Source organism: Trichocoleus sp. FACHB-46, assembly GCF_014695385.1.
Lineage (GTDB): Bacteria > Cyanobacteriota > Cyanobacteriia > FACHB-46 > FACHB-46 > Trichocoleus.
Genome location: NZ_JACJOD010000076.1, coordinates 1 through 115,343 on the forward strand (window position 1 = coordinate 1; position 115,343 = coordinate 115,343).

The 115,343-nt window shown below is 50.3% G+C and carries 68 protein-coding genes, 4 pseudogenes and 1 riboswitch (1 of these 73 running past the window's edge); of the genes and pseudogenes, 27 read left to right on the plus strand and 45 right to left on the minus strand.

Annotation, left to right across the window (positions count from 1 at the left end; translation table 11 throughout):
- Nucleotides 1-106, plus strand: a pseudogene (locus tag H6F72_RS27435) (IS1 family transposase); the annotation flags it as partial.
- A 225-nt stretch (nucleotides 107-331) separates the two neighbouring features.
- Here the strand turns inward: H6F72_RS27435 and H6F72_RS27440 are convergent.
- From H6F72_RS27440 to H6F72_RS27495, 12 genes and pseudogenes are all read right to left on the minus strand, one after another.
- Nucleotides 332-616, minus strand: a complete 285-nt coding sequence (locus tag H6F72_RS27440; RefSeq protein WP_190442879.1) for a GrpB family protein — start codon at nucleotides 614-616, stop codon at nucleotides 332-334.
- A pseudogene (locus H6F72_RS27445) lies at nucleotides 610-1,289 on the minus strand (IS1 family transposase). The gene H6F72_RS27440 and the pseudogene H6F72_RS27445 overlap by 7 nt, the downstream one beginning before the upstream one ends.
- 73 nt (nucleotides 1,290-1,362) lie before the next feature.
- Nucleotides 1,363-2,823: an aspartate aminotransferase family protein gene (locus tag H6F72_RS27450; protein ID WP_190442881.1), complete on the minus strand. Its 1,461-nt coding sequence runs from the start codon at nucleotides 2,821-2,823 to the stop codon at nucleotides 1,363-1,365.
- Nucleotides 2,804-7,243: a non-ribosomal peptide synthetase gene (locus H6F72_RS27455; RefSeq protein ID WP_190442883.1), complete on the minus strand. Its 4,440-nt coding sequence runs from the start codon at nucleotides 7,241-7,243 to the stop codon at nucleotides 2,804-2,806. The genes H6F72_RS27450 and H6F72_RS27455 overlap by 20 nt, the downstream gene beginning before the upstream one ends.
- Entirely contained in the window at nucleotides 7,243-11,856 is a 4,614-nt protein-coding gene (locus H6F72_RS27460; protein ID WP_190442885.1) for a non-ribosomal peptide synthetase, read from the minus strand. Before H6F72_RS27460 ends, H6F72_RS27455 begins: the two co-directional genes overlap by 1 nt.
- A gap of 77 nt (nucleotides 11,857-11,933) precedes the next feature.
- Nucleotides 11,934-19,817 (minus strand): amino acid adenylation domain-containing protein, encoded by a 7,884-nt coding sequence (locus H6F72_RS27465; RefSeq protein ID WP_190442888.1) that lies wholly within the window; start codon nucleotides 19,815-19,817, stop codon nucleotides 11,934-11,936.
- Nucleotides 19,814-24,394: a non-ribosomal peptide synthetase gene (locus tag H6F72_RS27470; protein ID WP_190442890.1), complete on the minus strand. Its 4,581-nt coding sequence runs from the start codon at nucleotides 24,392-24,394 to the stop codon at nucleotides 19,814-19,816. The genes H6F72_RS27465 and H6F72_RS27470 overlap by 4 nt, the downstream gene beginning before the upstream one ends.
- Before the next feature lie 136 nt (nucleotides 24,395-24,530).
- The gene (locus H6F72_RS27475) at nucleotides 24,531-25,586 is read right to left on the minus strand and encodes a TauD/TfdA family dioxygenase (protein ID WP_190442893.1); all 1,056 of its coding nucleotides are present in this window, start codon (nucleotides 25,584-25,586) and stop codon (nucleotides 24,531-24,533) included.
- A 16-nt stretch (nucleotides 25,587-25,602) separates the two neighbouring features.
- On the minus strand, nucleotides 25,603-30,465 hold the full coding sequence (locus H6F72_RS27480) for a non-ribosomal peptide synthetase (protein ID WP_190442895.1): 4,863 nt from the start codon (nucleotides 30,463-30,465) through the stop codon (nucleotides 25,603-25,605).
- Nucleotides 30,466-30,470: 5 nt separating this feature from the next.
- Entirely contained in the window at nucleotides 30,471-31,577 is a 1,107-nt protein-coding gene (locus tag H6F72_RS27485; protein WP_190442897.1) for an LLM class flavin-dependent oxidoreductase, read from the minus strand.
- 7 nt (nucleotides 31,578-31,584) lie between these two features.
- The gene (locus H6F72_RS27490; protein WP_190442899.1) at nucleotides 31,585-36,156 is read right to left on the minus strand and encodes a type I polyketide synthase; all 4,572 of its coding nucleotides are present in this window, start codon (nucleotides 36,154-36,156) and stop codon (nucleotides 31,585-31,587) included.
- Between the two features lie 46 nt (nucleotides 36,157-36,202).
- Nucleotides 36,203-41,566 carry an amino acid adenylation domain-containing protein gene (locus H6F72_RS27495; protein ID WP_348252367.1) on the minus strand — a complete coding sequence of 1,788 codons (5,364 nt, stop codon included), beginning with the start codon at nucleotides 41,564-41,566 and terminating at the stop codon, nucleotides 36,203-36,205.
- A gap of 649 nt (nucleotides 41,567-42,215) precedes the next feature.
- On the opposite strand from H6F72_RS27495, the gene H6F72_RS27500 reads away from it, so the two are divergent.
- The 5 genes from H6F72_RS27500 (at nucleotide 42,216) to H6F72_RS27520 (ending at nucleotide 49,918) form a co-directional block, all read left to right on the plus strand.
- Nucleotides 42,216-44,810, plus strand: a complete 2,595-nt coding sequence (locus H6F72_RS27500; RefSeq protein WP_190442901.1) for a TonB-dependent receptor — start codon at nucleotides 42,216-42,218, stop codon at nucleotides 44,808-44,810.
- An 81-nt stretch (nucleotides 44,811-44,891) separates the two neighbouring features.
- Nucleotides 44,892-45,977: an ABC transporter substrate-binding protein gene (locus H6F72_RS27505; RefSeq protein WP_199299352.1), complete on the plus strand. Its 1,086-nt coding sequence runs from the start codon at nucleotides 44,892-44,894 to the stop codon at nucleotides 45,975-45,977.
- 2 nt (nucleotides 45,978-45,979) lie between these two features.
- Nucleotides 45,980-46,330, plus strand: a complete 351-nt coding sequence (locus H6F72_RS27510; RefSeq protein WP_190442902.1) for a DUF1636 domain-containing protein — start codon at nucleotides 45,980-45,982, stop codon at nucleotides 46,328-46,330.
- Entirely contained in the window at nucleotides 46,331-47,686 is a 1,356-nt protein-coding gene (locus tag H6F72_RS27515; RefSeq protein ID WP_242017178.1) for an MFS transporter, read from the plus strand.
- Nucleotides 47,687-47,788: 102 nt separating this feature from the next.
- Nucleotides 47,789-49,918, plus strand: a complete 2,130-nt coding sequence (locus tag H6F72_RS27520; RefSeq protein WP_190442905.1) for an acylase — start codon at nucleotides 47,789-47,791, stop codon at nucleotides 49,916-49,918.
- 232 nt (nucleotides 49,919-50,150) lie between these two features.
- Here the strand turns inward: H6F72_RS27520 and H6F72_RS30585 are convergent, their stop codons facing one another.
- Nucleotides 50,151-51,830 (minus strand): hypothetical protein, encoded by a 1,680-nt coding sequence (locus tag H6F72_RS30585; RefSeq protein WP_190442907.1) that lies wholly within the window; start codon nucleotides 51,828-51,830, stop codon nucleotides 50,151-50,153.
- Nucleotides 51,831-52,185: 355 nt separating this feature from the next.
- On the opposite strand from H6F72_RS30585, the gene H6F72_RS27530 reads away from it, so the two are divergent.
- Genes H6F72_RS27530 through H6F72_RS27550 form a run of 5 tightly spaced genes read left to right on the plus strand, consistent with a single transcriptional unit; the run spans nucleotide 52,186 to nucleotide 56,199 of the window.
- On the plus strand, nucleotides 52,186-52,836 hold the full coding sequence (locus H6F72_RS27530; RefSeq protein ID WP_190442910.1) for a MotA/TolQ/ExbB proton channel family protein: 651 nt from the start codon (nucleotides 52,186-52,188) through the stop codon (nucleotides 52,834-52,836).
- Between the two features lie 6 nt (nucleotides 52,837-52,842).
- Complete coding sequence (locus H6F72_RS27535) at nucleotides 52,843-53,244, plus strand: biopolymer transporter ExbD (RefSeq protein ID WP_190442913.1); 402 nt, start codon at nucleotides 52,843-52,845, stop codon at nucleotides 53,242-53,244.
- A 1-nt stretch (nucleotide 53,245) separates the two neighbouring features.
- Nucleotides 53,246-54,301 (plus strand): iron ABC transporter permease, encoded by a 1,056-nt coding sequence (locus tag H6F72_RS27540; protein WP_242017179.1) that lies wholly within the window; start codon nucleotides 53,246-53,248, stop codon nucleotides 54,299-54,301.
- Nucleotides 54,302-54,311: 10 nt separating this feature from the next.
- Nucleotides 54,312-55,367, plus strand: a complete 1,056-nt coding sequence (locus H6F72_RS27545) for an iron ABC transporter permease (protein ID WP_199299353.1) — start codon at nucleotides 54,312-54,314, stop codon at nucleotides 55,365-55,367.
- The gene (locus tag H6F72_RS27550) at nucleotides 55,360-56,199 is read left to right on the plus strand and encodes an ABC transporter ATP-binding protein (protein ID WP_242017180.1); all 840 of its coding nucleotides are present in this window, start codon (nucleotides 55,360-55,362) and stop codon (nucleotides 56,197-56,199) included. The genes H6F72_RS27545 and H6F72_RS27550 overlap by 8 nt, the downstream gene beginning before the upstream one ends.
- 240 nt (nucleotides 56,200-56,439) lie before the next feature.
- On the opposite strand, the pseudogene H6F72_RS30590 reads toward H6F72_RS27550, so the two are convergent.
- From H6F72_RS30590 to H6F72_RS27570, 3 genes and pseudogenes are all read right to left on the minus strand, one after another.
- Nucleotides 56,440-56,891, minus strand: a pseudogene (locus tag H6F72_RS30590) (helix-turn-helix domain-containing protein); the annotation flags it as partial.
- A 56-nt stretch (nucleotides 56,892-56,947) separates the two neighbouring features.
- The gene (topA, locus tag H6F72_RS27565) at nucleotides 56,948-59,107 is read right to left on the minus strand and encodes a type I DNA topoisomerase (protein WP_190443119.1); all 2,160 of its coding nucleotides are present in this window, start codon (nucleotides 59,105-59,107) and stop codon (nucleotides 56,948-56,950) included.
- A 373-nt stretch (nucleotides 59,108-59,480) separates the two neighbouring features.
- The gene (locus tag H6F72_RS27570) at nucleotides 59,481-60,110 is read right to left on the minus strand and encodes a hypothetical protein (protein ID WP_190442918.1); all 630 of its coding nucleotides are present in this window, start codon (nucleotides 60,108-60,110) and stop codon (nucleotides 59,481-59,483) included.
- A 158-nt stretch (nucleotides 60,111-60,268) separates the two neighbouring features.
- Here H6F72_RS27570 and H6F72_RS27575 point away from each other — a divergent pair, with 158 nt between their 5' ends.
- Together H6F72_RS27575 and H6F72_RS27580 are read left to right on the plus strand one after the other, a co-directional pair.
- Entirely contained in the window at nucleotides 60,269-60,550 is a 282-nt protein-coding gene (locus tag H6F72_RS27575; RefSeq protein WP_190442919.1) for an HU family DNA-binding protein, read from the plus strand.
- Between the two features lie 103 nt (nucleotides 60,551-60,653).
- Complete coding sequence (locus tag H6F72_RS27580) at nucleotides 60,654-61,463, plus strand: TatD family hydrolase (RefSeq protein WP_190442920.1); 810 nt, start codon at nucleotides 60,654-60,656, stop codon at nucleotides 61,461-61,463.
- A 7-nt stretch (nucleotides 61,464-61,470) separates the two neighbouring features.
- On the opposite strand, the gene H6F72_RS29900 is transcribed toward H6F72_RS27580, so the two are convergent.
- The 3 genes from H6F72_RS29900 to H6F72_RS27595 all read right to left on the minus strand — a co-directional run bounded on the left by H6F72_RS29900 (nucleotide 61,471) and on the right by H6F72_RS27595 (nucleotide 66,747).
- Nucleotides 61,471-63,816 (minus strand): ATP-binding protein, encoded by a 2,346-nt coding sequence (locus H6F72_RS29900; RefSeq protein WP_199299354.1) that lies wholly within the window; start codon nucleotides 63,814-63,816, stop codon nucleotides 61,471-61,473.
- 109 nt (nucleotides 63,817-63,925) lie between these two features.
- Nucleotides 63,926-65,125, minus strand: coding sequence for an FAD-dependent oxidoreductase (locus H6F72_RS27590; RefSeq protein WP_190442921.1), 1,200 nt, complete (start codon nucleotides 65,123-65,125; stop codon nucleotides 63,926-63,928).
- Between the two features lie 122 nt (nucleotides 65,126-65,247).
- Nucleotides 65,248-66,747, minus strand: a complete 1,500-nt coding sequence (locus H6F72_RS27595) for an MFS transporter (RefSeq protein WP_199299355.1) — start codon at nucleotides 66,745-66,747, stop codon at nucleotides 65,248-65,250.
- A 216-nt stretch (nucleotides 66,748-66,963) separates the two neighbouring features.
- Nucleotides 66,964-67,060, plus strand: a riboswitch (Glutamine riboswitch).
- A 34-nt stretch (nucleotides 67,061-67,094) separates the two neighbouring features.
- Between H6F72_RS27595 and H6F72_RS27600 the strand changes: the two genes are divergently transcribed.
- Nucleotides 67,095-67,517, plus strand: coding sequence for a hypothetical protein (locus H6F72_RS27600; RefSeq protein ID WP_190442922.1), 423 nt, complete (start codon nucleotides 67,095-67,097; stop codon nucleotides 67,515-67,517).
- Between the two features lie 64 nt (nucleotides 67,518-67,581).
- Here the strand turns inward: H6F72_RS27600 and H6F72_RS27605 are convergent, their stop codons facing one another.
- The 6 genes from H6F72_RS27605 to H6F72_RS27630 all read right to left on the minus strand — a co-directional run bounded on the left by H6F72_RS27605 (nucleotide 67,582) and on the right by H6F72_RS27630 (nucleotide 73,485).
- Nucleotides 67,582-68,688, minus strand: coding sequence for a spore photoproduct lyase family protein (locus H6F72_RS27605; protein ID WP_242017181.1), 1,107 nt, complete (start codon nucleotides 68,686-68,688; stop codon nucleotides 67,582-67,584).
- 483 nt (nucleotides 68,689-69,171) lie between these two features.
- Nucleotides 69,172-69,987 (minus strand): phytanoyl-CoA dioxygenase family protein, encoded by an 816-nt coding sequence (locus H6F72_RS27610; RefSeq protein WP_190442924.1) that lies wholly within the window; start codon nucleotides 69,985-69,987, stop codon nucleotides 69,172-69,174.
- Between the two features lie 139 nt (nucleotides 69,988-70,126).
- The gene (locus H6F72_RS27615) at nucleotides 70,127-70,831 is read right to left on the minus strand and encodes a cytochrome b/b6 domain-containing protein (protein ID WP_190442925.1); all 705 of its coding nucleotides are present in this window, start codon (nucleotides 70,829-70,831) and stop codon (nucleotides 70,127-70,129) included.
- 377 nt (nucleotides 70,832-71,208) lie between these two features.
- The gene (locus tag H6F72_RS27620) at nucleotides 71,209-71,751 is read right to left on the minus strand and encodes a hypothetical protein (protein WP_190442927.1); all 543 of its coding nucleotides are present in this window, start codon (nucleotides 71,749-71,751) and stop codon (nucleotides 71,209-71,211) included.
- 130 nt (nucleotides 71,752-71,881) lie between these two features.
- Nucleotides 71,882-72,664, minus strand: a complete 783-nt coding sequence (locus H6F72_RS27625) for a class I SAM-dependent methyltransferase (protein WP_190442928.1) — start codon at nucleotides 72,662-72,664, stop codon at nucleotides 71,882-71,884.
- Nucleotides 72,665-72,819: 155 nt separating this feature from the next.
- On the minus strand, nucleotides 72,820-73,485 hold the full coding sequence (locus tag H6F72_RS27630; protein WP_190442931.1) for an SDR family oxidoreductase: 666 nt from the start codon (nucleotides 73,483-73,485) through the stop codon (nucleotides 72,820-72,822).
- A gap of 66 nt (nucleotides 73,486-73,551) precedes the next feature.
- Here H6F72_RS27630 and H6F72_RS27635 point away from each other — a divergent pair, with 66 nt between their 5' ends.
- Nucleotides 73,552-74,772 (plus strand): trans-acting enoyl reductase family protein, encoded by a 1,221-nt coding sequence (locus H6F72_RS27635; protein ID WP_190442933.1) that lies wholly within the window; start codon nucleotides 73,552-73,554, stop codon nucleotides 74,770-74,772.
- A gap of 61 nt (nucleotides 74,773-74,833) precedes the next feature.
- Here the strand turns inward: H6F72_RS27635 and H6F72_RS27640 are convergent, their stop codons facing one another.
- From H6F72_RS27640 to H6F72_RS27655, 4 genes are all read right to left on the minus strand, one after another.
- Entirely contained in the window at nucleotides 74,834-75,814 is a 981-nt protein-coding gene (locus tag H6F72_RS27640) for a helicase-related protein (protein WP_370527570.1), read from the minus strand.
- Nucleotides 75,796-75,996, minus strand: a complete 201-nt coding sequence (locus H6F72_RS27645; RefSeq protein WP_190442935.1) for a hypothetical protein — start codon at nucleotides 75,994-75,996, stop codon at nucleotides 75,796-75,798. The genes H6F72_RS27640 and H6F72_RS27645 overlap by 19 nt, the downstream gene beginning before the upstream one ends.
- A 135-nt stretch (nucleotides 75,997-76,131) precedes the next feature.
- Nucleotides 76,132-77,490 (minus strand): NAD(P)/FAD-dependent oxidoreductase, encoded by a 1,359-nt coding sequence (locus H6F72_RS27650; RefSeq protein ID WP_190442937.1) that lies wholly within the window; start codon nucleotides 77,488-77,490, stop codon nucleotides 76,132-76,134.
- Nucleotides 77,468-77,785, minus strand: coding sequence for a hypothetical protein (locus H6F72_RS27655; protein ID WP_190442939.1), 318 nt, complete (start codon nucleotides 77,783-77,785; stop codon nucleotides 77,468-77,470). Before H6F72_RS27655 ends, H6F72_RS27650 begins: the two co-directional genes overlap by 23 nt.
- A gap of 69 nt (nucleotides 77,786-77,854) precedes the next feature.
- On the opposite strand from H6F72_RS27655, the gene H6F72_RS27660 reads away from it, so the two are divergent.
- The 3 genes from H6F72_RS27660 to H6F72_RS27670 all read left to right on the plus strand — a co-directional run bounded on the left by H6F72_RS27660 (nucleotide 77,855) and on the right by H6F72_RS27670 (nucleotide 80,236).
- Nucleotides 77,855-78,061, plus strand: coding sequence for a chlorophyll a/b-binding protein (locus tag H6F72_RS27660; RefSeq protein WP_190442941.1), 207 nt, complete (start codon nucleotides 77,855-77,857; stop codon nucleotides 78,059-78,061).
- 109 nt (nucleotides 78,062-78,170) lie between these two features.
- Entirely contained in the window at nucleotides 78,171-78,626 is a 456-nt protein-coding gene (locus H6F72_RS27665) for a DUF4383 domain-containing protein (protein WP_190442943.1), read from the plus strand.
- 239 nt (nucleotides 78,627-78,865) lie between these two features.
- Nucleotides 78,866-80,236, plus strand: coding sequence for a cytochrome P450 (locus H6F72_RS27670; protein ID WP_190442946.1), 1,371 nt, complete (start codon nucleotides 78,866-78,868; stop codon nucleotides 80,234-80,236).
- A 51-nt stretch (nucleotides 80,237-80,287) separates the two neighbouring features.
- On the opposite strand, the gene H6F72_RS27675 is transcribed toward H6F72_RS27670, so the two are convergent.
- Entirely contained in the window at nucleotides 80,288-80,716 is a 429-nt protein-coding gene (locus H6F72_RS27675) for an MAPEG family protein (RefSeq protein WP_190442948.1), read from the minus strand.
- A gap of 132 nt (nucleotides 80,717-80,848) precedes the next feature.
- Between H6F72_RS27675 and H6F72_RS27680 the strand changes: the two genes are divergently transcribed.
- The 3 genes from H6F72_RS27680 (at nucleotide 80,849) to H6F72_RS27690 (ending at nucleotide 82,459) form a co-directional block, all read left to right on the plus strand.
- On the plus strand, nucleotides 80,849-81,553 hold the full coding sequence (locus H6F72_RS27680; RefSeq protein ID WP_190442951.1) for a LuxR C-terminal-related transcriptional regulator: 705 nt from the start codon (nucleotides 80,849-80,851) through the stop codon (nucleotides 81,551-81,553).
- Between the two features lie 22 nt (nucleotides 81,554-81,575).
- Entirely contained in the window at nucleotides 81,576-81,842 is a 267-nt protein-coding gene (locus tag H6F72_RS27685; protein ID WP_190442953.1) for a hypothetical protein, read from the plus strand.
- Between the two features lie 122 nt (nucleotides 81,843-81,964).
- Complete coding sequence (locus H6F72_RS27690) at nucleotides 81,965-82,459, plus strand: hypothetical protein (protein ID WP_190442955.1); 495 nt, start codon at nucleotides 81,965-81,967, stop codon at nucleotides 82,457-82,459.
- Nucleotides 82,460-82,489: 30 nt separating this feature from the next.
- Here the strand turns inward: H6F72_RS27690 and H6F72_RS27695 are convergent, their stop codons facing one another.
- The gene (locus H6F72_RS27695) at nucleotides 82,490-84,460 is read right to left on the minus strand and encodes a helix-turn-helix transcriptional regulator (protein ID WP_190442958.1); all 1,971 of its coding nucleotides are present in this window, start codon (nucleotides 84,458-84,460) and stop codon (nucleotides 82,490-82,492) included.
- Between the two features lie 896 nt (nucleotides 84,461-85,356).
- Here H6F72_RS27695 and H6F72_RS27700 point away from each other — a divergent pair.
- Nucleotides 85,357-87,330 (plus strand): hypothetical protein, encoded by a 1,974-nt coding sequence (locus H6F72_RS27700; RefSeq protein ID WP_190442960.1) that lies wholly within the window; start codon nucleotides 85,357-85,359, stop codon nucleotides 87,328-87,330.
- Here H6F72_RS27700 and H6F72_RS27705 read toward each other — a convergent pair.
- The 8 genes and pseudogenes from H6F72_RS27705 to H6F72_RS27740 all read right to left on the minus strand — a co-directional run bounded on the left by H6F72_RS27705 (nucleotide 87,327) and on the right by H6F72_RS27740 (nucleotide 99,151).
- Nucleotides 87,327-87,740, minus strand: a complete 414-nt coding sequence (locus H6F72_RS27705; protein WP_190442962.1) for a heavy metal-responsive transcriptional regulator — start codon at nucleotides 87,738-87,740, stop codon at nucleotides 87,327-87,329. The two genes, H6F72_RS27700 and H6F72_RS27705, sit on opposite strands and share 4 nt — an antisense overlap.
- A 54-nt stretch (nucleotides 87,741-87,794) precedes the next feature.
- Complete coding sequence (locus H6F72_RS27710; protein WP_242017182.1) at nucleotides 87,795-88,367, minus strand: cupredoxin domain-containing protein; 573 nt, start codon at nucleotides 88,365-88,367, stop codon at nucleotides 87,795-87,797.
- Nucleotides 88,368-88,381: 14 nt separating this feature from the next.
- On the minus strand, nucleotides 88,382-90,640 hold the full coding sequence (locus tag H6F72_RS27715; protein ID WP_190442964.1) for a heavy metal translocating P-type ATPase: 2,259 nt from the start codon (nucleotides 90,638-90,640) through the stop codon (nucleotides 88,382-88,384).
- Between the two features lie 16 nt (nucleotides 90,641-90,656).
- On the minus strand, nucleotides 90,657-90,854 hold the full coding sequence (locus H6F72_RS27720) for a heavy-metal-associated domain-containing protein (protein ID WP_190442966.1): 198 nt from the start codon (nucleotides 90,852-90,854) through the stop codon (nucleotides 90,657-90,659).
- A gap of 168 nt (nucleotides 90,855-91,022) precedes the next feature.
- Nucleotides 91,023-92,219 carry a hybrid sensor histidine kinase/response regulator gene (locus H6F72_RS27725; RefSeq protein WP_348252374.1) on the minus strand — a complete coding sequence of 399 codons (1,197 nt, stop codon included), beginning with the start codon at nucleotides 92,217-92,219 and terminating at the stop codon, nucleotides 91,023-91,025.
- A gap of 103 nt (nucleotides 92,220-92,322) precedes the next feature.
- Nucleotides 92,323-97,905 (minus strand): PAS domain S-box protein, encoded by a 5,583-nt coding sequence (locus tag H6F72_RS27730; RefSeq protein WP_190442970.1) that lies wholly within the window; start codon nucleotides 97,903-97,905, stop codon nucleotides 92,323-92,325.
- A gap of 251 nt (nucleotides 97,906-98,156) precedes the next feature.
- Nucleotides 98,157-98,582, minus strand: a pseudogene (arfB, locus tag H6F72_RS31270) (alternative ribosome rescue aminoacyl-tRNA hydrolase ArfB).
- A gap of 23 nt (nucleotides 98,583-98,605) precedes the next feature.
- Nucleotides 98,606-99,151, minus strand: a complete 546-nt coding sequence (locus H6F72_RS27740) for a hypothetical protein (RefSeq protein ID WP_190442971.1) — start codon at nucleotides 99,149-99,151, stop codon at nucleotides 98,606-98,608.
- Between the two features lie 564 nt (nucleotides 99,152-99,715).
- Between H6F72_RS27740 and H6F72_RS27745 the strand changes: the two genes are divergently transcribed.
- Both H6F72_RS27745 and H6F72_RS27750 read left to right on the plus strand, forming a co-directional pair.
- The gene (locus tag H6F72_RS27745; protein ID WP_190442974.1) at nucleotides 99,716-100,540 is read left to right on the plus strand and encodes a P-loop NTPase fold protein; all 825 of its coding nucleotides are present in this window, start codon (nucleotides 99,716-99,718) and stop codon (nucleotides 100,538-100,540) included.
- A gap of 17 nt (nucleotides 100,541-100,557) precedes the next feature.
- On the plus strand, nucleotides 100,558-101,436 hold the full coding sequence (locus tag H6F72_RS27750; protein WP_190442976.1) for a hypothetical protein: 879 nt from the start codon (nucleotides 100,558-100,560) through the stop codon (nucleotides 101,434-101,436).
- 176 nt (nucleotides 101,437-101,612) lie between these two features.
- Here H6F72_RS27750 and rppB read toward each other — a convergent pair whose 3' ends face one another.
- From rppB to H6F72_RS27780, 6 genes are all read right to left on the minus strand, one after another.
- Nucleotides 101,613-102,971: a two-component system sensor histidine kinase RppB gene (gene rppB / locus H6F72_RS30960; protein ID WP_348252377.1), complete on the minus strand. Its 1,359-nt coding sequence runs from the start codon at nucleotides 102,969-102,971 to the stop codon at nucleotides 101,613-101,615.
- A complete protein-coding gene (rppA, locus tag H6F72_RS27760) occupies nucleotides 102,931-103,632 on the minus strand; it encodes a two-component system response regulator RppA (protein ID WP_190442978.1) in 702 nt (233 codons plus the stop codon). The genes rppB and rppA overlap by 41 nt, the downstream gene beginning before the upstream one ends.
- Nucleotides 103,633-103,655: 23 nt before the next feature.
- Complete coding sequence (locus H6F72_RS27765) at nucleotides 103,656-104,132, minus strand: hypothetical protein (protein WP_190442980.1); 477 nt, start codon at nucleotides 104,130-104,132, stop codon at nucleotides 103,656-103,658.
- Entirely contained in the window at nucleotides 104,116-107,229 is a 3,114-nt protein-coding gene (locus tag H6F72_RS27770; RefSeq protein WP_190442982.1) for an efflux RND transporter permease subunit, read from the minus strand. The genes H6F72_RS27765 and H6F72_RS27770 overlap by 17 nt, the downstream gene beginning before the upstream one ends.
- 19 nt (nucleotides 107,230-107,248) lie before the next feature.
- Entirely contained in the window at nucleotides 107,249-108,886 is a 1,638-nt protein-coding gene (locus H6F72_RS27775) for an efflux RND transporter periplasmic adaptor subunit (RefSeq protein ID WP_190442984.1), read from the minus strand.
- 92 nt (nucleotides 108,887-108,978) lie between these two features.
- Entirely contained in the window at nucleotides 108,979-109,686 is a 708-nt protein-coding gene (locus H6F72_RS27780; RefSeq protein WP_190442986.1) for a DUF305 domain-containing protein, read from the minus strand.
- A gap of 306 nt (nucleotides 109,687-109,992) precedes the next feature.
- Here H6F72_RS27780 and H6F72_RS27785 point away from each other — a divergent pair, with 306 nt between their 5' ends.
- From H6F72_RS27785 to H6F72_RS27795, 3 genes are all read left to right on the plus strand, one after another.
- Nucleotides 109,993-110,808, plus strand: a complete 816-nt coding sequence (locus tag H6F72_RS27785; protein ID WP_190442988.1) for an alpha/beta fold hydrolase — start codon at nucleotides 109,993-109,995, stop codon at nucleotides 110,806-110,808.
- A 19-nt stretch (nucleotides 110,809-110,827) separates the two neighbouring features.
- Nucleotides 110,828-112,591 carry an ATP-binding protein gene (locus tag H6F72_RS27790; RefSeq protein WP_190442990.1) on the plus strand — a complete coding sequence of 588 codons (1,764 nt, stop codon included), beginning with the start codon at nucleotides 110,828-110,830 and terminating at the stop codon, nucleotides 112,589-112,591.
- Nucleotides 112,592-112,811: 220 nt separating this feature from the next.
- Nucleotides 112,812-115,343, plus strand: the 5' portion of a protein-coding gene (locus H6F72_RS27795; RefSeq protein ID WP_190442992.1) for a GAF domain-containing protein. The gene runs 342 nt beyond the window's last position; only the first 2,532 of its 2,874 coding nucleotides appear in the window; its start codon is at nucleotides 112,812-112,814; its stop codon lies beyond the right edge, outside the window.

A 115,343-nucleotide genomic window follows, 5' to 3' on the forward strand; every position in this document is an offset into this window, starting at 1 on the left:
CTCTCGATTGGTACGCAAAACCTTATCCTTTTCCAAGTCACTAGAGAATCACATTGGTGCCATTTGGTATTTCATCCATCACTACAATGCATCATTACCTGTGTAGCACTACCCGCCTCAAATCATTGAGAGCTCAAGCGATCGCAACTCAAATAATGCCGAAGATAGTCATTTTCGGCAATCACAAAGGTGGTAACGGCAAAAGTCAGCGGTTGCAAATTTCCTCAAACTCAGCATTAGGATAGCCATCAATCCGCTGCGCTTAAGGGTTAGCTGGGTATTGCCAGAGCTTTTTGCATCACAGACTCGATGTACTCAGCTTTGCCTGTTGTTATGCTTCTCGATCGCTGAAGAAGCGTTGAGCAAGATGGTACTTCAATTGCGCATAACGTGCAGCTTCATCTGCATGCTTGCGGAGGTAGTCTCGAAACAACAAGCGCTCCCACAAAACGCTGTCTGGTTCAACCATATGGAGATGATGAGTGCGTGGACCGTTGGGGGGTAATCCTTTGACAAAGAACATCCATTCAGGGTCGGGATTATCCAACCAGTAAGCATAGCCCAAGCGGGTAGTGCAATTTTGTAAAGGATGTAGAAAAACAGGTTGTCTCAACATCGTAACAACTTGGTTCTGATCATTTCGTTGTAATGATGAATAAAGTTCCAGATGGCTCCAACATGATTGTCGAGCTTTTTGGAGAAGGACAATGTTTTCCTCACCAGGCGAGAGACTCGTTGGCGTAACGTGTTGTTGAACCCCTTAATATAGCTCGTCAACCCTGTCTTCTTACCAACGGCTCGGTAGTGCAACCGGGTAGGAAACTCAGTGGTCAGTGTAGAGCACGGCACATTGCCGATACACCCCTGGCAGCGATTGCCATAGCGCAGTCGCTCCTCGTCCAGAACGATCACCAATGGAACAACCCACAATCTCACGAGTGTCGGTATCGAGAGCCAGCCAAACCCATTGCTCATTGCCTTGATCATCGACGAAAGACCACAGCCCATCCATCTGTACTTGCAATGATTGCTTCGCTTTGACGCGCACCTGCACCTGTTGTGGCAGCGTTGAGTAGTAAGAAGTTGACATAGTGCTGGAGCCAGTCCTGCGATACCTACATGACTCGGACGATGCCTGACAGAGGCAGCTTCTCTAGCAACAGACGCTCGATGAGGACTTTACTATCCGAAGGAATGACTCGCCACTGCGGGTCTTCGACGAACTGACGACCACAATCGCGGCACTTGTAGTTCTGCTTCGCTCGTCGGGTTAGACCCTTTTCGACGATATCGTCAGAACCACAGGTTGGGCATCACAAGTAGGCTTCCTGTTCCCCCTAGTCAAAGATTCAGTTATCATGCCTAAGTCTCCAGAAAACCGCCTTGTGCTAAAGCTCCAATACTATTTTGGACGGCGCTGAGCAGGCGATCGCTGTCGGCATCGGTGTGGGCGGTTGAGAGAATGCCACTGCCATCAGGAAATAAAAGGATACCTTGGTCTTGCAGGTGATAAGACAGGAGGAGCATGGTGATCGAGGCTGCGGATTGCTCAGGCGTTTCGGTAGCCGCATCACCACTGACGGGGCCAAAGAGAGAACCAAAGTTCACCATTTGGATGGGAATACCCACCTGAGTAAAGTATTGGTTGAGGCGATCGCTTAATGCTTGGGTGCGTTGATTGAGCTGCTGTTGTAGCGCGGCTCCTTCAGCTTGAAGATGTTGCAAGATCGCTTTGGCTGCGGTCATGACTAAAGGATGTTTGCAGTAGGTACCCGCAAAGAAGGTTGTTTCCACTTGAGGAGCAGAGTCATCTCCATACTGCCATTGCCCCCCGTCGATTTTGTCGAGGTATTCAGCGCTTCCGGCGATCACACCAATCGGCATGCCTCCACCAATGATTTTGCCATAGATGGCAATGTCAGCCCGAACCCCAAACCAAGCTTGCGCTCCACCAGGATGAATGCGGAACCCAGTCAACATTTCGTCGAATATTAGAGCAATTCCCTGATCCTGAGTCAGTTGACGGAGCTGTTGCAGAAAGGCTTGAGGCTGGAGATTTAAACGCCGTCTCTGCACAGGTTCTACTAAAACAGCTGCCAGTTGAGCGGCATGAGTTTTAATGATTTCTAACGATCGCGGATCATCATATTGCAACACCAAGACATCTTGAGCGATCGCAGCAGGAACTCCGGGAAAGCGAGGGATTGCTTGACCTGCCGCTGTTTGATCGGGATCTGCTTTGATTAAGGTGCCATCAAAATGCCCGTGGTAAGACCCGGCAAATAGAGCGATTTTCTGGCGTTTGGTGGTAGCCCGTGCCAATCGGATGGCAGTCATCACCGCTTCGGTGCCTGTATTGCTAAAGGCGACGCGCTCCATCCCAGTGAGATCGCTAATTAAGGCGGCAACTTCTCCGGCCAAGTCAGACTGAAGACCCAAGGCCATTCCTTGCTGCAAACGTTCGATCAGGGCTTGCTGTACCACTGGGGGATTGTGCCCCAAGAGATGCACACCGAACCCCATGAGGAAATCGACATATTCATTACCATCGGCATCCCAAGCTCTGGAGCCAGCTGCGCGATCGCCCACAATGGGATACACCATTTCTTTTAGCAGTGGATCAAAATCAGCTGCCACCCGTGCATCTGCCAAAACTGGGCGATAGGTTTGGGCGAGTTGTTTAGAGGTGCGGTGTCGCTGATCGTATTGAGTAATAAACTGCTCTAAATAAGCTTGCTGACGAGAATTTAAACCAGCACTGGCAGCACGGGCAGCCAAGACAGATGAGAAATCAGCGATCGGTTTAGCGAGAGGTGTTTGCATGGGCGGGTACAGGTGGGGTTAGGTGACCGTTTTCGATTAAGTAGGCAAAGTAAGTATCGAGGAGGGAGTCGGAAATGGCAGGACAGTGAATGGATGTGCCTGCTAAGCCTACTAAGGTGTTGCGGTAGTCAAATTCCAGTGAGGCAGGACGGGAGGCGGCTTCCGGGGCAGGGGGAAACATGGGAACCAGCGGATACAGCGGATGATCTGGCTGGTGTTGGGCCATCTCTAGCAGTTGCGATCGCCATTCGCTATAAGGCAATCGCTGCAAGGGATAACCGAGAGAGCGGATTTTGTGGATCAACTGCTCGGCAGATAGGGGACGAGGATTCACTAGATGGAATGCTTGCCCCAGTGCTCCTGGCTGGAGTGACAGATGCACGATCGCCTGACTGACATAATCGACAGGTATGAAGTCGATGGGCATCTCTCCTTGTGGAGCACTACCGAGATGGACGCAACCAATGATGAGCTGATAGAGAAAGTCATTGGCATTAAAGACTCCGGTTTGGCTATCTCCAGAAATACGTCCGGGACGATTGATGGTCACAGGGAGACCGCGATCGCGAGCATTCATCACCTGCCGTTCCGCTACCCACTTCGTTTGCACATAACCATTATTGGGGACAGCTTCTAGGGTTGGGATATCTTGTTCCCAAATCGTCTGCACACCACTCTTAGCAGTTGGTGCAAAGACACTGTTAGTAGAAACTATGTGGACAGGTTTGGTGTGATGCTGACAGGCCAAGCGCAGCACGACTTCTGTCCCCACAACATTGGCGGCTCTGAGGCTGGCATAGGGTAGAGCATGATGCACCCAGGCTCCGTTGTGATAAATGGCGTCCACCGTTTCAGCTAGGAATTGGAACTGAGCCGCAGACAACCCTAGATTGGGTTGAGCCAAATCGCCAGGAATTGCCACAATACGATCGCGCCACTCCTCTCGCCAGAGCTTGTAAGTTTGAAGCGATCGCTGTAATCGCTTGTAGGCAGCTTGTTCATCCTCAGCTCGTACCAAACAGTAGATAGTTGCCTTGGTTTGCCGTAACAGCTCAGCCAGCAGGAAAGCACCCAAAAAGCCAGTAGCTCCGGTGAGTAGCAGATGTTCAGGAGCCTTAGGCTGAAAAGGTGATGTGGGTTGAATATCCGCAGGCAGTACTGTATCTGCCATCAGCTCAGGGAACGAATTGCTAGAGCATGGCTCCGCTTGATCGGGATGTAGTTGTCGATCAATTAAGGCAGCTAAGGCGGCGATCGTAGGAGATGCAAATAACTGTCGCAGTGATAGATCAACGGCAAAGGTCGTTTGCATCCGGGAAAGCAGTTGTGTGGTGAGAAGAGAGTGACCGCCTAGCTCAAAGAAATTATCGTGAACGCCGATGGAACCGACATTGAGCAGCTCGCTCCAGATCTGCACCAACTGAATTTCGGTGGGAGTTGAGGGTGGGGCGATCGCGACTGATTCTAGCGAGTTAAAGTCAGGGGATGGGAGCGCTTTGCGATCGATTTTGCCGTTGGGTGTGAGCGGAAAGGCATCCAAAATCACAAACGCCGCAGGCACCATGTAGGCTGGTAATCGCTGTCCCAGGTAATCGCGCCAGATTTGATGCAGGGATGTGGGTGGGCGATCGCGATTTATCGTTTCGGCAAGGACGATGTATGCCACGAGACGCACTTGATCGGGCTGATCTTCTCGGGTCACGGCAACGACTTCTTGAACGCTGGGATGTTGGCTGAGTACTGCTGAGATTTCACCCAGTTCAATCCGAAAGCCGCGAAGCTTGACCTGGTGGTCGATGCGTCCTAAGAACTCTAAGCTGCCATCAGAACGGTAACGGGCGAGATCTCCGGTTTTGTAAAGGTGGGAGGGAGGAGTGTTCGCTGAAAGCGTTCCCGTAGGGTGGAGTAAGGAGTGAGGAGTATTGAGCAGTGCTAATGGGTTGGGGATAAATCGTTCGTTCGTCAATTCGGGGCGATTCAGGTATCCCCGTGCTAGTCCTGCACCACCAATGTAAATTTCTCCGGGTACTCCGATGGGAACGAGACGGAGATGAGTATCTAGGAGATAAATTTGGGTTTGGGCGATCGCGCGACCAATGGAAGGAGTGCTCCAATCCCCACGTTGCATCAGTGCCACGGTGGAATAGGTGGTGTCTTCCGATGGGCCGTAGAGGTTATAGACTCGCTGAATCGTCGGTTGTTGGTAGAGCCGCTGCACTAGGGCTGGCTGTAGGGGTTCGCCAGCGAGGTTGACAGTGCGCACGGAATCCGGAATCGAGCCAGCTTGTAAGAGGGCGGCGATCGCAGAAGGTACTGTATTGACTAATGTCACTTGAGAGGCGGCAGGGATGGTAGGTAGGTGCAAAGCGTTCTCTGCTAGGATTACCCGACCGCCCCAACTTAAAGGCACAAAGATCTCAAAAACAGATAGATCAAAACAGATGGAAGTCGCTGCCAGAACCCCTGCTAACTCTGCGTTGGTGAAGACAGTTTTGGCCCACTCGACTAACACTACGGGGCTCGAGTGCTGAATTGCCACCCCTTTGGGCACGCCTGTAGAGCCAGAGGTATAAATCACATAAGCTAGATTTGTAGCTGTGACCGTGCTTGCAGGGTCTGTATCGGGTAATTGGCTGATGTGCTCCCAGGCTGTGTCTAGGGCAACTCGGTGACAGTCGGGAACTGTGGGGATGCGATCGCCTTCCATCTGGTCTTGGGTGAGCAAGACTGCAACTTGGGCATCTGACAGCATGAACAAAAGCCGCTCTTCTGGGTAGTTGGGGTCAAGCGGCACATAAGCTCCTCCAGCTTTGAGGATTGCCAGGAGACTAAGGATTAGATGGGGCGATCGCGGTAAACAAACCCCGACAAGTACTTCCGGGCCAACGCCCAGAGATTGCAAATGATGTGCCAGTTGGTTGGTTCGCTGATTGAGTTCGCGATAGGTGAGTTGCTGAGCGTCGTGAATGAGCGCGATCGCATCAGGTGTGCGTTCTACCTGAGCTTCAAAGAGATGATGTAAACAAAGGGTTGGGTCTGATATGGATGGATGTTCTAGATCATTCCACTCGATTAGAAGTTGATGCTGTTCACCAGGGGTGAGGAGGGAGATCTCTTGGAGGCGAGTTCGAGAGTGGATAATAAAGCCTTCCAAAAGCGTTTGCAAATGTCCAAGGAGACGAGCGATCGCGGCATTCGTAAACTGCTGTGCATTATAGATAGCCTGAAGCAGTAGCTCTTCACCAGGAACTACAGTGATTGTGAGCGGATAATTGGTCTGCTCGAAGGTGCTGACTCGCTCGATCGTGAGATCCGTAGCGGGCGATTGCACCGTGGTATCAATGGGATAATTCTCAAACACTAGAATGCTATTGAAGAGAGGCAAAGTAGCAGGCACCTCGCTCCAACGGCGAATTTGCACCAGAGAGCTATATTCATACGCCTGACGTTCTATCTGTTGAGCCTGAAGCTTTTGCAGCCAGGGAATCAGCTCTGCCTCTGGCGGCACTTGCACTCGCAGGGGTAGCGTGTTGATAAACAGCCCCACCATTGATTCTACACCAGGCAAGGTGGGCGGGCGACCTGCAACGACGGTACCGAAGACCACATCCGATTCACCGCTATAGCAACTCAGTGCCAAAGCCCAGGCCGCTTGAACTAATGTATTGAGTGTCAGTCGTTGCTGTTGGGCAAAGGATTTTAGAGCCTGAGTGGTGGCAACTGGGAGATAGATGCGTTGCTCACCGCGATCGCCTTCTGGGTTAGTGTTTTGTTGTTCTAAGTTGATTGCTGTGGGTGCCGTAAAGCCCCGAAGATACTGCCGCCAGAAGGGCTCAGCACTGAAGGGATTGTGCTGTTGTAACCAGAGAATATAATCGCGATAGGGACGGGATGGTTCTAATCTGAGGAATTGTTGCTGCGATAAAGCCTGATAATCCGCCAGAATCTCTTTGAACAACAACGCTGTAGACCAACCATCTAACAGGAGATGATGGTGGCTCCAGATAAAGTAATGAGCTTGCTCAGCAGTTTGCATCAGCGTGCAGCGCGTCAGAGGTGCTTGAGGCAGGACAAAACCGCGATCGCGATCTTCTTGCAAGAAACTTTGTAATTTCTCCTCTCGATCAGAAACATATACCTGTCGCCAATCTTGCTCCTCCCAGGGCAGTTCCACCTGTCGATACACCACCTGGTAGGGTTGCTCTAGCCCCTCCCAGCAAAAGGCAGTGCGGAGAATGGAGTGGCGATCGCACAACCGCTGCCAAGCTTGTTGGAACGCAGACCGATGGAGCGGCCCATTTAGCTGCCAGCAAAACTGCTCAAAATAAACCCCAGACTTAGGCGCATGCAGGGTGTGAAACAGCAAGCCTTGCTGAGTGGGCGAAAGTTCGTAAATGTCTTCAATGTTTTCCATCTGCATTAACGTTTCTTCCCGGATTGCAGTTGAGCCATGAGTTTCTGAAGGTCAGAGCCGCTGAGATTGGCAGCAGAGAAGCTAGGGGCCGATTGAGTTTGTTGAGCTAGGGAGAGGAGCGATCGCAAATTCTCCTGAAATTGTTGTGTCAGGTTTTCAATTGTTGGTGCTTGGTGAATGGCATTGCTAAACGTCCAATGCACCCGCAGCTGTTGCTCGGCAATAATGCAGTTGATTTCTAACAGGTGCGATCGCTGTCCCTGAGGACTCCGTGAGGCACCCATAGACTCCTGGGCTGGACGGAAGAGAGAGGCGGTGTTAAATGTTGCGTCAGTTTGTCCTAAATAATTGAAACAAACTTGAGGATGGGGAGCCGCTTGTAGCTCTGCTTCTTGGCTGAGATAACGGAGAATGCCATAACCGATGCCGTTGTTGGGCACCTGCCGCAGTTGGGTTTGTATCGATTTGATCAGACTCAAGGCATCCTGTGGCTTGTAGCGCAGTAGGCACGGGAAGATGGCTGTAAACCAACCAACTGTGCGTGAGAGATCGATCGCCTCAGAAATTTCTTCGCGTCCGTGTCCTTCTAAGTCAACCCAAAGCGCTGATTTCCCTGTCCAGGCTGTTAGGGTTTGGGTCAGTGCCGTCAGCAGTACCTCCTGGATCTGCACTTGATGCTTGGTAGAAAGGTCTCGCAGGAGAACTTGAGTTTCCTCAGCAGTCAGGGTGAGCGTGATAGTCTGCGATCGCCTTATAGTATTCTCTCCATGAGGATCATCGACGGGGAGAGATGCATCATGCTGTTGCGACTGTCGGGCTTGATTCAGCCAGAATGATTGCTCTTGTTGCAACGTCTGCGATCGCGCATAGGTTTGCAATGCTTCACCCCACTGTTGAAAGGAGGTGGTTTTGGCGGGTAGCTGGATAGGTTGCTGCTGTTGAAGTTGAGCGTAAGCGGTCTGGAAGTCTTCTAGTAAAATCCGCCAGGAAACGCCATCAATCAGCAAGTGATGAACGACGATCAGCAAACTGCTAGGTTGATTGATGCCCAACTGGAAGAGCGCCACCTGCATTAAGGGAGCTTGATCCAACTGGAGTTCAGCTTGTAGTTCGGAGGCGATCGCGGTTATCTTTTGGCGCTGAACAATTTCAGCTTCACCTAACAGATCCACGACAGTCACAGGTGCAGGGATATCTTGATCTGCATGGGCGGCTGTCCAAGCATTTCCAGTTTGGGTAAATTGCGATCGCAACACATCATGATGCTGAATCAAATGCGTCACGATCTGCTGGAGGGCTTCTGGTGTCAAGGGTTTCTGGACTTCCAATAGCAGCGATTGATTCCAGTGGTGCGCCTCGGCAATATCTTGTTCAAAGAACCAGTGCTGAATTGGGGTGAATGGTAACGCTCCTGTGATCTTCCCTTGTTCGGCTATAACGGCAGTGGCAGGAGCGGCGATCGCAGCGAGTTTGGCGATCGTTTGATGTTCAAACACCTGCTTTGGCGTAATCCTTAGCCCTGCTTGATTGGCTCTGGCCGTCATTTGAATGCTGAGGATGGAGTCACCACCCAACTCAAAGAAGTTCTCATGAATATCAACTCGCTCTAAGCGCAGCAGTTGTGCCCAAATCTCGGCTAACTTAGCTTCAGCAGGTGTGGTAGGAGCAACAAACTGCGCCTGACGATTTTGCGTCTGAGTTTCGGGATTGGGTAATGCGCGGCGATCGACTTTGCCATTGGCAGTCAGCGGGAAGGCTGCGACGGATATACAAATCGCAGGTACCATATATTCTGGCAATCGCGCTTGGAGATGCGATCGCAGGGTTTCAGAGGTTACTGTTTCAGCCGGAGATTCTGGCACCACATAGGCGACCAAGCGTTGCTGACCCGATGTATTGGTGTGCACCAAGGCGATCGCATCTTGCACTTCAGGATGCTGCCGCAATACAGTCTCGATCTCACCTAATTCAATCCGGAAGCCTTTGAGCTTGACTTGATGATCAGTGCGTCCCAAATATTCCAGCGTTCCATCGGGGCGATAGCGAGCCAGATCTCCGGTTTTGTAGACGAGTGAGGAGTGAGGAGTGAGGAGTGAGGGGTGAGAAGGATGGGGCAGCGCTAATGGGTTGGGGATAAAGCGTTCTGCGGTTAGCTCTGGACGGTTGAGATATCCTCTCGCCAGTCCTGTCCCACCAATGAACAGCTCCCCAACGACGCCGATCGGAACGGGTTGTAGTTGCTCATCTAGGATATAAAGCTGCGTATTGGCAATGGGGCGACCGATCGGCACTGATCCTGCTTCGGGGTCATCTGGTGCAACCGTGTAAACGCAGCAACCTACTACGGTTTCAGTAGGGCCATACTCATTCACCAACAGCGTCTCTGGAGCTGCCTGCCGCCAGAAACTTAGTGACTCTGCTGTGAGATTTTCGCCACCAATAATAAATCGACGGGTACATCCCCGCACCTGCTCAGGAAATAACTGCTGGCTCAACACACCGAGGTGAGCAGGCGTAATCTTGACCAAACTGAGATTCTTCCGACGGACTAAGGCATCTCGCAACGTTTCCAAACTGGGGTCATCGGGTAGCAACTCTACACTGCGCCCCACCAGTAAAGGAGACCACAGACTAGTGACGGTCAAGTCAAATGCCAGCGAGGAATGCACCAGACTGCCTTCTCCTTGCGCTACTTCGTAAGCTTGAATTGCCCAGTTGAGATAGTTGGTCAACCCGCGATGATGAATTAGCGCTCCTTTCGGTTGCCCAGTCGAACCAGAGGTATAAATCACATAGGCCAAATAGTCAGGTTCCGTGACGGCATCAAGATTCTCAGTTGGGGATGTGGCAACAGTTTGCCAATCGCGATCGAGGCAAAAGATCGGAGTTTGAGTGGCTGGTAGTTTAGACAACAGGTGCGACTGCGTCAGCAGCAAAGGTGTTTGCGTGTCTGACAAGATGAAGGCAATCCGATCGCGCGGGTAACCCGGATCGATCGGCACATAGGCTCCGCCCGCTTTGAGAATCCCCAGGAGGGCAACTACCATCTCTAGGGAACGCTCCACACACAAGCCCACTAACGTATCCGCACCCACCCCTTGCGATCGCAGGTAATGCGCCAGTTGATTTGCTTGGGCATTGAGTTGAAAGTAGGTGAGCTGGCGATCGCCAAAAATCACGGCAATCTCATCAGACGTACGGCAAACTTGCGCCTCAAACCAAGGAGTCAAACACTCAAAAGGAGGTAGATCGGTTGCAGTTTGGTTGAACTTGACCAGCAGTTGTTCGCGTTCGGCGGGACTTAGAATCTCCAGTTGCGCGATCGCCGTATCCGGAGCCTGAATCGCACGGGTGAGGAGGGTTTGAAGTTCCTCAAACAACCGCTGCATGTCTATTGCCGTAAACTGGGTGGCGTTGTAATGTAGCTCAGCTGTGAGGCCATCCGTCCGCTGAATCCCGCACAGCTTAATCCAGAAATAATCAGTGCAACTTTCTACTTGGGCGATCGCGTAACGTATCCCGGCAGTTTCCCAAACGTCAGACTGATCGATAAACTCAAACGCTAACGGTAAAACTCGCGATTCTAGACCTGCGTTCTGAATTGGCAACCCCTGCGCGCAAACAAACGCATCTTGATGCAGCGCCATCTCCTGCCGAGTGGCTTGCACCTGCTTCAACGCTTGTTGAAAGGTCAAATCGGGTCGCAACTGACTCGACAAGGGCAAGGTACGAGCTAACAGACCAATCGCAGGTTCTAATTCCTCATAGTTGCGACCATCCAGACTTACACCCAGCGTCAGTGCTTCCTGCCCCGTCAGTCGCCACAGTAAAACTTGCCAAGCCGTGAGGAGAGCATCCGCGATCGCGTCACTCCCCATTTGGTCAACCAAGACAGATGGCACTGTCCAGGTGAGCTTTTCCGGCTGTAACGCCGCATATCGCTCGGCAGGTTGAACAGGCAGCGAGAGCGTTTCTAGCCCAGCATCATCCAGCTTCCGCCAATAGTTCGGTGTGGCGCTGTTTTCCTGAAGCAGTTCATTTTGCCAGGTTGCTAAGTCTGCATACTGTAACGGTTCCTCTGCTTCTAATGAAGGAGACGCTTGCAGACACACAGCGTACTGTTGAACAATTTCCTGTACCAAATTCTTGAGAGTGGCAGCATCACCGCAGAGAGCAGACAGACTCAGCATCAAGCAATGTTGCTCAGATGACTGACGAATTAAGCACCACTGCAAACTCTGCCCTAGGGGTAGATTCTGTGCTTGCCACTGTTGCCACAGCCTCTTCAGTTCAACTGCTTGATCGGGTTCTGACAGGTGGTTCCAATCGAGCGTCGCGATCGCCTCAGTAGGTGTTTCCTGAATTACCTGAAGCGGCAGATCCAAACCGGGAACCAATTGAAAGGTTGTTCGCAATATCTCATAGCGATCGATCACATCGCGCAGTGCAAGTTGGAATGTGATTGGATCGATCGCGCCTGAAATGGAGATGGCCGCCTGAACTCGATAAGGCTGAACGGCATTGGCTCCAGTGAGTTGATGCACAATCCACAGATGCTTTTGTTGCGGGGAAAGTTCGTAGCCTTCCAGGTTTGTTGAGGGTTGAGTGAGCTGTTGCATGGTGCGAGTTATTTGTTAAGGAAGAATTCTTGCTCCTCCCTCTCCTACGAGGAGAGGGAGGCTGGGGGGGAGGTGATTTACGAAATCGGGGTTACCTTGCGGCGCATTTGGCGTAGTTTTTGCTGCTGCGATCGCCGATGTTGGGCGCGATCGGCTTCAGTGAGGGCGATCGCCAATTCGCTCAGATGGCTTTCCGGTTGAGCCACCAGATATTGCAGGGCAAATTCAAATCGTTCCCAGAGTCGGGTCATACTGGCCACTTCAAACAAATCGGTGCTGTAGTAGAGCGAGCCTTGAATGCCCTCAGGCGTATCCGCCAAATTGATCAACAGGTCAAATTTGGCTGTGCCGCGATCGACTTCCAACACTTCCAAATTCAAATTGGCAAGCGACAGGGAAGGCATCGGCGCGTTTTGCAGCACAAACTTCGCCTGGAACAACGGGGTGCGGCTCAAATCCCGTGGCGGATTCAAAGCTTCAACCAAGTGATCAAACGGCAAGTCTTGATGGGTGTAGGCATCTAGTGTTATCTGGCGAACGCGATGCAGCAAATCGGTCAAGGTGGGATTGCCTGAGGCATCCGTTCGCAATACCAGTTGATTCACGAAGAAACCAATTAAGCCCTCGGTTTCCACTGGGTGACGATTAGCGATATCTGTGCCGACTACCAGATTTTCCTGCCCGGTATACCAATGCAGCAATGCCTCAAATGCCGTCAGTAAGGTCATGAACAAGGTCACGCCTGACTGCTGACTGAGCGATCGCAATTGCTGGGATAAATCCTTGGAAAGTTGAATCGTATGACTCGCTCCCCGGAAACTTTGCACCGCTGGACGGGGATGGTCAGTCGGCAGCGCTAAAACGGGCAATCCCCGAAGTTGCTGCTTCCAGTAATCCAGTTGGGCTTGGTAGCGATCGCCCTGTAACCATTGCTGTTGCCACACCGCAAAGTCAGGATATTGAATCGATAGCGGAGCCAGTAGAGAAGGAGCCTGGCTCACAAAAGCCGCATACAAATCTGCCAGTTCTCGCACCAAAACGCCCATCGACCAAGCATCTGAAATGATGTGGTGGAGGTTCAGCAACAGGATATGTTCAGAGTCACTGAGTTTGAGTAGTGTCGCCCGTAGCAGTGGCCCTTGAGACAGATCAAAAGCATGTTGGGCCTCTTCACTGATGAGCCGCTGAACTTCAACAGTTTGTTCTGTTGCTGGCAAGGCTTGTAGATCGATGATGGGCAGCTCGAACGGGAGATGAGGCGCAATCGCCTGGACAGGTTCTCCCTCTACCGTGGTGAAGGTGGTTCGCAAGTTGGCATGGCGTTGGATAATTTCCTGAAAACTCTGCTCTAAAACAGCAATCTCTAACGCCCCACTCAGCTTCACCGCAATGGGAATGTTGTAAAAGGGATTCCCCGGTTCAAGCTGATCCAACACCCACAATCGCCGCTGAGCAAACGAGAGCGGAAAGATAGTCTGTTCTCTTGAGAGCGGCTGAATAGCTGGAATCGGTTCTCCTGAGGCAGACCGTAAGGTAGTTTCGATTTGTGCTGCTAATCCTGCCACAGTCGGCGCTTCAAACAAATCCCTCAGCGGTAATTCAATCTCAAAGGCACGATTCAGGCGAGAGATCACTTGCGTCGCCAGAAGAGAATGTCCGCCCAAGTCAAAGAAGTTATCGTGAATGCCGACATTTTCTAATTCCAAAACCTGTGCCCAGATTCCGGTTAAGACTTCCTCCACAGGCGATCGCGCATGGTTGGAGATGGCAACCTCCTGACGCTCAGGTATTGGCAGAGCTTTGCGATCGATTTTGCCATTGGGTGTCAGCGGCAGCGTCTCCAAAACCACAATATCCGAGGGCATCATGTAGGATGGCAATTGTGCTTTTAGAGTGGTTCGGAGGGAATCTACCAGATCTACTGTCTGTGAGGGCGATACCACATAGGCAATGAGTCTCTGGGGCTGGGATGCTTCCTCATGAAGAATGACAACGGCATCTTGCACCTCAGGATGCTGAGTGAGAATGGATGCGATCGCGCCCAATTCCACCCGAAATCCGCGAATCTTAACCTGTTGATCTCGCCGTCCCAAATATTCAATGCTGCCATCCGGGAGATAACGTCCAAAGTCCCCGGTTTTGTATAGGCGCTCTCCTAGAGCGTTAGTTCTTGAGATAAACCGTGCTTGAGTCAACGCCTCATCATTCAGATAACCTCGCGCTAAGTAGGGCGATCGCACATAAATCTCCCCAACCTCACCAATTCCTGCTAACTGTTGTGACTCGTTGAGAATCAGTAATTGCACATCTGCAATCCCTTGACCAATAGGTAGGCGATCACGCAATTCTTCAATCGGAACGGTCGGAGGAATCACATAATGCCCCATAATCTGCGGTGTTTCGGTTGTGCCATAGACATTGATGCAAGTCACAGCAGACGCGATCGCCCGGAGTCGCTCAACTAGCGATCGCGTGAGGATGTCTCCACCACTGCAGACATAGCGTAGGGATGGGATGCCTTTAGGCTGAGTATCCTCTACACCTTCACTCAGCAGGAGTTGTGCCATTGCGGGCGTGAGGTGACTAATCGTGATCTCCTGCTGTCGTATCCAAGTTTGCAAGCATCCCGGTGTGCCGATCTGCTCAGCATCAGGGATATATAATGTTGCCCCAACCCACAGCGGTGCAAAGATATCTCGCAGGAGAGGATCATGAGCCAATCCAGAGAGGAGACTAAAGCGATCGCTGGGCTCTAGCTGCAAAGTCTTGTGATACCACTGGAAGAAGTGAGATAACGGCGCATGTTCTCCCAAAACCGCTTTTGGCTCTCCGGTTGTACCAGAGGTGAATGTCACATAAGCCAGATCGTGAGCCTCGACTTCAATGCCCGGATGATGTGAGCTATAGTCTTGCAGGCACTGCTCAATCGCAGATCGCAGCGATAAATCCAACTCACAACGACAGGAGAGTTCTTGTAAGACAACCTGCAATTCATCAGGCAACTCGGCACCGATTTGAATCCATCCTTGAGGACGAGCAATTTGTAGGCGATCGCGCAAAGCTCCCACCGGATAGGACGGGTCGAGAATCAAGAAAACAGCACCCGCTTTCCAGATGCCCAGCAATGCCAGCACCAAAGCGGCACAGCGATCGCCATAGATTGCTACCACATCTTGAGATTGAATGCCGTGCAAGCGCAAGTAATGCGCCAGTTGATTACTCCAGGCATCTAGCTCAGCGTAGCTCCAAGTTTCATCGCGATCGACAATGGCAAGCTGATTGGGATGGCGTTTTGCCTGCTCTGTGAAATGGCTCTGAATCGAACCTGCCCAGCTTTCTAGTAATGGAGCTTCTGGATTAGGCAGTAAGGTTTGGGTGGTCGGCGTTACCAGGGAGAACTGAGTAATGGCCTGCTCTGGATTGGTCACAACTTGCTCTAGCAACTCCTGGAACTGCTCTTGCATGATGGCAATCCGTTCCGGGCAGAAGCGGTGCGCGTTGTAGACCCATTCCAGATGAATCTGATCCTCTTGCTCCCAGGCGTAGAAAGTTAGGTCAAACTTCGAGTGAGCGTGGTCATTTGCGATCGCCTCTACAGTAACTCCTGGTAATTCCAGCTTGGAATCACGATAGTTAAGCAAATTGAAAAACACCTGAAATAGGGGTGTTTGATTGAGCTGCCGTTCTGGTTGCAGCACTTCCACCAGCTTTTCAAACGGCACTTCTTGATGAGCATAAGCATCCAGCGTCACTCCCCGCACCCGCTGCAACAACTCCCGGAAGCTAGGTTGTCCACTCAGATCGGTTCGTAGCACCAGCGTATTCACGAAAAAGCCAATCAACGCTTCTGTGTCTTGTTGAGTGCGTCCGGCGATCGGAGAACCGACACAGAGATCGCTCTGATCTGTGTAGCGGTAGAGCAACAGCTTAAATGCAGCCAACAGAGTCATGAACAAAGTTGCGCCTTCTTTGTGCCCTAACCCTTTTATAGCAGCACTCAGAGCCGCAGGTAGGATATGCGATCGCTTTTCTCCCTTAAACCCAGGCGCTAAATGATCCGTAGGCAAGGCAAGCTGAGCAGATGCGTTTTGGAGCTGCTGTTTCCAGTAAGAAAGCTGTTGCTCTAGAAACTCTCCTTGTAAGCGCTGTCGTTGCCAAATGGCGAAGTCGGCATATTGAATCGGGAGAGGAGAGAGGGGTGAGGAGTGTTCGCTGAAAGCGTTCCCGCGGGGTGGAATGATGAATGCTGTATATAGCTCGGTGAGTTCTTGCACAAAAGCATTCATTGACCAGCCATCGGTAATGATGTGGTGCATGGTCAAGACAGCTAGGTGATGAGTGGGACTCAACCGCAGCAGCTTAATTCGGAATAGGGGTGCTTGACCCAGATCAAAAGCTTGCTCTATTTCAGCTTGAATGAACTGTGCGGTTTCGGCTTCCTGAATAGAGGGTCGTAAATCTTGCCAATCCACAATTGGAATATTGATTTTTAAGGTGGGGGCGATCGCTTGTACTGGCTCCCCATCCAAAATTTGGAACCGAGTTCTGAGGATTTCGTGCCGCTCTAGAATTGCATTCAAGCTGCGCTCCAGCACCGTCACATCCAAATTTCCTGTGAATCGGAGTGCCGCTGAGAGGTGATAAGCAGAGCTGTTGGGCTCCAGTTGATGGAGAAACCAGAGGCGTTGCTGAGAGAGAGAAAGCGGCAAAGGAGCTGTATCGCGATCGACTGGTTTTAAGGGAGCTGAGGTATTAGTGCTGTCTTGGGTGCGCTGGCTAATGGTTGCCGCTAACTCCTCGACAGTGGGCGATTCAAACAAACACCGCAATGGCAGTTCCACCGCAAAGGCTTCCCGAATTCGGGACATGATCTGGGTTGCCAGCAGAGAATGTCCGCCCAACTCAAAGAAGTTATCGTGAATGCCAATGGTATTTACCCCCAACACTTGTGCCCAAAGTTTAGCGATCGCCGCTTCGGTGTCAGTTTGGGGCGCTACAAACGTCTTGGTGAGTTCCGTCCAATCTGGGGCAGGTAATTGTTTGCGATCGATCTTGCCATTGAGTGTGAGGGGTAGTGCCTCCAGGATTACGAAAGCACTCGGAACCATATACTCTGGCAGTTTTGCCTTTAGCCAATCTCGCAGTTGAGAGGGATCAGACTTAGCATCTGCTTGCGAAACCACATAAGCCACGAGCTGCTGATTGCCTCCCCCATCCTGCCGGAGAATCACTACCTGTTCCCGCACATCCAGATGTTGACCTAGGACTGCCTCAATTTCACCCAGTTCAATCCGGAAACCCCGCAGCTTCACCTGATGGTCAATGCGTCCCAGAAATTCGAGTGTTCCGTCGGACAGGTAACGAACCAAATCCCCAGTTTTGTAGAGGCGATCGGCCCCCCCCACCTCTATTTCCCCCAGAATTGGGAGGCTAGACATATGCCGAAACGGATTGACGATAAACCTCTCCTGAGTCAGCTCAGGTCGATTGAGATATCCTCTTGCTAATCCTGCACCACCGATGTGTAACTCCCCTGGAACACCGATTGGAACAGGTTGGAGGCTTTGATTGAGCACATAGATTTGGGTATTGGCGATCGCTCGACCTAAGCGCACCGACTCATTCCAAGGCTCCACCCGTTCCACCATTGACCAAATCGTGGTTTCCGTTGGGCCGTACATATTCCAGAGTGACTGGCTTCTAACCAGGAGTTGATCCGCCAGTTCATGGGATAAAGCTTCACCACCGCAGAGAATCTTGAGTTGGGGATTTCCCTGCCATCCTGCCGCTAACAACAGTCGCCAGGTAGCAGGAGTTGCTTGCATCACAGTTGCGCCAGATTGCCTCATCAGTTGGATGAGCTGTTGAGCATCCATTGCTGTCCCTCGGCTGGCAAGCACTAGGCGAGCACCCGTGATGAGGGGCAGATAGACTTCTAGCGCTGCAATGTCAAAACAGATGGTCGTGACAGATAACAGCACATCTTCTGCGGTGAGTCCTGGCTCTTGACGCATTGAGTGCAAGAAGTTGGTGAGGGCATGATGCGGGATCTGTACGCCTTTGGGCTTGCCCGTGGAGCCTGAGGTATAGATCGTGTAAGCCAGATTTTCACCTGTAGCCTGGCTCATGGGGTTCTCAGAGTTGCAACGGGCGTTGGCGAAGCCTGAGCTTGCTCGTATCGCGTCCCAATCGCTATCCAGACAAACAAACTGAGCGCTATGTTGAGGTAAGGTCTCTAACAGCGATCGCTGCGTCACTAACACAGGAGCCTGGGAGTCCTCCAGCATCAAGGCAATGCGATCGGACGGATGGGCAGGGTCAATCGGCACATAGGCACCCCCCGCTTTCAGGATGCCTAATAAGCCAACGATGAGATTGAGCGATCGCTCTACCGCAATGGCAACCAGCACCTCTGGACCAACACCGAGAGAACGCAGATAGTGAGCTAGTTGATTGGCTCGTTGATTGAGTTCTTGATAGGTCAAGGATTGATCTACGTAGGTAACTGCAATCGCATCAGGGGTACGCTCAACCTGTATCTCAAACCATTCATGAACACAGCCAGGGGGAATGGTTTGAGCCTCGCGATCGCGAGTATTCCACTCAAACAATAACTGATGTTGTTCCGCCGCAGTCAGGAGCGGGATCTCTGCCAGCGATTGCTCAGAATTGGCGATCATGCGCTCCAGTAAGCTGCGGAGATGACCGAGGAGACGGGCGATCGCCTGTGGCTCAAATCGTTGCTCGTTGTAGGTCAGTTCAATTTGCCAGGAAGTGCCTGGGTGAATGACCACGGTTAATGGATAGTTGGTCTGCTCAAATGTCCAGATATCCTGAACCGCCACAGAATCTGTTGCCTGTTGGAGGCTAGTATCGATCGGATAATTCTCAAAAACCAAGAGGCTGTCAAATAGCGGCGTACCTTTAGGAATTTGGCTCCACGATTGGATCTGTACCAGGGGTGTGTATTCGTATTGCCGCATCTCCGCCTGTTGCAGCTGCAGTTGTTGCAGCCAAGGCAGCAAGGTTGCTTCGGGTGACACCTGAACACAGACAGGCAAAGTGTTGATCAGCAATCCCACAATCGTTTCAGCAGCGGCTAAAGAGGGAGGACGACCGGAAACGGTGCTGCCAAACACAACCTGTGCTTCCCCGCTGTAGCAACTCAACAATAATGCCCAGGCTCCCTGCATCAAGGTGTTCAGGGTGAGCTGATGTTGGCGGGCAAATTGGCTTAGGGCATAGGTGATCTCTGAGTCCAGTTCGAGTGACTGACGGGCAATGGAATTGGATATGTGGCGATCGCCTTGGCGACGGTCAATCGCGAGTGCGGTTGGTGCAGCAATATCCTTGAGACTGTCTTGCCAGAAGGTTTTCGCGGCGGCTAAGTCTTGCTGTTGTAGCCAAGCGATGTAGTCTCCAAAGGGGCGACTGTTGATAATGGGAAGTGCCTCTCCCTGACGCAATGCTGCATAGGTTGTCCAGACTTGCTGCAACACCATCGCGGTTGACCATCCATCCAAAATTAGATGGTGCTTGCTCCAAATTAAGTGATAGCGATCGTCACTCAACCAAATCAGGCTGAGCCGCATCAAGGGTGGGCAAGTGAGATCGAACCCTCGCTGTCGATCCTGCTGGATGTATGTTTGTAACTGCTGGTGCTGTTGTTCCGGAGACTGCGATCGCCAATCGAACTGTTCGATCGTCAGCGTCACTTGCCGACAAACGATTTGCAAGGGCTTTTCTAACCCTTCCCACTGAAGCCCTGTGCGGAGGATAGCGTAGTGTTGGATGACCGTCTGCCATGCCTGTTCTAGTTGCTGTGGATGAACATCTCCCTGAAGCACACAGCCAAACTGACCTACGTAGATATCTGCTTCGGGCGTGTAGAGGCTGTGAAACAGAATCCCCTGTTGGGTAGGAGACAGCTCGTATAGGTTTTCAATTTGGTTCAGGTTCATTGGGCACCCCCACGGGTTTGGCTCATTCGGGCGAACAGTTTGTTGAGGTCAGCTTGGCTAACGTTGGCTTGCGGGAAGTCAGAAGGCGTGAAGTTACTCACTGGAGCTGCTTCAGGGTGGAGGATCGATCGCAAACTCGTCAGAAACTGCTGCGTCAGTCGCTCGATCACTGGCAGAGCATGAATTTTTGGGTTGTAAATCCAATCCAACTGCAAACGCCCTTCTAACACCAAGGCATTGACTTCGAGCAAATACTGCCGCTGAGCTTGAGGACTGCGGGTGGCTCCGGTGTCAGTAGTCGCCATGCGGAATAGTGAGGAAGCGGCTAAGGTCGCGTCAAACTGTCCTAGATAGTTGAACAGAATCTCAGCTTGGGGTGCGTTTTGCAGGTTGGTTCGCACTAATTCATCGGAGCTGAGATAACGCAAAATGCCATAATCTACGCCACTGTGAGGTATCTGCCGCAACTGTTCTTTCACAGACTTCAATACCTCACTCACTTCTGCCTGAGCATCCACCGCTAAACGGGCAGGGTAGATGGCAGTGAACCAGCCAACTGTCCGGGAGACATCTGCTTCTGACAGCACTTCCCGTCCATGTCCTTCCAAATCAATTAGAAAGTCTGTCTTGCCTGTCCAAGTCGCGAGGCTGTGGGCTAATGCCGTCAGTAATACTTCATCCACCTGTGCCCGGTAAGTCTTGGGCATGGCCTGGAGTAAGGTTTGGGTTTCGTCTGCATTGAGCGAGACAGAGAGGGTTTGGGCAGAGGCGATCGCATTCTCTCCAGTTCCATCTCCCGGTAACATAGCCACAGAAGCATTCAAGGTTTGCAACCAGTAATCAACTGTTTTCTGGCAAGCTTCTGACTGCACATAGGTTTGCAACTGCTTTGCCCACCGCTGGAAGGAGGTTGTTTTAGGAGATAACTGCACCAATTGGCCTTGCGCCAGTTGGTGATAGGCTGTTTGCAAATCCTCCAATAGTACCCGCCAAGACAGACCATCCACTGCCAAATGGTGAATCACAATCAGCAGTTGATCCGATTGCTGTGCCCCTCGCTGAAATAGCACCCCTCGCAGTAGTGGCCCTGTTTCTAAATTCAGGCTAGTTTGCGCCCGGTGAGCCGCTTGAGCGATCGCCTCTTGCTGACTTTCAACTTGATTCGATAGATCCATCACCGTGAATGGAATCTCTTTTTCAAGACCACCATTCATCTGATGCCACGTATCCTCGACACGCTGAAATCTCAGCCGCAGCGCATCATGATGATTCATCAGATGTTGGATCGCCTGCTGCAAAATTTCAACTCGTAGCGGAGCTTGCGCTTCTAGGAAAACAGCTTGGTTCCAGTGGTGAGGTTCTGCCAAGTTTTGCTCAAAGAAGCGATGCTGAATTGGGGTCAAGAGAACTGCACCTGTAACGAGTGCTTGAGTTGCCGTTAAATCGCCCTGCGGCTGACTTTCAACTACTAGCGCCAATTGAGCGATCGTCTGGTGTTCAAACAACTGCCGAGGTGTGAAGCGTAACCCGATTTGGTTGGCTTTGGCGATCGCCTGAATGCTCAGGATGGAATCTCCCCCCAACTCAAAGAAGTTGTCATAAATGCCCACCTCAGCGACATGCAAAACGCTTGACCAGATAGCACTCAGTTGTCGCTCAACTTCATTACGAGGCGCAGCAAAGGCAGGTTTGGCGATCGAATTTTGTGTTTTGGGAGCGGGTAAGGCTTGCCGATCTAATTTGCCATTGGCAGTCAGGGGCAAAGCTTTCAAGCTAACGAAAGCAGACGGCACCATATATTCTGGTAATCGTTCTGCTAAAAAGGAGCGCAGCGTCTCTGCCAAGCCTGGGGTATCCGGAGTCTGTGGTACAACATAGGCTACCAATTGCGGCTGATTCGGTTGATCTTCTCGTTTGATTACTGCTAGCGATCGCATGTCTGGATGCTGTCGCAAAACGCTCTCTACTTCTCCCAGTTCAATCCGAAAGCCACGAATTTTTACCTGATCATCTGCCCGACCCAAAAACTCAATCGTGCCATCCGGGAGATAACGAGCCAGATCTCCGGTTTTATATAGGAGTGAGGAGTGAGGGATGAGGAGTGAGGAGTGACGAATAAAGCGTTCTTGGGTTAACTCAGGTTGTTGCCAATATCCTCGTGCTACATTCGCTCCGCCAATGTAGATTTCGCCAGGAACACCGACGGGAACAGGTTGTCGGCACTCGTTGAGGAGATAGATTTGGATATTAGCGATCGGAGTTCCCAAAGGCACTATCTCGGACTCAGGCAATGTCTCAGGAACTGCATAGGTGAGAACGCCCACAGCTGTCTCTGTAGGGCCGTAGTGATTGAAGATTTGGCAACTAGGAGCCTGCTGCCGCACTTGCTCAACCAACGCTCCACTCAATGCTTCTCCGCCTAGAATCAAGCGCTGACGTGGGAGAAAGCGATGTACATCAGGTGAGGTCAGCAGTGCCCGTAAATGGGATGGCACAATCTTGAGACAGTCGATGGGGTAGCGATCGCCATATTCCGCTAAGGCTGCTGGGTTCATCACCCGATCTTGGGAGAGGATATGGAGACATCCCCCAAAACAGAGGGAGGCAAAAATCATCGTGTTGCCCAGATCTGCTGCGAAGGTAGAGACGAGGGCAAAATTAGCGCCTAGAGGTAGTTCGTCGAATTTGAGCGATCGCTGCACCCCATACAAATAGTTGCTGAGCTGCCGATGTTCAACTGCCACACCTTTAGGTTTCCCGGTGGAGCCAGAGGTAAACAGGATATAGGCTAGATTTGCAGGCGTGATTACAGCAGTTTTAGCCCCCCCACCCCCCCAACTTTGGGAAGAAACGGAGTCAAACTCACACGCTGAGGCAATCTCATGATCCAAACGAATCACGGTTGATGCTGCATCGGCAGGAAGTTTTGTCAGTAAAGAGGATTGCGTGATCAGAACTGGAATCTCTGCCTCTTGCAGTCGTGCTGCTAAGGCCGCAGGTGGCAAGTTAGGATCGAAAGGAACATACGCGCCCCCCGCCTTGAGGATGGCAAGCAAGCTAATGATCATTTCTAGCGATCGCTCCAGGTAAATCGCTACCGGAGTTTCTAGCTCCACACCTCGTTGCTGCAACTCATATGCAAGTTGATTCGCCTTATCGTTGAGCTGTTGGTAGGTGAGCGACTCGTCTTCAAAGACCACCGCAACTTGACCTGGCGATCGCTCGACCTGCGTCTCAAACAGCTCATGAATGCAGAGTTCCGGATACTCTACAGCGGTTTGATTGAGGGTAAGGAGGTGCTGGCGATCGCTCTCGGTTAGGATCTTCAATTTGCCAATAGCTGTCTGCGGATCGCGAATCACGTTCTCCAAGAGAACTGTCAAGCGTCCTGCCAATTGCTGAACAGCCCCAGCTTCAAATGCTTGAGCGTTATAGTGTAGTTCCAGGTTTAGTTCTTCACGCTGCTGACCTACCAGCTTGAGCTGAAACGGCTCGATGTGAATTTGCCGCTGCTGGATTGTCCAGTTGAGATTGTTAGACGCAAAGGATGGTGATTGATCCAGCCATTCAAAGCTAAAAGGGAGAAAAGGTGGATGATGGGCGATCGCTAGTTCTGGCACATCCTTCCAAGTAAAGGCTTCTTGCCATTGGGCTGTGGTTTGGAGGGAGGTGTGGATTTGTTGGAGCAGGGTGGCAAAGGGCAGAGTTGCTTCTAGCTCAGAGCCGATCGGCAGAACTTTTGCCAGTAGACCCAGAGCCGCTTCCAGCTCCTCATAGTGCCGCCCCGCATCCGTCACACCCAAGATAAAAGTGGATTGATCGGTGTGTCGCCACAGCAGGGCTTGCCAAGCCACTAGAAGTAAGGTGGAAAGAGAAACTTGATGAGATTGGGCGATCGCGGTTAGCGCTTGAGTCTGTTCGCCAGAAATAGTTAGGGTCACTTGCTGAAATTGAAATCCTAGTTTTTCAGGCGATCGCTGTTGGCAGGGTAGTTGCAAACGCTCTAAGGGAATCCAAGGTTGCTGTCGCCAGTAGACTCTCCCTGTTGCGGCCTCCTCACTTTCTAGCAGTTCACATTGCCAAGCAGCGAGATCGGCATACTGCACTGGATCAACCACATATTCTTCTCCCTGCCCAATCGCGGCATAGGCTTGACTGATTTGATCGACTAAATGCGTCAGGGCGATCGCATCGGTACACCAAATCGAGAGAATTAGTTGCAGGAGATGTTGATCAGTTGCCAGTTGGGTTAAACGTACTGTCAGCGGAGAGCAATCCGTGGTCAAAGCACCTGGCTCGAACCCCATTGCTTGTCCATCCCAAGATTCCAGGGTGGGGAGATGGTCTGTAATCACCTGCAAAGGGAGATCCGTTCCGGGCAAAACGGCGATCGCAGTGCGGAGAATTTCGTGCTGCTGCGCTACCTGCTGGATCGCTGCTTCTAAAACCTGAAATTGCAGATCTCCCTCAATGCGAATCAGACAGGTTGCCCACTTGGCGGACTGTTGATCTTGCTGAAACTGACATCGCTGTTGCTGCGGTGAAAGCTGGAATCCTTCAAGGGTTGGAGTTTGCATGATTGAATCTGAAGTATCGGGTCTAGAGGAAGCGATCGCAGAGGCAGACGGGTAACGATTAGAGTAGGGGCGGCTTTAGGAGGAGATATCGAATCAGTTCAGCAAGGGATAGCCAAAACCCGCCCGTACGAGGTATCTAATTGGTGTCAGGCAATCGCGATTCATAAGGTTCTGCCATCCCTACCACCACATTGCGGAGGCCGACAAAGGGAGTGCGTCCGTGAGCAGCGAGAAGGTTGTCGAGCAGCAGAATATCGCCTTGCTGCCAGGGGAAAATCACCATTTCTTGCTGATAGACTTCACGAATCTCATCCAGAATGGAATCTTCAATGGGCGTTCCATCACCGTAGTAGGCATTGCGAGGCAGTTCTTCCGGGGGAACCACTGCCAGCAAAGACTCTCGCACTGCTGGCGCTAAACTCGATACATGAAACAAATGGGCTTGATTAAACCAAACGCGATCGCCTGTGACTGGATGAGTCGCGATCGCTTGACAGACCTGTCGCGTTCTAAGGCGATCCTCACTGCGCCATTTCCACTCAATTCCTGCTTGCCGACAATAGACTTCTACTTCTGAGTGCTTTGAGGTTTGGAAAACTGTCTGCCAAGGAAGATCTAGACCACCGCCATAGTTGCGAACATACATTACCCGCTTCTCGATGAAGCGCTCCTTAATCTGGGAATCTAATTTTTGGAAAATTATGCGGCTATCCGCGATCGGGGTAGCTCCGTCTTCAACGGCGGGCTGTACGCAGTAAAAGGCGATTCTCAAAGGATAGCTACGGCTATAGGCCATCTCATTGTGGAGGGGAATCCACTGATCAGCTGGATATTCCGTTGAGGTATAGATCTTGCCGCTGACCGTGCTGCGGGGTGTGGAGCGATAGGAGTAATCGAGCAAGGAACCATAAAGAGACTGCATCCATTGTTCAAAAGCGGGCACGCTGTTGATATTGAAGTTGCGAAACAGAATGCCGCCATGTTGCAACAGTTGGGATTCGAGCCACTGCCGCTGATTCAGTGCCCAGGTTTCTAAATTCAAGCCTTCTACTTGGGGTTGAATGATCAGGGGTAAGGGCTGGTCTGGCTGCAGTTGGCTCGTCGTGACTAGTTCTGTCGAAGCCGAAAAACTGACAGCTCGGCGTTTGATGCCTTGGAGTTTGAGACGGGAAGGGGATTCTGGGTGACTCATGGTTTAAAGGTGTTTTTTAAGACCGTTTACGTTTAATTTGGCTGAGTTTTTGTCGCTGAGTGGCTTTAAAGGCTTGCCCTGCCTGCTGTTGCTGCTGTTTCTCGGTTTCGGCTAAGATCTGCGTTAAACGACTCAGGCGGATATCCGGTTGGGCAATGACAGTTTCTAGTAAGGTTTGGTAGAGGCTGGCTAGGCGAGTAATGGCGATCGCCTCAAATTGAGCGGTTTTGTATTCAAAAAAGCCCTCCAACCCAGCCGTGGTTTCCGTGAGATCCAGCTTTAGGTCATGCCGTACCACACCCACATCCAGATCAGACAGTGCTAACTGCAATCCAGGTAACTCAATGCTGGGCATGGGGGTGTTTTGCAGTACAAACCAAGTCTGGAAGAGTGGCGATTGCCCCAGTTGGCGATCGATCTGGAGTTCGGTTACTAGTCGCTCAAACGGCACATCCTGATTGGCATAAGCTCCTAGCGCCGTTTCTCGCACCCGCAGCACCAATTCTCGAAAAGTAGGATCACCAGATAAGTCGGTTCGCAGCACCAGCGTATTCACGAAGAAGCCAATCAAGCCCTCAATCTCTCGGCGATTGCGATTGGCGATCGGGGAACCCACGGCAATATCCATTTGCTGGGTGGCGTAGTGGAGCAAGGCATTGAACCCTGCCAGCAACGTCATAAATAAGGTGGCGTCAGTTTCTTGACTCAACGTTTTCAAAGCGGTAGTCAAGTGAGTTGTGAGGGTGAGAGGATGACGTGCGCCTTGGGAAGTAGCTGGTGCTTCTGGGGAGGTATTGGCGATCGCAAACTTCAGGGGTGGCGGAATCTCCCTAAACTGGGTTTTCCAATAGGCAAGCTGTGATTCCAGCACCTCTCCTTGCAACCATTGACGCTGCCAAACGGCAAAGTCGGCATATTGAATGGGGAGAGGAGTGAGGAGTGTTCGCTGAAAGCGTTCCCGCAGGGTGGGGTGAGGAGCGTTCGCTGAAAGCGTTCCCGCAGGGTGGGGTGAGGAGCGTTCGCTGAAAGCGTTCCCGCAGGGTGGGGTGATAAAAACTGTATATAGCTCGGCGAGTTCTTGCAGGAAGACTCCGATCGACCAAGCATCTGAAATGATATGGTGCAGGCTCATCAGTAGCGTATGGTTGGTATCCGTCAGGCGCAAGAGGGTGAATCGGAAGAGAGGGGCTTGGGTGAGGTCAAAGCGTTGTTGGGTTGCCTTCTGGAGCCACGAGCTGAGATCAGCGTTGTCTTGGCGCAAATCTACCACAGGCAAACTGATCTGGAGTGTCGGCAAAATCACCTGGATCGGTTGCCCTTCCTCGACCACAAACTGTGTCCGTAATACCTCATGCCGTTGAATCAGTGCATTCAAACTTTGCTCTAGCGCTGCAATATTGAGCTGTCCCTGAAGCTGAATTGCGCCTGCACAGTTATAGGACAAATCATCGGGGTTCAGTTGATGCAAGAACCAGAGCCGTTGCTGGGCAAAAGAGAGAGGCAGTTGCTGCCGCTGGGCGAGGCGTTGTAGAGGCGGAACTGCTGTGGTTGTATTGCTGGCTTGCTCTACCTGAACGGCAAATTCCACGATCGTGGGATAAGCAAATATTTGTCGCAGGGAGATGTCAATGCCCAGTGTTTCCCGAATGCGAGAGATCACCTGAGTGGCCAAGAGGGAATGCCCACCCAGTTCAAAGAAATTGTCTTGAATGCCAATAGCTTCAATGCCGAGCAGTTGCGACCAGATCTCAGCCAGTTGTTTTTCGGTAGCGGTGCGAGGTGCAATCAGTTGCGATCGCACTACAGCATCGCCTGTAGGAGCAGGTAAGTTCTTGCGATCGAGCTTGCCATTGGGGGTCAGCGGGATTGAGTCCAAAGCCACAAAGGCAGTGGGAACCATATATTCCGGTAGTCTTGCCTTCAGCCAATCTCGTAACTGAGAAATCAGATCTGGTGTAGCTTCTGCTTGCGGCACAATATAGGCCACCAGTTGCTCACTTTCATCTTGTCCCTCTCGCACGATCACTGCCTGCTCCTGCACGCCAGAATGTTGGCCAAGAGCGGCTTCAATTTCACCCAATTCAATGCGGAAGCCGCGTAGCTTCACCTGATGATCAATGCGTCCCAAGTACTCAATCGTGCCATCGGGAAGATACCGCGCCAAGTCTCCGCTTCTGTAGAGAAGTGAGGAGAGAGGAGAGAGGGGTGAGGAGTGTTCGCTGAAGGGATTGGTAATGAATCGTTCTTGGGTTAACTCAGGACGGTTGAGATAGCCACGAGCGACACCTGCTCCACCCACATACATTTCACCGGGTACACCGATGGGAACTGGTTGCTGATACTGGTTCAGGATATATACCTGGAGGTCTGGAATCGGCTTGCCGACTACACTTTTGGTGGCATCAGAAACCACCATTGAGAGCGGGTGATATGTCACATGCACCGTGGTTTCTGTAATGCCGTACATGTTGACGAGCTGAGGTGATTGATCACCATGCCGCTCAAGCCAGGGCTGCAAGCTGGAATAAGATAGCGCTTCTCCACCAAAAATGACTAAACGGAGACTGAGATCTGGAGACATCCCCAAAGCTGTTTCTGCTTGAATTAACTGGCGGAACGCCGAAGGTGTTTGGTTGAGGACAGTCACCCGTTCTTGGCACAACAACTTATAAAATGCTTCCGGCGATCGCGTGTTCCAATAAGACACCACGACCAATCGCCCACCATACAGCAATGCTCCCCAGATCTCCCAAACGGAGAAGTCAAAGGCGTAGGAGTGAAAGAGCGTCCAAACATCCTGATCGTTGAAGTGGTACCAGGGTTGAGTGGCGGTAAAGAGACGCACGACATTGCGATGGTTGACCAACACGCCTTTCGGTTTACCTGTGGAGCCAGACGTGTAAATGACATAGGCGAGATGGTCGGCTGTCACGCCACTCACCAGATTGTCAAGGCTTTGTTGGCTGATGACGGTAGCATCGCGATCGAGGCAAATTACAGTTTTCTGAATAGATAACTGTTGCTCGTAGCTGCTCATAGTTACCAATACTGGCACCTGAGCATCATGGAGCATGAACGCTAAACGCTCTAGTGGGTAGGAGGGGTCTAACGGCACATAGGCAGCACCTGCTTTGAGAATCGCGAGGATGCCAACGATCATCTCTAGCGATCGCTCAACGCAAAGACCGACCAGCACTTCTGGGCGAACACCGAGCGATCGCAGATAGTGAGCCAGTTGGTTAGCGCGCTGGTTGAGTTCGCTATAGGTGAGAGATTGGTCTTCATAGGTAACCGCGATCGCATTAGGAGTTCGCGCTACCTGGGCTTCAAACAGTTCAACCAGTGTAGATTCTGACTCTAAAGCATCAACCTGTGGATCAGTCTGATTCCAGCTGGTGATCTGCTCCCACTCCGCTGCTGTTAGTAAAGAGAACTCACAAAGATGGCGATCGGGATGCGCCACAACCTGCTCCAACAGATGCTGGAAGTGTCCCAACAGGCGTTGCACGGTGGCTGCTACAAACAGATCGGTGTTGTACTCGATCGCTCCCACCAGACCTTGCTCAGTTTCAGAGAGAGCAAAGAACAAATCTAATGTTGCCGTTTGGGTATCGATCTCCTCCAGGGGTGTCACGGTTAAACCGGGGAGAGCCAGGGGTGGCATTGGGGCGTTTTGTAGGACAAACTTAACCTGGAACAGTGGCGATCGCCCTGAGGCTCGATTGGGGTTGAGGGCTTCTACCAGCGTGTTGAAGGGGAGATCTTGATGGGCGTAGGCATCTACTGTGACTTGGCGTACCCGCGCCAACAATTGCCGAAAGGTAGGGTTTCCAGATAGGTCAGTTCGCAACACCAACTGATTGACAAACAGCCCAATCAGGCGCTCAGTTTCAGTGCGGTTGCGATTGGCGACATCCGTGCCCACGACCACATCCTCTTGCCCACTGTAGTAGTGCAGCAGCAGGTTAAAAGCGGTGAGGAGCGTCATAAATAGCGTCGTACCCTCTTGCTGGCTTAAGGCTTTCAGCGATCGCGTTAGGAAATCTGAAAGCTGCACCGGAAGTTTCGCGCCGTTAAAAGTTTGGGAGGATGGGCGCGACTTGTCTGTGGGCAAATTGAGAATTGGCAGATCCTGTAACTGCTGCTGCCAGTAGGTGAGTTGAGATTTTGCAGCCTCACTCTCTAGCCATTGCCGTTGCCAAACGGCCACATCACCATATTGAATCGGTAATTCTGGCAAAGACACAGGCACTTGACGGTTAAACGCCTGATAGCAAGCCGCCAATTCTTCAATAAATACACCCCGCGACCAACCATCAGCAATCAGGTGATGGAGAACCACCAACAGCACATGGTGAGTCGGATTGAGGCGCAGCAAAACCGCTCGCAGCAAGGGGCCATGAGCGAGGTCAAAGGGGCGCTGAGATTCTTGGAATAGGAGAGATGCCAGCTCAGATTCTTGAGATTCGAGGATTTGGCGATCGCTAATCTCTCTGAGTACTAACTGGCAAGCTAATGTAGGATGAATGACTTGAATCGGTTGACCATCTTGTGTAGTGAAGGTGGTCCGCAGGCTTTCGTGGCGCTGCATGATGGCACTAAAACTTTGCTGAAGGGCGATCGCGTCCAGTGTCCCTTCTAACCGCACAGCAAAGGGAATGTTGTAGAGGCAACTATTGGGTTCTAGCTGTTCAAAAAACCAAATCCGCTCCTGGTCAAAGGATAAGGGTAGCGAATTGCCAGATTGCCGACGCGGAATCATGAAAACCTGAGCAGACTGTTCTCTTTGTTGTTTGAGTCGCTGCTCAAATAGCTTTCGTTGTTCTGGAGAGAGAGCCGCAATTCGTTTAGCCAGGTCATTCATCGTTTCAGCGCTCATGATAATCAAAAGAAACTCAAAGCTGAATATTGGCCTGAAGAGGCAGCCGCGACAGGTTCAGGAGAGAGAGATTGTTGGATGCGATCTTTGAAATGGTTGAGATGCTCCAGACTGGCGATCGCCAAATCAAAGTCAATGCCAAAATCAATTAGGCAGGCGACTTCATCGACCCCAATCTCCCGAAGGCGTTGAATCACGGGTTCACAGGTTTCAACGGTGCCAATTAGGGTTTTGCCGTCGAGATAACGCTCAAAGCCAAATTGCAGCAGCGTCTCAATATCGCTTTCGGTAAATTGCGCTAGGTTAACAGGCAGATTCTCTCGCTTGACCAGGCTTTCAATCAGGTCAAAGTGAGTTTTCAAATAATTACAAAAAGGAGCTTGTACCTGCCGCTTCACCTGCTCATAGTCCTCACCGATAAAGGTATGCATCATTAGCGAGACCTTTCCTGCCGCTGGGTCGTGACCATGCTGAACACGAGATTGCCGATAAAGCTGGATTTTAGGTGCCAGTTCTTCTACCGATGAGTGCAGCAGGGAAGTTAAGACATTGGCACCGAGCCGTCCTGCTTCTGTAAAGGTGTAATCAGAATGGCAGGTAATCCAAATCGGCAGTTTGGGCTGGACTGGGCGAGGCAAGGTGCGAACTTGCACAGGCTGCCCCGATCCATTTTTGCGTTCAATGGTTTGACCTTCCCAGAGTCGTTGCACCGTCTCGATTTCGCGCCACATCACGGCTTGGCGATCGCGGTAATTTTCGGGGAGCAACACAAAGTCATCCACATGCCAGCCATAGGCAAAGGTGAGACCCACCCGACCGTTGGATAAGTTATCCACCACTGCCCATTCTTCGGCCACTCGCAACGGCTCTTGCAGAGGCAAAACAACACTGCCCGATCGCAACTGCACCCGCTCGGTAATCATCGCCAGAGCGGCATTAATCACTGCTGGGTTGGGATACAGTCCGCCAAAATCATGAAAGTGTCGTTCGGGAATCCAGATAGAAGAAAACCCGTGGCGATCAGCGAATTTTGCCCCTTCGGTCAGGAGCCGATATTTATCGGCACTATGGGTAGAACCGTCGCCAGAGAAGTAGAAGAGACCAAACTGCATGATTAATTTAGCGAGAGGTTTCCAATTGGGTTTGAAGTTGCTCAGGCGTGAGATTTTCAATATCTGCCAGGAGTTGCGCGATCGCCTCTAAATCCTCACCTTGCGGTTGCTGAGATTCAATCCACTGCGTCAATTCCGCGATCGTGGAAGCCTCGCTCAACAGCACTCGCAGAGGCAATTCCACCTGGAATAGATCTCGCAATCGAGAGACCGCCTGGACTGCCAAAAGGGAATGCCCACCCAACTCAAAGAAACTGTCATGAATGCCAATCGGTTCAACCCCCAAGAGGTCTTGCCAGATATCAGCAATCTGTTGTTCTACGGCACTGTGAGGCGCTGCATAGGCACTGTGGGGCAGGAGGTGATGCCGCGATCGCCCTTCTGATGCGGAGACAAACTGATCGATAGAAGCAGACTGAGTTTGCTGCAACACCGCTTGCTGATGCTGCTCAACCACGGCCTGGAGATCTTGGGTCGAGACAATCACCTGCGGCAAGCCACTGTGGAGAATTCGTTGGAAGACCTCAACGCCCTCCTCTGTGGTCAATCCCTGCTGTAAACTGGCTGCTCGCTGTTGCTGCAAGGCTTCTGGAAGCGTTGTATTTACTGCCATGCCGACCTGTTGCCAGGTATCCCAATTAATCGCGATCGCCGGAGAGCCATATTTCGCTGTCCAATAGTGAGCGAACGCATCGAGGAAGGCATTGGCGGCACAGTAATCAGTCTGTCCGAATTCGCCAATGATGCTGCTGAGGGAAGAACACAGGCAGAGGAAATCCAGCGAGATGCCTTGTAGTACTTCCTCCAAAACGAGGGTTCCTTGCACTTTCGGCGCGAGAACAGATGCAGCGGCTTCAGATGTTTTCAGTTGGGCAATGCCACCTCCCGCAATCCCGGCGGCATGAATTACTCCGTTTAGCCTGCCAAAGCGTTGCAGCGTTTGAGCGATCGCATCTTTCATCTGTTCTCGATTCGTTACATCTGCTTGAACGACCAGAACTTCTGCGCCCAAGGACTCCAATGCTTGTAGGGTTTGAGATTCTGCTTGTCCCGAACGGCTGACTAAAACTAGCTTGGCCTGCACCGATTCAGCCAGATAGTGAGCCAGAGATAAACCAATGCCGCCCAATCCTCCGGTAATCAGGTATACACCACCCGGTTGCAATTGAATTTGAGGGATTGATGAGGATTCCAGAGAGACAGGTTCTAGAGATTGCACCCAACGATGCCGCCCTCTGTAGGCAATCTGTTGAAAGGATGACTCTGGAGCATTGGAACCAATTTCTGCGGTGAGTTGCGCCCCCCTAGCCCCCCAATGCTGGGGGGAACAAGAATCGAGGTCGATGTGAGAGCAAGTCAGGTTGGGCTGTTCTCTAGGCAAGACACGACAGAAGCCTAAACTGGTGGCTGCGGCTGGATCAAGCACTTCTTGACCTGTGATGTCGTATAGGTTTTGCGTAGTTAGGATTAGCCGCACCGGATCGCTAAAATTCTGTTGCGTCAAAGCTTGGGACAGATAAAGCAGACTGTAGAATCCTAAAGATTGCTGATCTTCAGGCGATCGCGCTTCTCCCTCTAAGTTCCAGCAGTGAGCGATCGCCGTTGGCTGTTGAGAGATTGTCTGAAAGAGTGTTTGATAGTCTTCTGGCGTTTGGGGATTGATGGTGTAGGTGTGCTCATCTTTCTGAGTAAAGCGATCGCCCATCATCACGATCGCCACTGTATGTCCCGCTTGTTCTAATTGACTGGCAAGCTCAGATCCAACGCCTGATGAGTCTGCCAAGATCAGGTAGTGCTGGGGAGGGGCGATCGCGGGTGCGACTAGCGGCGATTGCTGCCAAGAAGGGACATACAACCAATCGCTCATGTGGGGCTTTTTGCCTAACGTTGGGGCTGCTGGCGTGGAATTTGTCTGCTTGCTAGGCGGATCAATCCAGTAGCGTTGACGCTCAAAGGGATAGGTGGGCAGGGGTAAACGTCGCCGTTGCTCATGGGCATAGAAGCTTAACCAGTCAATTTCTACGCCTGCCAACCACAGCCGTCCTAAAACATTGAGCAAGAAAGCAATATCTGATTCGATATCCTTCGGAGCATCTTTGGGATGACGCAGAGAGGAAAGAACAATTTGTCCGCTGGCTTGCGATTGATGCTGGCGGATCAGGGTGCTGAGGGTGCGACCGGGGCCAACTTCAAGCAGAATGCAGTTTGGCTCTTGCAACAGTTGGCTGACTCCTGCCGAAAAGCGTACTGGTTGCCGTAGATGCTGCACCCAATAGTCAGGGCTGGTTGCTTCTGCTGGGGTCATCCAGGTGCCTGTCAGGTTCGACAGTAGCCGCAGAGTCGGAGGCTGCAACTTCACCTGACTCACCGCTGCTCGGAAAGAGACCAAAATCGGTTCCATCATGGCAGAGTGGAATGCGTGAGATGTGTGGAGCAAGCGACATTCTACGTTTTGGGCGGTTAGGCGATCGCGCAATTCTTCAATCGCCGTCATCGTACCCGATACTACACATAGATTCGGGGCATTGATGGCTGCTAAGGAGATCTCCTCGTTTAGCCAGGGTTTGATTTGTGTCTCAGATAGTGAAACCGCTAGCATTGAACCCGTGGGTAGGGATTGCATGAGCTGACCCCGTTTTGCCACCAAGCTGAGAGCATCCTCAAAGGAGAACACACCCGCCAAACAAGCCGCGATATATTCGCCCACACTATGCCCAGTCAAGGTTTGCGGCCGTACTCCCCACGACATCCAGAGTTGCGCTAGGGCATATTCCACTAAGAAAATCGCAGGTTGAGCGATCGCCGTCTGTTGTAGCTGTTCGGTGACATCGGTTTCTGAGCGATATAGGAGATCTTGTAAATCTACTCCTAACGTGGATTTCAACAGCTCGGAGCCGCGATCGACCCACTCTTGGAAGATAGGTTCAGTTTGATAGAGATCCCGCCCCATACCAACATATTGCGTTCCCTGTCCTGGAAATAGGAAGGTAATGGAGCGACTTTGCGGCGCTTCTATGTGGGTGACAATCTGTTTGGGATCTTGCGATCGCAAGATTTGGATTGCTTCAGCGTTATCCTGACAGACTACCATCCGCCGATGATTAAACCGCTGCCGTCCTACCTGGAGAGTATAGGCAGCATCCGCCAAATCTTGCTCTGGGTGCTGGGCTAAATGATCGCTCAAGCGAGTCGTTGCGGCATCTAAGGCAGAGGCAGTTTTAGCAGATAACAAAAGCAGTTGCCAGGGTCGGAAAGTACCAGATGAGGGGAGTTTTGGCGCTTCTTCGAGTACCGCATGGGCATTCGTGCCACCAATTCCAAACGAACTCACCCCCGCCCGTCGCGGTATATGATTCGTTTTCCAATCTGTGAGTTTGGTATTCACATAAAACGGACTGTTGGCAAAATCAATTTGCGGATTCGGTTGCTCAAAATGCAGACTCGGCGGAATTTGTTGGTGATGAAGCGCCAGTGTTGTTTTGATCAGGCTGGTCACACCCGCTGCCGCATCCAAATGGCCGATATTTGTCTTAACGGAACCGATCGCGCAGAACTGTTTTTTCTGAGTTTGGCTGCGGAAGGCTTGCGTCAGGGCGCTAATTTCAATCGGATCGCCTAATGCAGTTCCAGTGCCGTGAGTTTCGATATAGCTAACGGTCTCTGGTTCAATCTCTGCCACTGCCAGGGCTTCCGCGATCGCCTCGGCTTGTCCTTCCACGCTGGGAGCCGTATATCCCACTTTCACCGCGCCATCATTGTTGATCGCAGCGCCCTTAATTACGGCATAGATCATGGCTCGGTCGGCGATCGCATCTTCCAATCGCTTCAGTACCACCACACCGACACCATTACCTGCCACGGTTCCCGCTGCCTGAGCATCAAAGGCGCGACAGTGACCATCGGGGGAGAGAATGCCGCCTGTTTGGTGTAAATATCCGGTGCGATGAGGCACGGAGATCGTTACTCCACCTGCCAAAGCCATATCACACTGGTAGCTGAGCAAGCTCTGACAAGCCAGATTAGTGGCGACCAAAGAGGTAGAGCAAGCGGTTTGAATATCGAGGCTCGGTCCCTTTAAGTTGAGCTTGTAAGAAACTCGTGTGGTGAGATGATCCTTTTCATTGCCGATTACGGTTTGATAGCCGTGGGTTTGATCTAGCAGATGTGGATGTCCCGCCAGATTAAAAACTAAATAGCTATCCCAACCGACGCCTGCATAGACCCCGATCCGCCCGTCAAAGCGTTGCGGATCATATCCAGCGTGTTCTAATCCTTCCCAGGCACACTCCAAAAACAAGCGCTGTTGGGGGTCTAGCGTCTCCGCTTCCCGGGGGCTATAGCCAAAGAAGGTTGCATCAAATTGATCAATGCCTTCTAAAATAGCACCCGCTTTCACATAGTTGGGATGCTGTAAGAGATCAGGATCGACTCCCGCAGCCAACAATTCCTCATCGCTAAACCAGGCGATCGCTTCTACGCCATTTTGCAAGTTGTGCCAGAATTCCTGAATGTTTTTCGCGCCTGGAAAGCGACCTGTCATGCCGATAATGGCGATTCCATCGAGTGAGTTGGTCGTCATGGATTTCGTTCTCGCGATGAATGAAGGTTAGAGGCGAAGAGAGACGTTAGCGCCTTGCAGATCTGCTAGCCTGTCGGTCTTGTAAAGCGGCTTTGCGACGTTGGGCTCGGTCATAAACAGGCTGCAAATCGGTTGGGATGTCTTGCTGATTGAGATACTGCGCCAACGATCGCACGGTTGGATATTTGAACAAATCAATGACGGCGATCTCTCGCTTCAAACTTGATTGCAGCGCATGTTGTACCTGAATCACTAAAAGAGAATGTCCGCCCAATTCAAAGAAGTTGTCATCAATGCCGACTTGCTCTACTGCCAAAGCAGTTTGCCAAATGCCTGCGATCGCTTGCTCTAGCTCATTTTGCGGTGCGACATAGTTGACTTCAAGTGTGGGGCGATCGCCTTCTGGAGCGGGGAGTGAGCGGCGATCTATCTTACCGTTGGGAGTGAGCGGAAACGCGTCCAACATCACATAAGCAGCAGGCAACATGTAAGCAGGGAGCCGCTGTGTGAGAAAATCGCGTAACTCTTGCTGGGCTTCAGGGTTGCTGTTAACTAGGACCACATAAGCAACCAAACGAACTTGACCCGGTTGATCTTCTCGCGCCACCACCAAAGCTTCTTGCACATTAAGATGTTGAGCGAGGGCCGCTTCAATTTCTCCCAACTCAATCCGAAAACCCCGAATTTTAGCCTGATTATCCACCCGTCCTAAGAACTCTAAATGTCCATCAGTGCGGTAGCGGACGCGATCGCCAGTTTTGTAGAGAAGTGAGGAGTGAGGGGGGAGGAGTGAGGAGGAGTGAGGGAGAGCTTGGAATGGGTTGGGGATAAATCGCTCGTTGGTGAGATCAGGGCGATTGAGGTAGCCTCTGGCGATACCTGCGCCACCGATATAGAGTTCAGCAGGAATTCCAATAGGTACGGGTTGTTGATGGGTATCCAGCACATACAGTTGCACATTGGGAAGCGATCGCCCAATGGGAACCTCCTGCTCAAATGGCACAGCCCGTGGCCCCGCAATATCGCAATAGGTCGCTGTTACCGTGGTTTCTGTTGGCCCGTAGGCATTCACTAATCGGATCTGCGAATTTGCGTGTTGCTTCCACAGATGCACTGAGTCAGGGAGTGCCTTTTCACTCCCAATCATCACCAGTCGCACCGATTCGGGTAGGGTGAGGGTTGCCGTAGAGAGAGCATGAACCAGTTGTTGCCAAAAGGCGGTTGGCAAATTTAGAACAGTAATGGCTTGGTGACGACACTGCTGCAAGAAACTAGCCATTGACTCAATCATGGAACCTGTGCGCAAAACCAGAGTTGCTCCTGCTGCCAAGGTTGGAAAAATCTCTTCTACTGCCACATCAAAGCTAATCGAGGCAAATTGCAGCACCCGATCGCCTGGTTTAATTTCGTAGATCTGAATGGCACTATCAACAAAGTGAGTTAGCGATCGCCGCTTAATCATCACGCCCTTGGGCTTACCTGTAGAGCCAGAAGTGTAGATGAGATAAGCTAAATCGTCTTCTGTCGCGGCACAAGGGGGAGTAATGATAGGATACTGGGCAACCTCCATCCAGCTTGTGTCGAGGTTGATGCGCTGAAGGCTTGAAGGAACAGATAAAGTGATATCTTGTTGAGTCAGCAAGACGGCAACCTGGGCATCTTTCAGCATGAACAAGAGACGTTCTTCTGGATAGTTGGGGTCCAGTGGTACATAAGCGCCCCCAGCCTTAAGAATTGCCAGAATGCTAATAATCAGATTAGGCGATCGCTCTAAACAAACTCCTACAAACGTGCTTTTTGCTACTCCTAAGCTTTGCAAATAGTGAGTAAGCTGATTAACACGCTCATTTAGTTCTCTGTAAGTTAATGATGTCTCTGCATCAACTAGCGCTGGCATATCCGGAGTGGCGATCGCCTGTTGCTCAAATCGTTCCTGGAAGGGTAGTTGTGGCAGATCATGAGCTTCTGAGTTCCAATCCACCAAAAGCTGTTGACGCTCGGCAGATGGCAGAATTGGCAGCGTGGCGATCGATTGATCGGGTGTTTGAAGAATACTAGTGAGGAGAGTCTGGAAATGCTCTACAAAGCGGGCGATCGCTACCTGATCAAACAAATCGGTGCTGTATTCCACCCAGCCCATCAGTGTACCGTGGCGCTCTTCCATATCCAAGCTGAGGTCAAACTGAGAGGTTCCCGTATCCACATCTAAGGATTCTAAGGAAAGCCCTGCAAACTCTAGGCTAGAAGCTGGCATGTTTTGCAGCGAAAACCAGGTTTGGAAGAAAGGGTTGCGGCTGATATCGCGATCGGGATGCAGTTGTTGCACAAGTTGATCGAAGGGTAAATCTTGATGCAGATAAGCATCTAACGCTACCCGTCGCACTCGCTTCAACAGTTCTTGAAAGCTGGGATTACCGCTTAATTCAGTTCGCAACACAATGGTATTGACGAAGCAACCCATCAAGTCTTCCAGCGCAGGCTGATTGCGGTTGGCAATAGGAGAACCGACCAATAGATCGGTTTGACCACTGTAGCGATATAGCAATACCTTAAAGGCTGCCAACAGCGTCATAAACAGCGTCACGCCTTCTCGCTGACTCAACGCTTTGAGCGCAGTAGTTTGATCAGCCGAGAGGGTAAAGGCAAGTTTAGCGCCTCGGAAACTGGGTACGGCTGGGCGTGGATAAGTCGTGGGCAGTTGCAGTACAGGTAATCCCTCTAACTGCTGCTGCCAATAGGCTTGATGTGGTTGGAAGGCTCCGGTTTGCCACTGTTGCCGCTGCCACAGCGCGAAGTCTACATATTGAATGGGTAACCCTGGGAGAGCAGGAGCTTGGCCTAACTGAATGGCTTCGTAGTGAACCGCTAATTCCTCAATCAATACCCGTGTCATCGACCAACCATCGGCGATCGTGTGATGGAAGGCGAGCAATAACACATGATGAGTGTCACTCAAGCGCAACAACTGCACCCGCCAAAGAGGATACTGCTCTAGATCAAAAGGTTTGCTGGCCTCCGATTGCAGCAGCGATCGCAGTTCTGTTTCTGGATCATCAAGTGATGTGCAATCCACAATTGCCAGTTGGAATGCCAAGTCAGGCTCAATGATCTGCACAGGTTGTTTATCCTGGGAGACAAAGCGAGTCCGCAGAATTTCATGGTGTTGAGCGATCGCCTGCAAACTCTGCTCTAGCACCGGAACGGATAACGCCCCGGTGAGCTGAATTGCCACGGGCAGATTGTAGAACGGGCTATCTGGCTCCAGTTGATGCACAAACCAGAGACGTTGTTGGGCAAAAGATAAGGGATAGGTGTCAGCAATCGCATCCCGTTTGGGAATGCCTGAGTGCGATCGCTCAACCCCTTCTCCAATCTGAGCTAGAATCCGCTGTGTCAATTCTGTCAGACTCACATCATCTAAGAAATCGATCGCGGAAATCGTCACTCCTAGATTGATCTCTAGATCATTTTTCAGCGTCACCGCCATAATCGAGTCAATCCCCAGCGTGTTTAGGGGTTGCTTATGATTGATTTGATCAGGATGCACCCCTACCACAGAAGCCACCTGCCGCTGGAGTTCAGCTTGCAAAACAGCTTGCCGGTCTGCGGGAGCGATCGCCAACAAGCCAGCGCGAGTTAATTCATTCGCTGCACTGCCATCGTGTATGACATCGATAATGCTGCTACCCGCAACAGCTAAACTTCCCGCTAAAAAATCAGCGCGACAGGCGCGACGTTGAATTTTGCCACTGGTGGTTTTGGGGATATGTCCCGGTTTTAGCAACACCACCGCATACACCTGCACTTCAAAAGCTTGGGCGATCGCGCCTCGAATCGCGCCTGTCACTTCCTCAATGTCAGGCTGCTGGCGAAACTCTAATTCCTGAACGACAACTAAGCGTTCTTCCTGATTTACCTCAACGGTAAACGCAGCCCCAGCTCCAGGTCTCAAAGAAGGATGGCTTTGCTCGGTAGTACGCTCAATATCTTGCGGATAGAAATTGCGACCGCGAATGATGACCAGGTCTTTTACCCGTCCGGTGATAAACAGTTCTCCCTCTTGCAAGAAGCCGAGATCTCCAGTTCTCAAGAAGGGGCCTGCACCTGTATCCGCTAGATAAGCCCCAAAAGTTGACTGAGTTTCTTCAGGGCGATTCCAGTAGCCTTGACCGACGCTGGGGCCTGCTACCCAGACTTCCCCGACTTGACCATCTATACAGGACGTCAAGTTTTGGGGATGGGCGATCGCCACGGTTTGATCCGGGATACTTTGACCGCAACCCACCAGCAAGCGCGTGTCCTCGGTTTCGGATGTGGCCTCAAGGATCTGATCTTGCTCTAGGGCGATCGCTTGCACTGTTTTGATTGGTGGTGCGCTCGCAGATGAACCGCCTGATACCATTAATGTTGCCTCTGCCATGCCATAGCAAGGATAAAAGGCTTCTGGGCGAAATCCGCATTCGGCAAAGGTTTCAGCAAAGGCTTTCAGTGTTTCACCCCGCACAGGTTCTGCACCATTAAAGGCTACTTTCCAGTTGCTTAAATCCAGAGTTTGTCGCTGTTCTGGCGTGATTTTTTGCGCACAAAGGTCGTAGGCAAAATTGGGGCCGCCGCTGGTCGTGGCTTTGTAGCGGGAGATCGCCTGGAGCCAACGATAAGGGCGCTGCAAAAACGTCGCAGGTGGCATCAGCACACAAGGAAACCCACCATAGAGCGGTTGTAAGATCCCCCCGATCAAGCCCATATCGTGATAAGCAGGCAACCAGGAGACAAACACGCTCTCAGGAGTATGCCCCATATATTGATAGGTCGTAGCGGCGTTGTGGAGTAAGTTGCCGTGGCTGACCATCACCCCCTTGGGAGTACCGGTGGAGCCAGAAGTATATTGTAGAAAAGCCAGCGTATCCTTGTCTAATTGCGGCTCTTGCCAATCGTTTGCCAGATGCTTTGGTAGTTGATCAGTCGTCAACCATTGCAGCGAATCTAGTGCCGTATGCTCGCTTAGCAAAGATTGAATCTTATCAACCAAACTAGAAGTGGTGAGGGCGATCGCAGCTTCGGCATCCTGCACCATGCTGAGGATTCGAGGGGTATTGCGAGCATTGCGGGGGGGATACGCCGGAACTGCTACAACCCCTGCATAGAGACAGCCAAAGAAGGCGGTTAGATAATCTAACCCAGGGGGATATAACAGTAATGCCCGTTCTCCTTGCAAGTTCAAGGCTTGGAGTTGAGCCGCGATCGCTCGACTTCGTTGAGCAAAGTCTGCATAAGTGAGCCAGTCTGACTCAGTTTCGCCATCCGCTAAGAATGTAAATGCTTGTTGGTTCGATTGCTGGGATGCCCGCTCACAGAGCAGTTCCATCATCGTTGAATAACCAATTGCCAATTCCAGATGATGCTGAGTCACACTTTACCTTCCTTGTAGATGCATCAGGCAGAAAACTGAGGGCTGATGTGAGTCATCACTCCTCGAGCCGATTGGAACTGGGCGTGACGATCGCGATCCCGTTGGTCATTCCAAAATTCAAGCCAAGGAGATGAGTCAATAGATTGCTAAAAATTCCGTTGAATGACTGATTGCCTTGTCAGGCAAGGCTTCTAGCGTTTTAGCCAGCCATGATGTAATCGCTAAATTGAAACATTTCTAGAATTTCAAGATAAACACAAACTGTTGGTAAATGACATTAGTTCTCAATTAATATAGGTTCAACTTAAACCCTTGGCAACCCCTAAAAGAAAATTATTGTCAACTAGGAGCAAGTTTTATCTAGCCATCCATCCAATCTCCTACCTTTGAACCCACTTGGAATATCTTCCAAGTACTGGCAGTGAATGGAATACAGGATTGAATCAAATTTCTTGACACAATTTTGTTGAGAACTATTCTAAGTGTAGTAAGATGCCATTCAGACTTCCTATGACTTCTAATTGAGAATTAGTCTAGTCAAGGTTCTAGATACCCAGCGAGTTCATCGTTGATGAGGTGTCTCAGAATATGCTGCTGATAAATCAGCCAGTTGCAGTTAACGTGCTTTTCATTAGATACGTGAGGAGATATGACCAGTAGACCGCAGTTCCTGAGTTGTAGCCTTGGCCTGCTTGGGGTGGTGCCCGCTCTGATTGCTAGCCCTGCTTGGGCACAGAGCAGCCAAATTACAAACGTTCAACTAAATCCCAAGGATGGCGGCTTAGAAGTTGTCTTGGAAACCAGCAATGGTGCTGCGGTTCGAGCTTTGACCACCAGTTCTGGAAATACGCTCACCACGGATATCACAAATGCACAACTGCGCTTAGCGGGCCAAGAATCTTTTCGTCAAACCAATCCAGCGACGGGTATTGCCGAAGTCACTGTCACCTCACTGACCACAAATAGCGTACGGGTGACAATCGTTGGAGAGTCGGCTGTCCCCATCAGTGCGCTAACTCGTCAGGGAAATACAGTATTTTTAAACATCAATTCTGCGGGCGCGATCGCGACTGAAACATCTCCCACAGAATCCAACACGACAGAATCTGCCACCACTGAAACAAATACAACCGAGGCAGATACAACCGGGGCAGATACTGAAACCACCACAGAAGCGGAAGCTACTACTGAAGACGATAGTGCCGCAGATAGTAGCGCTGATGATGAGAGCGCTGAGGGTGAGAGTGATGCAATTCGGATTGTCGCGACCGATGATGAGGAGGAAGGTTACACAGTTAGACGCGCCACCTCTGCCACCAGAACAGAAGCTCCGCTGCGAGATACACCCCGTTCAATCCAGGTGGTACCAGAGCAAGTCTTAGAAGATCAGCGAGCAATTCGCGTTGGGGAGGCGCTCCAGAACGTTGCGGGTGTCGCTCAAGATGATAGCTTTGGAGGAACGCGCGATCGCTTTACCATTCGCGGATTCTCTCAGGACACCTTTTTGCGGAATGGCTTCCGCCAAAACCAACGCAGCTTACGAGAAAGCGTCAACGTTGAGCGGATTGAAGTTTTGCGCGGCCCAGCTTCGGTTCTCTATGGACAGCTAGAACCTGGCGGGGTAGTCAACCTGGTTACTGAGCAACCCTTATTTGATCCCGCTTATAGTGCTGAGTTATCGGTTGGTAGTTTTGGGCTGTTCCGTCCCAGCGTAGACCTAACAGGCCCAGTTAATAACGATGGTTCGGTGCGCTATCGCCTCAACGCTGTGTTTGAAGGCGGCGGTAACTTCCGCGATTTTGATCAAGATACCGATCGCTTCTTTGTGGCTCCTGTTCTGGCTTGGGATATTGGCGATCGCACCTCTGTAGTGTTTGAGGCTGACTACCTCAAAGACAAGCGCCCCTTTGACCGAGGCATTGTCGCCATTGGTGAAGGAATTGCCGATATCCCCTACGATCGCGTGTTGGGTCATCCCGATGACGAAGGTGAAGTTGAAGAATTTTCGGTTGGTTACCAGCTAGAACATGAACTCAACGATAACTGGAAAATCCGCAACGGTTTACGGTTTACCAAGGCGGATACCTTTGACTACCGCGCTGACTCCTGGTTTATTCAAGATAGCGGTCAACTCGATCGCCGCTTCTTATCTAACGATGACGAGTCAGACACCCTAGACGTGCAGACCAACATCACCGGGAAGTTTTCGACGGGTGCGATCGACCACACCCTCTTGGTTGGGGTAGATTTTGGTCGGACATCGCGAGAAGGGACACAAAAATCTTTACCTGGTGATCCTGACTTCCCGATTGATATCTTTAATCCGGTTTATGGCGATCGCCCTGATATCTCGGAACTGACTGAGCCAGTTCGGGACGATGGCAGTCGGATCAATACGGTAGGGCTTTATCTGCAAGACCAAATTGACCTGACTGATAACTTGATCTTGCTTGCGGGTGGACGCATCGACTTCTTTGATCAATCCACCACCAACAACTTGTCAGGCCGAGAGTTTGAGCAGGACGATAATGCCTTCAGTCCACAAGTTGGTTTGGTCTACCAGCCAATTGAACCGATTTCTCTTTATGGCAGCTTCAGCCGCTCCTTTGTCCCCTCTCGATCCATCCGGGCCGACGGCTCTCCCCTAGATCCCGAACGTGGTACTCAGTATGAAGTTGGGGTGCGGGGTGAGTTTCTAGATGGTCGGTTGGTTACGAACTTAGCTGCTTTTGAGCTGACGAAAACCAACATTGCCACCCGTGACCCCAACAACAGACGCTTTAGCGTGCCTGTCGGTGAAGTGCGTAGCCGAGGGATTGAACTGGATGTCACCGGAGAGCTAGCTCCAGGTTGGAATGTCATTGCCTCCTATGCCAACATTGATGCCGAAATCACCAAAGATAACTTGTTGACCGTAGGCAATCGGCTGACCAACGTTCCCCGCAACAGTGGCAGCTTATGGTCTACCTATGAGATTCAGAGCGGCAACTTGCAAGGCTTCGGCTTTGGGGCTGGCTTGTTCTTTGTGGGCGATCGCGCAGGGGATCTCGATGCTACCTTTGAGCTACCTAGCTATGTCCGCACCGATGCGGTTGTCTTCTACCGTCGGGATAACTGGCGAGCTGCGATTAACATCAAGAACCTGTTTGATATCAATTATGTCGAGAACAGTGAAGGCTTCCGCGAATATATCAGCCCCGGCGAGCCCCTCACGATCATTGGTTCCTTGTCTGTATCGTTCTAAGGATACCTAACCCCCAGCCCCTTCCCTATGAGGGAAGGGGAGCTAGAGATATTTGATCCATATTTTACGTATGTCATGAACATGCTCAGGGTGGTTCGACAACTCAAGTTCTACTCACAAGAGATGGGAAAGATCTGGCGATCGCAACTGCCATCAGTCATGCAGGGATATCGCGATCGCTGGCTGCGGTTGAGTCTGCTGCTCTTGCTCACCCTCATGACAACAGTTGCCTGTGGTCGAGATGTCGTTTCTGATTCTGACTCTCAACCGTCATTAAGCACTCCTACCACTACCGAGACGCGATCGGTTCAACATGCGATGGGGACGACTCAAGTGCCTGCCGCTCCCCAGCGAGTTGTGTCTTTGAGTTGGTTAGATACTGTGCTCTCCCTCGGTGTACAACCGATTGGTAGCAACCAAGTGAATGACTCTTATCTGCAGGAGCGGGCGGCGGGTATTCCCAATGTGGGGCGGTCTGGTGCTCCGAGTCTAGAAAAGATTTTGGCACTCAAGCCTGATCTGATTTTGGGGTGGCAGACAGACCACAAAGCCATCTATCCGCAATTGTCTCGCATTGCGTCTACGGTAATTGATAGTGGAGAGGGTAGCGGAGCTTGGAAGAAGACATTGCAACTTTATGCCCAAGCCCTTGGCAAAACGGCTGAAGCTGAGCAACTAATGGCCAAGTACAAAGCCCGTTTAGCAGAGTTCAAACAAAAGATGGGTGCCTCTGGTTCCCAGCCAGATCAAACCCAGGTATCAGTGGTGCGTGTTTATCCAGATGGCATCAGCCTTTATTTAAAGGACTCCTTCTGTGGCACGATTTTGGCGGATGCGGGGTTATCTCGTCCGTCTACTCAAAGTTTGAGTGCTTCAGAAGCAAAGGCTTTGGGTGGCAATCCGGTGCAGTTGTCGATTAGTCGAGAGCTATTGAGTCAGGCAGATGGAGATGTCTTGTTTGTCTGGACAGGGGAGAATGATGCCAAATCAGCTCAGGCTGCTCAGAAGCAATTGGAGCAACTCAAGTCTGATCCCCTCTGGGCGAATCTAAAAGCTGTGAAACAAAACCGTGTTTATCAAGTACCCAAGTACTGGATTGGCAGTGGCCCGATCGCAGCCAATTTGGTTATTGATGACTTGTTCAAATATTTGGTCGATGAGGCTTAGATATGTCTCAGCACACCTTGTTTATTTGTAAAGGCTGTGGTCCTGACCGCAAGGGCAGTTCGCCTCATCTCCTCGATGAAGTATTGGCATCTAATGCAGATCAAGCATCCGGGTTGCAGATTGAAGCAACAAGTTGTTTATGGACCTGCGATCGCCCCTGCTCTGCCTCCTTGATCTGTCCCGGCAAGTACAGCTATCACTTCACAGATTTGTCACCGGATCAAGCCAGCGATCTGTTGACTTTTGCCGCTCAGTACCAGGACAGTGGAGATGGCTATGTCAAACCGCCCAAGATGCCAGAATCGTTGCTGCCTAAACTGCTAGTCCGTATTCCTTCGCCTCCGGCTGCTTGAATGGAACCCAATCAACCTACTAGCCTGCGGAAATTTCTCATTCTTTGGAGTGGGCAGGTAGCCTCAGTGCTCGGCACAGAGATGACCAACTTTGCGATCACGCTTTGGGCTTGGGAACTCACAGGTCAGGCAACTCCGCTAGCTTTGATTTTTTTCTTTACTCGCACTCCGAAGGTAATTGCGGCTTCCTTTGCAGGTGTACTCGTCGATCGCTGGAATCGCAAGCAATTGATGATGATCGGCGATGGCATGGCAGGGATATCTACGGTGGTGCTTCTCAGCTTGCTGCTCACTGATCAGTTAGCGATTTGGCATCTGTATGTTGCGGGAGCAGTGAATGGTCTGTTTGGTTACTTCCAAGACCTGGCCTATTCTACTTCCATGTCGCAGATTGTGCCTAAGCAGCACTATGCCAGAGCCACCGCGATGGATTCCTATCTCACCTATTCCGGTTCGGCAATCTTAGCTCCGGCGATCGCAGGTATTCTCTATCCACTGATTAAGCTTCCAGGCATCCTCCTGATTGATCTGGTCACTTTTCTGATAGCGGTTGGCACCGTTTGGTTTACGACCATTCCTCAACCCAAAGTTGAAGCGAAACCGTTCTCCAGAGAGCAGCTTTGGGAAGAGTTTACCTTTGGTTTTCGCTATATTTTCCGCCATCCCAGTTTATTAGCAATTCTCCTGTTTTTATTAAATTCTAATCTCCTTACCAATGCAGCCTGGGCGATTCAACCTGTGATGATCTTGGCGCGTAGTCAAGATAATGCCACAGCCCTTGCTAGTGTTCAAGCCGCGATCGGGATTGGGGGCGTGGTTGGCGGTGTCCTGCTGAGTGTCTGGGGCGGTCCCAAACGACGCATTCATGGTCTACTCCTAGGCCAAACTTTTGGTGAACTCAGCAGTGTATTTTTGGGATTATCAAACTCCTTACCGCTTTGGATGGGCACAGGGTTTCTGGCTGCTATCTTTTCTCCGTTTATTGGTAGCTCCAATCAAGCGATTTGGCTCTCCAAGGTTGATCCAGCGGTTCAGGGAAAGGTGTTTGCCTCGCGTTATCTGATTGCGCAATTGGCGGCACCTCTAGGACTGGCGATCGCGGGTCCCTTAGCTGATAAAGTCTTTGAGCCTGCCATGCAACCCGGAGGCTTTCTCACGCCTCTTTTTAGCGGTATCTTCGGCACAGGAAACGGTGCAGGCATGGCGCTGCAATTCACTTTATTCTCTATTTTAGGCGTGCTGGTAGGTGTAGGCGGATATGCTTTTCGTACTTTACGAGATGTAGAAACACTGGTACCTGATTATGACATTAAGACCTCTGACCCAACCCGTTCTCTAGTAGGAAAGGAGCGCTAAGTTCAAAGCCCCTCGCCTGTGAGGCGAGGGGTTCGGGGAGGAGTTGGCAAGAGCTTTAAGTTGCTCCAAAGAACTTATATATTTACAGTTCATATTTAGCTTATGAAATATTTCCTTTCTCGCCTGTCTCAGCGGCAACTTATTCGGCTGTACTCATTGCTGCTAGCCATTGTATTGATATTAATCATCATCACCTCTGGCCCGTTGGGTCAAGCTGCCAGCACCGAGATTTTGTGGGATACCTATGGAGTGCCACATATCTCTAGCAACCGCACACCCGATCTGTTTCGCGCTTTTGGCTGGGCACAGATGCAGAGCCACGCCAATCTCCTATTGCGGCTCTATGGTCAGGCTCGCGGGCGGGCAGCGGAATACTGGGGCGAAGACTATGCGGAATCGGATCAATGGGTGCGTAAAATGGGCATCCCAGAGCGATCGCAAGCTTGGTACAAAGCCCAAACGCCCAAGTTTCGCCAATATCTGGATACCTTTGCTGCTGGGATCAACGCCTATGCCAAAGCTCATCCTGACCAGATCGAGGACGATCTGAAAGCTGTACTTCCTATCTCACCTGTAGATGTGCTGGCACATACTCAGCGAGTACTGCACTTCACATTTGTCGTCAATCCAGAAGAACTGCAAGCGACACTCGCCAAAGCAGATCCCGGAGAACCCGTAGGCGGATCAAATGGTTGGGCGATCGCACCCTCTCACTCGGCCAGTGGTAAAGCGATGTTGCTGGCGAACCCCCATCTCCCTTGGGCAGATTTGTTTCTTTGGTACGAAGCTCAAATAACGGCTCTTGGTATCGATGCTTATGGTGCAACTCTGGTGGGCGTTCCAGTGCTAGCGATCGCCTTTAATGACGCGATGGGCTGGACTCACACCGTCAACACCTATGACGGCTGGGACGCTTACGCATTAACTTCGCGAGATGGCGGCTATGAGTTTGATGGGCAAGTGCGTCCCTTCGATACGGAGACTCAAACCCTCAAAGTCAAGCAAAAAGATGGTTCTTGGCAAGAGCAAACCCTAACTATTCAACGCTCGGTGCATGGCCCCGTGGTCGCAGAACCCAAGGGACAAGCGATCGCCCTTCGAGTATCAGGTTTAGATAGAGCTAGAGGTTTAGAGCAATGGTGGAAAATGGCCTGCGCCACCAACTTAAGCGAGTTTGAAACAGCTCTCAAGCGTATGCAGCTTCCCATGTTTACGGTTCTGTATGCCGATCGCGACGGACATATTCTCAACTTTTTCAATGGTCAAGTTCCGGTTCGCCAAGAAGGTACTTTTGCAGATTGGTCAGGCGTAATTCCTGGTAATACCTCAAAGACGCTGTGGACTCGTATCCATGCTTACGAAGATCTCCCTCGTGTTGTTGACCCCAAAACCGGTTGGTTGCAAAATGCCAATGATGCACCCTGGACAACCACCTTACCCGCAGCCCTAAATCCTGATGATTTTCCCGCTTATATCGCCCCTCGTGATGTCCTTTACTTCCGCGCCCAGCGATCGCTGCGAATGTTGATGGAAGACCCGAAGATCTCCTTTGAGGAATTGATTCGCTACAAGCACTCCACCCGCATGGAACTAGCCGATCGGATTCTGGATGATCTCACGACTGCTGCCAAATCCTCCACTGATCCCCTCATCAAACAAGCGATCGCAGTTTTGCAAAAGTGGGATCGCCAAGCCGAAGCCAAGAGTCGCGGTGCTGTTCTCTTCAAAGCCTGGAATGATTTAATGGATCGCTCCAAATTATTTGCCATCCCTTGGGATGAGAAATCTCCTCTTACGACCCCAGATGGCTTAGCTGATCCTGAAGCGGCGATCACTGCTCTCAAAACTGCTGCCACTGAACTTCTCAAGAACTATGGAGCGCTAGATATTGCTTGGGGAGACGTTTTTCGGCTCAAGTCCGAGGCTAATAATCTGCCTGCTAATGGAGGCCCTGGTGGGTTGGGCATCTTCCGCACTGTCAACTATACCCCTGCCGAGGAAGGCCAGTTTCAAGCCATCGATGGAGATAGCTTCGTTGCCGTGATCGAATTCTCTAATCCAGTTCGGGCGCAGGCTCTAACCAGCTACGGCAATGCCACCCAGCCCGATATGCTGCAAGGCAGCGATCAGCTCACCTTGATGTCCCAGAAAAAACTTCGCCCCGTCTGGCGATCGCGTCGGGATATCCTAGCTCATCTGAAATCTCGAACTGTCAACTTTGGCAAAGACTGAAACCATAACATTCACCCAAGTCATCTGAATAGAAATAATATGCCGCCTAAACACTCAGCTTGAGCAACTAGGCGGCATTACTAATATGGATGAAATCAAAAGCTATAAACGTCTTGCGGTTCTTCATCCTCCGCAGCGTTTGCTACAGCATTAACCCATGTCTAGCAACCATCTCATAAAGCTACTAGACATGGGTCAATTGACCAGGTTAGAAGCAGCGATCGCTTAGCTGTTATCCTTCAGGGATAGGCTCTGGCTCAGGAGCAGGTTCTGCCTCAGGAATCGGTTCCGCTTCGGGAATGGGCTCTGCTTCGGGAATGGGTTCGGGCTCAAAGACAGGTTCTGGTTCGGGAATCGGTTCTGGCTCAGGGATAGGTTCTGGTTCAGGAATCGGTTCTGGTTCAGCAATAGACTCAGGGATGGGCTCAGGTTCAGGGGCAGAAGCGGGTTCTACTGGCTCCTCAGGAGTATCTGAGCTATCGGTTGGCTCTGTAGGTGTCGCAGAGGGAATCGGTTCAGGAGTTGTCGGTGGAACGTCTGTTCTCGTTGGTTCTGAGCTATCGGGTTGCTCTGAAGCAGATGTGGTGGGAACTTCAGGAATCTCAGACGCAGTAGGTTCGGAAACGGGCTCAGAGACAGTAATACTACGGCGTTCTTCTTGCCTGCGATCGCGTGCTGAATCCTTATCAGTGAATTCAACTATAAGCCGGACACTATCACCAGCTTTGGCTCCTTTCCAGGCACTCTCTTTCTCTAATTGCTCACGAGCTTGCTTTAATGCAGCTTCATCCAACACACTATTACCACTGGATTTGGAGAGGGTAACCTGTGGCTTGCCTCCCTCGCCGAAGCTAAACTCTAGCTCAGGGTCACCTTTAGCTCCTTTAGCTTCCTTGGGACGTACGAACGTATCCTTGTCACAGCCGCGACATGTAATCTCCCGCGATCGGTTACCTCGCTCTGAAGGCTTCTCGGTGGAACCCGCTTTACTACCGCTGGGTTCTGTTCCCGTTCCTCTACCTGTACCAGAGCCAGGACCCGTACCAGAGCCTGTTCCAAGACCAATCCCAGAACCTGTACCAGAGCCAGAGCCTGTACCAGAGCCAGGGCCAAATCCGGAACCTGCTCCAGGACCAAAGCCAGGACCAATCCCAAAACCAGGTCTACCTGATCCAGTCGCTGTGGTCGTACCACTGTCTTGCCCAGAAGCAGCTCCGGGCATTCCACCTGTGGTCGTTCCTAAAGTTGAGCTGGCATTCGTACGATTTGCCGCTGTTTGGCTAGCCTGCTCACGAGCCCGCCTTAGTTCGCTCAGCAAGTTATTCAAATTAGGTGCTGGAGTGGGCTGAGCCACTTCTGCTTTCGGCTCGCTCAGCGGTGCTGGGGTTGGCTGTGTGACAGCGGGTTCTTCAGGGGTCTCTTCCGCAATGGGTGTTTCGGGAGTTGGCGCTTCTACGTCCTCAGCAACTGGTACAGGAGTAGGTTCGGGAGTGGGGTCAGGGGTAGGTTCCTCCTCTGCAACAGGCTCCGGTTGCACAGAAGGGGCTACTTCCGTAGGAGGGGCTGAAGCAGGAGCGAAAGGAACTGGAGCAGCTGCCATCAGTGTGGCTCCACCCGCCTCTTCACCACCACCGCCACCACCACCGCCACTCGCTTCTCCATCACCACCGGATGCAGATTCAAGTGGTTCAGGGACCAACTCGGACAACTCTTCTTCCGAAATGTCCGTTGTGACCACAAGAACTTCTTCTTGTTCTGCCTTAGCTTGCTCCATCTTCCAGATATCATTGACCTTCAGGCACAGCCCCACTCCGTGCAAGGCAAATGATCCCACAAGGCTGTAGGTAATAAATCGCTTGAGGGTCTTCTCTTGCTGTTCGCGTTTTTGCAGGACGGTGTCTGAGAATGTCATTTGCTGTATTGATGAGAAAGCTTATTGCAAATATTTCTAGCTGACTTGCCCATCCTAAAATTCAACTGCTGTGCTGTCAATCCATTAAAGGGGATTAACTGGATATTAGGCTTAAATCTGCGATCGCCAGGCTCCCAGGGATTTCTGAATGCTGAAATATTGAGATACAAGGAGTTCAGGGATTTTATTAGTTCTAAAATTATCACTTCTTAGTAAATGCGAATGCTTGACATTAACTACCACAAGACCTAATCTCTTTTGAGAAGAGATGTCAATAGTAGGTCTCTTCTGTCATCGTCCTCTCAAATAACTTCGCTGGCTGAAGAGGTCAGCTCTATTTCCGCGTGAGCTAGAAATGCTAATTGTTGAATTATTTATTGCTGGTGGCATCGTCATGATCCCCTTGGTGGGGTTCTCGATTGTGGCGACTGCCCTGATCATCGAACGTTTGGTTTTTTGGTACCGAGTGAAGCGGCGGCAAAAGCGGGTGATTCGTGATGTACTACGCATTTACCAACATGACGGTGATGCTGCATTGCTTAAGCTCAAACAAAACGCTGACCTACCGATCGCTCGCATTTTTCTAGAAGCTGTGGAAGTCGATCATTTTCCGCCTCATGCCTTTCGTCTGACGATGGAAGGAGCCACCCAAGCAGAGCTACCAACGCTCAGACGGTTTAACTCACTCTTTGACATGGTGATTGCAATTGCTCCTTTGTTGGGGTTGTTGGGAACCGTTCTAGGTCTGATTCGCTCATTTGCCTCGCTCAATTTGGGAAGTGCTGGTAGTGAAACTGCTGTGCAAGTAACATCAGGGATCAGCGAAGCGCTAGTCTCAACGGCGGCGGGCTTAATCGTAGCGCTGTTCACTCTCTTCTTTGCCAGTATTTTTCGAGGCTTTTATAAGCGGCAAATTGCAGCCATTCAAGAATATTGCAGCCAACTTGAGGTTCTGCATTTGGGTCGTTATGAAGGTTTTAGCTCAGTCTCAAAAGTATTGCAGTAGGCGGTTATGAACATTCCTGAAGAGGCGGATGACATTCCCCAAATTAATATTGTCCCGATGATTGATGTCATCTTTGCAATTTTGACATTCTTCATCATGTCATCTTTGTTTTTGACTCGCTCTGAGGGTCTACCTGTGAACCTACCCAAGGCACAGACCGCTCAATCACAGCAGCAAAGCAAGATGGCAGTCACGGTGGATGAGAAAGGAAATGTATTTCTAAATCGCCAACCGATTACGGTTCAAGAGCTACCAGCAAAAGTGAAAGCGGCGATGGCGAACAACTCAGAAGCGTTAGTGGTGGTTAATGCTGATGAAAGGGTTCCACATGGTCAGGTGATTACTGTCATGGATCAGTTAAGAACCGTTCAAGGTGTGAAGCTAGGAATTGCAACTCGTCGTCCTTAACATGGTGAACAAGGAGATGAGGATATGGGGAGAGGATGGCAGGTCCTCGGCTAGGGGCAAGCATCGACCCCATAAGTTCCAGCTTGTCGGTCTGGTTGTGGGAATTGTTCTGTTAATTGGCTGTTTCATCGCCAGCATTACCTGGGGCGCAGCCGATGTTAATCCCAGCACTGTGTGGCAAGCCTTAACGGCTTTTGATGGTTCCACCAATCACTTAATTATCACGAACGTACGATTGCCGAGAGCCTTGGTGGCGCTGCTGGTCGGAGCTGCGTTGGCTGTGGCAGGCGCTCTCATGCAAGGCTTAACTCGCAACCCTCTAGCCGATCCTGGCATTTTGGGCATTAGTGCTGGGGCGGCTTTAGCTGTGGTGCTATCGACGTTTTTCTTGGGAACTGTCTCCGTGCAGGTGCAGGCTTGGGTGGCTTTTGCTGGAGGAGCGATCGCGGCGATTAGTGTCTATCTCTTAGGTTCTGTCGGACGCAGTGGCAGCACCCCCCTCAAACTAATTTTGGCGGGATCTGTGTTGAGCTATCTGTTATTTTCGCTCACCACCGGAACTTTAATTCTCAGCCAGCGCACTTTAGATGAAGTACGGTTTTGGCTGGCAGGTTCAGTCGCCGGACGCGATCTCAACGTCCTCTTACAGATTCTCCCTTACCTCCTGGTTGGCTTCATCTTGGCCTTTGGTATGGGCAAACAGATAACAGCTCTGACATTGGGGGAAGATGTCGCGAAAGGACTAGGGCTGCAAACTGGCTGGATCAAGGCGATCGCGGCAATGGTGGTGGTGCTGCTTGCAGGTAGCGCTGTAGCATTAGCAGGCCCGATTGGCTTCATCGGTTTGGTAGTGCCTCACATGGTGCGCTTTTGGGTAGGAGTCGATTATCGTTGGTTGCTGCCTCATGCAGCTGTGTGGGGGGCGATTTTACTGTCTCTTGCTGATCTCGCGGCCCGCTTAGTCATCAAACCCCAGGAGCTACCCGTTGGCATTATGACCGCTTTGGTCGGGGCTCCATTTTTTATCTACTTGGCGCGATCGCAAGTCAAACGGTAAAAGGAATGCAATGAAACCAATAGAACTGCCTTGGCTAGTCATTCGTTCCTCCGCTTGGCCGCTCTCTTTTAAGATCAACCGCCGAGTGCCACTGGTGCTCTTGGGGCTTACAGTTGCGACGTTGCTGGTCATGGTCTGGAGCGTCAGCTATGGCGAATATCCCATTGCTCCCCTAGATGTTATTAAAAGTATTTTAGGATTGCCAACTACCAATCCTGATGATGGTTTTGTGATCAACACCTTACGCTTGCCCCGCGTCATCGTAGCGTTTTTGGTAGGCACTGGGTTAGCGATCGCCGGAACCATCCTACAAGGACTCACTCGTAATCCCTTGGCATCTCCAGAAATTGTGGGTGTACAAGCTGGGGCAGGCTTAGCAGCAGTAGCTCTGATTGTACTATTTCCCTCACTTCCCGCCTTCGCTTTACCCATTGCTGCCTTTGCAGGTGCTTTGGTCGCAGCGTTGCTAGTTTATGGTTTGGCTTGGGATCGAGGTGCAGCACCCATTCGCTTAATTTTGGTTGGCGTGGGTGTAGCGGCGATTGCCTCGGCTCTAAGTAGTTTGTTGATTACCTTTGGTAATATTGAGGATGTCAGTCAAGCCTTGGTGTGGTTAGCTGGCAGCGTCTATGGCCGAACTTGGGAGCATGTGCAAGCGTTACTTCCTTGGTTGGGTGTGTTTATTCCACTCTCTTTGCTTTGTGCTCGTGATTTAAATACGCTCCATTTAGGAGATGAGGTTGCCCGTGGTTTAGGCGTTCCGATCGAGCGGCAGCGGGGCTTATTGCTGATCACTTGTGTGGCTCTATCGGGAGCAAGTGTAGCGACAGCAGGTACAATCGGGTTTGTGGGTCTAATGTCACCCCACTTAGCGCGTCAGTTAGTCGGTCCTGCCCATGAAGGACTGCTACCAACCGCAGCTTTAGTGGGTGGATTGATGGTAGCTCTCGCTGACTTTTTGGGCCGATCGCTCTTTGCCCCCATCGAACTGCCCTGTGGGGTGATTACTGCTGTAGTGGGTGCGCCCTATTTTTTCTACCTGCTCTATCGAAACCGGAATGCATAACAGCACCTCAATGGAATCAGCACTCACCGCTCGCAAACTCACCCTGGCATACGATCGCGCAACCATTATTCGAGATTTGCATGTAGACATTCCAGCCCATCAAATCACTGCTTTGGTTGGTCCTAACGGCTGTGGCAAATCTACGTTGCTCAAGGGACTCGCCCGATTAATCAAGCCTCAGAGTGGTGTGGTGTATCTCGATAGCGCCGCGATCGCTAAGCTCTCCACCAAAGAAGTCGCCAAGCGCTTGGGCATGCTGCCCCAAAACCCATCAGCTCCCGAAGGTTTAACGGTGCGCGAATTAGTCGCACAAGGGCGCTATCCTCACCAAAGCTGGTTGCAACAATGGTCAAAAGAAGATGAACAGTTGACCGAGCAGGCGCTAGTAATTACAGGGATGACCGAGCTGAGCGATCGCCCTCTAGATAGCCTGTCGGGAGGACAGCGCCAGCGGGCCTGGATTGCAATGGCTTTAGCTCAAAACACAGACATTCTATTACTGGATGAACCCACTACATTTCTAGATCTAGCGCATCAAATCGAAGTTCTAGATTTGCTGTATGAACTGAACCAAACCCAAGGCCGCACGATCGTCATGGTGCTGCATGATTTAAACCAAGCTTGTCGCTATGCAGATTATTTAGTGGTGATGCGGCAAGGAAATATCTATGCTCAGGGTGTGCCGCCAGAAATCATGACTGAAGCAATGGTAGAAGAGGTGTTTGGGCTAAAGAGCAGCATTGTCCGCGATCCCGTCGCAGGCACCCCTATGTGCATCCCGATTAGCCAAAAAATGCCTATGAAACGAGACTATGTAGGACAGCAGCTCTAACCAACGAAATCCCAGGGCAAACGCATCTAAATCCTGGTTTAGGCTGCGAAAGAGTCGTGATAAGTTCAGCTCCTCGTGCCGGATTAATCTTCCCCCAGCCTACTAACTCACTTCGCTGAGCTAAGAGACCTACGCAGCAATCGCAGTAAAGAACATTTACTTCTCAATATTGTAGCGATCACCATCGTTTCTAACTCTACCCAATATGCCGCGTTTCGTGCTTTTTGGGCTCATACGCTGTTTCTCCTTCAGCCAAGGCTTGAGGCCATTTTTTTCAGAGTGCGACGCACCGTCTCATCCGAAATTTGCTCAACCAGGTTCACTTCGACCAATCGATCTGCCAACAGTTGCATGGTCCACTCACCTCGCCCTGCCGGAGGGGCACTACAGGTCGTGGCAACTAAAAAGGCTTCTGCTTTGCCATCGAGTTTACGTTTCCCCCCGGTCGCGGCAACTCACTCAAGGCAAACTCAACACCACCCGTAACAAATTTCTGCCGAGTCCGATGAACCGTCGATTCGCCGAAATGCTATGTGTCGGCGAATCGACGGTTCATCCCGATGTCCTTCGTCTGCGAGGAGCAGAATTTGAGCCCGCTTCAATCTTCTCGCACCAAGCTTGTTTTGATGAGTGAATTGAAACAGTTGCTGACGTTCTTCAGGGGTGAGGATGACAGTATACTTTTCTGACATGAGGAGGGGATTCCTGATTTTCAACAGTTTCCCTGACTTCTCTCTACCTGTCAAAATCATTGTGGTGAACTACTAGGCTGCAACTCCCCGAACTTAGGACTCCACCAGCCTTGGGCTGTATGGAAGTAGACCGCTTCTTTATGTTGACTATTACCCCTAGCCTGAGCATCGGAGCAACGCAGCAATTGCTTGGCTTGACCTGCTTTTTCGTAGGTATAGGTTTCTAAAGGCTTTTGGCAAATCGGGCAAGGATATTCTGTGAGCTGAGATGGCAGTGAGGCTGACGCCTGGGTTTGGTTGCGGGGACGCTCCCACTTACGACTGCGATCGCTCCAAAATAGCACTACGTCTTCACAACCACTGACGCACTTGAGGAAGTACTTTTTCTTGACTTTGCTGCTAGGAATTTTAGCCAAGTAATTTTGGCATTGCGGGCAACGAGTCCGCGACAAGTTCAATGCTTTTTCGGGGTGCGGGGCAGGATTCGTCGTCAGATGTGCTGGGATCACTTGTCTCGCTTTTGTCAGTGCAGGCGTGAAGTACTCCCGATTCCAGGTGGTGAGGTAGGTTTGCCAATCCTGTTTCCCGTCAGCAATTTGGTCTAGAGCCTGCTCCATCTGGGCTGTAAATTTAGCTTCTAGCAGATCGGGTAAGGCATCTTGCAAAAAGCTATCCACTTCTAACCCTAAACTGGTAGGTTGCAAATGCCCTTTGACGACCTCCACATACAGCCGTTGCTTCAGTGTCTGGATGGTAGGAGCGTAGGTGCTGGGACGACCAATGCCTCTGCGCTCCATCACTTGTACTAGCTTGGGTTCGCTGTAGCGCGGTGGGGGTTGAGTTTGCTTCTGCTCATGTGCTGCCTGTTGCAGCGTCAGGGCTTGCTGAGGAGCTAGCGTGGGTAGCTCGGCATCTGCACTCAGGTTAGGCCAATACTTGCTGTAACCCAAAAACTCGATCACCTGCCCTTTCGCTTGCCAAAATATGGAACCTGATTGAGTAACAATTTGCGTTTGCCGTAGTCGAGCCGCCTGGCATTGCGAAGCGATCGCCCGTTTCCAAATCAGCACATATAAGTCGAAGGCATCGGCAGCCAATTCGACCCGCAATTCTTTAGAAGGACGATAAACATCTGTCGGTCGAATCGCTTCATGAGCTTCCTGTGCGCCTTTCGCTTTGCGGTGCTGGGTCACTTTTTTCGGCACGTTGTCTGGGTCATGGGCCTCTAACCACTGTCTTGCTTGGGTACAAAACTCAGGGCTGAGGGCAATGCTATCGGTTCGCATGTAGGTAATCAGTCCCGCTTCGTAGAGAGATTGGGCCACCTGCATGGTCTTCTCAGGACTGAACCGCAAGCGAGACCCTGCCGCTTGTTGCAGCGTTGAAGTGATAAATGGGGGGGGTGGAGTGCGAGTTGCCGTCTTACCTTCCACAGAAACGACGTGATGCGGATTTTGTTGAGCAATTTCGACTAAGCGATCGGCAGCCGCTTGAGAGGTCACGCGATCGGATTCCGGAATTTGTCCTTCTGCTTTTTGGGCCGCATCATCAGGTTGGGCCGTCTCAGCCTTGGCTTCTGTCGGTTGGCTGCGGTAATAAGCTCGCAAACCTTCGGCATAATCGACAAACACGCTCCAATAGTCTTGGGACACAAAGGCTTGAATTTGCCGCTCGCGATCGCAAACGATATGCAATGTCGCACTTTGAACACGACCCATACTTTTAGCGCCGTTGTGCAATTGCCAAAGCAAAGGAGAGCCTTTGAACCCAACCAGCTTATCTAGAACCGTACGGCACAAACCAGAGTTCACTAGATTGAGATCGATCGAGCGGGGTTGGGCGATCGCGGCTCGCACGGCATTCGGGGTGATTTCTGTGTAAACCACTCGTTGAGGCTGTTTGAGATTGAGCGCTTGCTGAATGTGCCAGGCGATCGTTTCTCCCTCGCGATCGTAGTCGGTTGCTAGCACCACAGTTTTAACTTGCTTCACCGCCGATCGCAGTTGTTGAATGGTTTCTTTGCCTCTAGTGCCTCGCGCCATAAAGCGGCACTTCACGGAGTTATGGTCTAGATCAAAGCCCAAAGCATCTTCACCATCATGGGCGAGTTCGCGAATATGCCCCATGCTGGCCTTGACTAGCCAATCTGATCCCAGAATTTGACTCAGCTTTTTGACTTTACCAGGACTTTCAACGATTAGCAGCTTGGTTGCCAAGACAGATTCCCTTTCGCTCACCCAGGAGCAATAACTCCATGTACAATTGTACTATCTGGTATCTAGGAGCTGCACCAAGTTCTTTTCAACATGCATTTTCAACATACATAAGATACAACTCAAACAACGCATAAAATCCCCCTATCGTTACCAGCCTTAAATCCTTAAACCAGTTGCAATTTCGCTAAGCAGGCAGAGCTTGAGTCAAAATCAGAGCATTGCATCACTAGAGTCATCCCCTTAAGACAAGACCCTAGCAGTAGAGAAGATGCCGAGGAGCATCTGCCACAACAGCAACATCTGCTCACAAGCTCAGCGCTTCGCAAGATTAACTTATTTAGAAGTCATCAGGCTGATACAGGCTGACAGTAGACTAACGGCTACCCTCAGCAGCGGCCTTAGTCAAACTATATTGACCTTTTTTGCCTCGAAACCATTGTCCATCCTTCGCTCCAGTAGAGAGGATATTTAACATGCGATCGCGAGCCTTGTTCCGCACATCTTGAGGAATCTCAGCCGTGAAGATGGCGTTGATCAGATCAGGAACGCTTAAGAGCTGCTTAGGTTGCTGCTGGAAAACCGTAGTAATAGCTACAGGCAACGAAGTCTGACGAAATGGGTCTTGCAAGTAATCCTGCCAATTTCTAGATTGCCGGGGTTTCTTGGTGGCCTTGGTCGCTTGACGGCCTCTGGTGGCAGTCGGTTCGGGAGCCGTAGCGGGTTCGGGAGCCGCAGTAGATGCAGCCGTGGCCTCAGGAGTAGCTGTAGGTTTAGGCGCAGCTGTAGCAGGTGGCTTTGATGCAGAGAGAGCAGTGGCTGCTTGAGTAGATGTCGCAGGAGCCGTTGTGGTAGAAAATAGATCAATCACTGTTTTGAGGCTCTGACGCTTCTCCCGCAAGGCCTCTAGTTGTATTGTGATTTCTGCTTCTTGAGTTGCGAGAGTAGCATCTGCTTCCAGGAGATTGGTGAGGATAGCGGTAGGAGAAGTTGAAGAATTAGCCATAGGAAGTGCTGTCTTAGCAATTAGAGTTCAAGAGCATCATACAAAGCTCTGATATTTTCAGGAAGCCTCAAGAGGATAAGTCTTTAGACTTAGTGAGAACTTGTGATCACTGGTAAGAACCTGAACTATAATCACACCAAGTGTTGTGAGGTTTTTAAATGAACAAGGGAGAATTGGTAGATGCAGTCGCTGCAAAAGCCAACGTGACCAAAAAACAAGCTGACGCCATCTTGAGTGCTGTGTTTGACACCATTCAGGAAACGGTCGCTTCAGGTGAAAAGGTCACCCTGATTGGATTTGGTACTTTTGAACCCAGAGAACGCCAAGCACGGGAAGGCCGCAATCCTAAGACTGGCGAAACGATGAAGATTCCAGCGACTAAAGTTCCAGCCTTCAGTGCTGGCAAAGTCTTCAAAGACAAGGTTTCTCCAACCGCTTAAGCGGTTTTCTCAAAGATTAGTCACTTGCCTCCTCATTGCAGGAGGCTTTTTCGTCCCAGTACTCCTGCTCTAACAGCTAGTTAAAGGAAGCATGGAAGTGGTGATGTCATTAGTGGACATTGGGGTTAATCTGACCAACGCTGCCTTCGATCACGATCGCCCACTCGTCATTGAACGAGCGATCGCCGCAGGAGTTGGCACTATGATCCTCACAGGCACTACTGTAGATACCAGCCAGGCAGCTCAAGTTTTAGCCAGGCACTATCCAGGCACTTTGTACTCAACCGCAGGGGTGCATCCTCATGATGTGCGCCACTGTGATGCAGCCACCGCTAGCCACTTACGAGAGCTAAGCATTCATCCGGAAGTGGTTGCGATCGGTGAATGCGGGCTGGACTATAACCGTGATTATTCACCTCGTCCCGAGCAGGAATACTGGTTTGAGGCCCAACTTCAACTCGCTTGCGAACTAAAGTTACCCCTCTTTCTCCATGAACGAGATGCCCATCAACGCTTCTTGGAAATTCTCCAGCCGTACCGTAGCCAATTAACCGCAGCTGTAGTGCATTGTTTCACGGGCAACGCGGAAGAACTAAAAGCTTATCTAGACTGGGATTTACACATTGGTATCACTGGCTGGCTCTGTGATGAGCGGCGGGGTTTACATCTGCAAGAGTTAGTAGCCCAAATTCCCTTAGATCGATTGATGCTAGAAACAGATGCACCTTACTTAACCCCTAGAACGCTGCGCCCTAAGCCCAAGGGGGGACGGAATGAGCCTGCCTTTCTACCCCAGGTTTTGCAGACTGTAGCCAGCGCGATCGCCAAACCCGTTGAGGAAGTCGCTCAAGCTACTACGGCAACCGCTTACCAATTTTTCCAGCTACCACCTGACAAAAATAATTCCGGTTAGCCGTTTCTTACCCTAGGGCGTGACTTTGCTGATGTAAAGGAATCTCAATGACAAATTGGGTGCCTTGTCCCGGAATGGAGATACAATCCAGCGAGCCACCGTGATTCTCTGTGATAATTTGGTAGCTAATAGACATGCCCATGCCCGTTCCCTTGCCCACTGGTTTGGTTGTGAAGAAGGGATCAAAGATTCGCTGCTTTACTTCTGGTGGCATACCTGGACCATTGTCAGAGATCTTGATCAACACTCGATTGTTGCGGTTGAGGTGGGTGCTGATGTGGATATGCCTCGGTGACGCTACCAACTCTTGTCCGCTGGCTCGATTGTTTTGCTCCAAAGCATCGATCGCATTCGTTAGTACATTCATAAACACTTGGTTGAGCTGCCCTGCGTAGCACTCCACCAACGGCAAGTTGCCATATTCTTTAGTCACAGCGATCGCGGGGTGTTCTGGCTTAGCTTTGAGGCGATTCTCCAAAATAATCAAGGTACTATCAATTCCTTGGTGGATGTCAACCGCTTTAAATTCGGCTTCATCCAGGCGAGAGAAGTTGCGGAGCGAAAGCACAATCTGTCGAATCCGCTCGGCCCCCATCTGCATAGAAGACATCAACTTGGGTAAATCTGCCCTGAGAAACTCTAGATCCATTGCCTCTGCCTCAACCGCGATCGCAGCAACTGGCTGAGGATAGTGCTCTTGATACAAACTAATCAGGTTCAGTAGCTCCTGAGTGTAATCATGAGCAGGAGCCAGATTGCCATAGATAAAATTGACGGGATTGTTGATCTCATGCGCCACACCTGCCACCAGTTGTCCAAGACTCGACATCTTCTCGCTTTGAATCAACCGTGACTGAGTTTGTTGCAGTTCTTGCAAAGCACTTTCCAAATCTTGAGTTTGCTGACGCAATGTTGCAATCACCTGTTGCAGCTGATTAGTTCGTTCCTCCACTTGCTGTTCTAGATTGCGATTATTTTCAGCTAGCAAGTTTTCTGTGGTTTGGAGGGCGGCATTTTTGGCCTCTAGTTCTTGGGTATAGGCTTCTAGGGTTTGCAACAAGCTGCGGTTTTCATCAAAAATCCGAGAAATTCTCTCAAACCAAGGTTGCCAACTTCTAGGGATATCTAATTTTTTAGAGATAGATGCTTGACCAGATCCTTGGCTGGCAGTTTCAATATGTTCTACCAATTTGCGAGCAGGCTCAATGAAATCTCGGCGTGTCAGATGACTTGCAGCTACGAGAATTAAACCTAGTCCAGGGAGAAGCACTAGAAATAGCCAACTCGTCCCAGACAAAGCCTTCAAGACGATCGCTTGCTGAGGTATCCAGAGAACTAACTGCCAGGGAGCGTTGGTTAAGGGATGATGCAAAACTAAGTAGGAATCAACAGCATTAACTTGGTCTGCTGGAGCTTGTAAGATTTGCTTTAATTGGCTTTGGAGCTTGGGTGGCAATGCCACTTGAGCTGGTTTCACGTCCTTATCTGTAGAGCTGACTAAATAGGGGTGAGCCAACAACTGATCGTATTGGTTAATTACAAATAAATTTGCTTGGCGATCGCGCTGAGTTTCCGCGTTTTTAATAAAATCGTTCAGGACATCTAAGGTGAAATCTAAAGCGACGGTTCCGAGAAAAGTATCTTTGTCGTAGATAGGCTCGGCAACTGTCACCATCAAACCTTTACCCGCTGTATCTGTATAAGCACGGGTCCAAAAACGCTGACGTTGGGGATTATTTTCGGGTAATCCTAGCTTGTAAAAATCTTGGTTGTAATCACTCTCCACAAACAAATGATTTTTGCTGGACACCCAAGGATAAAGACTCTGAAACTTATTTTTCGACAGGTAATACACCCAAGCCAGATTGGGTATATTTTTTTTGGATGATTGAAAAAGAGCATTGAGCGCGATCGCCATCTCCACATCTCGCTTGACCTCTGGTGACATCTGCTCTAGCGAGCCTTTGCCGCTCAAGCCTGCTACCATCTCCTCGGTAAAAGGAAGCTGGATACGATCCAGAGCGTAGTGGTCTTTACCGGGCAAATTTTCTAGTTGAGAAAAGAGTTTGGAAGATGGCTCACCTAGAGCATGAGTTGCTAGATGGAATTCTGCCTCGGTGTTCAGGGCACTAATATGGTCAGAGGCCCCTTTAACCATATAGTTGAGGCTTGATGCTTCTTCTAAAAACTTGGTTTGCAACTGTGCAACTTCATTCTGATAACGAGAACGAAATTGTAAGTAAAATAGCCCGCATGAGACGACAGTGACTAACGAAAAGGTAGCCAGGATAATCCGGTTATATCCTCCGAAGAAATTCGCGCTCGGATGCTTGACTCGGATACTCTGCGGCATAGGTTAAAGTCACTACTTTCATACATTAGCCTGCCCATTTGCAGAGTACTAATATTTGCAGTGAGATAACTTCAGCCATTTCATTTAACAAACTAAGTAATCTAAGCAACTAAACCAACAGTTGGATTGGCGCTACGCCTTGGCGTAACTGATGCTGGCGTTTGACCCAAGAGTATCGCACCAAGGGGCCGAGAAAAGGTGCAAACTGGCTAGCTCCCCAACGCAGAAATGCACTATGTTCTAGGAGATCGGCTTGGGCCGCTTCTTGGCGCTGAAGTTGCTGCACTCGGATAATTTCTGGTTCGCGATCCGCCTGAATTCTTGGCAACGCTGCGTCAATAGCTGCGGGTAATGCCCCTTGCTGTAGTAACGGCACCAGATGATTTGCAGTCACTAGGACATCACGCAAAGCCATGTTGATGCCTTGGGCGCGAATCGGAGACATAGGATGAGCTGCATCCCCCAGGAGCAATAGCCCTGGAACAGACCATCGAGGGCAGCGTCCCGCGACCACCAACAGTAGAATCGGGCCTTCTAAGGTAGCGGCGTTTTGGCGAAAATGCTCAGCCAGCCAATCTGGAGAAGTGGCGGCTAGTCGCTCAGCCCAATTTACCTGCTGCCAATCTTTTGCTTCAGATGGACGCAAAGCCCAGCCCACCTGAAGCTCGCCTTCAGAACTACGAAATAAACCTAAAGCATCACGATCTTGCAAAATCGAGTAAAAAACATTTTCGGACTTAAATCGAGGATGATCGGGCAGCTTGAACCAAAGAATATCAAAACTTTGAGACTGTTGTTCCAAGGCTAAGCGTGATCGCTGACGAACAACAGAATTGCGACCATCCGTGCCAATCACCAAGTCTGCACTTAGCTCCCGACCATCGCTAAGCTTGATCCCTGCCACTCGTTGCTCATGCCACAACAAGTCTTGCACCGGAGTTCCCTGTACCAGCTCAAAGCCAGAATAAGCCCTTGCTTGCTCAATGAGCGCCTCTAGCAAAGCCGTTTGCGAAACTAGGGTGCAAGGTTTACCACCCGGTTCGATCGGTTCTGCAACTCGAAACAGAGATCGCTGGTTGAGCCAAAATTCCCAGGCATCCAAAGCGCGGTGAGGAATGCGATCGAGCAGAGCGGATAAGCCCATTTGCTCTAGGGCATCCAACCCGCTCGGCATCAGCCCCTCACCCCGAAAAGTGCGGCGAAAGGTGGGAGAAGCTTCCACGAGCTGGACTGAGATACCCCGTTGCCCTAAAAGGAGAGCAAGTGCTGCCCCCGCTGGCCCCGCCCCTACAATTACCACTTGAGTCATGACTGAGAAGCGTTGATGGAACTTTGTAGCCTCATCTTCTCATGCAGCACAGCCCTGAAACCTAACCCCCAGCCTCTTTCCTCAAGGAAAGGGGAGTCAGATTCATAGAATTTATTTACAGCTTATTTACAGCCAATGGGTAGCTCGATTGGCTTGATGCCTAGAAACCAATAATCGGCTTGTTGCTTCAGCTGTTGCCAAACGTGTCCGAGGGGGTGGCTTTGCGGTTCTTGCAGCCAGAACAACGGCAATAACGCCACCAATCGCAGTCCACTAGAAACCACAAACAATTCTGTAATGCCATTGGAGCCTGCGGATTGGGCTAGCCAACCGCCAACCATTGCTCCCATTGCGCCACAGACTCCACCGATCGCGGCAGTGATGGCAAAGTAGGTGGTGTGATGACGTACTGGGGCGATCGCTAACTGCAAATTATTAATGCAGAGGTCGATCGCGGCTCCTGCCCCACCTCCCAGCAGGTGTAGCAAGGGAAACCAAAACCAGAGTGACACTGCATTGGTGCTAGTACCTAACCAAAGCAGAGGAATAATGGCAACTAACACTCCATCTAGCAAAAGAATCGGACGATTCCCAATGCGATCGGCCAACTTCCCCCAAAGCACCAGCATTAGTAACGTTGCTCCTGCACCCAGCCCGTTGTAGAGCGTTACCCAGCTCACGTCTATGGATAGGTTATCCAGCAAATACAGGTTAAAGAAAGGATTGCAGAGATTTACCCCAAAGGCCCACACCCCAAAGTAGAGCAAAAACATCAAGAAATGAGGATGCTTAAACATGCTGGTATGAACCGCTTCCGAGCCAGAGAAGGCAGCAGTGGCATCAGCAGTAGGCTTTGATTTAGGTTCTGGAGCAGTCAAGCGAGCTTGTGGGTTGACATCGGTCATCCGCGACTGACAAGCTAAGCTGATCAGCCCCGCCACAATACCCACCAGCATGAACACACCAAAGCCTTGAATGCTGCCCCCCGGAAAGTGCGAGACCGCCAGACCCAACAACGGCATGGCCACCAAGCTCGTCAGGCTAAAGGCACTGTTACGAAAGCCAAAGTAGCGCCCCCGTAGCTGTCGAGGCACCAATACCGCTAACCAAGCTAGCCAAGAGGCACTGCCAAGCGCACCTAACACGTGAGTCGCTAGCAACGCAGCCAGCGTGGCAATGATCATCGTCTGGTTGCTGGTAGAGTTGGCATTAAAAACCAGAATCGCGATCGCCAGCGGCAACCACAGCAAACGAGAAATTCCGTAGACACAGAGGCCATACCACCGACGGCTAGAGGTGCGATCGGCCCAATAGGCACCTAAGGGTTGCAGCAAGTTTGCCACCATCGGGATCGAGGCCAGCATGCCAATTTGCACCGTGCTGGCATCTAGCTCTACAAGAAAATTACTGAGTAACACACCTCCAGTGATGTTGCTGAAGAGCGTGGCAAACACCCCATCCCAGGTAGAAGCCCGGAGGCTAGAACGAATCGCAGCTTTAGGAACTTTCGCAGCAACTTCTGCTGCCAAAGGCTGAGACAAAGAAGTTTCTACAGCGGCGATCGATTCTGAAATCACTTCGCCTAGAGAAAAGATGGTTTCCTCAGTTAAATAATTCGTCACCCAGTTTCATCCTTAGAGCTGTCGGCCTAGATCGGTCAGGGGAAGCATTCAACGCTTGCAATCCCCAGTGTTCCCAGGATGATGGGCCGAAAGATAAATCCAGGCTGACTGTAGATTTCTATGGTGGCTCAGGCGATGGGTAGCCATCAATGTTAGGAGACTAAAACATGGTTAGTAGCAAGCAAAGAATTTTGTCATAATTAATACAGAAATAAAATCGTTCATCTCCACCTGTTTTGAGGTGTGCTCGACTGAAATCTAAGTGAGATTTAAGTAGGAGACGGAAGTAGGGTTTAGCCCGAAGGAACGCGCTTCATTTTGTTAGGCCAATTGGATGGAGCGTTGCTATGAAAAGTCAGTGGCAAAATTATCGAGATTTGGAATTAATTGCTAATCCGAGATCCCAACAGCAACCCCAACATTTACCCTTTAGCGATCGCCTGGATCGCATTTGGCGATCGCTGATAGACGCTGGGATTAAAGCATTCTCCGAGCAGCAACAAACAGAGCACTTGGATCGATGCTGGTCATTGGCTGCTCCTCAGGGACAGCCTACTAACCCCTTTAATATTTGCCGTTTGCTCTGGCTCAACATTAGACAAGTTTTAACTAATTCACGGATCACTTCTGAAGAGCCAGAGATACAAGAAATCAGCGATCGCGACGGGTCTTATGGGTGGTCGGTTATTAATCCCCGAACAGGCCAGAAGACCTACCTGCAATCTGAGGATGAAGTGCGAGTTTGGTTAGAGGAACGCTTCTACCGCTAATTCTACCCACACTCAAAATCCGCCCAGACCTAACCCAGGCTGGACGGATAGAGAGGAGAATTAGTTAGGTCCAATAAAGGATTTGAGCTTTGGGAAAGCGCTGAGTAAGCTCCCGCTCGAAAAACTGGCGGAGAGCCTTCATTGTATCTGAGTCGTAGACGTACTTGATGCCACCAAATTTATTGCGCTTGACACTGCGAGTGGATTCGTCTAGATCTAGCTTGCTTTGGGGATACCACTGCTGCAACACCTCTTTAGAGCCAGGAGTGAAGCGGTGAGAGATCAGCTCAAACGTCAAGTCACAGTCAAAATCTAGAGCTGCACTGATGTCATCGAGTAGTTGGGTGTAATGCTGCTGCCAATCCTCGATCGGCATAATCGGAGCGATTACCAAACCAATCGGATAACCACCGCCACCCTGCCCCCGTGGCAAGGCCAATCGTCGCAAGGCACCCAACCGAGCCTGTACTGAAACCGTACCCCCCTCAAAGCGACCCGAAACAGGTGCTGCATTCACACTGGCTCGACAGCGGGTGTGCCCATTGTGAGGTAAATCTACCAAGCTCTCCACAGCATCGAACTTGGAGACCCAGCGTAGATAGCCATCTGCGCGAGTGCCAAAGTAGCGGATACACTCAGCCAAACTGCCTGTGAGGTGCTCAATTCCTAGCGGATCGGTATAGCAACTAACCTCAAAGCTGGTCGCCTGACCTGCACGTTCGTAAGCAGCCAGATTGTCTAGAATCTGGGGCAAGTTAGCGTAAGCCCGAATTACCGGCGGCCCCTGGAGGCTACCCGCCAAGTAGCAGTACTGACAGTGAGCAGGACAGCCCTCGGCTAAGTGAAACTGCCAATCTGCCGAAGGGGGAATGGGGCTGAGCTTAAATTGGCTCGGCGGTGCTGTCACTACAGCCAAAGTCCGCTTGGCAATGTCATAGGTTTCGCGCTCTGTCTCTCCGCGCAGATTAGTTAAGCGATTACGTGGTAGTTCCTCGACAGGCAAGGTGAGCGATCGCACCCGCTCCAGAATTCGCTGGCCCCACGGCTCCTCTAAAGCTGCTGGTGTGAATAGAACCCGATCTGGCATCCATAAGCGGGTCTTAACATTGCCCAAGCCTGATGAACTTGTAGGAGCAGAAGTAGAGCTAGCAACCGTTGTAGGTAAAGACAAAATCGGTTCTCCACACTGGAACTCTCTCTATTATGATTGGATTCCCACAAGGCGGAAACGTAAATAAGGAGCGGATTTCAACCTGTTTGCAGTAGGGTTTGTACGCTGCGGCAAACCAGACACAACAATGCTTTTAGCGCTTCATTCCTAAAGCCAGGATAAAGGTAGTTTGTCTAGGTGTCATGGGACCGAGAATCAAGCTTCGTTTATGCGCTCTAGCAATTTCTTGCGCCAAACCCAAGCCTAAATCTCCTTTCCACTTTACAAGTCCAAGCAGGCTCAGCCCGATGAAAACGGTCAAGAATTCGATCGCGTAGGGAGATTGTATTTAATAGACCTATTGCTCAATGCGATCGCCATTGATTTGAGAGGACATGGTGAATCAGAAAAAGTCCCTTACGGGTATCGTATCTCAGCAGTTTGCTTAGGCTCCACCGTCCTGATTTTGAAGAACTACAGTCAAACTGCGAACGCAGTCAGAGGCTAGTAAGCGTAAGCTTGGTAAACCTCCGCAGTAGGCTTGGCTTCTAAGGTTTCGACCACCGGATTGAACCGTAACAGATGACGAGCGCGATCCGAAAGCGTTTCTAAAGCTGCGCGAGGTACTTGAATTGAAACCTCAGGTCGGAACAGCCAACAGCGGCTATAACCAATCACCACCATAGGACGGGGTATATCGGTGCGGTTGGGAGTGCCTCGGTGTAATCCTCGCACATCTCGGATCATCACATCCCCCAAGTTCAAAGTAATGGGTTCTAGCTCGACTTCTCCCGATTCTAAGCAGCGAAGCCCTTCTTCCTTAGTAAGCAGATGAGTTCCCCGTGCCACTTCAAATGGTCCATTTTCCAGGGTGACATCGACGAGAGGAAAGTTGATGGCTAGTTGAAAGGGAGGAGTTTCCTGAGCCATCTCTGGAAACAAGGGGGGTGCATCTCGATGAATGGCTTGATAGTCTGACCCGAGCATGGGGGTATCGGTTGCCAACTGACACATCACCACATCTTCCCCCACTAGCCCTGCCGCGATCGCCAAGATCGTGTCATCTTCGTAAATGCTGGGGTCAGCAAAAGGAGCTTGAAACGGGAGGGTGACATAGTAGCGAGCAGCCCCTCGATTTTGCAAATCTCCTTCGCGGGCAATGTGTTCTTCCAGCAAGGGAGTAAAGGCTTGATGCCAGCTTCTCAACGTATCTGGAGAAAAGTGCTGCCGCAGGATGCAAAAGCCGTCCTGGAGAACGGCTTGAGTCAATGCCTGAATGTCTTGTTGGCTAGTGTGTTCCTGGTTATGAAGGGCTGTCATAGAGATTTCGATCGCAGACAAAAACTTCTCGATCTTAAGCAGCCCTCATTTTTTCGCCATTAAGAGTTATAAATTGTAGCTATGAGCACCAAGTTAGAGCGACCTAGTTCATCCGCCGTTGCGATCGCTGCAAGGATAGTTACTTGAACAGCGGAATCACCCAGGCAGCCATCAAGCTGAGCAGGATCGCCATTTCTAGCCCAGCTAGCGGGTGGGAAAATGAGAGCCAGTGCAACCAGGCACCTTGGCGAACCCCAAACCACCACTGCGACAGGTGGCTAGCCCACAGTTCCGGGCTATCTGGCTCCCGAAACTTCCAGTGGAGCATGGACCGCAGTAGGGGCACTCCACCTACTTTGGCATTCATCAACAGGTGCAGCGCGATCGCCATTACCATGATTACCCAGGCGATTAAGTGAGCATAGTACCAAGCATGATTTAATTCCCCTTTGGGCAACCAGGTTTCATCCATCATCTTGCCGCTGAAAAGGGCGAACGTTAAAGCCAAGAGGGCAAAGGTATTGCTCAAACGATTTAAGGTATACCAACCAATGGGTTTACCGATTTGAGCTAACTTGGCAAAGGAGTCGAGTTGAACGAGTCGCTGCTGCCCGCGATGAAAGGCGTAAAGCACAAACGCCGGGAATACCAACAAGGTATATAACCCAAAGGTGCCATGTATCCCTTCAATCTCTCGGTAGGAGGGTAACGGAAGTCTTCCCCAGCGGCCATCATAGGTGTTGTAAGTCCAGAAGGCTGTTAGGATTGCAACCACGAGAAATAGGCCCGTGAGGCCATGTAACAAGCGCAGGAGCAGAGGTTGATAAGGTTGAGTCGATTTCATAGAGAGCCAGGAGTAGCGAGTCGACTGGTAGCACTAATCTAGACCCGCAAGGATGAGTAGACGCAAGCCAGCCCAGCAATGTGGGCAATCCGCACGGTCTGAATTGCTTTGTGCAAGCACAGGCAGATGCTGACGAGCGGGCACTCTCCAAGATAAAGAGTGGTCAGAAGCGATCGCCCTAGTATGGTACATTTTCCCACAATTCGATGGGTTAGGGCTTAATACAACCTCCCAGTACTGCTTGATCAAGGGCGCTGAAGCAGCCTTGAGCGTCGAGGAACGCTCCCTGTATGAAATTTTCGGTTCCCCGAACGATATGAAACTCGCTTTTTCAAAGCGAACGGGACCGCAAGATACTCCGTCTCCTGATAGAAAAACTAGGTAGCATTCCCTTCCAAACCACTGCTGAACCACTCTACCTGTTCCCGCAACACAGGGCGCTGCAATACCACCTTTGCCGCTAATGCGTAGGTCGTCACTGCTCGCTCGTGGCCACTCGTCTCATACCCCTCAACATCAACCTCTTGGACATAAAAAGGCTGAACTATTTCCCATCGGCAGAGTTCTCCCAGGTCAACTGGAATTCGCATCACGGCCTGCGCATTGGGATAAGCCCACAGTTGCTCGCCGATTACAGTTGGCTCAATCAATGTCTTGCTTAGTTCCTGAAGCGAGCGATCGCAAGGAGTATTGTGCTCATCTGCCCAGACTCGCAAAATTTGATTGGCTTGCTCAATCACGGAGATTGCAGGTCCAGCCCCAGACTGCCGCAACGCAAGCTGGATATCGAAACAAGGCAGAGGGATCAAAAAATCGGGCTCATCGCTCTCGCAAGTATAGTTGCCTGAATATTTCTCATCTACAGTTGCAGAAAAGACTCCTGGTAGCTCTTGAAACCGTTGCAGTAAGTCAAGCATCATTAACCTTGAGGCAATCCAATTTTATAGAGTGTCAATCCGGTGAACAGAGGCGATCGCGCTACAACTTCCCATGGACGCATTGGGAGGATGGCACTTCAGGGAGAGACACAAAGGAGGATATCAATGCTGACTAGAGAGGAGAACGGGCAGAGACAGGCACTCCTCGCATCAGCGCAGCCCAAAGTTGAAACGTCCGTCGCAGTGTTCGCGTCATCCCGAGGGCTTGCTGAACCGCCAGTGGTGCATGGTCTAAACACTCCTCCAGTTGGGTCACAGCCGCAGGTGGTGTTTGTTGCCGAGTCACCCAATCCTCAAAGTCAATCGGCAACCGCCACTGTTGGAGCACCTCAAAATTCATCCCAACTGAAGCGATCGCGTTGTGCCATTGAGAGAGTTGCCACTCCCAGTAGTGAGAGGGATCGCGCAACTGTTCAATGCGGTTGATGAAGTGAGCCAACTCATAATCTTCGGGCGAAATCACATCCACGGCTAAAAACTGCCCATCGGGCTTTAGGACTCGGTGAATTTCTGCCAAGGCAGGTTCGAGTGCCGAGAAGTGATGGGCGACAAAGCGGCAGGTAACTAAATCAAATTGTTGGTTCGCAAACGGGAGGGCGGTGGCGATCGCAGATTGAAATCCAACATTCCTCAGTCCGCGATCGCTCAAATTGCGCTCTGCTTCCGCCAACATGCCAGCGCTGAGATCGATGCCTATTACTTGCTGCACGAAAGGAGCCAAGGCAAAAGCCGTGTGTCCTGCCCCACAGCCCACATCTAGTACCTGCCAATCAGAACTCGGGTGAGCGACTTCCACGAGCCACTGCAAGTCTTGGCCGCGCCTAAACAGCGGTGCTGTACTGTAGGCTGAGGCCGTCCGGTCAAACTGTTGCCGCGTGACTTCTTCTTGGTTCATCGTGCAGAGAGGGCTGAGAGGTTTTTCAGCTATTTTGCCATTTGTTCGATTCACACCCCGACGTTAAAGGAGCTAGTAAGCCTTTAGTAGGAGGATGTTGCGAGGATAGACCTTGCGATCGCCGCCCAGATTTGAGTCAGATCAAAGTGGCGTAATTACCAAGGTAATACTTCTCCATTGGCGTGCCAGAACGTGCCTGTGTTCTCCAGCGTTAACTGATCAATTCGAGTTAATAACCCCTGCACAGACTCCTTCGGTGTGATGCCACTGGACGTAAAATTCGTCATGCGGGTTTGCACCAGGCCAGGATGCAGAATCGCTACAGCAATGCCACGAGGTTTGAGGTCGTGAGCCAGGGATTTGCCTGCCATCGACAACGCCACCTTTGACATGCGGTAGCCATAGGAACTGCCTGAGGTGTTGTCCGCGATCGAACCCATGCGGCTGGTCATCAACACAATCTTGGAACCCCCTTGCAGGTGCGGTAGCAGTGCCTGTGTGACTCGGAGAGGTCCTAGCGCATTCACCTCGAACTGTTCTCGGATGCTGTCGAAGTCGAGGTTGTCCAACGTTACGCGCTGAATGATGCCCGCATTGTGAATCAAAACATCGATGACTCCGTCACCCAGGCACTTTGGTAACTCTGCCACAGAAGCGTCTGAGGTAATGTCAATGCCCGCCTCCACTTGCACCCCAAGCTGCTGTAATGCCTCAGAGGTGCTGCGACAGACGGCAATGACGCGATCGCCGCGAGCCTGCAGTTGCCGACAGTACTCGTAACCAATGCCTCGATTTGCCCCTGTGACGAGATAAGTTGCCATGTGCACTCCGAGCGCTTTGAAAGAGTATAGTAGCCAGTGCAGCCTGTGACTAGGAGTGGTTCTGCGATGTCTGAGCGTCCCTATGATGTCATCCTCTATGGTGCCAGTGGTTTTGTCGGCAAACAGACCGTGCAATACTTTGTTCGCCATGCCCCACCTTTGCGATGGGCGATCGCGGGGAGAAACCGCCAGAAGCTGGAAGCCGTTCGTGCTGAAGTCGGTGCCACCGTCGATGTGCTCGTTGCCGACGGTCAGGACGAAGCGGCGATCGCGGACATGGTTGCTCAAACCCGAGTGCTCTTGACCACGGCTGGCCCCTTTGCCCTCTATGGCAATGCCATCGTGGATGCCTGCGTTCGCTTCAGAACGCACTACGTCGATATTACGGGAGAAACACCTTGGGTTAGAACCTTGATCGATCGCTACCAAGCTCAAGCCGCTGCTGATGGCACTCGCATCATTCCTTGTTGTGGCTTTGATTCCGTGCCATCAGACTTGGGGAACTACCTCGTGGTGCGGCACCTACAACGAGAACTAGGAGTTCCTTGTCAGCAGGTGCATGCCTATTTCCAGGTGTCTGGGGGGTTGAATGGGGGGACGCTGGCCTCAGCTTTCCATCTTTATGATTCCGCCGGGGCCGCTCAGATGAATGATCCCTTCCTGCTGAATCCTCTCAACCCTTCCTCTCCCCCTCCCGCTCAGGCTGAACGCCATCGTGACCCCCAAACCCCCTCCTTTGCTGCCGACCTCAACACTTGGGTCGCTCCCTTCGTCATGGGACCTGTCAATACCCGCATTGTCCGTCGCAGCGCGGCTCTCTACGAGGAGTGGCAAGACTCCTACGGACCTGACTTCACCTATCAGGAGTACCTCAAGTTCGATGAACCGCTGTCGTGGCTGAAGGCAACGAGTGTCACTGCTGGCTTGGCTCTGTTTACAGGCATTACGCAACAACCTCCACTCAGATCGCTGCTGCAACCGCTCTTACCGCAACCAGGTGATGGACCGTCTGAGCAAACGATGAATGAGGGGTGGTTCTCCTGTGAACTGGTGGGCACTGCGACAAATGGTCGCCAGGTGCGAGGACTGATCCGAGACCAAGGAGACCCAGGCAATCGAGCCACAGTCAAGTTTGTCTGTGAATCAGCTCTGGGTTTGGCTCTGCAAACCGATAAATTACCGGGTGGTCCGACGCGAGGCGGAATTCTGACGCCTGCAACTGGGTTAGGCAAGGTGCTGATAGAACGCTTACGCCAAACTGGGATGACCCTAGCCATAAGCCCGTGATTCTAAAGGCCAGGCTTGGGCGTAGGGCATTGGACTGAAGTATGGCCACGCAGGAATATCCTCACTCGGCAAGAATTTCGATGTGATAGCTGTATCCCTGCTCAGCCAGAAACAACTGGCGATGACGAGCAAACTCTTCTTCACAGGTACGTAAGGAAACCAGCGTGTAAAATTGGGCGCTGCGACCATCCGACTTGGGACGCAAGACTCGACCGAGCCGCTGGGCTTCTTCCTGCCGGGAGCCGTACTTGCCAGACACCTGAATTAGCACATCGGCATCAGGTAAATCGAGCGCAAAGTTGCCGACTGGAGACAAAATCAGCCCGGAGATTTCACCGGATCGGAACTGCTGGTAGCGGCGATCGCGTTCTGCTTGGGGTGTTTTGCCTGTCACGAGCGGTAGCCTGGTTAATGTAGCGATCTGCTTCAGTTGCTCCAAAAATTCCCCAATGATCAAGATGCAATGGCCGTGCTCCTTCTGTAGCAGCGATCGCACCACTTCATGCTTACACGGATTTTCTGCGGCAATCCGAAACTGGTGGCGCTTGTCAGCAACTGCATATTCCATCTGTCGGGCTGTGGTTTGAGAAATGCGAATCTCGGTGCATTTCGCTGCCGCAATGAAGCCTTGACCTTCAAGTTCGCGCCAGGGCACATCGTAGCGTTTGGGGCCAATCAGGGCGAAAACATCTCCTTCTTTGCCATCTTCACGAATCAGGGTGGCGGTCAGTCCGAGACGGTGGCGGGTCTGCAGTTCAGCTGTAATGCGGAAGATGGGGGCGGGCAACAGATGCACTTCGTCATAGATAATCAACCCCCACGATCGCGCGTTAAACAGTTGAAAGTGCGGAAACTCCCCGTCTTTGCTGGCGCGATAGCTCGGGATTTGGTACGTCGCTAACGTGATCGGAGCCGTCTGTTTTGATTCCCCACTGTACTCGGCGATCGCATCTGGAGGTAATGTCGTTTTATCCAGTAGTTCGCGCTGCCACTGGCGAACGGAGGTGAGGCTGCTGGTGAGAATCAGCGTATTTTCCTGCACCTGGGCGAGCGCAGCGATTTGACCTGCATCCGTTCCATCACATGGCTGACAAGCTCGGCTTTGCGTGTCGGAATTTTACCACCTGGCAACAGTTGCGCTAGTGCTTTTAGCTGATCGACGGTTTGATGATTGAGGGCTTCGAGCAGTGTGGGAATTTTCTCAGGCTGGCTGTAGTAGGGCATAACACTATCCCTGCTAAACTCCATCAGCATAAGCCCATCAGCATAAGCGCTTGTGGGGCAAGTTGATGAACGGCCTGATTACTGATGCAGCATGATTACTAATGCAGCAGCGACTCAGACCATTCTTGCCAAAGTTTAGCGGATTAAAGTGCGATCGCGCTCTACTTCTGCGGTAAACTCGCTCTCATTCAATTTGCCCTCCTCACCTGTAATGAGGCGAGCTCCACCTTTGCGAGTAAAGTAGTGCCAAAACCATTGGATCATCACGATCATCTTGTTATCAAACTCGATCAAATAGTAGATGTGGACAAAGACCCAAATCAGCCAAGCTGGGAACCCTGAGATTTTCAACCAACCAAAGTTGGCCACAGCGGCATTATGACCAATCACCGCCAAGCTACCCGCGTCTGAATAGCGGAAGGGAGGCAAATCTTCTCCTTGCAAGCGACGTTGGAGCAACTTAGCGACATAAGCGCCTTCATGCATCGCTACTGGAGCAACGCCTGGTAGCGGCTTATCATCTTGATGGGCGTAATGTGCCAGATCCCCGACGACAAAAATGTCAGGTTCTCCCGGCAAACTTAAGTCAGGATTGACGATGACTCGGCCCACGCGATCGAGTTCTGCACCTGCCCGCTCCGCTAGCACGGTGCCCATCTTAGAAGCACGAACGCCTGCTGCCCAAAGCACCGTTTTGGTCGGGATTTGCCGAGTTTGCTCACCTTGGCGAACGGTTACGGCATCTGTGGTAATATTTGTCACCAAGGTTTGGGTTTCAACCACAACACCCAAATCTTCGAGCGATCGCGCAGCCTTCGCTGAAAGGTCGGGTGGATAAGGTGGGAGCACGCGATCGACACCTTCGAGCAATAAGATCCGAGTCTCCTTCGTATCAATGCTGCGAAAATCATCCTTCAGTGCCGTATAAGCCAAATCTGCCAAGGCTCCTGCCAACTCTACTCCCGTTGGCCCGCCACCAACCACCACAAAGGTTAACCAAGCTCGCCGTTTCTCGGGATCTGTTTCTTTTTCAGCGGCTTCAAAGGCGAGAAAAATCCGTCGGCGCATTTCCAGGGCATCTTCAATGGTTTTGAGACCTGGTGCCACGTCTGCCCATTGTTCGTTCCCAAAGTAATGGTGGCTCACCCCCGTCGCGACAATTAGAGTGTCGTAGGGTAAAGTTCCACTCGATAAAGTCACCTGGTGCTGTTGAGGATCAATGTCTAGCACTTCATCCATCAAAACCTTAACTTGACGATGACGGCTGAGGATAGCTCGTAGGGGGGATGAAATGTCGCCAGGAGAAAGTTTTCCAGTGGCGACTTGGTAAAGCAACGGTTGAAATAAATGGAAGTTACGTTTGTCAATTAGGGTAACATCGAATTGCTGAGAGCGTCCTAGTTCTTTAGCGGCATATAAACCACCAAAGCCACCCCCAACAATGACAATTCTGTGAGTAGGTTGCTGATCATCAGATGGCTTTGAGAGCTTCATAGAGTAATGGATATCGCTGGAACGCTTCTTTGTAGACAACATTAGCTTGTGGCTGGACGACACTTTGTTCTTGCAGCACAATTTTAAGTGCAGTCGTCAAGTTAGGATAGGCACCCACCTCAACCATCGCTAATATTGCAGCTCCATAAGCGGCTCCTTCCTCCTCCTGAAGTGCGATAAGTTCTGGATTAAGACATCCGCTAAAATTTGCCGCCAAACTCGCGATCGCGCCCCTCCTACGTTGGAGATCCGAATCCTTAGCCAATCCTGAGACATAGACAGAAGCCAATCCCAACGGCAGACTCTTTCAGGAGATCAACTCAATAACATGGAAGCGAAATAGTCTCATTGGGAGCGATTCACCATGAAAACTTCAACCATCAATACAGCCCAAGTCCCTGCAGTAGCTCCCGCTTACAACGGTGCCGATCGCAATGCTTGGATCTTTGGCTGGAACCCACAGCAGGAGTTATGGAATGGCCGTTTAGCCATGATTGGTTTCGTTGCTTACTTGCTTTGGGATCTGGGCGGGTACAGCGTACTTCGGGATGTACTTCACCTAGTTCGGTAGTCCTTCACTAAGAACCCAAAGGGCTAGTGATAAGCGGTCTGGGTTGCTCTCGAACCAGGTCTAACGTTTCGATTCCACGTCAAAAACCTTTAAGAACCAAAATACTGTCATGCAAACATCAACTACTTCAGCTTCAGGAATTCGTTATGCGGCCCTTAGTCTGGGTCTACTCTTCTTATTACTGGGCTTGGCTGGATTTTTGCCTGCTTTTGTCTCTCCCTCTGCAAACTTTACCTCCGAACCAGGCTTCGGCTATATATTTGGGGTATTCCCAACTAACTATTTCCATAATGCCATCGGCCTTTTAGTGGGTATTTGGGGAATTGCGGCATCTACAAGTTTAACTGGAGCGATTGTGTTTAATCGCATCTTTGCTCTCCTTTATGCAGCAAGTGTTGTTTTAGGACTGCTTCCTTCTACCAATACTCTATTCGGACTTGCTCCACTTTTTGGCAATAACGTTTGGCTCGATGCCATTACTGCTGCGATCGCTTTCTACTTCGGCTTTGTGAAGTCCGCTGAAGTTGAGGGGCCGAGTGTTTCTAGAACTCAACCTAGCGTATAAGCAGCCCAGCTTTTCCTAATAAACCCAGGGTTTTAATGTAAGTCGTCAGAACCCTGATTGAATAACACACAAGTAGTCTTATCCGGACTACTTTTTTTGTGCTTGCTGAGAATCTCCAGTGAGAACTCCTAGAGCGATCGCCTGGGAGCCCAATTGCCACAGACTTGCTCACAGATTGCCAGTTAACATGAAGTGGCACCTTTTAACTGCAATCTCAGTCTGTACTTACTCTCTTCATCATGGCTGACACCTCTCCACGGCTCCTGAATGGTCCTACTAACCCTTCCCTTTGGCAACGTCGCCTCTGGGGTCTGCGCTTTCTGTTTCGCCCGCTAGAAACCTTAGAAGCTCGCACTCAAGCGTATGGCGATGACTATCGCGTCTCTCCTCCAGACACCAAACCCGCCTTGGTCTATTTCAGCACCCCCGAAGCGCTGGAAGCTATTTTCACCGCCAAACCAGAGCAACTGAGTGCTGGAGGAGGCAATCAGATTCTTAGAGTCCTCCTCGGTAAGCATGGCATTGTCTTGTTGGAAGGCCAAGCTCACCAACGCCAGCGCCAGCTCTTGATGCCTCCCTTTCATGGCGATCGCATGCGCTCCTATGCTCAAATCATTCAGGATATTACTACTCAAGTGAGGAGCCCGTGGAGGGTGGGCACCACATTTGCCGTGCGGCCTGCAATGCAGTCAATTTCTTTGCAGGTGATTCTCAAAGCTGTATTTGGTCTCAACGGCGGGCCACGTTATGACCAGTTGCAGCAAGCGCTGACTCAAATGCTCGATGGTTTTGGTTCTCCCTTCGGAGCGATGTTCCTGTTCTATCCTTTCTTGCAGCAGGACTGGGGAGCCTGGAGCCCTTGGGGACGGTTCTTACGGCTTCGTCAGCAAGTGGATGATCTGCTTTATGCTGAGATATCCGATCGCCGGAGTCAGGCGGAGGTGGGGCGAACGGATATCTTGGCTTTACTCATGGCAGCCCGTGACTCGGAAGGGCAACCGCTGAGCGAGGTCGAACTGCGAGATGAACTGATCACGCTCTTGTTTGCAGGGCACGAAACCACAGCCTCAGCCCTTGCTTGGGCTTTGTACTGGATTGCCTCTTTGCCGGAAGTGCGTAGCAAGCTGCTCGCAGAAATAGAGGGATTGCAACCCAGTCCTGATTCGATGGCGATCGCGCGGTTGCCCTATCTTAGCGCCGTCTGTCAGGAAACCTTGCGGCTCTATCCAATCGCTCTCAGTGCGTTTCCTCGGGTAGTGAAGCAACCGCTGGAGATTGCAGGCTATGCTCTCGAACCCGGTACCTTGGTCATGCCCTCGATTTATCTGGCACATCACCGAGCAGAGGTTTATCCAGAACCGAAGCAGTTTAGACCAGAGCGGTTTTTAGAGCGACAGTTTTCTCCTTACGAGTACTTTCCCTTTGGGGGAGGTGATCGCCGCTGTATTGGAGCGGCCTTTGCCTTGTTTGAGATGAAGTTGGTGTTGTTTGAGTTGGTATCGCATCTAGAGATGGCGATCGTCAACCCTAAACCGATTCGACCGATGCGGCGGGGATTGACGGTTGCTCCTTCTGACCGCTTTCAACTGCGGGTGACTAACATTCGTTGATGAGCGACAGGCTTATGTCGGGCTAAGGAGGGTTGCAACGACCAAGAAACTCTACGTACCAAAGTGGATAAAGGCTGCACGGAAAGCAATAAACCACACTGCAAGCGTGGAAAATAGGTAGAGATAGAACCGAAGCATAATGAGATTGAATGTACAGTGGACAATGCTATGCAATACGCGGAATCCAACAAAAATCCATGCAGCGTTTAAGTACACTGCATCAACTTGCTGTATGACGAAAAGATATAGAACGAGCGCATAGAAAAGTACCGGAATCTCAAATAGATTTTTTAGGTTATCTGATGGACTGGAGACGCTGGGTGGTGAAATCTGCGCCAGTACACCAGGTGCAGCGAGTTCCTTCGGGCGGAGTTTCTGACTATTGATGAAGTTGATCCGACGAACGTACATATACACCCAGACTAGGAGGGTTAAAAACATGGTTGCAAAGAATGGATTGAAGATGGCAGTTTGGGTCATTTTTACTTCTTAAACTCGCTCGTTCTGCTGATCATCAAGCAATGCTGAATTGCTGTTGAGATTATGGCTAACATAGGCTGAGTGCTTTAGCGTTTCTAGACCTCGATCGGGTACACTTAGTCCCCTTCACTTATGGCAAGTTCCTTAGGGTTTCTGTTTGAAACGATCCGCCAAACCCCTAGCAAATCTGTTCTCCGCTTGCACATTGCCCCTAAGATCGGTGAATATTTTGCCGCGAAGCGATCTGCCATCTTTTTCTTCGATCAAAAACGCTTCAGCGATCGCAATCTTCAGAAAATCCTGAAAATTGCCCTGTCCACCGAGCTGAATCCGGTAGCTCGTTATCTAGCAGAGCGGCATGCTCCCGTTCATGAAGGCTTAGTCACAACGCCCAAGACTTGGAAGTTAATTTGTCCCCGCCCTGATCACTGGCATGTAATGGCAGGACCAATTATTAATCAGGGTCAAATTGTAGGCACAGTCGGTTGTACTCGTGAACAAACGATGTCTGCGTTTAACAGCGAAAATTTAGTTGATTTGAGTGCCATTTACTTACACTTATCAACTTGGGTGGCAACTATGGAGGCACCTGGCATTATATTGCAGCACCAATCACTCAACACCCCTTCTCCAGAGAAGCTACGCCAATATTTAACACCCCGTGAGTTGCAGATTGCAGAACTGGTGGCATTGGGACAAACCAATGCAGAAATTGGCCATCAACTTTGGATTACGGAAAACTCTGTAAAGCAAGCTCTAAAGCGCATGTTCCGTAAGCTTGAGGTTTCCTCTCGCGCAGAAATGGTTGCAAAGCTCTTAGATAAAAGGCTCCACTGAAAACTAATAGGAAGCGATCGCCATGCGGATAAAACTAAAGGAAATTGCGTTTGCCAATGGGGTAGTGTTCGTAGACTTGTACAACATTGGTTTTAGAGTTAAAGCTTTTGTCAACACTCAATCTGCAAATGGGTCAGCGGAAAATAGGCGGGGATGGCTCTTACAGGGGGAAGAAATGGCTATTGAGCGAGTGCTCACGAATGCTGGTCGCCTGTGGGTCAGCGGCAAAAACCCTAGAGGCGAGCGAATGGATTTGGATCCAAAAGATTTGCTTTATGTGGAGGAGTAGCGATCGCTCTCTTTTGGAAGTTTAGAACGAATTACAGGTCTATCCGCTAGGATAAGCACATATCCATTTTTGAAAGCCCAGCAACTTCCGATAGATTGGTTATAACAAGTGAGTTTGTCCTAGTGGATACTTCCCCAAACTTCTCGCCTGCTTTATCAGAAGCGATCGCCTTGGTCGATCAACTTTCTATTAACGATCAAAAAAAACTGGCGCTTTACCTGCTTCTGTACTTATACCAACGTTCCGTTGTATCACGCGCAGAAATTGATGCTTTAGTCCTAGTGGATAGCGAGCCACCTGATCCGCTAGGACCAACTTCTACGGTAGCGGTAGGGTGGAAGCAAGAGAAGCGGGTGGTGAAAGAACGAGACAGCGGTGCGATCAACACTTACATTGAATATTGGTTCAATTGTGAGGTGTGGAGCAGTAAAGAAGAAGCATGGAAACATAAATCCTGCTATATCTGCCAACATCCCGAAGGGCGATCGCCTAGTCCTGGTGCTGCCCGCAAGATTGAGCTATTGAACCGTCAAATTGCTAACAAACGCCCGTATTGGGAAACGATGCAACTGCTCAACAAGCAACGCAAGCTAGAACAGTGGCAGGGACATTTATAGATCAGCTTTCAGTTCATTCTTGCGTACCTACTAAAGTTTCAGAAGTGTACGAATTTGGTTTTGGTGTTTTGGTTGAATGGATCGCTCTCCCTTAATCCACCGCGTAATTAGGGAGCGATCGACCCCCAGTTTCTTTGCTAGTTGGGCTTTAGACCAGCCTAGATTATCTAAAGCGATCGATAAATCTGCGCTTGTTAGTGTTTTTGAGCGTTCTAAGGCGCGCTGAATTGGCGTAAAAGGTTCAGAGTCGGAAGCTGCATCTGAGCCTAGGACTGCTCCTAATTTTTCCTGAATTAGAATCGTTGGCTGAATGATGACGATCGCCTTGAGCCAAATCGTTAACCAGTTGCGGGGACGTACTTTAGCCTGCTTAGAATTTTTATCGATACCCCATTCTGGTCTGATACAGTCTGGATATGTTTCTAGATCAAACTCAATTTGCCAGCCTAACTCGTGGAGCGTCAGCAACGCATGATTCCACTGGCTAATCAATGCATTGCGCCGCTGCTTATTGGTTTGGAGCGCCATCATCAGCTCTTTGGGTTCCAATCGTTCTAGCAGTGTTCCGACTTCGTAACGACCATCACAACGAATCCGACTCATGATGGTTAGAAAGATAGCTAGTTTAGAAGCTAAGCGTTGACGATAAGGATTGATCTGCAACGTGCTTTTGGCTAAATATCCGTACTGACAAAGCGCTTGCTTGCCACCACTAAAATCCTTGGCATTGAGAAATTTCTCCGTCCAGCTACCAGGGCGGACTTTAATGTATAGCTCGTCAGGCTCTCCTGCTTCATATTGAAGAGAGCCAGGCTGTTCGGTATCGACTGTGAGTGCCAACTGCCCGACACATTCTAGTTCTTCCAACATCCACATCGGTCCTCGCGCCACGTTATAGCGATTTGCGCCCACGTTGATGTTGCTAATGAGTACCGATAGACTACAAACTAGTTCGACTAAGTGGCTGATCTTCTTGAGCTTCTGTCCTAAAGTAATATCTGTGCGTTTATCCCAACCGAACAGCTTGATTAAGTCGGTTCCCCTTAGCCGAATTTGCTGTTCCCAAGGTTGCTCTGAATCTGTGGCGTAGGATGAGAAAATCAGCAGCACATAAGCCGCCTCCGGACCAAACTGCTGAATGATCTCCCATGCAGCTTTGCCCGGAACTAGCTCGATCTGGCGGCTTGATGGACTCTGACGAACAATGTTGTGCTGAATAAACCCTTCTCCAACCAGCTTTTTCCAGTAGGGATATTCTCCATCCTCCCACTGATTGTTGATTAGTGCTTGCGCTCCTGTCAGAATTGGATAACCAGTGGCTACTTGTTCAATCTCTCGCCCTTGAAATAGAGCTGGGTCAGCCACGAACTCATCGGTTGAGCGAATTCCTAGGAGTTTTTCAACCTCATCAACTGAGAATCCAGATAGGTCAAGGTTGCCTAACCACTCACTCGCCGTATAGAAAGCACAGGCACTGATAACGATTGATTCTTGCCAAGCTTCTTCTTCAGGTAAAGTGGGGTCTGCTTCTACAGATAACATGCCTGGAATTGAGCAATCTACTGGCATGCGTCTGTCTACTTTCCATTGCTCTAGCCGAGTTAGAATCCAATTGGCTCTTTGGCTCCAGAACTCTTCTTGTTTCAAAATAGCTCTGAATAGTTTCTCTAAACGAGCGATCGCTGGCTTTTGTAATGCGCCGATTTTTTCAGTTTCGTTGTAGAGGTTGATTAAATCACTGGTGCCTTTACTCTTAGAACGGGTTTGGCGTAATCGATGCTGGTTGATGCCAGTCGCCACGTTGACTAATACCAGGTTGAGGAATGATTTGCCCTGACGTAGTTTCTCGGCGTACTCTGGTGCGGTGCTAATCTCCACGATGGCATGGGGACTAAGTGCAGCGCTGCTCTCCTCTAGGATGACTGTTGCGCTGTAAGAATGCTTATCTTCTTCGCGATTTGCTGCACTCATGGGCATGGCTTCACGGAGGCTGGTCAACATCCTTGTAAAACCTCATCAGTATAGCTGGTGAGTTTGTTGCCAATGGTCTTGCCTTGATCAACCAGTCAAGTTGTCAACACGATTGCATTGGGTCGACTTAGCGCTTTGCTAATTTGAAACCTGAAAACCCTTGTCCATTGACTGCTCTGGCTTTTATAACTCATGACTTACTGTTGCCAAAACCTCTAGAATCCCTTGACCAAAACCTCTAGAATCCCCTGACCAACTCTACTGATTTTGCTTAGATCGTCTTACTTCTTTGTGGCAGTAGCGGCCTGAATTTGCTGGAGAGCTTTCCCCTTGGCATCTTTGCTTCAGGTTGATTTGGACTAAAAACAAAAATTTCCTTTGATAAAAGTTTACGTTCCCCTGTTGTTGACAGTGTTGCCAAAACCTCTAGAATCCCCCGACCATCGTCTTAAGTTTGGATCGTTTACGCGATCGCGCCCTACTTGTATTTCTCTCTTAAAGGCTGTTAGAGGTTTACTGAAGCAACTCTAAGGCTCAAAAAGTTGTTGACAATGTTGACAAGTGCTCTAGAATCCCCCGACTTCCCTTTCTCAGGAGTTGTTGACAATGTTGACAGCTGCTCTAGAATCCCCCGACTTGGTCTTTCTACTTCTTTCTGTTTTCGCAGCGAGGGCGATCGCTTTTCTTGTTGACAGTGTTGACAATCTCTCTAGAATGGCGCGACTTCAGCTCTAGAATCCCCTGACCAAAAAAATTTTTTAGCTCTAGAATTTCCCGATTTATCTTTTTTGCAAACCCTTTCCAGCATTGGTCTTGTGCCTTGCTGACACCCTCAAGGGAAACGTGTTGACAAACCCTAGATCGCAAAAAAACGCATGTTATATGTGCTCTATTCCAGTTCTTGTTAGGAACAGAGCAATTTTGATATGCAGGTACAAGGCTCCTTATGCTTTCAGGGGGTACGTGAATGGGATAGTGAATTTCTGGCACTTTTCCCCCACCGCTTCGATTACATTTATGCCCATCACCCAGAGTTTCAAGTTTCTCCGGTTTGGCAAACTGAGAGCCGCTACCCCCTATCGGATCGGCTGATTCAGCAGGCTGCTTGTCTTTATGGTGTGCGTTTTGGTGCAGAGACTCAGTACTGCTTACTCGATATTGATATTGGCAGCCGCTACCACCCTAACCAAGATCCCTTAGCTATTGCTCGCTTGCTGGCTGCTCTGGAACCGCTGGGACTAGTTAGCTATCTTGCTTGTACTTCCAGCTATAGTGCGGGGCTGCACCTCTACTTTCCCTTTAAGCACCCACAGAAAACTTGGCAGCTTGCGATCGCCCTCCAGACACTCCTAGAGAACGCAGGTTTTAAGCCAACTTTAGGTCAACTAGAGCTTTTTCCTAATCCTAAGCTTTACAGCACTGATGGCGCGCCTAGTCTCTATGCTGCCCATCGTTTACCCCTCCAAACTGGTTCCTATCTACTAAACCGTAGCTGGGAGCCTATCTACACTTGCCAAGCTACTTTTGTGCAGCAGTGGCGATCGGCACAACATCATAACGATATTGATGTTCAAAGTTTGCAACAGACGCTTAAAATTGCTCATCGTCAGCGCTACCACCTCTCCGGGAAAGCTGATAAATTCCTCAATGACCTGAACGCAGAGATCGAGCCTGGCTGGACAGGTCGAGGACAAACTAACTACCTTTTAGGCCGCATTGCTCTGCGTAGCTATATCTTTGGTCATCTTTTCTATGCTTCCCAGCCTTTAGAAGGTAAGGCTTTAGTAGATGACATTGTTCAGATTGCTAAATCGCTTCCGGGCTATCACGATTGGTGTCAACATCAGCATGAAATTGCCAAACGAGCTGAGGAATGGGCGCTTTGTGTAGAGAACAGCCGCTACTTTCACTTTGGTCAAGGCAAACAGTCTTTAGTTAGTTCTGCTGATCACCTACTTACCGAGCAACTAGCTACTGCAGAAGTTGTGCCTTGGAATCAGCAGCAACAACAGGGGGCGAGAGAACGCATTAGAAGCGCGATCGCTGACCTACTGAACCAAAGTCAACTGCCAAGCAACACTACGGCGCGCTTTAAGGCACTCACAGAATACGGCATCGGTGGTAGCACTCTCTACCGCCATCGTGACCTTTGGCATCCAGATCACCTTGGGGAAAACCCCCCCCACCCCCCGACTTCATTAGATATATCGAGTGAGGATTGCTCTGGAACAGCATCCTCACTCAATAGCTCTACAAGCTTATTAGTTAGCAAGGACCGTAATGCCTCTCCTAGCGGACCCTCCAGCGATTTTCAGCCTTCTGAAGATTCTGCTGCGGGTCGTAATTCTAATCTCAACCAGTCAATGCCTGAGGCTCCCCTACTTGATGCTTCACTGGAGCAACCCAGTTTGCAGGGAGTTCGCTACATCCAGCAAGTGTTATTGGAGGTTAAAGAGCGGCTAAGAAGCCAGCAGAAGCCTCAATCTGAGTCTCAATCTATGTCTGGCTCTGTTCCCTACTCAAAAGCTGATCAGACCGCTCACAGGCGCAAAATGGAGCAGTATTTAGCCTCTGGCGATCCAATCTTGATAGCTGAGGCTCGGCGATCGCTGCTAGCGACTCAGAAAGGGCTACCTAGGCAACTGTCACCTTTTAGGCAACCGGAGCAACAGGCGATCGCAGATAGTTCCGTAGGTAATTCTGTAGATGATTTCGCAGACTGGTCTGAAGTGCTAGCGCAAATTAGTGTTCACCGACGGCGTTTAGGTTGGGCTGCGGCACAAGTCCAAACTGCTCTGCAACAACTGTTTGGCAAAGCCAGCCAAGCTCTGTTAACAGATGCGGAACTGGCTGCATGGCTGCACTGGTTACAGCAGCAGCCTCTGTCCTTCTCGGATTAATAACCCTGGATAATTGGACAAATCGTGGTTTCGGGGTTGGCGGGTCTGGTTTCCCAGCCAGAGAGTAAACCTTCTAACTCCAGCTTGAGAACTTGCAATTGCTGGATTTGCTGGTCAATTTCGGCCACTTTGTCTTCTAGCTTGACTTTGACGTGATCGCAAGGTAATTCTCCTTGATCGTGCACATCGAGAAACTCTTTAATCTCTGCCAAACTCAATCCCAACTTCTGCGCCCGTTTGATGAAGCTCAAGCGGGTGAAGATTCCCGGATCAAAAAGGCGATAGCCTCCCTCAGTTCTGCCGATGGTTTTGAGCAGTCCTAGCTCTTCGTAATACCGAATAGTTTTAATTGGCACACCGCTAGCTTTAGCAACCGAACCAATTTGTTTTCCTGCTTCTTGAGCTATCATCGCTAATCTCCCAGGGTTTAGTCTCCCAGTTGCCTATAATTCACTACTTTGATCTTAGATGCTCGATTTTCGCACTTCCACCACGCCTCGAAACATATTCATGCCGCAGGTGAACTCATATCTGCCTGGTTTGTCTGGGGTAAACTCGATCGCGGTGGTTTGATGCAGTAGTAAGGCTTGGGCAATGTGAAAGTCAGGAAATCGGACTTCCTCTAGACAACTGCTAGGGTCTTGGCGATCGAAATTTAAGCGTACGGGTTGCCCTGCTTGCACCACAATTTGGCTGGGTTCATAACCACCATCTACGGTAATCGTGACTTCCTGAACTCCCGCCTGTGTAGTGGCTTGACGGGATTTAGGTTTACTGAGCAGGAACCACCATAACTCCAGACCCACTAATCCCAATCCCCCCGCTGTTACTGCTCCTTTTAGCCACAAGGGTTGCTCAATCCGTTGGAATTGTCCTGTTTGCTCGGTTGCATGCCCCGTTTCGTGATTCACTTGTGCCACTACTTGCGCTACTACTGGCCTAGAAGCTATCTCTGCCACTACTGACCCAGAGGTCATGCTCAACAACCCCCAACCTAGGATGCTACCGAGTAGTGGTGTTTTGTTGATAATGTTCATCTCGGAAGAACCTCCTACCCTGCCAAGTGTTTAGGGCTGAAATGACGCAACCGCAGGGCATTGGTTACGACTGAAACCGAGCTAAATGCCATTGCCGCACCCGCAATGATCGGGCTTAAGAGCCAGCCGAAGACAGGGTAGAGAATGCCAGCAGCGATCGGAATCCCCGCCACGTTGTAGATGAAGGCAAAGAACAGGTTTTGTTTGATGTTGCGAATCGTGGCTCGACTGAGTTGGATGGCAGTGACAATGCCTTGTAAGTCCCCAGAGATCAGCGTGATATCACTCGCCGCGATCGCCACATCGGTTCCTGTGCCAATGGCAATCCCTACATCGGCTTGAGCCAGGGCAGGCGCATCGTTAATCCCATCACCTACCATCGCTACCACTTTACCTTCTGCCTGAATTGTGGCTACGGTTGCCGCTTTTTGGTCAGGGCGAACTTCGGCAAAAATCCGCTGAATTCCCACTTCACGAGCGATCACATTAGCGGTGCGTTGGTTGTCACCTGTCAGCATCACCACTTCCAACCCCATCTTCTGCAAAGCCCGAATGGCATTGATTGAAGATGGTTTTACAGCATCAGCGATCCCCATAATTCCCTCAGCTTTACCGTCCACAGCTATCCAAATGACAGTTTTGCCAAGATATTCCAGTCTGTCCCAATGTGGTTGGAGAGCGCTGGTATTAATACCTAACTCATGCATCCAACGGTGTGTGCCAATCTGCACCCATTGGTTGGATACATAACCTTGCACCCCACTCCCCGCGATCGCCTCAAACTCCTGCGGATGTGTCAACTCAACTCCTTGAGACTGGGCATATTGCACCACAGCTTCCGCCAAAGGATGTTCGGAGTTGCGTTCAATGGATGCGGCTAGACGCAACAGGTTTAGCTCGTTGTGGTTGGCTGTCCCCTTCGTGGTCACATAGTCGGTGACAGTCGGCTTGCCTTGCGTAATCGTGCCCGTTTTATCGAGAACGATTGTTTGCAGTTTATGGGCCAGTTCTAGACTTTCTGCTCCTTTGATCAAGATGCCATTCTCCGCCCCTTTGCCTGTGCCAACCATGATTGAAGTCGGAGTTGCCAAACCCAGCGCACAAGGACAGGCAATAATCAGCACGCCCACTGTGGTAATCAACGCCATCGTCACGTTGCCCATGATGTTGAACCAGACAATGAACGTGAGGATGGCGATCGCAATGACCGCTGGGACAAACCATCGGGTCACTTGGTCGGCTAATCGCTGAATGGGGGCTTTCGACCCCTGAGCTTGCTGCACCAACTTCACGATTTGGGCTAAAAAAGTGTCCTTACCGACTCTGGTGGCTCGAAACTTAAAGCTACCTGTTTTGTTGATTGTCGCCCCAATGACTTCATCTCCTGCTTGCTTCTTCACCGCTACGCTCTCGCCTGTGACCATTGCCTCATCGATGGTGGAAGCACCTTCCACAATTTCTCCATCCACCGGAATGTTTTCACCAGGACGTACCAGAATGATGTCGTCTACTCTGACTTCAGTAATGGGAATGTCTACTTCGCGATCGCCTCGGATCACCCGGGCGGTTTTTGCCTGCAAGCCCATCAGCTTCCGGATTGCCTCAGAGGTTTGCCCCCTAGCGCGATTTTCTAGTAAGCGCCCTAACAGAAGCAACGCGATGATCACAGCCGCCGCTTCAAAGTACACATCTGGCTTCAGCCCTTGAGCAATGAACCACTGCGGCAGCAAGGTAGGCAACAGAGAGTAGAGGTAAGCAGTCCCCGTTCCCACAGCGACTAATGTATCCATTGTGGCAGTGTGCCGCTTCACCGCCTTCCAAGCATTGATGAAAAATGAATTGCCTGCCCAAAACATTACCGGAGCAGTCAGCACCAACTGGAGCCAGGGATGGTGCAGCCACATGGGGATGAATGGAATCTGCAACTCTGTCATCGCAGGCAAGGACCCGATGATTAAGACGGCGCTAATGATGCCGCTGACTGTGACTTTGCGAGTTAGCTTGCGGTTTTCTGCCTGACGCTCTCGGCGTTCGGCATCATCTGGCTCGAAGACATCCTCGGACAGAGGTTGCGCCGCATAGCCCGCAGCAGCGACTGCCTCCTGAATTGCTGCCACATCAGTTTTTTTGAGGTCATAGGTGACGCTGGCTTGCTCGATCCCAAAGTTGACGTTGCAAGTCTCAACTCCCGGTACAGAGCGAATGGCATCTTCAATGTTGTTAGCACAGGCAGCACAACTCATGCCCCGCAATTTGAGGGTGGTGTTCTCCATATCGGCTCCTCCTGCCCTAATCTGAGATAGTGTAGCCAGCTGTCGTGATGGCAGTGCGGATCGCTGCTTCTGCCGCCTGAGTCTCAATGTCAACAAATTTGGTTTTGGGGTCTGCCTGTACCGTAGCGGTTGAATCAACGGCTTTCACAGCCTTCGCGATCGCCTCGCTACAAGCAGAGCAAGCCATATTGGGAACTTTCAGTTGCAGTGTCATGGGTCAAATCCTCGTTAGTTGATTTGACTCTATCCTGCATCCTCCAGTCCACTGGAGAGTCAAGAGGCGTTGGCAAAAAATTTATAGAGACTTTGAGGCGGATTTGAAGCGAGCTAAAATTTGCCACAAAGACTAAGCTGAGACTCTACAGAACTAATGGGTGGACTGCTATTGAGCAGCTAGCGGTAATGTAAACCAGAAGGTTGTTCCTGCGCCAGGAAGGCTGGTAACCCCAATTTCTCCGCCATGCGCTTGGATAATTTGGCGGCATAAGTAAAGTCCTAAGCCAATCCCGATCGAACGAGTCCGATCGCCCCGGACATAGCGCTCAAATAGGCGATCGCGTTGGGCTTGGTTGATTCCGATCCCGTTATCCTGAACGGTGCAGTAAATCATATCTAACTTAGCTTCTGGAGTAGTTGCTGGCTCCGCGTCGGAAGTCAGACTCGACTCACTCATGTCCCTGCTGGCGTCAGGCTGGGTTGCACCCGAGAGGGTAGCATTAACCGTTAAACTCAGCCCTGCTGGATTATGGTTGAGGGCGTTGGTGAGGAGGTTTTCAAACACCCGTCTGAGTTGCAAAGGATCAGCGGCGGCAGAAAGTAGCTCTGGCGCAATCCGATTAGTCAGGGTGGCCCCATTCTTGGCTAGCAATGGCTCCAAGTCTTCAGTCAGCCCCTGCACGAATGAATGCAAGTTAATCGGCTCTGGTTGTAGCACCAGACTACCCGCTGCACTAAAATGAGCATCTAGAAGCAGGTTGAGCAAGCTCAGTTGGCGATCGCTACTGTGGATCATGCGCTGCAAAACAGACTGAGAAATAGAAACCGTTGCTTCAGCTTGCTTCTGAGCTCTTTGCTGCAAATTTTCTAGGACTAACAAGGTGCCCACGATGGGTGTACGGAGGTCATGAGAAATGGCGTGCAAAAACTCTTCTTTGAGTTGATTCAGTTCTTGCAATTCCACCATTTTTTGCTGCAATTGCAGATTTTGAGTTTGGAGTTGCTGTTGTAACCGACGGACGGTGAGGTGAGTTTCAATCCGAGCTAGCACTTCTTCAATTTGGAACGGTTTGACAATATAGTCCACCCCACCCACAGCAAAGGCTTTTACCTTATCTAAAACGTCTTCTAGGGCACTAATAAAGATCACTGGGATGTCACGGCTTTGGTCGTCCGCTTTGAGTTGTTGGCAGACTTCATAGCCGTTCATTTGGGGCATGTTGATGTCTAGCAAAATTAGGTCGGGTGGTTCCGCGCCGACTCCCATTAACGCCATCGCCCCATTAATCACACTGCGGACCTCATATCCCTGCCCCGTTAGCATGGTGGATAAAAGGCGCAGGTTGTCTGGTGTATCATCCACGATGAGGATATTTCCTCGAGAAGCATCAGGTTGCATGCAGTCAGCGATTTAGCTTGATCAAGTAAGAGATGCTGAAAATCTTACAGTGAATTGCACCCAGTCTCTAGCTAATCAAAGATTCAGTTAACTCCACCAGAAGGTCAAAGCGATAGTGCTTGACGAGATCTTTTAAGCTGTTAGCTAATCGGCTATGGTTTTGCGGAATCTGTTCCAGCAGTTGTAGCACTAAATTGGCATTGACTCTAGTTGCGGCTGTGTGTAATTCGGCAATCCAGGCCAGCGGCATTATCCTCAAATCCTCACATTTGACATTTTGAATTCGAGGTAGCGAGTTGCTCGTAGATCGAGCTCCGATCGCGGCAAAGCGTTTTGCCAACTCTGCATCGGTTTTTGCGGGTTCATAGAGATACTCGGCTCCTAAATAAGCGGCAATTTTGTCAAAAATTACTTGTTCTCGGAATGGCTTGCGGACGAGGTCATCACAGCCGGAAGCCAAGATTGTGGCTCGTTGTTCTTCAAAGGCGCTGGCAGTTAAGGCGATGATCACAGTTCTATGCGCTCTAACGGGGGCGGTGGCTTCTAAGCGGCGAATTTGGCGAGTGGCTTCATAGCCATCCATCACAGGCATTCGCATATCCATCCAAATTAGGTGGGGTTGCCAGCTTTGCCATTGGGCGATCGCTTCTTGTCCATTGGTCGCTAGAGCCGTCTCAAAACCCACCATTTGTAGAAGTTGCTCGATGAATTTGCAGTTCTCTGGGCGATCGTCTACGACTAGAACTCGATAAGTTGGTTGGTTGGGAGCTAACCGGAGGACTCGGCCTCTAGCAGTCGCTTGAGCTGATTCTACAGGTAAAGCGGCCAGGGTAAGCGGCACCCAAAACTGGAAGCTTGACCCCTGCGCAATGGTGCTGCTGACCGTCAGTTCACCCCCCATCAACTGCACAAATTGGCGGCTAATTGTTAACCCCAGTCCAGTGCCTTCCCTGGCTTGAGTTCCACTAGTGGTTTGGACAAAGGGTTGAAACAGGCTGTCTATCTCTTCCGGCGCGATGCCACTTCCGGTGTCTTCAACGGCTACACAGAGGTGATAGCTAACTCCCGCAGCTCGATTTTCGGTTTGAATGCTGGCTCGTAGCCGTACCTCACCCCTGTCTGTGAACTTCACGGCATTACTTAAAAGATTGATCAAAACTTGGCGGAGTTTGCCTTCATCTATCAAGACGTAGGGAGGCAAATCAGGTGCAAGTTCAAATTGCAGAGACAGTTGCTTCGCTTCGGCTCGGATTTGAAACATCTCCTGAAGCGTGTAGAGTAGCTGATGCAAGTTGAAGGCTGTAGGATGCAAAGTCATCCGTCCCGCTTCAATTTTGGACATTTCTAGGACATCATTAATCAGGTTGAGCAAATGTTCTCCACTACGATTAATGATTTCTAGGGATTCTTCTTGCTGATCTGTTAGGGCAGGGTCACGCTCCATCAATTGAGTAAAGCCGAGGATGGCGTTCAGGGGCGTTCGCAACTCATGGCTCATATTAGCTAAAAAGATGCTCTTGGAGCGGTTGGCAGCTTCCGCAGCTTCTTTGGCAATGCGTAGCGCTTCCTCGGCTTGATGTCGCGCCCGCCCAATGGCAATCAGCTCGCCTACCAATTTCAGGAGGCTCAATTCCTCTTGGCTCCAAGTTTTAGGGCTATGAACCACATCCATCCCTAGAAAACCCACGACTTTATCGGCGTGAGACATAGGAACTGCTACCAGCGACTGCACAGACTCATGCTCAAACAAACGCCTCTCTGGCATTTCTGGTGAGAGCTGAGCCAGATTGGGAATGTGAACTACATTGCCGCTCAAGATCAGACGATGGAAACGCAGAAACATTTCTACCGGATTTTCTCTGACCTCAAGCGTTAAGGGTAGAACTCCAGATGCGCACCACTCATGGACAATCTGGGCGATCGCTTGATCTGGAGAGTACTCAAAAATGCAGCTCCGCTCCGCTCCAAAAAATTGCGCGATCGCCTGCAAGCTGAAGTCAACGGCTGTCTCTAAGTCTTGGTCAATAAACTGCCGAGAAATGCTGCTGAGTAAGCTTTCTACTTGGGCTCGATACTGCACGGCCTCATCGGCTTGCTTGCGTTCTAGCTCTGCACCTGCACGAGCTGCAAAAATCCGCATGATCAGCTCTCGTCCTGCATCGGGTGACATTGGTTTCACATCCATCACCCCCAAAATGCCCAGGATATCTCCTGCTGCATCGACTAACGGAATCCCTAAGTAGCTCTCAACTGCGATCGCGGTGAAGTCGGAAATGCTGGGGAAAAGGGTCGGCAAGTCTTCCGAGTAATAGCAAACTTGGCCTTTAATCACCTGGCCACAGGGCAAATTCTCTGTGTTGTACTCGAAGTTCTCGTCAATTTTGCTATCTCCCCACACTGCCAAAGTACAAGCTTTGGTTTTAGTTGCGTTGATGAAGCGGCTGACAAAGGCGTAACGGACTTGCAGCACCTCCGCTAGGTAGCGCACACAAGACTGAAAGAACTCATCTCCTGTTTTGGCTGCCGTTCCTTCCACAATTAAGCGCAGCGCTTCTTCTCGTTGTTTGCGATCGGTGATATCCTCCATGACAAAATCGAGATAGTTTTCTGCTGGGTTCAGACGGAAGGATAGTAGAACCCAGATTATGGTTCCACTACGTTGACGCAATTCAAGTTCAAAGTTTTTTACTTCTCCATATTGCTGAACAATGTCTGCAATACGCTGGCTATCATCTGGATTAACGTAAACAAACTCTGGAGAGAGCGGCGTACCAATTACCTCAGCGACAGAAGCATATCCAAGCATTTCCGCACAGCGTTGATTGGCCTCTAAAATGCCTCCCACTTCTAAACGAGCGCGACCAATCCCCACCTGAGAGTTCTCAAAAATATTGCGGTATTTAACCTCACTTTCTCGCAGTGCTTCCTCAGCTTGCTTGCGCTCAGTAACATCGTGAGCAATTCCCAAAATAGTAATCTGGCCGTTGGAGTCTTCAATAGGTGAGATATTGGCGGTAAACCAATGCCAACTGCCATCTTTATGTCTGAACCGAACTTCATCTCCTGACTGCTTTTCTCGAAGTTCCACCACTCTACGAACCAATTCAATGGGTTTAGACAAGTCGTCAGGATGAATAAATTCAGCAGTATAGCGACCCTCCATTTCTGATACACTGTGGCCCAGAATAGAACTTATATTGGGAGAGACATAAGTGAGCCTTCCGTCTAGGTCGTGGAGGAAGATAATATCATTGGCATTCTCTACGATGGTACGAAACTTCAGTTCACTTTGCTGAAGCGCTTCCTCTACGCGCTTGCGTTCATTGATGTCGCGAGCGACCCCAATAATAATTAACTGGCCATTTGCATCTCGCGAAGCGGCTAGATTAGAAACTAACCAGGAATAGCTGCCATCTTTGCATCTAGCTCGATACTCGATTTCGGAATTCTTCTCGCCTGTGGCGACAACATGGGCGATCGCGCTGGCACATCGGGATAAATCCTCAGGGTGAATAAAAGGCGCAAAGGAGTCCCCAAGTAGTTCACTCGGTTCAAAACCCATGATGTTACGCAAGTTGGGCGACAGATAGGAAAAAATGCCTTCAGGATTAATCACGTAAAGGGTGTCATGAGCGTTCTCGACAATGGTGCGAAACTTTAACTCACTCTCCTCTAGAGCCGCTTCCACCTGCTTGCGCTGGGTGGCATTGGTGCCGACCGAAAGAATTTCTACCAGATTTCCTTGGTCATCCAAGATCGGTTTATTGGCCCAAACAATCCAGACGCGATCGCCGTTCTTGCACAGATTTTCATTCTCATTCAGGAGATAGTTTTCTGGGTGCAGACAAATATCTACCATTAACGCTTGTAAGTCGCGCCCAGAGGTTTCGGTCTCCGGAACAATCGTGCCAACCACATTACGACCGATGATCTCATGGCTCTCGAAGCCAAGCAAACGCTGGCCGTAATCATTCATGAACAGGATATCACCATTGGTATCCCAGCGTAGAATGATGCAGTTGGCTGTCTGCACTAAATCTCGATACTGAAGTTCGCTGGCTCGGAGGGCGGCTTCGGCTCGCTTCAGTTCGCTGATGTCTCGCCCTAAAACCACCAAGCCTTTGCGCTCCCCATCTGGATCAAATAAAGGCACCTTAATGAGGTCAAGAATCTTCACTGTGCCATCAGCGCGAAGACAGATCTCCTCGATGCGCTGAATTGCTTGGAGTTGCCAAGCTTCTTGATCGGTCAGGTGGCAAGTACTGAGGATGTCCCCATAAGAGTGACTGAATTGAGCCAACTCAGCATCTGTTTTACCTTTATACTCCAGTTCTTTCAGTTCAAAGAAGTCTAGGTTAGCTTGATTAGATTCTAGCCAGCGTCCTTCCCCATCCTTAAAGCAGATAATGTCGGGTGTGGCATTAATCAGAGTTCGGAGCCGTTCTTCACTCTCTCGCAGTGCTGCTTCAGTTTGCTTGCGAACAACTTCTTCGCGCTTCGCTTCGCTAATGTCTCGGAAATAAAAGACTCTGCCGTAGTAATGGCCTTGGGGCGATCGCGCTGCAATAGAATAGCGCTCTAAAGTGCGTCCATCCTTCAGTAAAATTTCATCGTAAGTGATTTCTTCTATATGTTGGTAGAGGTAGTCAATTTGTGCTCGAAATACCTCAGGCTGTTCTACTTTATCAATAACGAGTTCTATTAATTGACCGGAATGCTGGTTTTGCATCGCTAGCTCTGGAATTCGCCATAGCTGACAAAACCGCTGATTGTAAGAAACGATGGAGCGGTTTTCATCAACTACCAAAATCCCATCGAGGGCAGCTTCTTGTTGAGCTTTCAATAGAGCGTTACTGCAGCGTAACTCTGCGGTCCGACTCTCAACTTCTTGCTCTAAATTCGCGTTGAGTGCTGCCAATTGTTGAAACAGTTTCGCCTGCTGAATGGCGATCGCTACCTGATTGCCCAGTTGCTCTAGCAGCTCAATCTCAAACGGTTGCCACTCACGAGTTTCCGAACACTGGTCAGCCATGAGGATCCAGAAGCCGCGATCGCCATCATAAGTACTCGATGAGCGGGTGCTATATGCGGGTAGAGGGGTAGCTTGAAACGGTTGATCTACCTTGATCGGCACGCCTAAAGAAGCTTTGATCTGGCATCGTTCTAACAAAAGCTGACTGGCGCTATCAGAAAGTCCCAGTTCAGATATATCACTGATCGCCAGAATTCCTGCTTCAAACCTTGCCAGCATTTCTTGGCTAAACGTGACATCAGTAATCGTTGTGCCTAAAAGAGAGTGCCAGTCAGGGAGAACCGATTCTGCCACTATTTTCGTTTGCCAATCGTCTGTAATAAAGCATAGACAAACGCGATCGGCTTCTAGAAACTGCTGTACTTCTACGACCGTCGTATTGAGAATTTGCTCTAAATCGAGAGATTGCCGAATCCGTAGAGCAATCTCACCCACAATATGCCCTTGTTGGTTCGCTAGATGTAATTGAGCTTCAAGCTGCTTATACTCACTTTTTAGCTTGGAGTACGCTGCTTCTCTAGCTTGCTGATCCTGCTGAAGATGTTGGACTTCCTGTTGCAGTTCTGCGATCGCGGAGTGGAGTTGGGCTGATGTGGCTGGGTTTCCTGGGGTGTTCATAGATTCTCTCAGGCTTTAATCCGTGCTTCCAATTGTCCTATCCGCTCCAGCCACCTTTCAACCAAGGCAATGGTCGCACTTTCCCTTGTCGGTAACTGCACGAATCTCCGCTTGGCTGACTGTCTTGTTAGGCTTAGATCGGCTCACCAGATTTTGCCTCTATTAGGCTTGAATATTTTAGACCCTATTTTATCCTTACTCACGCCCCATCAATCGTCACGAAAACTTAATTCTGAGTAGTCACGATAGCTTTAACTCATATCCTCGTTGATGATTTTCCCTCTCGCGGTTTTAATCTGCGATCGCTTGGTTTTACTATCCAATCGTTTGCGTTGAGAACTCCGGGTAGGTTTGCTGGGTTTTCGGGGTTTGGGTAGGGCGATCGCACTCTTAATCAGAGCTTGCAGCCGTTCTAGGGCTTCCTCTCGATTTTGTTCCTGACTGCGATGCTCCTAAGCTTTGATCACGATGACCCCATCTTTGGTGAGCCGCTGGTCATTTAGTTGCAATAGCCGTTCTTTGTAGCGATCGGGTAATGAAGAAGCCAGGATATCAAAGCGCAAGTGAATGGCAGTCGCCACTTTGTTGACGTTTTGCCCACCTGCCCCCTGAGAACGAACAGCACTCATCTCGATCTCTTGCTCAGGGATACTCACGGTATTAGTGATTTGCAGCATGACTCAGCTTTGCTCTAGAACGTTTAAGGCTGGATTGCAGCCCGTTCTTTATTTTTGATCAAAATTTCCGCTAGCGCGCTAGGACGAAACAGACCCGATTCCACACAACCGACTTTCTGGGCGGAAAACTTAGTGCAAAGATCGTTCCAGGCTAGAAAGACCGTTTCTGGGGGAAGCGCTTCTACGAACTGTTGAGAACCCAGGGTTGCAGGGCTAAACCAGGTAATCCGCACAGCTTCTCCGCGATCAACTAAACGATCCAGTGTTTCGGTTTGCTGCACGGTTAAATCATCCCGACTCGGCTGAACCACGGGCGATCGCATCCCTGTCTTCAACACATAGATGATGGTTCCAGGGTTATTAGCTCGCAATGGGGTAGAAATGGCACAGCCGTTCTCGAAAGGTGGGGGTAAGGTCTGGATCGGGCTTTCAGAGAAACTTGTGAGGGTTTGGCACTGAGCGGTTTTCGGTGTGGGTGACTGCTTCGGCTGAGGGATGCCTGTGTCCACCGCCACAGAGCTAGCGATTAGTAGTCCAAGTGAAAGCGCGATCGCAGGAAGTTTCACCATTTTGAGTATTCTCCTCAAGCCAGAGGCATCACGTTTCTCTAAGCTAGGCAAACTTAGCGATGGGTTAGGGATGGTTACGAATTCTGAAACTGGTAGTACAAGGGATAGGCAAGCTTTGGGGTTGGCTATGGTTCCCCTGACTCGCAAACCAAAACTTGAATAGGTCGCTCCACCACGATCGCGGTAGCAATTGGCTTTTGACGGACACGGAGTAAGCCCAGATGCAACTGCTGTAAGCAGCTCAAAATTTGTTGGCGACGGGAATGGCAGGTGAGAGCTCTCCAGTCAGCGGATTACTCAGTTGATGAGCGATCGCGCTTTATGCTGCACAGTTTTTGCCTATTTTGGCTATCTAGCCATCTCTCTTGAATTCTGCTGAAGCTAAGATTGGTGTGTGAAGTAGAGAGGGTCAGTCTACCGTGTCTTACGGCCATAGTTTAAGATAGGCAACAAGAGCTTTGAATACCTCTGTACTAGCTAGGCAAAGAACAACTTTACTAAAAAAGAATTTCTGGAAAAAAAGGAATTCGTAATTATTTATACCTTGAAACCCCTTAGAAGGTTATGACTGAGTCCAAGAATAAACTCAAGCCTGGTTTAGAACGGCGAGAAATCGAGAAAGTGCTTGAATCATTTTTAGATCTAAAAAGCGAAGACAAAGTACTTGCTATAAAAGGAGACTGGGGAGTTGGGAAAACTCATTTAGTAAAAGAATTTTTACGAAAAAACGAAAAGGAATATTACTATGACTCTGTTTTTGGAGTCTCATCTGTTGATGAATTGAAAATGAAATTGCTAAGTAATTTTCAGCCAGTCTTCAAAAAAGAAGAGAATGGTTTTTTGGGCAAGCTCACTCTTGGGAGAAGTGTAAAATATACAAAAGAAAACTCAGAAATTATAGGAAAAATAATAGAAAAAGCTCCTATGATAGGAGGAATTGTAAGTGCAGTCACCTCATCAGGAATATCGCTAATAAGTAATATTATTATCAGCAAACTACTTAAAGGACAATTGGTTTGTATAGATGATATTGAAAGGAAATCAGAAAAACTTCAGTTAGATGAGTTACTAGGTTTTATCGAAAGTCTAGTTGAAGATCAGAAATGCAAAGTTATTTTGATTTATTATGAAGATAGGATTTATGAGGATGCTAAAGTTAAGAAGATTCTAGAAGAATATCGGGAAAAGGTGATTGATATTGAAATAAAATTCCAACCAAGTGTGGATGAAAATTTTTATATAGCTTTTGGTGAAAATGATCCTGATGAAAAGTTTATTTTAGATTATTTAACGAGAGAGGGCATTCAGACAAATAATATCCGCGTCCTTAAAAAATTACAATGGAATTTAAAGAATCTTAGACCTTACATGGAAAATTATGGAATTTAAAGAATCTTAGACCTTACATGGAAAATTTCTTACCTATAATTAAGTATCAAATAGTTCAGGAGATCATCTTTATCTCACTATCAAAACTAGACAAAAAATTTCCTGTTAATTTAAATAAGTTATTGTCTTTAGGTGATTATTCGAAAATATTGACTGGTAAAGTAGACGAAGATAAAAATCTCTATCTTGCAGCAGTGAACCTTGGTTATTCGGGATCTTCAATAAGCGATGAAATAATTAACTTGGTTGAAACATCTATATGTGATTATATGAATTTTGCCAAGGCAGGCAAGCAGCTTAATGATAGGGAAGAGAATGAGAAAATTAGAGAGCGACTAAGTAAAGCATATGCTCCCTATTCTGAATCCTTTGGTTCCTTAGAAGAAGAGCTTTGTAAAAACTTTAGAGAATTTCTCGATAAATATTGCCTTTCCATAGGCTTACGGGAGCTTGGAGAAGTTGAAGAGATTGCAAAAGCTATTCATTTGGATTTATCTAATTATAAGAGAAACTGGTTAAAACATCAGGTTGATAATTCAAATACTTTTGAAGCATTAAATTCTTTAAAACCTCTATTTCAAGAATTTCCTGATTTAATGCCTATACTTGAAGAAAAAGTTGAGAGCCTTAAAGAGAAGATGAATGTTAGTCAGGTGCTAATTAATGCTCTTAGAAGTAGATCTTGGTCTCCAGAAGAGTTTGATTATTTAGATGGACATACAGTAGAAGATTATAAACAATGGCTTTTAGAAAGAAACTCTGACCAATACTATATGGTCAAGCAAGGACTGAGTATGGGAGTTTCGAGCTTAAGGCAAGCTATTATAGAGTTAGCTCAAGAAAGTAGGTTAAATGCTATGAGAGCGAAGAATCTATACAACATAGATATAGTTTAAGGTTTCTCGAAGGGTGCGCTCGCTCCTCCTTACTTTAGAAATGCATTAGTAGGATGATGTGGAATACGACCCAAAAACATTACAGGCGATCGCAGACCCTGTTTTCAGCACATTATCTTTGCCAGGATGAGCGATCGCGCTTTACGTGGCAGAGTTGTTTGCTATCGGGCGTGAAATTACTTTAAAGGCAGGCAAATTGTGAATGTACTGCCTTTACCTAGCTCGCTTTGTACCTTCAATCTACCTTGCTGGGCCTCAACAATGGCCTTAGCGATCGCTAACCCTAAGCCAGTGCCTCCCGTTTGACGAGAGCGATCGCCACTGACCCGATAGAAGCGCTCAAAAATGCGTAATTGATGTTCTGAGGCAATGCCAATTCCGGTGTCTTGAATATAAATCAGAGCGTGGGTATCCGCTTGCTCTAAAGTCACTGTCACGATCCCACCGTTAGGAGTGTATTGCAGAGCATTGACAATCAAATTAGCGATCAATCGGCTGAGCTGATTTTCATCTCCTATGACATATAACGGTTCGTTAGCTCGGATCTGGGCCGTTAACTGAATCGGAGCAGCAATCTCAAGCACCGATAAACTCTCTACCAAGTCACTGATTAAGTCATTGAGACAGCAAGACTGATGCCTGTCTACCGACTTCTTTTGATCCATGCGAGAGAGCAGCAAGAGATCTTGCACTAGGGCAGCCAGTCGGTGGTTTTGGCGAGCGATCGCGCCTAAAGTGTCCTGCACATCCTCAGGCGAGAGAGAAGCAGTATTTTCAACCGCTTCTACCGTGGCTCGGATAGCCGCGATCGGGGTGCGTAATTCATGGGCTGCATCAGCGGTGAACTGTTGCATTTGGGCGTAGGAGCGGAAAACAGGTTGCATGGCTAGTCCTGCGAGCCACCAACTGGCACCTCCCACCATCAGCATCGAAAGCGGCAATCCGACTGCGAGCAATAACCTCAGGGTGGCAAGATGGTCGTCAAATTCCTGGAGCGATCGCCCAATCTGCATATAGCTCCAAGGAACTCCTGTAGCTGTTTTTAACAACAAGGTGACTTGGCGGTAGCGGCTGCCATTATCGTCGCGAACAGTCTGCCAGCCTTCTTGAGTCGTTGGCGGTGGTAATCCTGGGGGTGGTGAGCTGAGTTGAGCCAACATTTGCCCCGATTGGTCAAAGAAGCGCACGTAGTAGTGGCCTGTTTGGACAATGCCGAGAACGTGTCGAGATTGCGCGCCTTGGGAGCAGCTCGTGCCTACCACACATAACCCTGGCAGGACTTGTTTGACCACAGGTTCAAGGCGATTAGGCTGTTTCAGCTTCGGTTCTAGGGTGTCGTGTAGGGTGCCCGAAATCGACTGAAGTTCTTGTTCTACTGCTTGCCAGTGGGTGTATGCCAACATCTCGTAAGCAACCAAGCCACTGACGCTGAGAATCAGCCCCATGACGCCAGCGTACCAGCCCGCCAGTTGAGCGCGAGTGCGATTAAATAGCTTATTTTGCTGCATGGGCGTGGAGTCGGTAGCCGAGGCCATGCACAGTCTCAATCAAGCCATCACAGCCTGCGTCAGCCAGTTTGCGTCGGAGCAGACGAATTTGCGCTGCTACCACATTGCTAGTTGGTTCCGCTCCCACCTCCCAAAGCTGATCCATCAACTGTTGGCTGGTGACCACTTGGTTGGGATGTTTCATGAAATACTCCAGGGTCTGAAACTCCTTAGCTGTCAGGGCGATCGCCGCTGTCTCCCCACTTGCAACCTGGAGGAAAACTTGGTGGGTGCCGTAATCTAGCACTAGATGTCCCACCTGTAGTTGCGACGGTTGCAGTTGGGGCGATCGCCGCTGTAAGGCTCGCATCCGGGCCAGAAGTTCTGCCATCCCGAACGGTTTGACGAGATAATCATCGGCCCCCGCATCTAAGCCTGTGACTTTATCTTCCATGCGGTCTTTAGCTGTCAGCAGCAAAACAGGGAGAGATTTTTGCTGGGTGCGGAGTCGCTGGCAGAGTTCCACACCAGATAAGCCGGGAAGCATCCAGTCGAAGATCGCCAGCGTATACTCAATCCATTCAGTGTTTAGATACTCCCAAGCGGCGGTGCCATCTTGCACCCAATCCACTACATATTTTTCTCGGTTTAAGACGCGCTGAATCGCTTTGCCGAGATCAACTTCATCCTCTACCAGTAGAACTCGCATTCGCTTGTGGTTCCCGCTCAGTGCTACTGTTTGAAGCTGAAGCGACCATTCACCTTTTCGCCGCTGATATCTGAAAGAATGGCGACTTTATATTCTCCAGCGTTACTCTCCGGCAAGATGGCGGCGTAATGCTGACCTTGCGCGTCATACTTCATGTCTAAGGATTTCTGACTGCCATCAGGTAACTGCACTTGAGCGGTGACTTTAGCATTGGCAATAGGCTCATGATTGTCTCCCTTCTGCAAGAAGAAGTCGATATGAGTCCCTGCCGCTTCTTTAGCAGTCACGAGTTCCAAATGGTAAGGACCCGACTCAACCACTTGTCCTCCTTGCCCCCCGTGAGCGCCTGCTGGGGCAGAGCTGGGACTGGTGGCTGTAGAGGCAGCAGGGCTACTGGTTGAATTAACCACCTGATTATTGGTCTGATTACCACTGCTGCAAGCGCCCAAGAAGAGGAGTCCAAGGGCGGCAACAGCGATCGCACTAACTTTTAATTGCATAATTTTTCTCCTGGTTGGTAGAAGAGAGGTTAGGAAACAGATGCTTGCCAAACTTGGCATAGAGAGCAGGCAGGACCAGCAGAGTTAACGCTGTAGAGGTGAATAACCCACCTAAAACCACGATCGCTAGGGGTTGCAAAATTTCCTTTCCGGGTCCGCCTGCCACGACTAAGGGAGCTAACCCTAAGGCTGAAGTAAACGCGGTCATCAGAATGGCGTTTAGCCGCTCCATTGAACCTTTGATCAAAATGTCTTTGAGTGGCATCCCTTCGGTGAACTTGGTGTTGTAGTTGTCCACCAGCAGCAGACCATTCCGGGTCGCGACGCCAAATAAGGTGACGAAGCCCACCAACGATGCGATCGATAAAATTCCTCCGGTTAAAGCCACCGCAATTACGCCTCCTACCAAAGCCAACGGCAAATTGATCATGATCGCAGCCGTGGAAGGAATCGACTTCACCGAGAGATACATGATGATCGTAATCACCACAAAGGCGATCGCGCTGAAGATGAGAATGTTTTGGCTGGCGCGTTCTTCGGCTTCAAACTGTCCCGCGTACTGAATGTAATAACCGGGTGGCAATTGAATTTGTCGCTGCACCTGAGCCTGAATGTCGTTCACCACCGATCGCAAGGCTCTCCCTTGAGCGTTTGCCGCTACCACGATCAGGCGCGAGACATTCTCCCGGTTGATGGTGTTTGGGCCTGTGCCTTCTTGGATCGTTGCGACTTGAGCCAACGGAATTTTATTGCCATTGGGTGTATCGACCATTAAGTTGGCGATCGCATCTATGCTTTGGCGGGCGGCTGGGTTGAGCCAAACCACCAAATCAAAGGTTTGTTGCTGTTCTAAAACTTGAGACACCACTCGTCCATTCAGCGCGGTTTCAATTGTTTCGGAGAGCTGCCCCATGCTCAAGCCGTATCTTGCCGCTGCTTCCCGATCAAATTGGATTTGGATTTGCTCCACCGGGATTTGTGGTTCTAATTGCAAATCCACAATGCCCTCAACCGACTGCATCACATCATTCACCTGCTGACCCAAGGTGCGGAGTTGTTCCAAATCGGGACCAAAGATTTTAACGGCGATCGCACTTCTCACGCCTGACAGCACCTCATCCATCCGGTGAGAGATAAAGCCACCCACATTAGGAGCCGCTCCCGGAACCTGGTTAAATTCCTGGCGCAAGGCTTCCACTGTGGTTTGGCGGTCTTGCATCCCTGCTGGACTTAGCTCCACATCGATATGCGCCAAATTCACACCTGCAGCATCGGCATCTCCCTCTGCCCGTCCCGCCCGCACCTGAATGGAGGCAAATCTGGGGTCATCCTTTAGCTGATGCTCTAATACTGAGGTGGCACTGTTGGTTGCTTCCAGAGAGGAACCGGGATAGAGCAGCAGCGTGTTCACTAGCGATTGCTCTTGAAACTCCGGTAAGAAGATGCGCCCAAAGGACGGCACGATAATCGTGGTCGCGACCAAACTGGCGATCGCCAAGCCTAGAATCAGGGGCGATCGCCGCATTGAGAATGTGAGTAGCGGCAAATAGAGTCCTTTGAAGAACCGGGCCACCCAGGGTTCCCGTTCTGGTAAGCGACCGTAGGGCAGCAAAATCGCACAGAGAGCTGGGGTGACGGTTAAGGCAACCACACTAGAGGCCAGCACTGCGACTAAGTAGCCCAACCCCATCGGGATAAAGATGCTGCCTTCGACTCCCGTCAGGGCAAAGATAGGAGAGAAGACCACAACGGTGATAATTGTGGCTCCAAAGACAGAATCTCGCACTTCTTGGCAACCTTCAAACACGACCTCTAGAACGGGACGGGGGTTGGGAGAATATTTGTTCTCGCGGAGACAACGGTAGACATTTTCTGCATCGACGATCGCATCATCGACCGCAGAACCGATGGCAACTGCTAAACCCCCTAATGTCATGGTGTTCAAACCCTGGCCCAGCCAATTCAGCGCCAAGATCCCGATGAGTAAGGAAAATGGCAGAGCCGCTAAACAGACGGCTAGATTGCGCCAATTCATCAAGAATGGAATCAAGATCAAGGCGACAATAATGCTGCCTTCGAGCAGCGCTTCTCGCACGTTTTCGATCGAGGCATCAATGTAGGTTTCCTGCCGAAACGTGGTAGCCACTTGAACATCAGATGGCAAACCCGCTTTTACCTCGGCCATTGCCGCTTCAACGGCACGAGTCACGGTGGGTGTGTCCGCAAGCGGCTGTTTATTCACAATCGCCACCACCGCTTTTTGCCCGTTCACGCTGGCATCCCCTCGCTTCACGGCTGCGCCAATTTTGACCTCAGCGACTTCGGTAATCCTGACTGGGGTGCCATTGCGGGCTGTAATTACCGATTGCTTCAGCGCTTCAATGTCTTCAATGCGGCCAATACCGCGAATCAGCTTCTCGCGATCCGGGGTAATTAAATACCCTCCTGGTGCGTTCACATTGGCTGCTGCTACGGCCTCCGTGACATCCTGCAAAGACACATTAAAAGCTTGCAGCTTTTCCGGTGCCACTAAGACCTGGTACTGCCGCACATCGCCGCCAAAGATGATAACTTGAGCAACTCCAGGTACGGCTAAGAGGCGATTGGTGACTTGCCAATCTACCAGCCGTCGCACTTGCATTAAGTCTGTGGTTTGGGAGGTGAAGGCATAAGTAACGATCGTGCCAATCGGAGAACTAATCGGAGCAACTTCCGGGGTTTCCACGCCTTCCGGTAGCTTGCTTTGAGCCGATTGCAAGCGCTCTGTGACCAACTGTCTAGCCTGATAGATATCGGTGCCCCAGTTGAAAATCACTCGCACCACCGAAATACTGGCCGCACTGGATGAACGAACCGTTGTCACTCCGGGAGTCCCATTGATGGCGCTTTCAATCGGCAGCGTCACCAGTGACTCGACTTCTTCTGGCGCGAGTCCAGGCGCTTCGGTTTGAATTTCGACTTGGGGTGGAGCAAAGGGGGGAAACACATCCAGCGGCATTTGGATGATCGTCCGAAAAATCCAAATTGTGATGACGATCGCGCCTAGAATCACCAGCCAGCGACGGGCGATCGCCCATTTAATAATGGTGCTTAGCATAAAAGTTCGCTCAATGTCGCTAACGAAGAGAACGCTCTGACTCTGAAGCCTGTGAAGTTATAGAAACGCGAGTCCTGTCCTGCTCCGGAATATCTGGTAAGCCATAATCTTGAGGAGTCCTGAAACCTTGGCGATAACGACGATTCGCCCAGTACACGCCTGCCCCAAACGTACCCGCCGCGATCGCGCCTCCTGCCGGAATTACCAACCACCAAGGAAACGTCGAGGGTTGGAGCGTTGGTGCGGCGGCTGTTTCCCCATGTTCATAATCCTCAGCAGTGTTGCTACCACTGCGTAGCGATTGAGCATAAAGTTGCATAGCTCGTTGCGTGACAATGCGATCGCCATCAAAGAGTCCGTTTTTGATCTCCACTAACTCCCCTGAGGCTTGACCCAAAGTTACTTCGGTCGGTTGGAAGGCATCGCCATTTTGCACAAAGACAATCTGCTTTTTGTCATTCGTTTCCACCAGCGCAGACTTGGGAATAGCTAGCACAGCGGCGGGAGTGCGATCAGTCAGAACCTCCAACTCCGCAAACATTCCCGGTTTCAACACCCCATCAGAATTCTCTAACTCAGCTTTGACAGGCACCACGCGCGTCTCCCCTTGCACAGCAGCGCCAATCACACTGATGCGACCTGTAAAAGTGCGATCGGGCAAACTTGCCACTTTTACTTGCACTCGTTGCCCCGTCTGAATCCGATCTAAATCTTTTTCATAAATATTGGCACTGACCTGCACGCTGCTATCGTTGATGATCGTCATCACCTTTTTGCCAGCGTCTTCGCCTGATTCCCCTGTCGTGGTTTCGCGATCGGTCACGGTTCCCGCAATTGGAGCTGTAAGGGTAATCGTGCCATCGCCATTGGCATTCGCGCCTAGCTGTCGTAACCGAGTTTGATAGGTTTCGTCGCTCAGATTGACCCGTGACTGAGCTACCTGTACTGCTGATTCAGCATGTCGCAGTTGCGAGGTAGCTTCCGAAACTGATAAGCGGCTTTCGGCTTTGGTCAGGGCTGCTTGGGCTTGAGCCAGTTTTGTTTCCGACTCTAGAAATGTGCGTCTGGCGATCGCGCCGTTAGCCAATAGCTCCTGATCTTTGTCAAAGCGCTCTTGGGCAAAACTGACTTCACTGCGAACTTGAGCCAGCTCAGTAGCCGCGATTTTTTGTTGCTGAGCATAGTTCTGCTGCGCCAGTTGTAAATCTGCCTGGGCTTGTTGTACAGAAGCGATCGCCTCGGAACGCCGATCGAGGGCTGTAGTTCGCAGTTCTGCCAGTTCAGGACTCGTCATGGTTGCTACCGCCTGTCCCGCCTTGACGCGATCGCCGGGACTGACGAGCAGACGGGTTACGGTACCTTTCAGGGGGGTTGTCACTTCCACCTGCTGATTGGGCAAGGGTTCAATTTGGCCCATAGTGTTGAGGCCAAAGGCCAACCGCTGACGAGTCACAGGCTCTACTTTCAGCCCCATGAGCTGAGCTGTTTTCGCATCGACTGGAATCGCCCCAGCCGCTGGCGTTGCTTGGCTACCCCCCTGAAATTCATTGTCTCCATGCCCCTTATGAGCCAAGCCCTGGATGGGAGCGCTCAACAGCAGCACGGTTAGGAGAGTGCTTGTAAGCTGAGAAATAGACAATTGAGGTAGGGGAGTCATGGCGGTTTTCTAAGTACAGCGCTTGCTGGAGGGCAATTCTCGCTAGGCTTTTACTAAGTCAGGCAACATGCAGTTTTGGTACTAACTTGTTTTCACCGTTGGTACCAAGCTTGTCTCCATTGCTGCATCTGCTGAATTTCAGCTTCTTGGGACTTGATGATGTCTTGAGCCAGTTGTTTGATTTCTGGGCGCTTGGACTTGCTGAGAGCATCTTGGGCCATCGTCACTGCTCCCTCATGGTGCGGAATCATGGCATTGATAAAGCGCAGATCAAATTCGGCGTCAGCTGCGCCTAAGGCCATATCCATTGCCATGCCTTTTCTTTGATCCGGTGACATTGGCATAGCGTGACCCATCTGAGCACTCCAGGCGACGGGTTGAGCACTCGCGTTGGGATACCAGGCTTGCCGCCACTGCTTCAGTGCTCCAATTTCTTTATTTTGTGCGGCGATGATGTCAGCCGCTAACTTTTGAATTTCAGGTCGCTGGGATTTCTGCTGAGCCTCCTGCGCCATTGCGACCGCTCCTTCATGGTGTGGAGTCATGGCATCTACAAACCGCAAGTCATATTCGGCATTGGCTGGCCCTAACTCCATGCTGGCGCTGTGGTCCATCGTGCCGCCGTGATGCGCGTTGCCATGAGCCATTGGCTGGTTTGAGCCAGCCGTGGCAGCAGCGGGGCTAGGAGTTTGAGCCTGATTTTGACTCGGTGTCGAGCAGGCATTCAAGAGGCTGGCAGTGGCGATCGCCCCTAGTAATAAAGCAATAGCACTGGTTTTCATCCGAAACATGCGATACATAAATTCTCCGCAGAGAAATTGCAAAAGTCTATGCTGTTATTCTGAAGTCTCCCTTTGGCTGGAGTGTCAACTCTATATGTCAACTCTATAAATGAAATAGGCTCAAGCACCTTCCTGAGTTATCTGTAGTCAGCTATTTACCCAGAGAAACCAGCGATACACAGTCACTCAGCATTGCACCTACTTATGAAATCAAGATGAAATTGCTCTATCTCCCAGGAATGAGATGCTTTTGAGAAGAATGATGACGGTCACAAATCGGCTCGGAAGGGTTGGGCAATTTATAGTAATGGTTGATGAAATAGAATGACTCAAAACATTTTTCTCAGGAATAATATCACCGTGTTCGGTGAAGGCACCCAGCCTCTACTGTTCGCTCCTGGGTTTGGGTGTGACCAAAATGTGTGGCGTTTTGTAACGTCTGCCTTCAAAGACGATTACAAGATTGTCTTGTTCGATTATGTCGGGTCCGGAAAGTCGGATCTTCAAGCCTACAACGTCGAGCGCTACAGCGATCTCAAGGGTTATGCCCAGGATGTCCTAGATGTCTGCACCGCCCTGGACTTGAAAGACGTGATTTTTGTTGGGCATTCTGTGAGTGGTGTGATTGGGATGTTGGCATCTATTCAAGCCCCCCAACTCTTCAGCCATCTCATCCTTGTGGCTCCTTCCCCCTGCTACATCAATGATTTACCGGATTACCAAGGTGGATTCGATCGCCAAGACATTGAAGAACTGCTAGATCTGATGGACAAAAATTACATTGGCTGGGCAAGCTTTTTAGCCCCTGTGATTATGCAGAATTCAGCGCAGCCAGAACTGACTCAAGAGCTTGAAACTAGCTTCTGCTCGACCGATCCGGTGATTATGCGTCGCTTTGCGGAAGTCACTTTTTTTTCTGATAACCGCTCTGACTTGCCTCAAGTGACAGTGCCATCTCTCATCCTGCAATGCTCTGAAGATGCGATCGCCCCTACTGAGATAGGACATTACCTACATCGTCATCTGAGCGAAAGCACCTTGCAAATGATGCAAGCAACAGGGCATTGCCCTCACATGAGCCACCCGGAGGAGATCATCCAACTAATCCAAACTTATTTGACTGAAACCCCTGCTAGCTGAGGCCCGCAACTGTAAGTTTATGATTTGCCAGATAGACGAGCCGTTCAATACAGCGCCGTGCGGTTTCCTCTCATTTAATGACGATGGCACCATTGCGATGCTTAACGCCACACTGTCAAAATTGCTGGGGTATGAGTCTAATCAGCTAGAGGGGATGCCCATTGAATCTATCCTACCGATCGCCAGTCGCATCTTCTATCAAACTCATTTCTTCCCGTTGCTGAAACTGCACGGCAAAGTCGAAGAAATCTACCTCTTACTCCGCGCTAAGCAGGGGGGTAACATCCCTATGCTCGTGAACGCGGTACGCCAAGAACGAGGCGGTAGCTGCTGCAACGACTGTATCTTGGTTCCCATGCGTCAACGCATTCAGTATGAAGATGAACTACTGCAAGCGAAGAAAGTAGCAGAGGCAGCTACTCAGGCCCAAAACCAGGCTAATGCAGCGTTGGCGCAAGCTCAGGCAGCTTTAGAGATTAAGCAGGCAGAGCTATTAGAGTTAAATGTCAAGCTCGAAGAGCAAGTTCAGCAACGGACTGCTCAACTGCAACAAGCCCTGAATTTTGAGTCATTATTGCAACGAATTACGGCCAAAGTCCGCGACAGTTTAGATGAGCGCCAAATCCTCCAAACAGCCGTACAGGAATTGGGGTTAGGATTGGACGTCGAGTATTGTGATGTCGAAGTACATCAGGCCGATCAAACGCGATCGACCATTGCTTACGCCTCCCACCAGACTCTAGCTACGGCTCAAGGCTGGTATCTAGACATTACGCCTGCCTCTCCTTGGGTAGATGTCTCTTTATTAGCGGGAGAAGCGGTGCAGTTCTGTCCCTTCGGCCCAGTGAGTGCAGTTTTGCATTCTAGTCAATTAGTTGTCCTCGCTTGCCCTATTTATGATGATCAGGGAGTTTTAGGGGATCTGTGGCTGTTCCGGCAAAAAGAACAAATTTTTAGTGACTTAGAAATCCGGTTGGTCCAACAGGTCGCGAATCATTGTGCGATCGCGCTGCGCCAGTCGCGCCTGTATCGTGAAGCTCAGATGCAAGTTCAAGAACTGGAACGGTTGAGCCAACTCAAAGATGACTTTCTCAATACGGTTTCTCATGAGTTGCGTACCCCGATGGCTAGCATCAAACTGGCAAATCAAGTCCTAGAAGCGAACTTGAAAACGTTGGGTTTGTTGGCCGATGAATCCCATGCGATCGCTCGTTCCTGCAAAATCATCCGCGACGAAAGCCAGCGCGAGATGGAGTTGATCAATGATCTTCTCGATATGGCTCGGCTTGATGCTGATACTGAACCGCTTAACCTGGCTACAATTGATCTTCAGCTTTTCGTACCCTACTTTGTAGAACCGTTTATAGAACGGACTCGCCATCAACAACAGCACTTGAAGATCAATCTTCCTGAAAATCTCCCCCTTTTAACCACAGATATTTCCTATTTAGAACGAATTTTAATCGAACTGCTGCATAATGCCTGCAAATACAGCCCTCCCGGAGCCACGATCGCGCTATCGGCTCAGGCAACTTCAGCAGCATTAGAAATTCAAGTTAGTAATTCTGGAGTCGAAATTCCAGTCGCAGAACATGAGCGAATTTTCAGCAAGTTCTATCGCATTCCCAATCATGATCCTTGGAAGCATGGCGGGACAGGGCTCGGATTAGCACTGGTGAAAAAGTTCGCAGAGCGCTTAGACATTGACATCCGAGTTGAAAGTAGTAGTGAGAAAACCACCTTTGTTCTAGAGTTTGAAGCTGCTGCATCAACATCTCTCTAAATCTCTCGAAATTTTTCTAAGCGTTCTGATCTCTGAGTGCTCTGATCTTTAAGTGTTCTGCCCCCTGGGCGTTCTTTGCCTCAGCTATGAACCATTGGACTGCAATATTAATGATGGATTTCGATATATTTTGAGAAATTTAGTCGTTCTTAATATATGTTGCAAAAATTAAGGGAACTCTAAGTGCAGCCACCCTTGAATCCTGAGTTGAATCGTGACTATGCTGCCCACCCACGACATCAGTTCATCCTTAAATCGGGAAGTCCTCCTCCACCGTATTGCGAATCGTATCCGTCAATCCCTGGAGCTTCCGGAGATCTTGAGGAAGACTGTGGCAGAAGTGCGTTCCTACCTGGGAACCGACCGAGTCAAGATTTACCAATTTCAACCAGACGATCATGGCGTGGTGATTGCCGAATCCCTACAGAGCGATCGCTTGCCCTCCTTGCTAGGTCTGCACTTTCCCGCCGACGACATTCCGCCCTATGCGCGGGAGTTATTCGTGCGGGCTCGGCAACGCTCAATCATCAATATGGGCACCCACGAGATTGGCATCAGCCCTCTCAACTGTCCCGAAACTGGGGAACTGCTCAACGATACAGATATTCGCTATCGTCCCGTCGATCCTTGTCACCAAGAGTACCTGACCGCGATGGGCGTGCAGTCTTCTATTGTGGTTCCGGTGGTGCTCGAAGCAGAAGCAACCGGGTCTTCTCAGGGTCCATCTCCCCAATCCCAGAGTCAACTTTGGGGGCTGTTAGTTTCTCATCATGCCGAGCCGCATACGGTCACGGAAGAAGAGTTGCAATTCATTCAAGCAGTGGTAGACCAAGTTGCGGTTGCCATTGCCCAATCCATTTTGCTGGAGCAGGTGCGAGCCCAAGCACGGCAAGAAGCCAACCTGAATCGGGTGACAGCACTGCTACAAACGTCTCCCACTGTAGACTGGCAAGATGCCCTGAAGGAAGCCGCTGACACTCTTGATGGGGGAGGCAGGCTGTATTTATTTCCAGACACCCACCACCCTAGAGAACTTTATACCTGCGGCGAGCAACCCACCTTAATTGATTCCACTCAGAATCGCTGCATTGAAGAAAACTTACTGTGGCAGAGGTATTTGCACTCAGTCTTAACGACAGCTACAGATGGAACTGGATATCAACCTTGGTCGGTTGAGTGGATGCGGGCTGTTTACGAACTAGCAGAGCCGACTCAATCTACCAAGCCAGCGCTTTCATCCTGGGCGGTGAATGATATCTATCAAGAACCCCTCTTTCGTACCTTAGCTCCCTTCTTTAGCGACACTAGGATTCGCAGCGCTTTAATTATTCCACTGAAGCACGGCGCTCAAGTGATTGGTTGTCTCACCTTCTTCCGCAGTGGTCTTGATACTGAAACCCTTTGGGCTGGCTATCACAATCCGGATACGCGCCAGCTCATGGCACGGCAATCCTTCGACGTGTGGCGGCAAATCCAGAAAGAGCAGTCGCAAAGCTGGGTGGAAGAAGAGATCAAATATGCCCAAGTTTTAGGAGAGCGTTTCTCAGCAACGGCAAAACAATATCGGCTGTACCAACAGGTGCAAGGACTCAACGCCAATTTAGAGCGCCAAGTTGAAGAACGCACTGAAGAACTCAGACAACGTTCTGAGCAGCTCCAGCAAACGAACATCGAGCTGGAATATTTAGTGGAGCGACAAACCACCCTATCGCGCATTGTGTCCAAAATCCGGCAGTCCCTGGAGATTGACACCATCTTTCAAATCACCACTCAGGAACTGAGCCAGGTGCTCAAAGCTGAACGAGTGGCTGTGTATCGCTTCAAGCCTGATTGGGGCGGAGAGTTTGTCGGCAACTACGAAGCCACCATACCGGAATGGCAAAGCATTGGTCATTTAGGCGTGAGTATGGTCTGGGATGACACTCACCTGCAAGAAACCCAGGGTGGACGATATCGTAACGGTGAGATTTCTGTCGTCGCTGACATTTATCAACCAGGGTATGCTCAGTGTCACATTGACTTGCTGGAGCAGTTTGAGATCAAAGCTTTTATGATCGTTCCCCTCTTTGTGGGCTCTAGCCTTTGGGGACTGCTAGGTGTTTATCAACATTCGACAACTCGTCATTGGAAGCAGTCGGAAGTTGAGTTTGTCAGCCAAATTGCGACTCAACTTGGAGTCGCGCTACAACATGCACAATTGCTGGCTAGTACTAAACAACAGGCTGAACAATTAGCAAACACCTTAGCTGACCTGAATCAGACGCAACTTCAGTTGGTGCACAGCGAGAAGATGTCGAGCTTGGGGCAACTCGTGGCGGGCATTGCCCATGAAGTGAATAATCCGATCAACTTCATTCACGGCAACTTAGCGCCGATTCAGGAGTACACTCAAACCTTGCTCGATCTGATCCATGCCTATCAGCAGGAGCATCCTACTCCATCAGCAGCCCTAGATCAGCAGCTTGAAGATAGCGACCTGAGCTACATTGAAGAAGATTTTCCCAAGCTGTGTGCCTCGATGAAGCTGGGCACTGACCGGATTCGAGAAATTGTTCAGTCTCTACGCAACTTCTCGCGCCTTGACGAAGCAGATGTGAGAGCGGTTGATCTGCATGAAGGTTTGGAGAGTACTCTTTTGATTCTGCAACATCGATTGAAGCCAGGTCCTTCTAATCCTGTGATTGCCATTGAGAGGCACTACGAAGAACTGCCGTTAGTGGAATGCTATGCTGGGCAGCTCAACCAAGTCTTT

Coding starts and splice junctions, on each gene's coding strand:
- H6F72_RS27440 (WP_190442879.1), bottom strand. CDS start 616: ATGTTGAGACAACCTGTTTTTCTACATCCTTTACAAAATTGCACTACC.
- H6F72_RS27450 (WP_190442881.1), bottom strand. CDS start 2,823: ATGCAAACACCTCTCGCTAAACCGATCGCTGATTTCTCATCTGTCTTG.
- H6F72_RS27455 (WP_190442883.1), bottom strand. CDS start 7,243: ATGCAGATGGAAAACATTGAAGACATTTACGAACTTTCGCCCACTCAG.
- H6F72_RS27460 (WP_190442885.1), bottom strand. CDS start 11,856: ATGCAACAGCTCACTCAACCCTCAACAAACCTGGAAGGCTACGAACTT.
- H6F72_RS27465 (WP_190442888.1), bottom strand. CDS start 19,817: ATGAACCTGAACCAAATTGAAAACCTATACGAGCTGTCTCCTACCCAA.
- H6F72_RS27470 (WP_190442890.1), bottom strand. CDS start 24,394: ATGCAAACTCCAACCCTTGAAGGATTCCAGCTTTCACCGCAGCAACAG.
- H6F72_RS27475 (WP_190442893.1), bottom strand. CDS start 25,586: ATGAGTCACCCAGAATCCCCTTCCCGTCTCAAACTCCAAGGCATCAAA.
- H6F72_RS27480 (WP_190442895.1), bottom strand. CDS start 30,465: ATGAGCGCTGAAACGATGAATGACCTGGCTAAACGAATTGCGGCTCTC.
- H6F72_RS27485 (WP_190442897.1), bottom strand. CDS start 31,577: ATGCAGTTTGGTCTCTTCTACTTCTCTGGCGACGGTTCTACCCATAGT.
- H6F72_RS27490 (WP_190442899.1), bottom strand. CDS start 36,156: ATGACGACCAACTCACTCGATGGAATCGCCATTATCGGCATGACAGGT.
- H6F72_RS27500 (WP_190442901.1), top strand. CDS start 42,216: ATGACCAGTAGACCGCAGTTCCTGAGTTGTAGCCTTGGCCTGCTTGGG.
- H6F72_RS27505 (WP_199299352.1), top strand. CDS start 44,892: ATGCTCAGGGTGGTTCGACAACTCAAGTTCTACTCACAAGAGATGGGA.
- H6F72_RS27510 (WP_190442902.1), top strand. CDS start 45,980: ATGTCTCAGCACACCTTGTTTATTTGTAAAGGCTGTGGTCCTGACCGC.
- H6F72_RS27515 (WP_242017178.1), top strand. CDS start 46,331: ATGGAACCCAATCAACCTACTAGCCTGCGGAAATTTCTCATTCTTTGG.
- H6F72_RS27520 (WP_190442905.1), top strand. CDS start 47,789: ATGAAATATTTCCTTTCTCGCCTGTCTCAGCGGCAACTTATTCGGCTG.
- H6F72_RS30585 (WP_190442907.1), bottom strand. CDS start 51,830: ATGACATTCTCAGACACCGTCCTGCAAAAACGCGAACAGCAAGAGAAG.
- H6F72_RS27530 (WP_190442910.1), top strand. CDS start 52,186: ATGCTAATTGTTGAATTATTTATTGCTGGTGGCATCGTCATGATCCCC.
- H6F72_RS27535 (WP_190442913.1), top strand. CDS start 52,843: ATGAACATTCCTGAAGAGGCGGATGACATTCCCCAAATTAATATTGTC.
- H6F72_RS27540 (WP_242017179.1), top strand. CDS start 53,246: ATGGTGAACAAGGAGATGAGGATATGGGGAGAGGATGGCAGGTCCTCG.
- H6F72_RS27545 (WP_199299353.1), top strand. CDS start 54,312: ATGAAACCAATAGAACTGCCTTGGCTAGTCATTCGTTCCTCCGCTTGG.
- H6F72_RS27550 (WP_242017180.1), top strand. CDS start 55,360: ATGCATAACAGCACCTCAATGGAATCAGCACTCACCGCTCGCAAACTC.
- H6F72_RS27570 (WP_190442918.1), bottom strand. CDS start 60,110: ATGGCTAATTCTTCAACTTCTCCTACCGCTATCCTCACCAATCTCCTG.
- H6F72_RS27575 (WP_190442919.1), top strand. CDS start 60,269: ATGAACAAGGGAGAATTGGTAGATGCAGTCGCTGCAAAAGCCAACGTG.
- H6F72_RS27580 (WP_190442920.1), top strand. CDS start 60,654: ATGTCATTAGTGGACATTGGGGTTAATCTGACCAACGCTGCCTTCGAT.
- H6F72_RS29900 (WP_199299354.1), bottom strand. CDS start 63,816: ATGCCGCAGAGTATCCGAGTCAAGCATCCGAGCGCGAATTTCTTCGGA.
- H6F72_RS27590 (WP_190442921.1), bottom strand. CDS start 65,125: ATGACTCAAGTGGTAATTGTAGGGGCGGGGCCAGCGGGGGCAGCACTT.
- H6F72_RS27600 (WP_190442922.1), top strand. CDS start 67,095: ATGAAAAGTCAGTGGCAAAATTATCGAGATTTGGAATTAATTGCTAAT.
- H6F72_RS27610 (WP_190442924.1), bottom strand. CDS start 69,987: ATGACAGCCCTTCATAACCAGGAACACACTAGCCAACAAGACATTCAG.
- H6F72_RS27615 (WP_190442925.1), bottom strand. CDS start 70,831: ATGAAATCGACTCAACCTTATCAACCTCTGCTCCTGCGCTTGTTACAT.
- H6F72_RS27620 (WP_190442927.1), bottom strand. CDS start 71,751: ATGATGCTTGACTTACTGCAACGGTTTCAAGAGCTACCAGGAGTCTTT.
- H6F72_RS27625 (WP_190442928.1), bottom strand. CDS start 72,664: ATGAACCAAGAAGAAGTCACGCGGCAACAGTTTGACCGGACGGCCTCA.
- H6F72_RS27630 (WP_190442931.1), bottom strand. CDS start 73,485: ATGGCAACTTATCTCGTCACAGGGGCAAATCGAGGCATTGGTTACGAG.
- H6F72_RS27635 (WP_190442933.1), top strand. CDS start 73,552: ATGTCTGAGCGTCCCTATGATGTCATCCTCTATGGTGCCAGTGGTTTT.
- H6F72_RS27645 (WP_190442935.1), bottom strand. CDS start 75,996: ATGCCCTACTACAGCCAGCCTGAGAAAATTCCCACACTGCTCGAAGCC.
- H6F72_RS27650 (WP_190442937.1), bottom strand. CDS start 77,490: ATGAAGCTCTCAAAGCCATCTGATGATCAGCAACCTACTCACAGAATT.
- H6F72_RS27660 (WP_190442941.1), top strand. CDS start 77,855: ATGAAAACTTCAACCATCAATACAGCCCAAGTCCCTGCAGTAGCTCCC.
- H6F72_RS27665 (WP_190442943.1), top strand. CDS start 78,171: ATGCAAACATCAACTACTTCAGCTTCAGGAATTCGTTATGCGGCCCTT.
- H6F72_RS27670 (WP_190442946.1), top strand. CDS start 78,866: ATGGCTGACACCTCTCCACGGCTCCTGAATGGTCCTACTAACCCTTCC.
- H6F72_RS27675 (WP_190442948.1), bottom strand. CDS start 80,716: ATGACCCAAACTGCCATCTTCAATCCATTCTTTGCAACCATGTTTTTA.
- H6F72_RS27680 (WP_190442951.1), top strand. CDS start 80,849: ATGGCAAGTTCCTTAGGGTTTCTGTTTGAAACGATCCGCCAAACCCCT.
- H6F72_RS27685 (WP_190442953.1), top strand. CDS start 81,576: ATGCGGATAAAACTAAAGGAAATTGCGTTTGCCAATGGGGTAGTGTTC.
- H6F72_RS27695 (WP_190442958.1), bottom strand. CDS start 84,460: ATGTTGACCAGCCTCCGTGAAGCCATGCCCATGAGTGCAGCAAATCGC.
- H6F72_RS27700 (WP_190442960.1), top strand. CDS start 85,357: ATGCAGGTACAAGGCTCCTTATGCTTTCAGGGGGTACGTGAATGGGAT.
- H6F72_RS27705 (WP_190442962.1), bottom strand. CDS start 87,740: ATGATAGCTCAAGAAGCAGGAAAACAAATTGGTTCGGTTGCTAAAGCT.
- H6F72_RS27710 (WP_242017182.1), bottom strand. CDS start 88,367: ATGAACATTATCAACAAAACACCACTACTCGGTAGCATCCTAGGTTGG.
- H6F72_RS27715 (WP_190442964.1), bottom strand. CDS start 90,640: ATGGAGAACACCACCCTCAAATTGCGGGGCATGAGTTGTGCTGCCTGT.
- H6F72_RS27720 (WP_190442966.1), bottom strand. CDS start 90,854: ATGACACTGCAACTGAAAGTTCCCAATATGGCTTGCTCTGCTTGTAGC.
- H6F72_RS27730 (WP_190442970.1), bottom strand. CDS start 97,905: ATGAACACCCCAGGAAACCCAGCCACATCAGCCCAACTCCACTCCGCG.
- H6F72_RS27740 (WP_190442971.1), bottom strand. CDS start 99,151: ATGGTGAAACTTCCTGCGATCGCGCTTTCACTTGGACTACTAATCGCT.
- H6F72_RS27745 (WP_190442974.1), top strand. CDS start 99,716: ATGACTGAGTCCAAGAATAAACTCAAGCCTGGTTTAGAACGGCGAGAA.
- H6F72_RS27750 (WP_190442976.1), top strand. CDS start 100,558: ATGGAAAATTTCTTACCTATAATTAAGTATCAAATAGTTCAGGAGATC.
- rppB (WP_348252377.1), bottom strand. CDS start 102,971: ATGGCCTCGGCTACCGACTCCACGCCCATGCAGCAAAATAAGCTATTT.
- rppA (WP_190442978.1), bottom strand. CDS start 103,632: ATGCGAGTTCTACTGGTAGAGGATGAAGTTGATCTCGGCAAAGCGATT.
- H6F72_RS27765 (WP_190442980.1), bottom strand. CDS start 104,132: ATGCAATTAAAAGTTAGTGCGATCGCTGTTGCCGCCCTTGGACTCCTC.
- H6F72_RS27770 (WP_190442982.1), bottom strand. CDS start 107,229: ATGCTAAGCACCATTATTAAATGGGCGATCGCCCGTCGCTGGCTGGTG.
- H6F72_RS27775 (WP_190442984.1), bottom strand. CDS start 108,886: ATGACTCCCCTACCTCAATTGTCTATTTCTCAGCTTACAAGCACTCTC.
- H6F72_RS27780 (WP_190442986.1), bottom strand. CDS start 109,686: ATGTATCGCATGTTTCGGATGAAAACCAGTGCTATTGCTTTATTACTA.
- H6F72_RS27785 (WP_190442988.1), top strand. CDS start 109,993: ATGACTCAAAACATTTTTCTCAGGAATAATATCACCGTGTTCGGTGAA.
- H6F72_RS27790 (WP_190442990.1), top strand. CDS start 110,828: ATGATTTGCCAGATAGACGAGCCGTTCAATACAGCGCCGTGCGGTTTC.